The sequence below is a fragment of the Bacteroides sp. OM05-10AA genome, from assembly GCF_003439055.1.
Classification (GTDB): Bacteria; Bacteroidota; Bacteroidia; order Bacteroidales; family Bacteroidaceae; genus Bacteroides; species Bacteroides intestinigallinarum.
This window is the reverse complement of the sequence record NZ_QSUR01000008.1, coordinates 1-115,343: the sequence shown is the minus strand read 5'-3', so window position 1 is coordinate 115,343 and position 115,343 is coordinate 1. Positions and strand designations below refer to the sequence as shown.

The window sequence follows — 115,343 nt, the reverse complement described above, 5'->3', positions numbered from 1 at the left end:
TACCAGTTATAAGCAGTTGTTGAAAATAGCAAATGAACAATGTGAAGAAATGATATTCTCTGTGCAATGCATCAAGCAATACGGCTACTCCAATACAAGGAACATCACTTACGGCAACCGTTGTACAGCAGGTTCTATGTGGAATAACTATTTGCCTAATCCGCATTTTGTAGAATCTTTTGAGACGGCGACCGGAGAAAAGTTTAATTGGGATAACTACTTGCCGGGCTATAGTGCGATGAAAGAAAAAGAACGTGTGGTGTTTTTTCTACGCGATGGACTGTCTGCGGCGGAAAAGGAACGTATGACTGCCTATGGGGCCGATATGAGCAAATATCTGGATAGTGGCAATGAAGCACGTATCAAAAAAGCTTACGAGAGCCGTGATCCACGTCTGCAAATGGCTGTCATTACCCCTTACGCACAATACAATGGTGCTTCTTCTGGAATAGCTCATACTTATACATTGCGTTGGCCTTATCGTGGCTCCGACAGTGCAGAGCCTTTTGATATCCGTACTGATACAAACGATAAGTTTTACTATCTATGGAGAAAGTTTGTACCTGAAGGTCTGGAACAGACAGAACGTGATACTTATGGATTGGATATTCCATTAATACGCTATGCGGAAGTATTGCTCCTGAAAGCAGAAGCGCTAAATGAATGGGGAAGTACCCATGAAAGCGAAGCAATCAGATGTGTTAATGAAGTAAGACGTCGTGCAGGGCATGTCGAATTGAATAATGCAACTTATCCTGCTACGAAAGTTAACGGGCAGAGTGATTTGCGTGAACGTATCTGGAATGAGTATTACTGGGAAATCGGTGGCGAAGATTCCATGTATTTCCATGAATTGCGTTGGGGAACGTGGAAAGATAAGAAGTTTGATAATAATCGTAACGGTCTGATGCAGATGTGGGGTGAAACGACTTATACCTGGTACTGGTTGGGAGATCAGTGCTGGAGCTGGCCTATTCCTGCTAAAGAAATGGAAATGAACTCGAATTTGGAACAGAATGAAGGTTGGATAAATTAATCTTAGTTTTAACTAATAAAGTATATATGAAAAAATTATCTTTTTTAATTGCAACAGCATTGTGTATCATGGCATGTTCCGGTGGCTCTGACGAACAACCGGATGGGCCGGGTAACGGTAATGGAAATGGGGGTGGGGGGAGTACACCTAACCCTGTTTCATTCTCCAATCCTATAGTCGGCAAACAGTTGCCTGATCCGACAATAATTCATGCGGCAGACGGGAACTTTTATTTGTATGTTACCCAACAGGATAATATCTATATTCCGATTTACAAATCTACTAATATGACACAGTGGACTTATGCTGGGGCAGCCTTTCTGCAAAAACCGAACTGGCAGCCGGACACTCGCTTATGGGCTCCGGACATTAACTATATCAATGGCAAATATGTGCTCTATTATACTCTCGGGCACTGGGACTTGCCTAAGAATAGTTGTATCGGGGTGGCGGTCAGCGACTCTCCTGTAGGGCCTTTTACGGATCACGGAAAACTTCTTGACTACAATTCTGGTACTATGCAGTGCATCGACCCTTGTTATTTTGAAGATAATGGTAAGAAGTATCTTTTCTGGGGAAGTTATAATAGTACTTCTAAAGGCTATGAAGGAGGTATCCGTTATGTAGAGTTAAGTGCTGACGGTCTATCCATTAAAGGGGCTGTTTCCGAAAAGATAGCGGGTCCTTCAATAGAAGGCATCATGGTTCATAAACGCGGGAATTATTATTATCTATTTGGCTCTACGGGTAGTTGTTGTGAAGAGGAAAGAAGTACGTATCGTGTAGTGGTGGGGCGTTCTAAAAATATCGAAGGTCCTTATGTGGGTAAAAACGGTACTGTGATGAAAGAAAATAGTAGTTATAATGAAGTAATTCTACAGGGTAATAACCTGTTTGCCGGAACCGGACACAATTCCGAAATTATCACGGATGACGAGGGTAATGACTGGTTCTTCTATCATGCCTGGCAGAAAGCGAAAATAGATAATGGTCGTCAATTGATGTGTGACCGCATACAATGGAGCAGTGATGGCTGGCCTTATATTACTAATGGCACACCGGCATCCGTATCTCGTGCACCTGTATTTAAAAACGAAGAAGAAAAAGAGTAATCTATGAAACTATTCAACTATTTATTGGCCGGGATATTGTGTGCTTCTGCTACTGCTGTCTCGGCGCAGCATCGGGCTGATCCCCAGAAGCTGGTCGATCCGGAATCCTTTTCTATGATTTTGCTTGGTGATCCACAGGGATATACCAAGTATGATATTAACCAGCCGCTTTTTGATCTTTGCACTGCATGGATTGCGGACAACATAGAACCGCTTAAAATTAAAGCTGTCCTTTGTACGGGGGATTTGGTAGAACAGAATGACAACAATGTGTTAAACCGTAAGATGCTAAATCAGACGAGTCGTGAGATGTGGGAGGCAGCGTCGCAGGCTTTGAAAAGACTGGATAACAAAGTACCTTATATTATTGCCGCAGGCAATCATGATTATGGATACAAAGCCGCAGAAAACGGTCGTACTTATTTTCCTGATTATATTCCTTTTGAGCGTAATTCTACCTGGCGGAATATCTGTGTCAGTGAATTTCCTAATCGTGAAGGCAGGGCGTCTTTAGAGAATTCGGCTTTTGAGTTTGATGAGCCGGGATGGGGAAAGATTTTGGTTATAGCAGTAGAGTTTGTGCCTCGTGATGAAGTGCTGCAATGGGCGAAAAATTTGGTAAACAAGCCGGAATACAAGAATCATAAGGTGATTTTTATCACTCATTCTTATCTTGATATAGGTAATAAGCGCGTTACGAAAGATGGGTATAAGATTTCTCCACAAAACTCGGGGCAGGCTATTTGGGAGAAACTTATTTATCCTTCTTCCAATATCCGTCTCGTACTTTGCGGACATGTGGGAAGAGGCACCGGTGAATATGAGAATAATGTGGCTTATCGGGTGGATAAGAACAGTGCCGGGAAAGATGTATCACAAATGACGTTTAATGTACAATATGTAGGAGGCGGTCCGGAAGGGAACGGAGGGGATGGTTGGCTTCGCATTCTGGAATTTATGCCGGATGGTAAAACGATCAAAGTACGTACTTATTCTCCCTTGTTTGGGATTTCAAAATTGACCAGGCATCTGGCACATCGTACGGCACCTTACGATCAGTTTGATATTATATTGGAATAACTTGACCTAGTAAAAATATTCTTAATAGAAATAATGTAGATGAGAAAAATTGTATGTTCTTTAGTGATACTTATTAATAGTGTTTATCTATTTGCACAGTGGAAACCGGTTGACGGTCGAATTATGACGGAATGGGCGGCGAAAATAGATGTTGAAAACGTGTTGCCCGAATATCCCCGCCCAATTATGGAACGTGCTGACTGGATAAATCTGAACGGATTGTGGAATTATGCTATTTCTCCGATAGGTCAAGCTATGCCACAAAGTTATGATGGTCGGATTTTAGTTCCTTTTGCTGTAGAATCCAGCTTGTCCGGAGTGGGGAAAAGCCTTGGGGAGAAGAATGAACTTTGGTATCAGCGTCAATTCTCGGTTCCCTCCAAATGGAAAGGACATAGGATCTTATTGCATTTTGGGGCTGTTGACTGGAAAGCGGATGTTTGGGTAAATAAGGTAAAGGTGGGACAACATACAGGAGGATTTACTCCTTTTTCTTTTGATATCACGCCTGCCTTGCTGAATGGGGAAAATGAATTGATCGTGAAAGTGTGGGACCCGACTGATAAAGGTCCTCAGCCTAGAGGAAAACAGGTTAGTAAGCCGGGAGGTATCTGGTATACTCCTGTCAGTGGTATTTGGCAAACAGTTTGGCTAGAACCCGTGCCAATCCGGTCGATTGTCAATATCAAAACGACTCCTGATATTGACAGGAATAAGTTGACAGTAGAGGTTATGACAGATCATCAGATGCTTTCAGATAAATTGGAGGTGAAGGTATTAGAAGGAAAGCAGTTGGTGGCTGTAGGAAGTTCCGTAAATGGTATTCCGGTTGAGATTGCTATGCCGTCTGATGTAAAGTGGTGGTCTCCGGATTCTCCGTTTTTATATGATATGGAAATTTGTCTATATTCAGAAAATAAGTTGATCGATAAGGTTAAGAGCTATACTGCCATGCGTAAATATTCAACGAAGCGTGATAAAAATGGGATTGTGCGTCTGCAACTGAATAATAAAGACTTGTTTCAATTTGGTCTTTTAGATCAGGGCTGGTGGCCGGATGGCTTGTATACAGCACCTTCGGATGAGGCTTTAGTATATGATATTCAAAAGACAAAAGATTTTGGATATAATATGATTCGCAAACATATAAAAGTAGAGCCTGCCCGTTGGTATACGTATTGTGATCGTTTAGGGGTTATTGTGTGGCAGGACATGCCGAGTGGTGATAAGAATCCCGAGTGGCAGAATCGGAAGTATTTTGAGGGAACAGAATTTAAACGGTCTGCTGAATCAGAGGCTATTTATCGTAAAGAATGGAAAGAAATTATCGACTGCCTTTACTCTTATCCTTGTATTGGCACATGGGTACCTTTCAATGAGGCTTGGGGGCAGTTTAAAACCCCTGAAATAGCAGAATGGACAAAGCAATATGATCCTTCCCGTTTAGTGAATCCTGCCAGTGGAGGTAATCATTATACCTGTGGTGATATGCTCGATTTGCATAATTATCCCGGTCCGGAGATGTATTTATATGACGCACAGCGTGCAACTGTACTCGGAGAGTATGGAGGAATTGGTTTAGTGCTGAAGGAGCATCTTTGGGAGCCGAATCGTAATTGGGGGTATGTTCAGTTTAGTACTTCCAAAGAAGCTACTGATGAGTATCTGAAGTATGCTAATATGCTGAAGGATATGATTGCACGTGGATTCTCGGCTGCTGTTTATACACAGACTACAGATGTTGAGATCGAAGTGAACGGATTGATGACATACGACCGCAAAGTAATAAAACTGGATGAACAGAATTTGAAGAGGGTAAATACGGAAATTTGTGAAAGTTTAAAGTAAGAAGCCGGATTAGCCATTTGGCTGAACAAGGCAACTCATCTGTAGCCATTCGAATTATAGATATAGTTTGCAATATTATATAATTGAGAAGAGGGTATCTGAAAATGAAGTGACTCCTAAAATTTTTTGTCTAACTTTTAGGGGTCACTTCATTTTCAGATACTTTCTTAAAGAATGAGATGTGTCAATATTTTATTAATCTTATAGGCCCTAATAATCCAGAAGGTAGTAATGCCGAATCAGATTTGAAAAAATGGTAGGATGTATAATATTGGGGAGTTACACCTTTTTGTTGATCACCTATTAGTCCATTTCTCCAAAGGTTGGTGACTTTTATTTCCAGAGTATTTTCTCCAGGATTGATTGCAGCGGTTATATCAACAATAAAAGGAGCTTTCCAAAATGTGCCGCATATTTTTCCATTCACATAAACCTCTGCAATATTTTTAACTGATCCCATATCAAGTAATAGCTTATCCGATTTTTTATAATTCTCCGGTTTGATAATAAAAGAGTTAGTATAAGTAGCAGTTCCAGAGAAGTATCGGATGGAAGGAGATGAGTAGTCGGTGAAGGAAACTAAACTATCCATTAAAAGAGATTCGGAATTTCCTATTTTAGGTTGAAATTTTACAGTCCAGTTAGAATCAATTGTAGTTAATTCTTTTTTGTGAGGTAAAGGAATCTCTTGTTTTATACGTTTAGTGGGTTTTATAAATACAACGAATACAGCATCATTTTGTACCATTGAGAATTTAACAATAGTCCGTCCGTCCTTCATCTCATAAGAAACATCCTCTGAAAGTCCGGTTTCAGGATGCCAAATTTCAGGTTTCAATCCAGATACCCGAAAAGAAACTTCCGTATATAACTCTTTATCAGAAGGATTACTGACCCAATAAATATGACCATGATCAAGCAAGCGGTGTCTGTATTTTAAAGTTATATGTTTATTATTGCGGTATATAAAGTCCGGTTGCACACCTGTTGATTCCAGGATTTCTTCTATAGGAGTATCGGTATAGACGTTTTTTCGGTTGGTATGCCAGATGGAAGTTACTAACGCTTTAAATTCATCAGCATTATCCAAATTGCTTCCGCGAAAAATAGGTTCTCTGCCTAAAACAGCAACACCTTCTTCTACCAAAGATGCTATTTTTTTCAATACTTTGAGTGACATTACTTTGGTATTCTCTCCTAATATTAAAATAGAATATTTTCGTCCGGAAGGAGCTAACAAGCACTTCTTGTCCATCTTGATATCATGCACAAATCCATATGGGTCAATAAAGTCGTATTCATATCCTGCAGGTATGTCCGGAAGAGTATGTGCATATAAACCTGTAATACAATTATCTTCTCCGTAATAGTATAAAATGTCTGCCACATTATTACCTTGTTGAAGCATATAACTACTGCGCGCAAGATAATCTATCCATACTTTTGCTTGTTCAGCCCAAGTTTCATGGCGGTTAAACCATTGCCCGTATTGTATTAATCCAAGTCCCGGTATTTTATCATCCACAGGCTGGTGCGATGTCTCATGAATAACAAAACGATTTAATCCGTTTGCTAAAGCTTTATCTGCGATAGGCTTAATGTTTTCTGGACAACATGCATATGCATGGTGGGCTATAGCAGAGCCAAATTCAGCTGCTACAATGTTTTGTCCATAGATATGGGCGACTGAAGCGCTTTCTCTAATATCCGCTTGTCCCATCTGTTGTGATGAACAGGCACCGGAATTAGGCATCCAAAGTGCTGCCATGGGGAATGTTGCCGTTCTTTTTATTTCCATTCCATCACCTACATATACTCTTCCGTTTTCGTGAGCTTCTGTATATCGTCCTTTTAAACCATATTCTTTTACAATAGAATTTATGCGGTCATAATTTTTACGATACAATTCTGCGATAGCCAGGCGCCAATCGCGAAGAAAACACTCGCTTTCACTTGTGTTTTCTATGATTTCGCCGGTTAAAACAGGCAACCAAGGTAATAAATCATATCCATATTTATGCTTAAAGAAGCTAGGTAACGATGGGGTCCAAGTCTGCCAATGCGCTTCGTAACTATCCGTTATAATATATTGGATTCCGCGTTTTCCCATAAAACCGCCGGCAGCTTCTTTATACATATCCATATAAGTGCGAAAATATGAAAGCCAACTTTCCGGATCAAGTTTATCCACTTCTAAACCGGTAGCCTCGGCTGGGGCAGGATGATTGCGTTTACCTGTAAGTGAATAGCCGAAACGGTAAATGCGCCACTTCCCTTCTGGGACATTCCATTTTAAAATGCCGTTCGAGTCGAGCTTGTTCGTTAATATAATAACATTTTTTTTATCAATGGGAGTATTTGTTTCCGGTGTTGGATAGTTCATCAGGTCGTGCGGAGAAGAAAACCCCGCTTTCTCTTCTGTGTGATTTATCTTTACAGTCGGGTGTAATACAAATTCTGGTATTTGAGTACCCGGAGCATTGTTTGTAGGATTAGGAACAAGTACCCGGAAATAACGTGCTGTTGTTTCCGGAATAGATATGGTTTGCTGAGCATTACCTCCATCCGGAATTCCGCAAACCATCCGATAATCAACCCCATTGTCACTACATTGTAGAAAATTTACTGTTTGAGGAGATTCTGAACGCCATTCTGTACGCAAACGGCCACTGACAAAAGATAAAGCTCTTATCGTTTGCGGTTTGGGAAAAGAATATTCTATCCAACCATATTTATCAAATGGGTTGAACGGTAGAAGCTCGGCATTTGTAAAATCTCCGTCTGTAAGTTTATGTAGTGAGAAATTACCACCACTTGAAGTTATTTCAGCATCTAACTCATTTAACGATAATTCTTCGCTTGGCAATCGTACGGCAATCGTGGCAATATCTTCGTAATATTCGGTATAGTTGTTCATGTTTCGTATGGGGATATTTTGAAATTCCCCTGTCGTGGTATATGGGCTTGGTAGTTTCCCGGAAAACATTTTTTGACCTTCTACCGTGAATGTTCGCCACACTAGTTTTTTCATAGCATTTTTAGGATTTACCCAAGGACCTCCCGTTGAGCTCCATCCTGGAGCACTGGCTATACCGACTTCCATATTTAAAGAGTCTGCTAGATGGATGGCATAGCGGAAGGCTTTTTTCCATTTGGGAGTCATGTATACAAGCCGTTCTTTGACAATCGGTTTGGTATACAAGGAAGCGTCAAATTGATGAAATCCTCCTATTCCGATCCTATTCATCCATAATAAGTCTTTATAGATTCCTTCTTCCGTAATATTACCGTCCATCCAATGCCACCATACTCTTGGTTTTGCTTCTTGTGGTGGATTAATAAATCCCTTGTAGATTTCGTGTTCGGAAGTCAAAGCAGATGCGTGTGTCTTTATTGAATATAAGGTTAGGATATAAGAAAACAAGAGTATTGTTACTATAGGGATATTGTTAAAGTGTTTCATATAATTATAATCGTTAAAAGTATGTTTGAAATTCTAAGTTTCTCGCAGAAAGAAGAAGTGCTTTTTCTGTAAGAAACATGAATCACATAAAATGTAGAGGGGTGTGTTAAATTAACGTATTACTCCCCAAATAGTCTCTGCAATCATTTGCATTCCTTCATCATTGGGATGCGTTATGATAAAATCTTGAGTGATTACATATGGCTTCTTATTTATGTCATAAAGTGTATCGCCTATTTGTGGGCGGACATTATATAGATTATCTATCCAATAGAGTGGCACGTAAGTAAGATCGTTGGTTCGTGCGGCATGAATGATGCTCCGTTCTTTACTGTCGTTTTTCCAGAAACAACCGGTAATAATAACACGCTTTGCTTTGCTCTGACAATATTTCACAAGTCGTGAAATTGCATCTGGAAAAGTGGTAACATCTTGTACATTTTCACCTAAACGTATAATAATGATATCTTTGTTTTTGCAATAAGATCCAATTAGGGAGTCAATATCGCATGATAGATTACGCTCCCAAGATGCAATGTTTAAGGGGGTGACAGTTGAGTTCGGATGATACTTACAAAGCATCTTTTCCAATTGATGGCAATAGTCATATTCTATATTGGAAGCAGCCATACCCCAATCGGAAAACCATTCGATATCTTCTTTTATCGGATGTTTTGTAATAGAGTTTCCTAAACAAAGGACCTGTAGCGGGTCATTGACATTATGCGGTTGTTGGCAGGCGATAAATAACCCTCCACAAATAGCTGTAAATAGTATCTTTTTTATTTTATTGTATTTTTTCATTGTTATAACACGATTAATATTCCGTAATGGCTGGTTCTCCTTCAAGCCAGGCTATCATATTTAGTACTTTTTATAAGGTTCGGACATGGCATGGAATGTTTGTGGTATCCATACCCTGTAACGCCCATTGGGATTCCAATCATTGCCAGAAGAAGAAAAGTCGCAAAAATTGATAAGTTTGGGAGTCTTGTTTTCTACGTTTTCTAAATCCGTACCCAATACGGCAGGAACTGTAAGTGTGATCCAAGGGAAGGTTCCTGTTTTGTTTTTTTTAATTTTCGCTTGTATTACACCTTGATTGTTACACTTAATGGTTGCACATTCGTCTATATCACCATCGTTGAAACGACTGTCTCGTGCGAAAAGTAAAGGACCGCGTACTATGGCTTGAGAATTATTTAGTTTTACGACTTTGGTTTCTATCTTGAAATCAAGTGTCACCTTATCCGCATTTTCCCAGATACGTTCTATGTATAGGTAGCCTCCTTTATGCGTTATTTCCTGCTCCTCTCCATTTATATAGGCTTTCATCTTTTCTATTTGAGTCGGTATACGTAACGCAAGCGTGAATTTCTCCTTTTTTTGTACTCCTATGTTTACATTTACCTTACCATGTATAGGATAATCGCTCTCTACATTTAAATGAACTTTATTTTTTTTATTTAGTGAAATAGTGGCCTGTAAAGGTAAATAGAGGTTGAGATAAATGTGGTTGTCTTTTATTGTACAAGCCGTTTTGGGTATTAGAGCAAACCCTCTTGGTCCATTGGCGTTACAACAATTTATATGCATACCACATTGCTCTTCGCCGGGTTGTCTTCGACCTTCCAATGGGCTGTATTTAGAGATTTGACTGCCGTCATTTTTCATGGTTGCCATCAAAGCGTTGTACATGGTGTGTTCAAATTCTTCTGCATAGAACGAGTTGCCGGTTTTGCATAGCAGGCGATGACATAGTTGCATGTAAGTAAATGTGACGCAAGTTTCCATGGTATGGTATGTAGGCAATGTTTGTTTCTCCTTTCCTTTATACCAGCATTCAAAAGCGGCTCCTGAACCTGCTATATTAATCTCATCTTCTTGGATATTGTTTACTGCTTTCTCTGCAATTTTTATGTAAAAAGGATCATTTACTATGGTGCCAAGTTCTATCAGCCCTTCATAACATGACATCATTTCATAAGCTTTCTGACCATTTTCGAATGACCACCAAGATTTTGGAAAAGCGGAACGCTCAGAAACAGGAATGTTTTTCAATGTTTTAGTTATCAGTTGAGAACTCCCTTCCCGTTCGATAGAAGAAACAATGCTTTTGGCAAAAGATAAATATCGGGGATTTCTGGTAATATCGTATAAATAAACCACAGGCTCCAAAATGGAGCAACTGGCCATGCCTAAATAATAACCGGTTGCAGCAATATTAATATTATGTATTTGTAATTGTTCCATGAGATGGTTTATCAGTCGTTCAACTGCATTCAAGGCTTTTTTATCGCCGGTGAGCCTATAATAAGAAAGCAAGGAGAGCGAAGTGTATTTTCTTCCCCAAATATCCCAATTGGTCAGTTGTGCTTCTCGTTTGTAATTTCCTATATATCCATCACTTGTTTGGGTATTCATGAGCTTTTCTACGCTGTTTGTTATCAAATTATACAATTCTTTATCCTTTGTATATTGGTATGAAGCTATTGCCCCGAGTAGCCATTTTCCGAAAAATTCAGATTGCCAGAGATGATCCTCGTTTCGATGCTTGAAAGGCTCGATTAGGTGGTCTGTATTTTGGGATTTTACTCGATGTTCTATGCAGGTGTTAATGCGATTGCCGATATAGCCATCAATATGAATATTTTCTATGTTATATTCTTGAGAGAGAGCTGGTAGTATATTGAGTATACATAATCCGATAATCCATTTTTTATAGTTCATATATTTTTGAGTATTAATTGTTTTCTGCAAATTCATTTGTCATATGTATTGTGTTATGGTAATATTTTTGTGTGCAAATTTGACAAAAACTATACTGGCAACTGTTTTTAACTATTAACAGCTGTCGGCAATCGAATGTGTAAACAGAAGTGAGGCCCCTTCTTGGTATGCAGACGTTTGCTAGTCTATGGGCACTCACTATGTCAGGCTCACGTTAATTTGTCTTCATTATAATTCTGCTTTTATCATAATAGGATAATGATCGGAAGAAAATCGTCCTTGACGCGCATCATCCGTAATGGTTTCAAAGGAGAGAACTTTAATGCTTTTTTCCACTAAAATATAGTCGATTCGATGTTCTGGGTTGAAATCGAAATTCCAATAATGCAAAGTGCCTGCAGGACCTTTCGGGGTAGTCTCTGATATGCTATAAGAATCTTTGAATAGTCCGGAATTTAGAATAAAGGAAATAGGTTCTTCATCTGGGTCACAGTTTAAATCACCGGTACAAAAGTAAGGCAGATCTCCTGCTATTTCTTGTACTTTCTGAACAAGTAACTTTGCGGAGTTGACGCGTGCTTCATTGCTGACATGATCAAAATGCGATGAGAAGAAGAAAAAATATTTGTCCGTCTTTTTATCTTTGAATTTACCCCATGTGCAGATTCGGTTGCAAAAAGAGTTCCAACTTTTAGACGGCTTGTCCGGAGTTTCTGAATACCAAAATTGTCCATGATATAATAATTCCACTCTTTCTTTTTTGTAAAGAATAGGGCAGAACTCTCCAGCTTCTTTTCCATCGTCACGACCTGTACCTATGTATTCATATTGTTTTAATTCTAACAGATCATTCAGTTGGTTTAAAAGACACTCATTAACGCCAAAGATATCAAAATCATGTGATGTGATGATTTCTTTTGCCATTGTCTTTCGGTTTGCCCAAACGTATTGTCCATCTTCAGGTGTGTCATAGCGAATATTGAATTGGGCTACGCAAAGAGAGTTGGATGGCGTTTCATTGTTAAATGGAGGCATTTCTAGTTCATCTTCTATTGTTGAATTGGAGCAACCAATAAAAAAAAATGAAAGAAGAAAGAAGTTGTAAATGAAATTTCTTTTAGAGTTCATAGGTCTTGTTTTAATTATTAGTATTTTATAATTCCATATATTAGTGAGATGGTAAGTTTGAAAATGAATTCAGGTGAAAAAGCGGAGTTATTGCATAAATAGAGAGTTAAAACTTGCATCCTTGCAATAGCTCCACTTGATTTCCTATTGAATATTTTCGACTAAAAATTTAAGCCGTCATCCCAGCCCGGATTTTGCGTAAGTGCACCATTTGTGATGAGACGTTCATTAGAGGGTATTGGGTAAAAATAATCACGTTGTTCATTCCAGAAAAGCGTGAGGCCTTTATGAGGAGATAGATAACCTTTATTTCCATCAGAAAGTTTAATGTCGGAATCTATCTTTAAGTATGTTATACCTTGTGCATTACCAGGCTTTGTGTCTGTATAAAGACAAATATCGTTTTGTCCGTCACCGTTAAGGTCATATTCGCCGGGAGATGGAAAATACATACCCAATATGGCTTGTTTCATGTTTTGCCCGGCTTTCCAGCGCAGGATGTCATCATAACGAAAATGTTCAGAAAGCAATTCGATTGTTCTTTCACGACGAATTTCCAAGATTACCCCTTGATTAGCGCCGGAGACATTTGGGTAGCCGGTAGTGTTTGCTAATAAATAGGGGTCTGGATTTGCATTGGCTGTTTTCATGATGAGATGGGGCATTCCTACACGGTCGCGCAATTTATTGATAGAAATATCCAAATCATCTTGAGTTAATTGGTTGATTTCAGCTAAAGCTTCTGCATAGTTAAGGTAAACTTCTGCAAGTCTAAAATAGAAGAGATCAATATCACTTTTTCCTCCTACTGCTTCATCTTCATATTTAATTAACTGATATCCGGTCACGCAAGCATTAAGGTCTGGAATATTTTTTCTGTTTGATACTATGGGCTGATAACTTGGGGTACAAATAGACTGTGCAAGACGTGGATCACGATTTTTGCATTCATCTACAAAAGTCATAGTTTCCCAATTGGGATTGTCTGTAAACCGGGAACCATCATTCATCAGATAACTAGCTATAATTTTTCTAGTCACTCCAGGACGTCCTTCACCTACGCTTGTGTGATATGTACCAACTGTATTGTATATATCATACGTTAAATTATAATTTCTTGCCATAATTACTTCCGTTGTTGGAGCATTTTGTGAAGTAAAGAGTTTTCGGTATGCCTGGTTCGTTCCACCTTCTGTATATAAGGTATAATTGCTTTCCTTCATTAATTCTCTAGAGGCTGTTATAGATTCTTGCAAGAAAAAATCGGCATTAGTGCTAAGATTTAAATTGTGGTACTTTCTGAATGTGCCTTCAAAAAGGCAAACTCTGGATTTAAGAGACAATGCTGTCCACTTTGTTACTGTATAAACAGAAGGCGTTGTAGAAAGATTGGTGATGGCAAAATCGAGATCTTCCAATATATTTTTCATGACCAATTCTCGAGAGTCTCTCGGTTTGTTTAATTGGTCTGTTTCAGAAACGAATAATTCTGTGTCATACCATGGGACATCCCCAAATCTTTTTACCATTTCGAAATAAAAATATGCTCTGAAAAAACGGGTTAATGCTTGATAACGTGTCCTGACCGTTTTATCCTTACAATTGACAGAGTATTGCAATAGAGTGTTGAAACGCCGTAAGTATCCCCATTCCCAGCCTCCTCCTGAAGCTGGAACTGTACGGGAGTCTGTTGCCGCGCTATTGGGAGTACTATGAGTTATATTATCGGCATCATCTTTATAAAGATCTCTGTCTTTGGGGAGAGAATTGTAGAAATTTGTGCTAAAAGCCTGTAAATCAGCTTCGGTAGAAAAGAACGTTTCTGGAGTGATTTTGTCTTTCGGCGTTACATCAAGTAAATCATCACATGAACTAAAGCTCAGTATAAATATTGAAGCTGCGATGAGTAAGAATATGTTATTTTTCATATAGTCAAAATTAATTAGAAGTTAATATTAACACCAAATGTGAAACTTTTTTGCCAAGGATAGACCTTCAAAGTTCCGCCTTGTCTGGCTTGTTCCGGGTCGACATAGTCGGTTTTTATTGGTGACCAATAAGCAAGATTTTCTCCGGAAAAATAAAGACGAACTAAGTCAAGGCCTATTTTGTTAGTCAGAAACTTAGGAAGTGAATAACCGATTGTCAGGTTTTTTAATCGACAATAACCAATATTTTGAAGATAGCGGTCATTCACTGTTGAAAGTTCCGAATTTTCTGTAAGGGCAACAGCTGTTCTAGGTCTGGGGAAGTAAGCGTTGGGATTATCTTCTGACCAACATAATTTTTGAAAATCCTTCGGAATAAATGTTCCGTAGGGGCGGTTGTAATATCCCCAAAATGCTTGGGCTTCTCTTCCTGGATACCAATCTATGTGGCCGATACCTTGGAAGAATATATTAAAATCAAATCCATACCATTGGAAAGCCAAGTTAGTGCCATATTGATAGCGTGGAGAACTATTTCCTAAAATTTCGCGGTCACCGGAGCTTCCGACTCTGTTTTCACCGATACTTATAGTTTTGTTACCATCCAGATCCCGGTATTTTAAATCGCCGGCACGTACTCCCCGGTATTCACCCGATGAACTATTGATAGTGGTGTTTACAGATCTTTGATCTACTTCATAGTTCTTAGCTTCTTCATCGGTCGCAAAGAAGCCATCGACGCGATATCCCCATATTTCACCAATCCGCATTCCTTCATAATAAGTCTTAGCTAATAGTTTGTCGGGGTTGTCGAATTTGGTGATTTCACTGATGTAATCACTGAATGTAAAACTCAGTTGATAAGAGAAAGGTTTGTTGCCTAACTTAAACTGATCTCGCCAAGCAACAGAGAGTTCATAGCCCTTTGTACGCATATCTGCACTGTTCATTTTAGGAGCGGAAGTGCCATATACGGCGGGTAATGTGATGCCGGCGGTAAGCATATCCTTTGTATCCCGAATATAATATTCTCCGGTGAAAGTTAATCTGTTGTCCAAAAATGTCATATCCACACCAGCATTATGTTGTTGTACAGTCTCCCATGTCAGATTGTCGGCAGAGGGAGCGGAAATGTCTGCGTAAGATGGTCTCGCACCTCCGAATAAATATCCGGTAGTTCCTATACTGATAGTGCGGATATAGTCATAATAGCCAACTTGTTGGTTTCCTAAACTACCAAAAGAGTATCTGAACTTTAAATTGTTACACCAGTCTTTCATATTGCTGAAAAACTTTTCTTCCGAGACTCTCCAACCAACAGACATAGAAGGAAAGAATCCCCAGCGATGACCAGAAGCAAAACGAGAGGTACCATCATAACGTCCGCTTAGTTCAAGTAAATATATCCCTTTGTAGTCATAGTTTATACGTCCGAAAAAACCTGCAAGTTTATATTCATTTTGCCCTCCTGTCACTTCCATCCGTTTTTGGTTTGTGGCAGGATCTACTCCTATCAGGTTAAAATCATCCAAAACATCGGAAAGAAGATTATATCCTGTGCCACGAACAGTCTTGTTGTAACGAGTTTCATAATTAAAACCACCTGTAACTTTATAATTATGTTTGTTGGATACAGAACCTTGGTATGTGGCAAATACATTCGTTGCCCAATATTCATTGGGGGCAAATTGCTCAAACATTTGATTTTGGAAATTACCGGTATTAAGTATGGATGTTTCTCCCGGATATTTGGAATATGTTCCATTAGATTGCCGGCGTATGTCGTATTGGTTATAGAGCATGTATGTCAAGTTAGCTTTTATCTCCAACCCTTTCAATGGTTTTAATGTAAGTTCTGTAGTGGTCTTGAAGTTATCTTTACGAGTTTTATTTCTGAACCCTTCGCTGTCTAATATGACTAATAAACCGTCCATAATGGCATAGTCGGTCAGTGAAGTAGTATAAAGGCTTGTCCCGTCAGGATTTTGGGTAGGGAAACTTGCCAAACCATGGTTCTGGGCTTGAGATATGTTCGAATTTATACCTCCCAATCCAGGATAAGTATAATTAGAATTGAAAAATTCAGTATTGTTACTAATGTTAAGCCAATCAGTAATATCTGCGGAAATCCTTGAATGGAAATTTATTCTTCTGAATTTGTCAGTATTTCTTCGATACATTCCTTCTTCACTATTATAACCAGCCGAAAGGTAAAATTTCAATTTGTTTGTTCCTCCGGATATGGAAATATTGTGGCTTTGCAATGGTTTCTTGTCTTTGAACAAGTATTGCCACCAATCCGTATTGGCGTAGTATAAGTATACATTCTGTCCGTTTCTCTTATCCAATACGGTCCAAGGGCGGGCAGGATCTTCTGTCTTGTCGTTTCTTCTTTCCCATAACTCTTTCATGTCTTCTTCTGTATACGAGGTATAGCGACGCCCGTTATTGGGAATGTAAAACTGGTCAACCAAAGAAACATGGTAATAACCACGGTTTTCGTAATCCGTAGATGTAGTGGGTTCTGTCCAACCAACACGCCCACTATAGCTAATTTGTACTTTCCCATCAGAAGAACCGGATTTTGTTGTGACTAAAATAACTCCGAATGAAGCACGTCCACCATAAATAGCAGCGGCGGAGGCGTCTTTTATAACTGAAATTGATTCTATATCATTAGGGTTTACACGGTCAAGGTCCCCTTCAACTCCATCGACTAACACCAATGGTGAGCCTCCGTTGATTGAGTTCGTACCACGGATATTAAAGCTTGCAGTATTACCCGGTACACCGGAAGAAGTGGTGATATTGAGACCGGGTACACTTCCTTGTAGCATGTGTGTAACGCTACTGGCCGGTCTGTCTACAAGCTCTTGAGATGTAACGGTCGAAATTGCTCCTGTTAGATTAGTTCGTTTCTGAGAGCCATAACCAACCACCACTACTTCGTCTAAGGTCTTAACATCTTCCACTAAAAAGACTTTTAAGCTATTCAAGTTCTTTAATTTTATTGTTTGTGGAATGTATCCTATATAACTGAATTGAAGAACATCACCAATGTCGGCTGATAATGAAAACTTCCCGTTTATATCAGTTATTGATCCCTGTGATATACCCTTTACTGTTATTGTAACTCCGATCAAAGGCTCCCCGGCTCTATCTGTTACCACTCCGGTGATTTTTTTTATTGTCGGGGTTTGGGTAATTTCTTTTTTAGTGAGTATTATATGGTTTCCTTCTATTTTATAAATAATAGGAGATTCATGTAGTAATATGGACAATACTTCAGAAACGGGTCTGGCCTTCACGCTGATGCTTTTGTGCAAATTTACATCTACATTTTTTTTATAGATGAATAAGTAATTGGTTTGAGATTCAATTTCACTCAATATAGATTCCAGTCTGACATCTTGCTTATTAATTGTAACTTTGGCATTTTGAGAATTTGCATTCTTTGCCATTAAGCTAAATGAGCAGAATAACAAAAGGAATATAGATGTTCGCATAATTCTAAATAATTGTTTTGAATTTGGATTTTTTTTGCAGTAAAAATCCAATAAAGAAATATTTTTCATATATTTGTAACTGATTTATTAATACGATTTTATAAAAATTGTGTTAGGCAGGAGCTGATAGATAGGGCAAATATCTGTCAGCTCTTTTGTTTTTCAATTAGTATCATTTCATAGGCTTGTTTCTCCCGTGTTATTGAGTTAATATTCTTATTATTTTATATAAATGATGTCATCTGTTGTATGTTTGTTATAAATAAAAGGTACATCCTTTTGTAATATCCGAAGGGCGTAATCCAAGCCGTCAGAGATTCTGAATTTTCCTGTTAATATTATGTTGGTAATGCTAGGCTTGTCTACTATAATTTTCAGGTTATAATATTTCTCCAAGTCTTTTATTATTTCTATGAACGATTTGTTTTTGAAGCAATACAATCCTTCTTTCCAGCGATATATATTATAATCTTCAATTTTGCTTATCACTAATTTGCCATTTTTTAGGGTGCTCTTATAGTCAGGTAATAAAACTTGTGAAATATTATTGTCGGAAGGTGATTTGATTTTTATTTTTCCTTGTATTAAAGAAGCTTCGAAGTTTTGTTGTTTAGCATAAGCCTCTACATTAAATTTTGTGCCCAATACTTCTATGTCCATTGCATGAGTATGTACTATGAACGGGCACTTTTCGTTACGGGCAACATCAAAATAGGCTTCTCCGTCTAATATTATTTCACGTTTATCTTCCATGAATGAAACAGGATATTGCATTTGTGTTCCTGCATTTAGCCAAACATTTGATCCATCGGGCAATTCAATATTTACGCGTTGTCCGGCGGGGACTATTATTGTTTGCATAGCTATGTCAACATGCTTATGATGCTCATTCGTTATTGAAAAGATAGTAGCTGTAATACTTACCGCAATGATTATCACAGAAGCAATCTTTAAGAATTCCCTGATGAAATATCTGTTTCTTTTTGTTGTATTTATTGCTGTCCATTTAGGGTTTCCTATAAGAATCATTGCATTGAATAACTTGCGCTCTCGGTGAAACTGTTTGCTATGTTCTTCTGAACTTTCAGCCCACTCTTTCACTGCTCTCATTTCTTCAATAGATGCTTGTCCCTCGAAAAATCGGTATAATGAATTTTTGTCCATAGGTGCTTTTTATAATGATAGCGAACAAAGAGGGTTTATCCCTAGTGGAAAACTCATTTTTTGCAATTGTACAATTTTTTAAGTTTAGCCGCACACACAGGTTATAGAAGCTGTGTGTGCAGGTTATTTGAGTCGTTAATTAATTTGGGTAAATTTGATACATGTTATTTGTAGCCGATGGTAACTTTGTGTATAGCTTTGTTAGGACCGTCTGCTATGTATATGGTTCCATCTGTATCTTGTACAAAGTCAACCGGACTAGTGGTGCCTGAATCTTTCCAACCATTTTCGGCTTTACAAACGAGGATGATTGTGGCGTCCTGATAACCATTCTTTCCAGGTTTTAGGATCTTGGTTTTACGGGTGCCACTATTACCGTCACTGAACCATATGTAGCCATCCTTATCTACCATTAGCCCCTCTGCTTTTTCCAATTTGGCTGTTTTAGGATCTTCTGTTATATCCTCCGTTATAACTTTGTTACCTCCACCTGCAATCAATGTATAAGCGCCGCTAGAGTCTACTTTATAAATATAGCCGGCATTTGATCCGTCTGTTGCTGCTGCTATCAAGTTACCAGCAGCATCAAAAGCTATGGCTTGTATTTGACGGCCGGTAATTTTAACAAATTCCAACCTTGAACTGCTGTTATAATTTCCTGATGGATATTTTTGGATCGTTCCGGAATTACGGCAAACCGCATACATATTGTTGTATTGGTCAAATTTTACATCCATAAGGTTGTCCAACCCGTTGCGAGTTAACAAATCGGAAACTTGTTTTGTATTAGGATCCCATACGCTAATTTTATCTTCTCCTTTATATGCGAGGTAAAGTTTTCCATTAGTAGGATTAGTGGTGATTTTCAGCAGAACAGTTCCTGTGCCATTGGGGACGATTTTTTCTCGTTCCATTGTTCTTAAATCTATTGCCCAAGCCTCTGTAGCACTACCACCGTTAGTACTGTAAGCTAATCTGCCATCTTTTAAGAATGTAACGCTTTTTAAATCCTGGGTATTAATATCACTAGGTACAGTGATGAAATTTTGTGTACATTCGTAAATCCTCTCTCTTGTATCTTCGTATGTGAAAAGAGCCGGATTTTTGCCTGTTTTTACACCTACAGAGACGGTTACTGCATAAGTTCCTATTTCGTTTTGAGGTGCGATAATTTTCAATTCGGTCTCTGTGGCATATTTAACAGTTGCTATTGCATCTCCTATTTTTACAATGTTTTCTTCGGGGGTGGTACTGAAGTTCTCGCCGATGATAGTAATTTCCGTGTTTTCTGTTCCGGAGCTTGGGCTGATGGAGCTAACAACAGGAGTGTAGTCTACGTAAGTAAATCTTAAGTTCTCTGTCTTTTGGGCACCTACCATTACTTCTATAATACATTCTCCTGCTTCATTTGCCGGGGCAATTACCTGTAGTTGGGTAGCTGTTACCGATGTAATAGTAGCTTTGGCATTTTTTAAATATACTTTGGCTTGATCTGTAAAATTTTCACCGATAATGGTTATCTTAGTTCCTATTTCTCCTTTTGCGGGAGAACTGGTTGTTGTTTTCAGTTGGAGAGGTGTTGATTGCGAATTTTCATCATCACCGGAGCAGCTGAACATAAGTAAGGCTGTACAAACAGCCATGAATGCTGAAGTCGTTTTCATAATAAATTTGATTAGATGAATAAAAGTGTTTATAAATACAAATTATATAGGTTGAGTAAGAACGCTCTTCACTTTTGCGAATATAAATAGCTGTGTTTTCCATTTTTCATGTTCGCATATATGGTGGCTCTTTCATTGCGAAAATAATAGAGTAAGGTCTTATTCATAAATACTTTATTTTTTTGATGTATTTATAGTAATAACGAACAGAGTAAGTTTATCCCTAGTAAGAAAGTGTTTTTTTAGATTCTTCTTTTAAGTATTTGTGTTTTTTCTTTCATTCCGGCTTGCAGCACCTTTTTCGTGCGGAGAGGAAACCATGTGGATGTTTGTCATGTCATACTTACGTTTTTGTGCTTTTATTGATCAAAAGGTTCTGGTTCTAGAATATAGGATACATGGGAAGTGAAAAAGTATGATTGGAGTTGTAGTGGTTTTCTAGTTTAAGAAAAAAAGAAGTAGCGTTGTTGGCAAATAGTCTTTTAAAGCTATTCGTAGAACTTTTGTGGCTTTGTTTATATGATATTCGACACCTTTTGTTGTCATGTTCAATAGGTCTGCTATTTCTTTGTGGGATTTATTTTCGTATCGACTCATGGCAAAAATACGTCTGGTTTGCTCCGGTAAAGTTTCTAAGGTTCTATTTACGATTTCTTGAATCTCAGCTGTGAAAATTTCATTAGGTTCAAGTTCTTCTAGAGTTGCGATTCTATTAGATAACTCCCAAGAGTAGATTTGAAAGATTTTATCGGAAGCCATTTGACGAACCTGTTGATTTCGAAGATAATCTATACATTTATGCTTCAAGACAGTCAAAACATAAGCTGGTATGTTTATGTCTGAAGGCAATCGTTCCTTGTTTTCCCAATAATACATAATTGATTCAATGACAAAGTCCTCGGCCACGGCTTCATCATGCACGTACGTAGAGGCAAAATGAATGAAGCGGCGTTGATAGTCAATGAAAAATTGGTTGAAATTGTTGGTGTAATTGTTTTTATTGAACATGCGTTTTATAGTTATGCTCTGCAAATATACACTAATTTCCTATAAACGATGTCTTATTGGCTTCTTATAGAATTAAAAAAGGTTAAGTATTACCTTTTGGCGTGAAAGAAGCTATCTGTAATGTACTTGAAATAAGGTGTTGTTGTCATTTAAACTTCGAGTTTACACTAGTTTTATAGCGGTAGAATATAGTTTTATATCTTTAATAACAATGAATAGAAATGAATTTAATGAATGAGTTTTGAGATAATAAATACTGTGCTGACTAATTTGTTGGGTCAGTTGTGTTAAGACGACCAAACTGAGTTGGAAAGTCTTTGGAAATGCTTGTGCAAATAATTATTTCAGTAAAATGTACCAAAATAGTTCCTCATTTGGATTATTTGGGTCGGTCTATTCTCTTTAAATGCACTACTTTTGCCATCAGGAAAATTAATCACTTAATAAACAATCCATGTATTATGAAAACAATTCTTAGCGCATTAGGACTTTCCCTTTTGATCTTAACGAGTTGCGGTGGACAAAAAAAGGTTGAAGTAGACTTTATTCAGGACAACATCGACAACGCAGTTGCACAAAACACGATTCAAACGGATATTATTGAAAAATCTGGTAAGATCCTGAATCCAAGAACTATCAACAAAGACGGTAGCATTTCTTACATACCTATTGATGACTGGTGTTCCGGTTTTTTCCCCGGCAGTATATGGCTCACATATAAATTGACTGGAGATCAGAAATGGTTACCATTAGCCGAAAAATACACGGAAGCCCTTGATTCGGTAAAATATCTGAAATGGCATCATGACGTAGGTTTTATGATTGGTTGCAGTTATCTGAACGGCTACCGTTTTGCAGACAAGAAAAAATATAAAGATGTAATTATTGAAACAGCTAAGTCACTTTCTACCCGTTTTCGCCCGAATGCTGGCGTTATCCAGTCATGGGATGCTGATAGAGGCTGGCAGGGAACACGTGGATGGAAATGCCCGGTGATTATTGATAATATGATGAATCTCGAACTTTTGTTTGAAGCGACAGCTTTTTCAGGAGATTCTACTTTCTATAATATTGCAGTGAAACATGCCGATACAACAATAGCTCACCACTTCCGTCCGGACAACAGCTGCTATCATGTGGTAGATTACGATCCGGAGACAGGCGAAGTGCGCAAGAGACAAACTGCGCAGGGATATGCAGACGAATCTGCCTGGGCTCGCGGACAAGCTTGGGCTCTCTATGGATATACTACCTGCTATCGCTACACGAAAGATAAGAAATACCTCGACCAGGCGCAAAAGGTGTATAACTTTATCTTTAATAATAAAAACTTGCCGGAAGATCTCGTTCCTTACTGGGATTACGATGCTCCGAATATTCCAAACGAACCGCGTGATGCTTCTGCTGCTGCTTGTACAGCTTCCGCCCTTTATGAACTGGATGGTTACCTGCCGGGTAATCATTACAAGGAAACTGCTGATAAGATTATGGAAAGTTTAGGCTCGCCTGTTTATCGTGCAAAGGTTGGAACAAATGGAAATTTTATCCTGATGCATTCAGTTGGCAGTATTCCTCACGGTCAGGAAATCGATGTTCCTCTGAATTATGCTGACTACTACTTCCTGGAAGGACTTATGCGTAAAAGAGACTTGGAAAAGAAATAAGGAATGAGAAATACAAAAAAATAATGAACAGTAAACAGTGAACAATGAATAATCTACGGATTCTAACGTAACATGTTTACTGTTTATTATTCAATATTTATTGTTTATTATTTCCCTCTTATCATTTACTACTAACCTGTTTTTAATCATTTATCATAAACCATCATGAATAAACCTATAAACCTTCTTGTAGGAGGCTTGACGCTGTTTGCCGCACAAGGTTGCAAGGCTCCGAAGCAAGCGTCCCAACAAGCGGAGCATCCTAATATAATCTATGTATTTCCCGATCAATACCGTAACCAGGCGATGGGCTTCTGGAGCCAGGACGGATTTCGGGATAAAGTAAACTTTGAAGGAGACCCCGTGCATACTCCTAATCTGGATGCCTTTGCACGTGAATCTATGGTCTTGTCGTCTGCACAGAGTAACTGTCCGTTGAGCAGCCCTCATCGTGGAATGTTACTGACCGGTATGTATCCGAACAAAAGCGGTGTACCATTGAATTGCAATTCTACACGTCCGATCAGTTCCTTACGCGAGGATGCGGAATGTATCGGCGATGTGTTCAGCAAAGCAGGTTATGACTGTGCTTATTTTGGTAAACTTCACGCTGACTTCCCGACTCCGAACGATCCCGAACATCCGGGACAGTATGTGGAAGAAAAACGTCCGGCATGGGATGCCTATACACCGAAAGAACGCCGGCACGGCTTTAACTACTGGTATTCTTACGGAACATTTGACGAACACAAGAACCCGCATTATTGGGATACGGATGGTAAGAGACACGATCCGAAGGAATGGTCACCTTTGCACGAATCAGGCAAAGTCATTTCTTATCTGAAAAATGACGGTAACGTACGTGATACCAAGAAACCTTTCTTCATAATGGTGGGCATGAATCCTCCTCACAGCCCGTATCGCTCCTTGAATGACTGTGAAGAGCAGGATTTTAATCTTTATAAAGATCAGCCTCTGGATAGTCTGTTGATTCGTCCGAATGTCGATTTGAAGATGAAGAAAGCGGAGTCTGCACGTTATTATTTCGCTTCCGTTACCGGAGTAGACCGTGCTTTCGGACAGATTTTGACGACATTGAAAGAATTGGGATTGGATAAGAATACAGTCGTAATCTTTGCTTCCGATCATGGTGAGACGATGTGTAGCCAGCGCACTGATGATCCGAAGAATTCCCCTTATTCTGAATCCATGAATATTCCGTTCCTGGTTCGTTTTCCCGGTAAGATTCAGCCGAGGGTAGATGATTTATTGCTCTCCGCTCCTGATATTATGCCTACGGTGCTTGGCTTGTGCGGACTGGGTGATTCTATTCCGGCGGAAGTGCAGGGACGTAATTTCGCTCCTCTTTTCTTCGATGAAAAGGCTGAAATTGTTCGTCCTACAGGTGCACTGTATATTCAGAATGTAGATGGCGATAAAGATGAAAATGGATTGGTGCAGACTTACTTCCCTTCTTCAAGAGGTATCAAGACGGCTCAATATACATTGGCGTTATATATCGACCGTGATACGAAGCAATTGAAGAAAAGCCTCTTATTCGATGATGTAAAAGATCCATATCAACTGCATAACCTGCCTTTGGAAGAAAATAAGGAGATTGTGGCACAACTTTGCGGTGAAATGGGAGCTATGTTGAAGGAAATTAATGATCCTTGGTATACGGAAAAGATTCTGTCGGATCGGATTCCTTATTAGCGATTAGTAATTTATAAAACGCTGATTAACTCAAATAAGTGCCAATTTTAGGAGTAAATCTCTGCGACAATAATAGGTGTTAATCCGCATCCGCGTTTAAATTGAAAATAGTAATGAAAAACAGTTGTTTTATAGTATTATTCCTTTTGGGAATCATTCCTTCAGCTTTCGCTCAACTCATCGGATTTGAAGAAGAAGTGCCCGAAGCATTTACAGTTTCCGGAAAGGGAGAAGTGAAAATCTCTTCTCTTTTTTACAAAGAGGGTGAAAGTAGTCTGGAATGGGACTTTCAGCCCGGTTCTACGCTGGATGTTCAAATTGCTCCTTTATCGTTGAATACGAGAAACGAGAAGCAGTTCGGCATTACCTTGTGGATTTATAATGAGAAACCACAGCAGGATTCTATTCGTTTTGAGTTTCTGAATAAGGAGGGAGAAGTCTCTTATTGGTTCTCTTATCGTTTGCAGGCAGCAGGTTGGCGGGCTTGCTGGATCTCTTTTGAGTATATGCAGGGCGACAAGAAAGATAAGAAGATTGTAGCCTATCGACTGGTTGCCCCGCAACGGAAGGGGCGTATCTTTCTTGACCGTCTGATTTTCCCGGAAAAGAAAATGAATCTTCGTACCACTCCCGACCAGCAGTTGCCTACCAATAATGGGCTGTCTAATCGTGACCTGTGGCATTGGTGTCTCGTGTGGAAATGGGAACAACAGTCGTATGATATTCCTCTGCCTTCTAAATTGACAAGCGAGCAAAAGAAGGCGTTGAAGACTATCGAACAACGTTTGACTGACTTTCTGGAAGTGAAAAAGGCTCCGCAAGGACCGATTAATGCTGCCTATAAAACATTTGAGAAAGCGGCTATCAGTCCATCCATCGCCGGAACGGGATTTATAGGAACTCCGATTGTCACTCCTGATGAACAGGACAAGAAGAAAGGAGAAATGTCATGGAACGATATTGAAACGATGCTTTCCGGTTTTGCCTATGATGCTTGTTATAACCAGAACGAAACATCAAAGAAAAACTACTTTACCGTATTCGACTATGCTATCGATCAGGGATTTGCCTATGGTAGCGGTATGGGCACCAATCATCATTATGGTTATCAGGTACGTAAGATATATACAACTGCCTGGCTGATGCGTGATGCTATCTACAAACATCCTCATCGGGATGCTTATCTCTCCACATTGCGTTTTTGGGCGGCTCTACAAGAAACTCGTCAGCCATGCTCTCCAACACGTGATGAATTGTTGGATTCCTGGCATACGTTATTGATGGCGAAATTTATTTCCGCTATGATGTTTCCCGATGCAAGAGAACAGGCGCAAGCGTTGAGCGGATTATCACGTTGGCTATCTTCTTCTTTGCGTTATACTCCGGGAACGATCGGTGGTATAAAGGTAGACGGTACGACTTTCCATCATGGCGGTTTCTATCCGGGATATACCACTGGAGTACTTGCGACTGTAGGAGAATATATTGCATTTACCAATGGTACAAGTTTTGAACTGACCGAAGATGCGCGCAAACACATGAAATCAGCCTTTATTGCTATGCGCAATTATTGCAATTTCTATGAATGGGGCATCGGAATCAGTGGCCGTCATCCTTTTGGAGGAAAGATGGGAAGCGATGATATCGAAGCATTTGCCAATATCGCTTTATCCGGCGATTTGTCCGGTCAGGGAAATACGTTTGATCGTGGTCTGGCTGCCGACTATTTACGTCTGATACGCAACGGTGATACTCCGAATGCGCGTTTCTTCAAGAAGGAAGGTATTCAACCGGCACAGGCTCCACAGGGATTCTTCGTTTACAACTATGGTTCGGCAGGTATTTTCCGTCGTGCGGACTGGATGGTGACATTGAAAGGGTATACCACTGACGTATGGGGCTCTGAAATTTATACGAAAGATAACCGTTACGGACGTTATCAGAGTTATGGCTCCGTGCAGATTATAGGGAAAGGAAATCCCGTGTCACGTGCCGGAAGCGGCTTTGTGCAGGAGGGATGGGACTGGAACCGTTTACCGGGTACAACTACCATCCATTTGCCTTTTGACTTGCTTGATAGCCCATTGAAAGGAACGACTATGGCACGCTCCAAAGAGAATTTCTCCGGAAGTAGTTCTTTAGATGGTAAAAATGGAATGTTCGCTATGAAATTGGCAGAACGGGATTATGAGAACTTCACACCGGACTTTGTGGCCCGTAAATCCGTTTTCTGTTTTGATAACCGGATGGTTTGCCTGGGAACAGGTATTGCGAACTCCAATGCGGATTATCCTACGGAAACGACTCTTTTCCAGACAAAATATAATGGTAAGGAGCCCAAAGTAGGAGAGGATAGCTATTGGCTTCATGATGGTTATGACAATTATTATCATGTAGTGGACGGAACCGTTCGTTCACAGGTGGCAGAACAGGAATCACGGCACGAAAAGATACGTGAAGTAACCAAAGGAAAATTCTCTTCTGCCTGGATAGAACATGGCAAGGCACCGAAAGAGGGAACTTATGAATATATGGTATTGATACAGCCTTCTGCTTCCGATCTCGACGAACTGCGCAAAACTCCTGCATACGAGGTGTTGCAACGGGATCAGACTGCTCACGTTGTTTATGATAAAAAGACTGGTATCACGGCGTATGCTGCTTTTGAAGCTTATCAGCCTGCCACTGATAAAGTGTTCGTGGCTATTCCTGCGGAAACAATGGTGATGTATGCAAAGGAATCTGATAAGGGGATCCGTTTAAGCGTCTGTGATCCGAATCTGAATATAGAAGAGAAGACGTATACAACGAAAGAACCCAGCCGTCCTATTACTAAGGAGATACGGCTTAAAGGACATTGGAGATTGACAAGCCCGATGGAAAATGTCCGGTTGGAACAGCAGGGAGACCAGACCGTACTGACGGTAACTTGTCAGCATGGACAGCCGGTTGAAATGCTCATGGAAAATAAATAATTAGTGAATAAGATAAGAGAAAACAAGAATTTAAAGAGAGGGTATTAGTTATAATGTTTCTATGAAAAAAGAGAAGACCGGTTCGTGGTGAGCCGGTCTTCTTTGTATGTACAAGGTGCGTTGAGCACTTTCTTTTCTTGTTACTTATTCAGTCTCCATTCGAAACCGTCTTTGGTATCTTTGATTTCAAATCCGAGTGCTGTCAGTGTGTTGCGGATCTCATCGGAAGTAGCCCAGTCTTTGTTGGCTTTCGCTTTCATACGTTGTTCCAGTAGCATATCTACTACCTTGCCGTAAGCTGCTTCACGACCATCTGAAGAGCCTTTTTCTTCTTTCAATCCCATGATGTCGAAACTGAACAGATGGAATGTTTCTTTCAGGTCTTTCAGGTCTTCGGCGGAGATGGTGGCATTGCCGGCAATGATATTGTTTATAATGCGGGCGCCTTCGAAAAGCTGTGCGATGACAATCGGTGTATTCAAGTCGTCATTCATTGCTTCGTAGCATTTAGCGCGCAGTTCTTTCACGTTGATTCCCTCTGAAGTTGCCGATGAGGAAGTTATCTTATCCAATGCGTCAATGGCTTCCATTAGACGTTGCAGACCCTTTTCGGATGCTTGCAGTGCTTCATTGCTAAAGTCTACCGTGCTGCGGTAATGAGCTTGCAGGATGAAGAAACGGATTGTCATTGGTGTGTAGGCTTGCGCTAGCAGCTTATGAGTACCGGTGAAGAATTCGTCCAGCGTGATGAAGTTGCCAAGTGATTTACCCATCTTGGTTCCGTTGATGGTAATCATGTTGTTGTGCATCCAGTAGTGAACCATGTCATCGCCTTGTGAGGCTACCGATTGTGCGATTTCACATTCGTGGTGAGGGAAAATCAAGTCCATTCCTCCTCCGTGAATATCGAAGTGTTCACCCAGGTATTTGCGTCCCATAGCGGTACATTCGGCGTGCCATCCGGGGAAACCGTCGCTCCATGGAGACGGCCAGCGCATGATATGTTCAGGTTGTGCCTTTTTCCAAAGGGCGAAGTCGGCGGGATTGCGTTTTTCGCTTTGTCCGTCGAGGTCACGGGTGGTATTTAATACGTCGTCCAGATTACGTCCGGAAAGTTTTCCGTAGTGGTAATCTTTATTGTATTTGGCTACATCGAAGTAGACGGAGCCTTCGCTTTCATAGGCGTATCCGGCATCCAAAATCTTCTGTACCAGTTGGATTTGTTCAATGATATGTCCTGAAGCATGTGGCTCAATGCTTGGAGAAAGTACATTCAACGCTTCCATTGCTTTATGATAACGGTTCAGGAAATATTGAACAACTTCCATTGGTTCCAACTCTTCCAGACGTGCTTTCTTGGCAATCTTGTCTTCTCCGTCATCGGCATCGTGTTCCAGATGACCTACGTCGGTAATATTTCGTACGTAGCGTACTTTATATCCTAGGTGGGTGAGATAGCGGAATAACACATCGAAGGTTATAGCCGGACGGGCGTGTCCTAAATGGGCATCTCCGTAAACAGTCGGTCCACACACATACATGCCTACATGAGGTGCATGAAGCGGTACAAACAACTCTTTCTTTCTATCTAAGGTGTTGTAAATGGTAAGTTGATGTTCCATAACATTTTATATTTGTTTTATTGGAACCGCAAAGTTAGTATAAAATCTGAATATGCGCCCTATCTTTAATCGGTTGATTTTAAGTGTCGGGTCGTTTTTACCAGTAATGTGATTTGTTTCCCGGTATGAAACTAACAGTTTCACACCGAGGAACCAATAGTTTCATTCCTTGAAACCAAAGGTTTCTCACCGAGAAACTAAAACTCTGCCGGCATGTCAGTAGATGTTTGGCTATTGTTGATTGCAAAACTTATTGATTGCTTCTGCTACACCATCCTCTTCGTTATTCAGGGTGATGTAATCTGCTGCTTTCTTTACAGGTTCTTGAGCATTTCCCATGGCAATCCCCAGTCCTGCAAACTTAATCATGGATAGGTCATTATAGCCATCACCTATGGCTATAACTTCTTCACGTGCTACTCCTATTTCTTTTAACAGGACGGCCAAAGAAAGGGCCTTGTCGATACCTTGCGGGACTAATTCGAGAAAATAGGGTTCTGAACGGAAAACATTAATGCGACCTTGCAGCCGGAGACAAAGTTCGGCTTCAAGTGGAATCAGTTTATCGGAATCTCCTACGATGAGGCATTTGGCTACGGGAAGTGTGATGTCTGTCAGGAAGTCATTTGTCTCCCGAACTGCCATTTTATTGAGAAAGGCCTCTTTTAATACGTATGGATCTTGAGAGTTTTCGGTTATTATCTCTGCTCCGTCATAGGTTAATATACTTAGTTGATGGGTACGGGCACATTCGTAAAGCACCGGAACAACTTCATTAGGCAACACATTCTCATATACCATCTCCTGTGTTTCCCAATTAATGATTTCTCCTCCGTTATAGGACAGGATGAATCCACCGAATTCATTCATACGTAACTCATTAGCTAATGGCACAATACCATAAGTAGGTCGCCCGGAAGCTAATACCAGTCGTATTCCTTGCTCTTGCATACGTATCAGAATTTCCCTGTTGCGGGGAGTGATTTCCTTTTTAGAGTTGGTGAGTGTGCCGTCAAGATCGAGCACGATAAGTTTGTATTTCATGTAGGGTTGTTTTGGATGCAAAGATAAATTAAAAAAGTTTTTCTGCAAGGTAGTGGGTGAAAAGATGTGGTTTTAGCTGAAATTGCACTGTGAAAGTGCAATATACAAAAAAGGATACCTGTAGGGCATCCTTTTTTGTATTGAGAAACGTGAGTTTATAGTTTATTGGTTAATAGTAGACCCGAATCCTGTATATGCATTGTCTGGTATAAAGATGCCTTTATCCAAATCCATTGAAGTGAACGGACTATTTGTCAGGCGAAGTAATTGTTCTTCGATTGGGTTGGTAGGCTTAACTGTTGCGCCAAAACTATTCCATTTATTTGTTTCGGTAAGTCCATATGCTATATTATCTTTCACATCGAATTCTGGAGTACTTTCTTTTTTATAAATACCACACATTGTAGCGTCACTACTCATATTGGGATCTGCATAGAAAATATTTTTCGAAATCGTAATTTTTTTAGTATCATAAAATTTTAGATGATAGTTCTTTCCTACATAGTTTACAATGGTATTATTACAGAAAGATACCTCTATTTGTTGCTGATCGGGACTTTGTACAGTATTGTTATTCCATGAAAGAATCTGTCCAATAACAGATGTTTTATTGTATACAATGTTATTTTCAAAAGTAAACATTTGCATTGCATCTAAGTGTGTTGTATTGTAAATATTGAATATTAGAACACCATCTGCTGTAGTATTTAATTGGAAACGTGAATTCTTTGCATAAATATTCTTGATTGTATAAGCTGCTACATTGTTATAATAAAAGTTCTTTTGAATATTAGTTATTTCACAGTCTTCGAGTACAAAGTCTTCAAAATCTGCAGTAGCATCTGCATTACAGAACATATACTTATTATTACCTCCACTAGCATCTATTTTAGTTAGGTCTAATTGTATATTTTTGAATATCAATTTACCAGATTTGAGTTTCCACAAAAGCTCTGGTTTTAGTATAGGTTTACTGTCGCTATATCTTCCGATTATAACAACTGTTCCTGTGATTTCAGCAATGGATGGTGTGTTAAAATCATAAACTCCTTTTTCCAAGAAAATAACAGTTTGTTCTGTCTTTTGATGGATTAAGTTTCTGATATTAGAAGCACTCTCATCAGAGCCATCTAATAATATAGCTTCATTTGCTCCTTTTGTTATAGAAACATTTCCAATAGTAATATTCCCATTTGTATTATACTCTGTGTAAAAGTCTTTGGATTGTGGGGTATCTACAACTTTAACTTGAATCTTTGCAATCATAGCATACTTTCCACTTGTTGCCAATACCGCAATATCAGTACTGTTATCAGCTGTTGCACGAGTCATCATCTTTGCGCTTGATGCAGGGGCAGTAACAACCAATACATTTTCTTTTCCAGCTTCCTTAGAGAATTTAGCACTCCATCCTTCGGGAGCAGTAATCATTGTGTTTTCTACTCCTCTCACGGTCATGGTAAACTCTTTCACTTCACCTGCCGAAAACTCCTGTACTTGTTTTAAATCTTCGGCTGCAAAACTACATTCGAAATCACGAACGATAGGGATACGTATGGTTGGAGCATCCTCACCTGCAAGTACTAAGACCAGTTCGTTGTTTTCTACTGTTACACTCTTGAAGTTTTTGTCTTCTGTTGGAGCAGAACCGTCACCGGTTGCACTGACTTTGTCATTAGTTCCTTCTTTGTATATATAACTATAATTCTTTCCTCCGTCATAGCTAACCTGCCAGTAACCTTCACTATCTACATTGAATGTAGGAGTCTTGCCACTCTCTCCATTAGCTTTCACAGGTTGTCCGTTTACAGTCAGACGTTCCGGAGTTTCATTTTTGTTATAAAGAACAGTCCAGTAGCCTTCTGAATCGATACCGATAATAGGACATAACAGGTTATTATCGTTTTTCATATATAGATTTACTGTCTTTCCATTGCTCAAAGTGAGTGTGTAAGAATCAGACTTTTCCTCTATATTAGTAATAAATGTTCCTTCATTATAAAGTTCGCGAAGAGCTTCAGTATTACTATTTATATCACGTACTTGTGTTTCGAGTGCGGTAACGCGCTTTTTCAGTGCGTCTACATCATCTTCCAAATCGTCAATGTTGGTACATGCTACCAGGCATACAGCCAATAACATGAACATACTCCATACTTTTTTCATGATTATATTGTTTTAAAGTTATTATTTTAAAGAGGATAGCCAGGAGGGAACATATCCCAAACGTTTACGTAATTGAGCCTCATAGAGTGAATATGGTTCCACAGCAGTTCCGTTGCTTTCGAGTCGCTTCATTTGAGTATCATCAAAATCTAAAGGACTTCCATGGAAACCGACAATGATAGGAGGCATAAATTTCCACCAAAAGCCGTTACCATCCCACCAGGTAAATTTACCTCCTGTATCGATGTCCTGGTCTGTTTGTGCATTTGTTGCGTAGAAATTCCATATTGTCAGATTCTCCATATGATTAGGCATTTGGGCAGAGTCTCCTCCTTGTCTCCAATGCATGAAACCACCGGAACAGCAGTCGATTAGTGTTGCACGTGGCTGTGTGGCATGTGATTCAAAGCAAGAATCATCTCCCCATCTAACATTCCATATTACAGCACCCATACTTTGCTTTGAAACACCGCAAGCGTGATATTGTCCAACGTTCGTTTTATATTCCATCAATGTGCTTTCACCTTCTCCTTTTCTAAGTGTGTAGCCATTGCTGTTTTCAGTTACTTTTCCAATAAAGATACGGGAAGAAGCCTGTGAACGGATAGAGGCGTGTCCACGATTACCGCCAATAGTGATGTCATAAGCAGAACAGTTGGCAGAACTTGTGATTGACATGGCTTCACTAACACTCTCAAAATTAACCCGGCGCATCCACGAATTGGTTAGACGCACAAAATCGATGAGTTTAAAACCACCATCGTCAATGTCAGAGCCGTGATGAATGAACTTCTCTTTGGCATGTCCTTTGAATGTAAGATCTTCTACACCAACATTGGCATAGTTTGCAAACTTGTGTACTTTCCATCCCCAGTCTTTATTGATGGCATGCATGATAGGCTCTTTGAGGATAACATTGTTACCGTTGATTTTCTCAATCTGATGATATTCGTATATCTGAATCCCTTTTGTCTTGATATTGGGAGTACCGCCTTGCTGTATCTTAATATCTTCCCATTTGTGTGGATATAATTCGGAGTTAATTACATTGTCATCCGTATTTTCCAATACAAGGCATATCCAACTTCCTCCGCTTACTCCTGTTAAACTAGCCGTTATGGTTTTGCTGCCTATCGGAGCATCTTCGGTGATGGTACCGACAGGATCTCCCAATCCTGTATTGTGTTTGAACTCCATCATGACGGGAGCATTCCACATCTCTTCGGTTGGTTTGGGAGAATTATTGGCAGCGGTCATTTCGAGTGTCGTTTTATTTTTTCCGGCTCCTTTTAAAACAATATCACTCATCGATATACGAATCCTACGATCTTTAGAATACTCATCTTGCAGGATATAGTTTCCTTCGGGAAAGTAGATAATAGCTTTAGCATTTTCTTTGATATATCGGTCGGTCATATTGTTGTCTTCTTGCTTTGTTTGACTCGCTATTTCTTCCAAGACCTTCATGAAAGCTGCTCTGTCAGATTTGCCATCGTTGGGGATAGCTCCATATTTGGGATCTGTAACATCGTATACTTTATATCCTTGCGCTGTTAGCGTTTCTATTTCGGGAGGAGCCATTTCTCCATACTTATATCCGGCGTATGAAAAGTCTAATAACACATTCTGTTGGTCAGCGTTAACAAACTGCTGCCAGGCTTCTGCTCCGGCTTCGCTGGAAAGTTGTTTAACTTCAATAGATACAATACGGATATAATTCTTTGATGAAGTCAGTACAATTTTAATAGTTTCTTCCACATCCTTTGTCGCAGTTGCTTGTGGTGTGATAGTTAACAAGTTCTCGGACAAAAGAACATTCCATCCTTTAGGAGCTTGTACTACGGCTTGCTGTACGTCATTCTGTTCTACTTTATATTCCTTATGATTCTCATTGGGGGCGAAAACCTGCACAGCTTGTTCGCTGTCGGCATCATTGAGACCATAAATTATCAGTCCAAAGGTGTCATCTACCGGAAAGGTATATGTTTTTCCTCCATCGGATAATGTGAATGAGAAAGTGTGGTTTGCTTCATTATATTCTACCTTACTGAATATACTGGTTCCTCCCTGACTTCCACCTTCGGCCTTAGTTCCTAAGCTTGTATACGTTTGTCCATTATCGTAGCTCACTTGCCAATATCCACTGGAGGATACGCTGATTAATGGAGTTGCCACCACATTGCCTTCTTCATCACGGGGCCATGCTGATACTTTCTCTCCATCGGCTCCTGGCAGATATTTGAAATCGGTATCACTACTTGTTTTATATATCCAGTAGCCTTCTTCATCTACGGAAAATTCTGGGACAGACGCCTGTACCGCTTCACTTTCCATGACTTTAATGCTTGTTCCGTCACTAAGTTCCAGCAAATATCCCAGACCATCTTTAGTCGGAGTAATTCCGATAATGACTTTGTTTTTTTGCATAAGGGCTTGCAGACTGGCAAATGAAGTATTCAGTCCTTCCGTTGCTTTTTCCAAAGCAGCGACACGATCTTTCAGAGAATTGATGTCTGCTTCCAGGTCATCTGTTTTCTGGCACGATTGCATGATTGCCAACATGCTGCAAATACCAAATAGTAATAGGTAGGTAATGCTCCTGTTTTTCATACGTTTATTATTTCGGGTTATTTATAATTTTCACAATGGCAAAGATAACCGGATAAAATAAGAGTATATGGATAAAAAAATTCAGGAATACGATGAAATAATACATTTTACACGCCTCTGTGATAGATTGCGACTTTATGTATTATTAGAGCAGGTCTACCCATTGCTCGTTGCTTAACATTGGTAATGGCTCACTATCGGCAACAAATGTTTCTGCCAGTTTCCGTTTCTCATCTTGTAGGTGAAGAATCTTTTCTTCGATACTGTTTTGGGTAATGAAGCGGTAAGCAATCACTTGCTTGTCCTGTCCGATACGATGGGCGCGGGCGATTGCTTGCGATTCGGCGGCGGGATTCCACCAGGGATCTATGATAAATACATAGTCGGCTTGAGTCAGATTAAGTCCCACGCCTCCTGCTTTTAGTGAAATCAGGAATGCCTGGACGTCTTTTTGATCGGTGAAATGGGCGATTTCGGAAGGACGGTTGTTGGTCGATCCTGTTAATAAGGCATATTTCCAGCCCCGTTCGTGGAAAGCTTCAGCGAGCACCTCCAGATGTCTGACGAATGAGGAGAAAATTAAAACTTTGTGGCCTTCGCTCTGTAGCGTATCGAATGTTTCGATTATCTGTGCCGTTTTTCCGGATGTTCCGGTATAGTCGGGAAGGATAAGTTGCGGGTGGCAAGATAGTTGTCGTAAACGTAAGATGCCATTTAATACACTAAACGAATGAAGCCTGTCGGTACTTTGAGGATGCTGAAGAAGGATGTTACGCAGGCTGTTTTTCTCCTGTTCGTAACAAGTATTCTGTTCTTCAGTCATGTCGCAGTAGATGGTCTCTTCGGTAAGTGCCGGAAGTTCCGGAGCTACCTCTTTCTTACTTCTACGGAGGATAAATGGGGCTGTCAGTTGTTGCAATAATACTTTTGCGCGGGCATTCCCCTGACGAATCGGCATTATAAACTGCTTTTGGAAAGCACTTTCCGTACCCAGTAAGTCTGGTTGTATAAAGTGAAATTGAGCCCACAGGTCCTTTAATGAGTTTTCGATGGGAGTACCTGTAAGCACAAGTCGGTGTTTACTTTGTAGTCGAATGGCTGACCGGAAGGTGAGCGATTCACTATTTTTGATATTCTGGCTTTCATCGAGCACGATGTATTCGAAACGGTATGAGCAGAGTATATCAATGTTATTCCTCATCATGCCATACGTCGTAAAGATCAAGTGAAAATGACCGAAGAATTTTTCCGGTTGTTCCTTGTCTATGGCCACGGTGTTGTTGTATTCCGCCATCGAGAGTGCTGTAAAGCGTTTGGCTTCCCGTCGCCAGTTATGAAGTAGCGATGTGGGGACAACGATCAGGGTAGCCGGTTGCCTGGGGGTAGATGGCTTATATATATACTGTAATAGGGTAAGAGTTTGAAGTGTCTTTCCAAGTCCCATGTCATCTGCCAGGCATCCGCCAAATCCTTGTTTATGCAAATGTACCATCCATGAGAATCCTTTCTGCTGATAGGGACGTAACGTTGCTTTGAGGTTTTTGGGTACGGCAACATTTTGTATCTGTTGCTTCACCGGAAATTTCTTTAATTCCTCTTCACCTAAGGCGGTCTGTGCAGCGCCCACAAATGTATGTTTCAAGCGGATTCCTTTTTCCGTTTGAATTCCCATCTCTAGTAAATTGGCATATTTGCTGAACCATTCCTCTGGCAGGAGAATCATGCGGCCATCAGGTAACAGATACTCTCTCTTTTCCTCCAGGATGTGTTTGCGGAAACGTGAAAAAGGAATACGCAGATTACCGATAACAACGGTGATGTGTAATTCAAACCAGTCGACCTCATCATCGCAACTTTGCTCGATGCGTATCTCGTCCAGGCAATAAGGTGTGTTTCCCATATTGCTGGTGAGGTGGAAGGACTGCTGCAACATCTCCCGATGACTGTTGATCCATTCGCCAATCGTTTTCTCCGGAGCTTCAGGGGATAGGCTGAAATGTGTATCATTGAGTTGTTGCAGGCCTGCATCCGTTAAGAGCTGAACGGCTTGTTCTTCAGCAGTGATGTTCCGGCGAAAAAAGAAGATTCCACCGGATGTTTTCCGATAAACGATTTTCTTCATTTCAAGGGCACTATCCGGTGTAAATGTCTGATCTCCATAACGGAAACCAAGCTGCAATGCTTGTCCGTTGTACGTGCTGTCTTCGAATGAGAGAATTGCTTCACAGGGGCATTTCTCTTCCGTCATATTCAAACCGTGAGTCTCGATTTCATGATAACGAGCAATCGGGATAACAATGTTATCTATGTATTTTTCAATTTGGGAAGCGTCTACGCTGATCGATCTTTTTTTTGTAAAAGGTAAGATGCGTGCGCTTTCAATGTGCGGAAAGAAGTATAGTTCCATTCCCAATAATAGCGTGGCTGGTGCGGAAGTCAGTACAACCACAGGTTTCAACTCGCTCAAAGAGAATGGCTGTCCTTCATAATAGCACTGCAATTGATAACGGAACGTTTTATTGTCAACATGAAACGTTACGAGAATTTCTACATTATGCGAATTTATGTGATAGGCATGATGGGCGTATAGTATTTTACTGCCGGCTTGTTTCTGATAAAAAGGCAGTCCATTGTCGCGTATCAGTGCCAGCATCTCCAACAGCTTCTTTTCGATAGACGGACGGATATCATTTTTAATTCGTTCCGGATCTTCGGATAACTTATGTAGAAAACGTGATACTGTTTTTTCGCGGGAGTAAACGCTCATAAGATGCTTCTCTGTATAATAAGAGGCGATATGAATAGCCTGTCTTTCTGCCTCACTCATCTTGCTCATAGCTTCGGGAGAGGCGTGAAATGCTTGTTCTACTAATTGCAAGGTACCATCGTCCAGCCTTTCCGCAATATAGGGAATCAGCAATATGCCGAGTATCGGATGTTCTGTGAAAACGATTATGACTTGTCCGTTAGTTGGTCTCTCTTTCATTCTCTTTTAGGCTTTAACAGACAAAGATACGGGAAAATACTTAATTTTGCAGCATGATGGAGGAAAACAAACGAGTATTGCTTGGAATGAGCGGCGGTACAGACAGTTCTGTTGCTGCTATGCGATTGCTGGAAGCCGGTTATGAAGTAATCGGAGTAACCTTTCGTTTTTATGAATTGAATGGCTCGACAGAGTATCTGGAAGATGCCCGTAATCTGGCAGAACGTTTAGGAATACGGCATATAACATACGATGCCCGTGAAATATTCAATAAGCAGATTATTGACTATTTTGTGCAGGAGTATCTGGCAGGACGGACTCCGGTCCCTTGTACATTGTGTAATAATTACCTGAAATGGCCTCTGCTTGCTAAAATTGCCGATGAAATGGGTGTTTTCTATATCGCTACCGGACACTATGCACAGAATATACAACTAAATAACACCTTTTATATAACATACGCTGCCGACTCGGATAAGGATCAAACCTTCTTTCTATGGGGATTGAAACAAGATATTCTTTGCAGGATGCTGTTGCCGATGGGGGATATTACGAAAGTGGAAGCCCGTGCCTGGGCTGCGGAACATGGGTTCCGGAAGGTGGCAACTAAAAAGGACAGTATAGGCGTTTGTTTTTGCCCAATGGACTATCGGACTTTTCTGAGAAACTGGTTGGCTCAAAATAGTGCGGCATTGGCAGGGGAAGAGCAGATGATGGAGGAGGATCAAGCATTGGTTGAAGATTGTCAGAGATTGACTGGAAGCAATCAGGTAGGACTCAATAAAGTGAAACGGGGAAGATTTGTCGATGAAAAGGGAGATTTTATTGCCTGGCATGAGGGCTATCCTTTTTATACCATTGGACAGAGACGTGGCTTAGGCATTCATTTGAACCGTCCCGTATTTGTGAAAGAGATTAATCCTGAAAAGAACGAAGTAGTATTAGCTTCTCTTTCTGCTCTGGAGAAAACAGAAATGTGGTTGAAAGACTGGAATCTTGTCAATCAGGAGCGTACTTTAGGGCATTCTGACATCATTGTGAAAATACGGTATCGCAAACAGGAAAACCATGCTACGATTACCATTACACCGGATCATCTACTACATGTGCAACTTCATGAGCCTTTAACCGCCATTGCTCCGGGACAAGCTGCCGCATTCTATAAAGATGGTTTATTATTGGGAGGAGGGATAATAATCAACGCCCGGTAATCTTTATATAGGAAAGATGAACGCTCTGACGAGAGTGTGTCAAAACAAAATTTAGCTTGCTAGCCGACATAACTAAGGCATGGATTATGCGAATTACATGGATAAGGTTTATTCTCTTTCCGTGTTTATCCGTGTAATCCGTGCCTGGAAGAAATTGGAGAGGTGCTTCGAAACGCTCTCCTTGTACAAGCAATCTCTGTAATAAGGATAACTTGTGTCGGTTATGTCTTGGTTTTTGGTTATTCTTCCGAAGGAATACTGTCATTCAGCGCTAACATTGTTTCTATATATTCGCGCGTATTACTTAATCTGGGGACTTTGTGTTGTCCTCCCAGCTTTCCTTTCTGTGCCAGCCAATCATGGAATAATCCCTCACGGGCAACGATCACTTCCAATGGTTGCAAAGCTATGTCTTTCCATCGTTTCGCCTCATAATCGGAGTTAACTTCCTTCAGTGTGGCATCAAGTATCGCTGCAAATTTTTCTACTGAATCCGGCATCTTAGCGAACTCTATTAACCACTGGTGCCGGCATTTGGCATTCTCATCCATAAACACAGGTGCCGCGGTGTATTCACTAACTTGTGCTCCGGTTTCGGCACAAGCCTTTGCCAATCCTTTTTCAGCGTTATCGACAATCAGTTCTTCGCCAAATGCGTTGATGAAATGCTTTGTTCTTCCTGTGATGACAAACTTATAGGGATTCTTGCTGGTAAACTTCACTGTATCCCCAATCATGTATCTCCATAAGCCGCAAGAAGTAGAAATAACCATTGCATAGTTCTTGTTGAGCTCGACTTCTTCAAGGCAATAAGCTCGTGGACTCTCTTTTCCTACTTCCTCCAGCGGAACAAATTCGTAGAAGATTCCGTAGTCGATCATTAATAACATGGCAGGATCAGAGAGGTCGTTTTGAGTTCCAAAATATCCTTCCGAAGCATTATAAGTCTCTACATAATGCATCTTCGGTGTTTGAATCACCTGCTTGTATTGCTCACGATAAGGAGTGAAAGCCACTCCACCGTGGAAGAAAACTTCCAGGTTGGGCCATACTTCTTCCAAAGCCTGTTTTCCTGTCTTTTCAAGAACACGTTTGATAAGTACCAGCATCCACGACGGTACGCCGGACAAGCTTGTCACATTTACCGGAATAGTGCTGTTGGCGATTGCTTCTATTTTGGTCTCCCATTCGCTCATCAATGCAATTTTCTTGCTAGGTACACGAATGAAATTGATAAGCGGATTCACATTCTGAATCAGAATAGCGGATAAATCTCCTACTAAACTATGGTTGGAGTTGAGGTTCGGACTATGGCTACCCCCGAGAATCAGTCCCTTGCCGGAGAAAAAATGGCTATCCGGATTGATGCGGAAATAAAGAGCTGCCGCATCTTTTCCTCCTCTGTAATGAATGTCTTCCAGTGCCTCTTTGCTGACGGGAAGGAATTTACTTTTATCATTAGTCGTTCCGGAGGATTTTGCAAACCAGCGTATCTCCGATGGCCAAAGCAGATTCTGTTCTCCGGCACGCAAACGTTCTACATAAGGTTTAATTTCTTCGTATGTTTGAATAGGAACGCGTTTTCGGAAATCTTCATAGTTACGGATAGAGGAGTAATCGTACTTTTTCCCCCATTCAGTCTGAGCGGCCTGGTGTATTAAGCGACTTAACACACGATGCTGTATCTCACTAGCCTGACTAGCATATAGGTCTATCTGTTTTAAACGGGAATCGAAAGTCTTACTAATAATTTTTGTAATATTCATTTCTGCTTTAACATAATAATGTTTAGTCGTGCAAAAGTAACTTATTTATCTTTTTTTTCTATCTTTACGACGGAAATAATCGTTAAAAATTGACGACTTTCATTGAATACCCGAGTTTTAGACTAAAAAATGCGACAATGAGAATTGGAATCTTAACATCCGGCGGGGACTGTCCCGGTATCAATGCCACCATTCGTGGCGTGTGCAAAACTGCCATCAATTATTATGGGATGGAAGTGATAGGCATTCACAGCGGTTTTCAGGGCTTGCTGACCAAAGATGTCGAATCTATTACAGACAAGTCGCTTTCCGGGCTACTGAATTTGGGCGGAACGATGTTAGGGACCTCTCGCGAGAAGCCTTTCAAAAAAGGAGGCGTTGTCTCGGATGTTGACAAACCGTCTTTAATTCTTCAGAATATCCATGAAATAGGATTGGATTGTGTCGTTTGTATCGGTGGAAATGGAACGCAGAAAACTGCAGCCAAGTTTGCTGCAATGGGAGTTAACATCGTATCTGTTCCTAAAACCATTGATAATGATATTTGGGGCACGGACATCTCTTTTGGTTTCGACTCGGCGGTAAGTATTGCTACCGATGCCATTGACCGTCTACATTCCACCGCAAGCTCTCATAAAAGGGTGATGGTAATTGAAGTGATGGGGCATAAAGCCGGTTGGATTGCTTTGTATTCCGGTATGGCAGGAGGAGGGGATGTGATTCTCGTTCCTGAAATCGCTTATAACATTAAGAATATCGGCAATACGATTCTGGAAAGACTAAAGAAAGGCAAACCTTATTCTATTGTAGTGGTAGCGGAAGGTATTCAGACTGACGGGCGTAAACGTGCTGCTGAATATATCGCGCAGGAAATTGAATATGAAACCGGTATAGAAACCCGTGAAACAGTTTTGGGGTATATCCAGCGTGGTGGTTCGCCTACTCCTTTCGATCGCAATCTTTCTACCCGCATGGGCGGGCATGCAACAGAATTGATAGCCAATGGCCAATTCGGGCGTATGGTGACTTTACAAGGAGACGATATAGCATCTATTCCTCTTGAAGAAGTTGCAGGAAAACTGAAATTGGTTACTGAAGATCACGATTTGGTGATTCAGGGTCGTCGCATGGGGATTTGCTTTGGCTAGTTGCCGGAGCTTCTGTGTCCTGCACTGTGGAAATCTCATCGACGAGGATGTTTTCTTCTGAAACATTCTCTGGTTTTATCTCGGAATTTGCATTCAGTTCGGTTTCGAGTTCATTCTCAAGCCCGGTTGCCAATTCAGTATCAGAACCTGTTGCAAGTTCAACTTCCATTTCTATTTCCGTTTCAGTAGCAGTTGCAGAATGTTGTGTTTTAATCTCCTCGATGGTTGACATAAATGTCGGTTCCTTTACTTTCTTTATAGCCATCTGGGCGGCATTCTGTTGAGATTCCTTCTTGGAATACCCCGTACCTGTTCCTGCCGGAAGTCCTTCAATACGTACTTCAGTTTGGAATACAGGGTTACTGTCATGATCGAGAAACTGCTCGATTAATTCAAAGGAAACCTCCATTTTGTTCTTTTGGCTCCACTCGATAAGCTTGGATTTGAAGTTAACCTCTTTTCGGGATATTTTATCCAGATCGATATAACGGTTAATGATCCGTTGTTCCATAAACTGTTTGCAACGTTCATATCCCTGATCCAGATAAATAGCTCCGATGAACGCCTCAAAAGCATTTCCGTACATGTAGCTGTTGTGAGAAGAGGAGCGGGTAGAATACTTGATGAGCTTATCCAGGCCGATTTCAACGGCCAACTTGTTCAACGTCTCTCGTTGTACGATCTTGGAACGTGTATTGGTCAGGAAACCTTCCCGTTTCCCTTCGAAACGTTTGTAGACAATATCTCCCACGATGGCGTCAAGGATGGCGTCACCTAAAAACTCCAGCCGTTCATTGTTGAGGGGACGTCCCTTGTCGGAGCGGACAGAAGTCGATTTGTGCAGGAGAGCCTGCTCATAAAGCTGGATATTGCGCGGGTAGAACCCGAGTATCCGGTAAAAACAAAGATAAGACTCTCTATCCTTGCGGAACAAGAGCCTTATCTTATCTATTTCGTTACGTAACACGATATTACTCTGCGTATTTCTTGAAGATAACGCACGCATTGTGACCGCCAAATCCGAATGTATTGGACAAGGCAACATTAACTTCGCGTTTCTGTGCTTTGTTGAACGTGAAATTAAGGTTATAGTCGATGTTCTCGTCGTCGTCACCTTCTTCGTGGTTGATAGTCGGAGGAACAATGCCGTTCTTAATGGCAAGGATGCTTGCAATAGATTCTACCGCACCGGCAGCTCCCAACAAGTGACCTGTCATTGATTTGGTTGAACTGATGTTCAACTCGAACGCATGATTACCGAATACCTCCTTGATTGCTTTTGCTTCTGAAATATCACCAACCGGAGTAGATGTACCGTGTACATTGATATAATCTACTTCTTTCGGATCCATTTCCGCATCTTCCAGTGCATTCATCATCACCAGTTTCGCTCCCAGACCTTCCGGATGAGAAGCAGTCAAGTGATGTGCATCTGCAGACATACCTACACCGGCAACTTCTGCATAGATTTTTGCACCACGAGCTTTAGCGTGTTCCAGTTCTTCCAGGATCAAGCAACCGCCACCTTCGCCCATAACGAAACCATCGCGGCTTGCGCTAAACGGACGTGAAGCTTTAGAAGCTTCGTCGTTGCGTGTTGACAAGGCGTGCATAGCGTTGAAACCGCCTACACCTGCCGGGAAGATCGCTGCTTCCGAACCACCGGATACAATCACATTTGCTTTACCCAAACGAATCAGGTTGAAGGCATCTGCAATAGCGTTGGTTGAAGTAGCACATGCTGAACAAGTCGCGTAGTTAGGACCATGGAAACCATACATGATAGAAATCTGTCCGGCTGCAATATCCGAAATCATCTTTGGAATGAAGAACGGATTAAACTTCGGACCCATTTCCTGACGAGTGTAGTAGTTGCCTACCTCTTCTTCAAATGTATGTATACCACCAATACCGGCGCCGAAAATAACACCGATTTTGTTCAAGTCTTCTTTCTCGACGTCAAGACCGGAATCATCTACCGCTTCTTTAGCAACAGCGATGGCATATTGAGTATACAAGTCCATCTTTCTCGCTTCTTTGCGGTCTATGTATTTCGTTGCATCGAAGTCTTTCACTTCGCATGCGAATTGGGTCTTGAATAACGACGCATCAAAATGAGTAATAGGCCCTGCTCCACTAACCCCGTTCACAATGTTTTCCCAAAATTCGGGAACGCTATTGCCAACGGGAGTAATGGCGCCAAGGCCTGTTACTACCACTCTTTTTAATTCCATATTGATGAAATCGAATTACTTAGCGTGTTCTTCGATATAAGATACAGCATCACCTACAGTACCAATCTTTTCTGCTTGGTCATCAGGAATAGAGATACCGAATTCTTTTTCGAATTCCATGATAAGTTCTACAGTGTCAAGAGAATCTGCTCCCAGGTCGTTAGTGAAGCTTGCTTCGGTTGTAACTTCTGATTCTTCTACGCCTAATTTATCAACGATAATCGCTTTTACTCTTGATGCAATTTCAGACATAACTTTAAGTTTTTAATTAATAATTAGTTTTATTTCTTTAAATTTGCGGTGCAAAGGAATGAATATTTATCGTTTTGCGCAAATATTTGACTAAATAAATGCAATGTTTTGCACATTTTTCACTGTTTTGTGCATCGAATTTGAGAGTTATGAAGAAAAACATCGCAATTTTCGCTTCCGGTTCCGGCTCTAATGCTGAGAATATTATCCGGTATTTCCAAAAAAACGATTCCGTTCAGGTTTCGTTGGTGCTTTCTAATAAGAGTGATGCCTATGTTTTGGAACGTGCGCATCGCTTGGGAGTGCCTTCTAACGTGTTTCCAAAGGAGGATTGGATAGCCGGAGATGAAATTTTGGCTATTTTGCAGGAGTACCGCATTGATTTTGTTGTGTTGGCCGGCTTCTTAGTTCGCGTGCCGGATTTGCTTTTGCATGCTTATCCCGATAAAATTATAAATATACATCCTGCTCTTCTGCCGAAGTACGGAGGCAAAGGAATGTATGGTGACCGGGTACATGAAGCAGTGGTTGCTGCTGGTGAAAAAGAAAGCGGCATCACTATACATTATATAAATGAGCATTACGATGAAGGGAATACGATTTTTCAAGCTACTTGCCCTGTTCTCCCGACCGATTCTCCGGACGATGTAGCCAAGAAAGTACATGCTTTGGAATATGAACACTTCCCGAAAATCATAAATCAAGTATTAAGTAATAAGTATTAAATATTACGTCGTGTGAATAATCGTTTGACGGAACTTTATTGACGTTTTCGGCCACTATGGTTATTACCTGATACTTAATACTTAATAATGTATGCTTTCTCTTCCCGCCGTAAAGGATAATCTCCGCGTAGGGTTTCGAATAGCTCCGGTTGATTTTTTAGCCGGTTGCTGTCTTCGGTTGGATTATACATTTGGAGGACTGCTTCTTCGTGGTTTTTTGCATGAATAATGGGGGAGACAGGTGCGGGTGCGTTAATTTCATAATCCCCTTTTATTTGGAAGAACTTGCAGATGGCATCCAATGACATACGTGTGGCGTTTGCTTTTCCATCTGCAGAGTAGCCTGCAATATGAGGAGTTCCGATAAATGCCTTTTCCAGTAGATCACGGTTGATTTCCGGTTCATGCTCCCATACGTCGATGATGGCATCCGAAATCATCCGGTTGCTCAAGGCTTTTAAAAGAGCATCAGTCTGGATGACTTCTCCTCGTGAGGTATTGATGATAACAGGCTTCCGTTTGAGTGACTGAAAGAAAACGTCATCCGCCAAGTGGAACGTTTTATACTTTCCTTCCTTATATAAAGGCACGTGAAAAGTGATGATGTCACACTCTTCCGCTATTTTCTCCAGTGAAGAGAACTGTTTTGCACCTTCTTTTTCTTCCCGTGGCAAATCATTCAATAAAATACGCATGCCAAAATCCTGGGCAACTTTAGCTACCTTACTCCCGACATTCCCTACTCCTATAATTCCAATTGTCAGTTCATTCAGTCTTTTATTCCTGACGGACTTCCATACAAGAAGCGATGATTGTATATATTGGGCGACAGAAGCGGAGTTACATCCCGGTGCATTCGTCCATTCGATGCCGGCCTGTTTGCAATACTCCGTATCAATATGATCGAAGCCTATGGTTGCGGTCGCTATGAATCTCACTCGACTACCTTCCAATAAATCCCGGTTGCAATGTGTGCGGGTACGGACAATAAGAGCGTCCGCATCTCGTACGAGTTCCGGGGTGAAATCCTTTCCCGGTGCATAAATCACCTCATCGGCTATTCTCTGAACCGCCTCTTTTATATAAGGTATTTTATTGTCGATAATAATTTTCATATACAATTCATCTTTTGTACCCACAAAGGTAACAAATAAAAAAGTAAGAAACGGTTGCTTGTCTGAAAAATATTACATAGATTTGCCCTATTATATATCTATTAGCTAGTTAAGATTATGACATTTAGTAACCTTTGCAACGAGATTTTCTGGAAATCGACAACCGATTACCATGTGACGGATAGTGTGGATGCTCCGATGAACAATCCTTACGAGTTGAAAACTATTGAGTATTATTTATATCTAAAGAACTGGATTGATGCCGTGCAATGGCATTTTGAGGATATTATCCGTGACCCGCAGATTGATCCGGTAGAAGCATTGGCCTTGAAAAGAAGAATTGATAAATCAAATCAGGACCGTACGGATCTGGTGGAATTAATTGATAGCTACTTTTTAGACAAATACAAAGAGGTAAAACCTCTCTCTGACGCAACGATCAATACGGAAAGCCCTGCATGGGCAATTGACCGCTTGTCAATTCTTGCATTGAAAATTTACCACATGCAGCAGGAGGTGGAACGTACGGACACTACTGAGGAACACCGTGCTCAATGCCAGACTAAGTTGAATATCCTGCTGGAACAACGCAAAGACCTTTCTACGGCTATTGAACAGCTGTTGGCTGATATCGAAGCCGGAAGAAAATATATGAAAGTATATAAACAGATGAAGATGTATAATGACCCGGCATTAAATCCGGTGCTTTATGCGAAAAAATAACGAATGGCGCGTATTCTCATTATTCGTTTTTCAGCTCTTGGCGATGTAGCCATGACAATCCCGGTAATACATTCGCTGGCTGTGCAATACCCGCAGCACGAAATAACAGTGTTAAGTCGTGCTGTATGGCAGCCGCTCTTTCAGGGGTTGCCTGCTAATGTGGGTTTTGTCGGAGCTGATTTAACAGGCAAACACAAGGGGCTTTGGGGCTTGAATAGCCTTTATTCGGAATTGAAAGCGATGCATTTTGATTACATTGCTGATTTTCATCATGTACTTCGTTCTAAGTATTTATGTTTGCGATTTCGTCTTGCCAATAAACCGGTAGCTTCCATTTGTAAAGGAAGGGCAGGCAAAAAGAAGCTGGTTCGCCGTCATGATAAGGTGATGGAGAATCAGAAGAGTTCTTTTCGTCGTTATGCCGATGTACTTGAGAAGCTAGGTTTACCGGTACTATTAAATTTCTCTTCTATTTATGGCGAAGGAAAAGGAAACTTTGCGGAAATAGAACCAGTCACAGGACCTAAAGAAGATCAAAAGTGGATTGGTATAGCTCCTTTTGCCAAACATGCAGGTAAGATTTATCCGTTAGAACTGCAGGAACAAGTGATAGCACATTTTGCTGCCAATCCCAAAGTAAAGGTTTTCCTCTTTGGAGGCGGTAAAAGCGAGCAGGACGTATTTGATGCATGGATTGCTAAATATCCTTCTGTTGTTTCAATGATTGGTAAACTGAATATGCGTACCGAACTGAATCTGATGAGCCATCTGGACGTGATGCTTTCAATGGACTCTGCCAATATGCATTTGGCATCTTTGGTCAATATTCCGGTTGTCTCTATTTGGGGAGCAACCCATCCCTACGCTGGTTTTATGGGCTGGAGACAATTGCCGGTCAATACCGTGCAACTCGATTTGTCATGCCGTCCCTGTTCTGTATATGGACAGAAGCCTTGCTGGCGAGGTGATTATGCCTGTTTGAGGGACATAAAGCCGGAGCAGGTCATTGCGAAAATAGAAGGGATTGTAGATTAATCCTTGTTGAAGTTCAAATTAGCAGTTTATTGAACCGAAAGAGCGTAGAATCAAATAATAATGAAAGAGATACAACGAAAGAAAAAGGTACTGATAGATCTTACGAATTATGGTAGTCTCACAGCCGGTTTCGGGCAGATTGCGGCCAACTATGCAACTGCCTTTTCGTCTATGCCGGTAGATGATCTTCATTTTGTATATTTATTGCGGCAGAAATATATGCAGGAATTTGGCCCGAATGTGACCTCTGTTCCGGTACGTCGTATCAATAAGTTTCTTCCTTTTACCCTTCCCAAAGTAGACGTATGGCATGCAGTGAATCAACAGCGCAAGTTGTTGCGTATTGCCGGTGGTACAAAGTTTATCTTTACTATACACGACTTTAATTTCTTAACAGAGAAAAAGCCCTGGAAGGCGAAAATGTATCTTCGCCGGATGCAGAATAAGGTCAATAAGGCGGCAGTCGTGACTACGATCTCTCATTATGTGGCAGATGTCATTCGGCAGCATGTAGATTTGAAAGGGAAGGAGATCCGGGTTATCTATAATGGAGTGGAGAGAATCGACACATTAGAAGGAACAAAGCCGTCGTTTGCTACAGGGCGTCCTTTCTTTTTTACAATTGGACAAATCCGTAGAAAAAAGAACTTCCATCTCTTGGTTGACGTAATGCGTCATTTCCCGGAATATGATCTATATATTTGTGGAGATGCTCATTTTGCTTATGCTGAAGAAGTGCGTAATCTGATTCGTGAGAATCAGCTCACTAATGTCTTTTTGACGGATGTTATCTCTCAAAGCGAGAAGATCTGGTTATATCGGAACTGTGAGGCATTCCTGTTTCCTAGTGAGGGAGAAGGCTTTGGATTGCCGGTGGTGGAAGCTATGCAATTTGGGAAGGCTGTATTTGCCGCTAATCGCACTAGTTTACCGGAAGTTTGTAATGGACACGCTATCATGTGGGAGCATTTGGATACAGAATCTATGGTGCAAAGTATCCGGGAGCATCTACCTGATTTTTATAAAGACAAGGAGCGCTTGGAAAAAATCAAGGAACATGCCGCTTCATTCAGTTACGAGAAGCATATACAAGCCTACCTTGATTTGTATCGGGAGTTAGCTCAATTGCCTTAGTATTGAAGTCAATTGTCCGTATACCTTTTCGGGAGTAATTAATGCAAAACGCTCTTCATAGGTTAATGTCGCTTGTTGTTCCGGCGAAAGAATGTCGTCAGGACTGATTCCTTCGGCAAGTACGGAATTGGCGGGTAACCACATTGATTTTGATGCACTTGGTGAATAAATGGCAAATGAAGGAACTCCAAGAGCCTGGGCGATGTGTCTGGCTCCTCCTTCGTTCCCGAAGTAAAATGAACAGTTGGCGCAAAGTGCTGCCAGCTGTCGCAATGAAGAAGCTTGTATATCGATTTTGATACGTTCCGGACATCCTAATTCCTTGTAGATATTTCTGGCGTCTTCTTCTTCGTACCCCGGTGCGTAGTTGAAGATCATTTGTATGTCCTTGTGCTCCTCCAAAATTCTTTTCAGTGTGGCTATCATGAACTCCGTATTCCATTTCTTATGGATGAGTTTGGTTGTGACTCCTATTAGTAACACAGGGTGTGCAAAATTAATCCCTTCCTTTTCCATATAATATCGGAAATCTTCTTTTTCCCGGTCAGTCAGATATAACTTGAATTCTTTTGTGTATTGAATAGGTCTGATCTTTTCTAATGGTGCTGCAAGCAACAGGTTACGTTGTACCATATCAGTTGTCAGATTCTTGCTGTAAGTATCTGTTCGGTAGTTCAGTAGAAAACGTGTATATCCTTTGATGCGTCCTATTCGAAAAGGAGTTCTTAATGAAAAAAGAGAGAAAAAAAGAGTCCGGATGGTAGAGCGCATGTCGATGATTATATCGTATTTATTTTGGTGCATTACCTGCCATACTTTTTTTATATATGCAGTGAACGGCTTATTTTCATTCTTGTCAAATGTAATGACTTTGTCTATGTCCGGATGCCCCTCATAGAGTGGAGCAATATTTTTATTAAGCACGAAATGTATCTCTGCGTCGGGAAAACTTTTTTTCAGCGTACTGCACAATGCAACAGCCAGAATTGAGTCCCCTATTTGTCTAAATCGAATAATCAGAATTCTTTTGATTGGTTTCATGCTTAAACTTCTTTATGCTTTTTACCGTGCAAACATAACTAAAAAAAAGCATTTATGTCTAAATATAAATGAAAAGAAAAAAGAAAAAACGATTAAAGTTACCGTGACGGTGCTTATATGTGGAGAGAGTTAGCCAATCTTTGTGAGAAAAGAGAAAAATATAGTCGGAATATGGCCTAATTTCTTTATCTTTGCTCAATCTTTGTAATTAGGATTATATAGGAGAGTGTAATGAGAGTGATTGTAAATCCCAAGTACGCACATTTGCAGAAGGAGATAGAAGAAGTTCCGAGGTCCTTCCAGAACGAAGGAGATGTGGTGTACGATGGTCGTAATGTTCTAAAACGGATTAGTTTGGGCAGCATTGATGTTGTGGTGAAGAGCTTTAAAAAGCCTCACATCATCAATCGTGTTGTATATTCGTTTTTCCGCCAGTCGAAGGCAGAACGTTCCTATATTTATTCTATGGAGATTCAACAGCATGGCTTTGACACTCCGGAGCCGGTGGCTATGATCGAACAATTTCAAGATGGTCTTCTCTCACATAGCTATTACATTTGTTGTTATGATGGCGGTGAAACTGTCCGTTCCCTGATGGATGGAAAAGTGGAGGGGAATGAAGACAAACTTTCAGCTTTTGCGCGCTACACTGCTGCTTTGCATCAGGCAGGTATCCTTCATTTGGACTATTCTCCCGGTAATATACTGATTCATCAGAATGAAACGAATGAATACAGTTTCTCTCTGGTCGACGTGAATCGTATGCAGTTGCTATCGGATATTGATTGTGATACGGTATGCCGTAATATGTGCCGTTTGTGTATTTCGCGTGAGGTACTGACTTACATCATGACAGAATATGCTTCTTTGCGTGGATGGGACGTCGAATCTACGGTCAGTCTGGCTCTTCGTTACAGCGATCAGTTCTTTACTCATTACATTTATCGTCGTGCGGCACGGAAAGAAAAAGAAAAGCATATTGTGTCCCTGATTTTATTCTTCCGTTTATACCGTTCCGTGCGTAAGTTCTTTTCTTGGGAACCGCATATCTCACGTTTCTTATTGAAAAAGGAAAAGCATATCTATGATACATACCTGTGCAAGTATGATTATTGTGAATTGCTTTCTGCTGATTATCAATGATTGATTACTTCTTACTTCCGCGCATCACTACACTGCGGATTCTATGCCTGAAAAACCCTTTTTGATTAATATATGTACAGTTATGCTTGTTCAAAAATGCAGAGATAACTTCTTCGTCATCACGCAGGTGATATGTGCAAATGGCAAAATCTAGTTTCTGGCAATTCTGAAATAAGTTCTTGCATCCCGCCAATGCATGCCGTTCGGCTCCTTCTATATCCATTTTAAGAAACAGATGTTCATCCGTCTGATTATTGAAGAAATCGTCTAATGTTTGCTCTCTCGAAGAATTATGGTCACTTACATACTTTTGGACAATCGTCACTTTATCTTGCCATGGTTCGAAGGTGGCTCTGATAGCTTCCAACCATTGCTCGTCCTGTTCAAACAAATAGATATGTTTGGCTTCCTCCACAATTTCCAGTGAAGAATATCCTTCGGCACAACCGACATCTACAAAAACCTTTCCCGTGACATCTTTTACGCTATCGAAATAGTGATGCGGTGATCGCTTGTCCTGCTCCATACTCAAGGCTTTGTAGTACTTCTGAATCTTCTTGGGTGGAGTACTTTTCCTGAAATAGAGCCGTTTCTTCTCTTGTTGTACATAGTATAAGCCTTTTTTCTCATCCTTTTGTACATTGACAGGCATGTTTGTATATTCATCTTTGAATTCATACAAATGCCTTGAATATCCGTGCTCTTTAATATATTCATAATATTTCAGATAGGGTGAATCAGGTTTATACCCTTTCATAAAATAATATGGAAGAGTGCCATATATAAATTTCTTTATTGTATGTTTAAGTGCGTTCATTTCATTAGTTGCTTGTAGATGTTTAAGATCTCCTCCGCTTGCTTTTCTTCTGCAAATCTTTTAGCAAAAATTTGACCCTTTTCAATCATATTCTTTTTTCTCTCAGGATCTGCGTATATCTGTTTGAAGGCATCGGCCATTCCTTTGATATCGTCAGGATCTACATAGATAGAGTCGGAACCTCCGGCTTCTTCCAGGCAAGATCCTGTAGCGGCCACTACCGGAATGCCGGAGTATAGAGCTTCTATAATGGGAATACCAAAACCTTCGAAGCGGGAAGGGTATACAAAAATTTCTGCTAACTGATAAAAAGCCGGTAGATCATCAAAAGGAACATTGCTGATGATATGTACCCTTTCTTCCAGCTTATTCTCCTTAATGAAACGTTCAATCTTATCAGTATATTCCGTATGACGTCCTACAATGACGAGATGAATCTGTTCAGGAAGCATCATTAGTGCCTGCACCGCTGAAAGGGCGTTTTTGCGTTCTTCAATACTTCCTACGTTAAGGATATAGTGATCCGGTAGCTGATATTTAGCTCGGACTTCTCTTTTCTTCTCTTCTGCTACAGGATGCATGAATGAAGGATCACATCCCTGATAAACAACTTCTATCTTGTCGGCGGGAATCCTGAAATACTCAATAATATCACGCTTGGTACATTCGCTGATAGCAATGATTTTATCGGCATTTTCACAAGCTTTGCGGAATTTGTATGTGTATATTTTCCTGTCGATCGAATGATAATATTGCGGATAGCGCAGAAAGATCAGATCGTGAATCGTTACAATACTTTTTATCTCGCTTTGATGTATATTCAGGGGCAACTCATTACTAAGTCCGTGGAATATATCGATTTTTTCTTTTTCCAGTTGTTGAGTAACGCCCCATATTCGCCACAATGAACTTAACTTTTTCCAGGAAGAAGTAGTGGGATAAGAAAGCTGTAGTTGCTGATACTGCTTCGTTAATTTGTCCAGCCTCTTGTTTTCCCGTTTCTTGGGGGCATACAGCACATATTCATTCTCCGGATAGAATTGGCATAGAATATCCACTATATAGCGGCTATAATTACCCAGACCGGTGAAATTCTGTACTGCACGTTTTCCGTCAAAACCTATTCTCATTTCTACTTCTTACCTTTATGTGATTATAATTAGACTTCAAAATTCCGATAAGGTTTATTCAAGTCTAAATAATGGAAATTGTGTTGTCTTTGTCCACTTTGTTTAGGTATGGTCATGTAATCTCCATATTTCTGTGACAGATAAGCGTCGTATTTCTGTACTCCCCATACTTCTTCATCTTCAAACCGAATGGGAGTAGGAGTGCCCAGGATATCCTTCGACATAATTCCTTTCATACCGTCATCATAATCGCAGACTAATGCGCATTGGTCGAAATCGTATTTCTTCATCACCTTCCTAATGCTTTCCTGTGCTCCGGTAAGGGTAAAAAACTTTCTGCATAATAGCGGTATCCATGAACTGGGACCTTTTCCATGTTTGTATGGATCGCGATGAATAAGATAAAGTACTCGTTTGTAAAACTCATACTTCGCAAAATGCATTCTTTGCGCCATACGGCTTTCCGGAACTCCATCTAGTGGAAATATATCAATATATACACCTCCCAGGTATTTGAGATGCATACGCTCGATTAAAGTTGTGTTGGCATCCTGCACCTTTGCGAACGGAAGAGGATATTCCTTATCATTCTCAGCGCATACCGCTTCGTAAGGTTCCGGTAACCATTCTTTGGCATTAGCCATTAGTAAGTCATAATCAGCTCTTGGCATTCCGATATCCAAGTCATCATCCCAGGGGATGAATCCTTTGTGGCGCACAGCTCCCAACATGGTGCCTGCCATGATGTAATATCGCAGATTATGTTCTTTGCAAACTTTGTCAACAGCTAATAAGTTCTTTAATATGCGAAGCTGTAGAGGGCGGATGTCGTAATTAGCCATTCTATCTGATTTTAATTAATAAAGACTGGCTGGAATCAGCTTTTGTGCCTGTTGAAAGTCTTCTACTGTGTCCAGCTCGGCCGAGAAGAACTCGGTGGTGTCCATAACGTAAAAACTATATCCTTGCGGAATCAGTCTCTCAAAAGCCCGTTCGTAGAATATATTATCCAGTCCTTCGGTAGTAATCATAATTTCCAGTTCCCGGAATAGCGCTTTGGTATATTCAGCTGACATCTTTTCAATGCCGATAGATTCTCCGATAGCATCGGATATCGAACAAACTTTGCTGATTTCAACAACCTTTTGTGTGTCGTCCACGATGACTTTTATTTCTTCTGCTCCGAGCTCATGGCGATTCAATGCCAATATGTCGTCCTTATCCGAATGAAGCAGTTTCTCTACAATCTGCGGATCGAATACAATGTCGCTGTCTAATAACAAAATTTCTTCCCCATCCGTATATGGACGGGTGAGCCATAATGAATAGATATTGTTGGTTGATTCATACCTGTCATTATAGATGAAAGTAATATCTTGGGTTGGATAATGTGCCTGTAGAAAATCTACGATTTGCTGCTGGCGATACCCGGTGACAATGATGAATTCATCAAATCCGTTTTGTATCAGGGCATCAAAAGCCCTTTCCAAAAGGCATCGTTCTCCTATCTTGAGAAGACATTTGGGCGTCGTATCGGTCAGCGGGCGTAAGCGTGAAGCTATTCCTGCGGCTAATATTACTGCTTTCATTTGGATGCTATTTCTTTGATTGTATCTATAACGATCCGGTTCTGCTCTGGGCGTCCCAATGTGATACGCAAATGAGTATTGATATCCGGTTCATTCATAAATTTCACTTTGTAACTCTGTTCAGCAAAAGCTTTTTGTAAAGCCTCTTTCAGTTCTATCGGGTATTTGATTAAAATAAAGTTGGCAACCGATTCATATACTTTGAATCCGGGTAATACGCCGATTTCCTTTTCGTAACGCTCACGGTCTTCATTCATTAGTTTGGCGATGTTTCGGTAGTGTGCGTCCGATTTGAGAGCCGCAATGGCGATATCTTCGGATATCCGGTTGTATCCCAGATATTTATTGCTGTATCTACTGAATTTTTCCAGCTCCTTACTCATAAATCCGAATCCCATACGTAAACCGGGCAATCCATAAAACTTGGATAAAGTACGGGAAATAATCAAATTCGGATATTTATTAATGAGCTTTTTGATGTAGCTGGTATCAGTTGAAACAAAAGAAGCGTATGCTTCGTCTATCAGTACCACTGTTTGGCTGGGTACTTCTGCGAGCAGTTCATCCAATTCTTTCGGAGTTAAACCATTGCCGGTAGGGTTATTGGGAGAAGCTAGTAAAAGAATCTTCGGATTCTCTTTCTGAATCATATCTTTTAGCGTCTCAAAGTCATATTTAAAAGTATTTCCGTCTTCGTAGAGAGGATATTGCAAAGTATGGCCATTCACCTCATCTGCAATTGATTTATAATACCACCATGAGAACTTGGGAATCAACATCGTTTTATTTCCATCTTCTTGAGTCAGGAAGTAGTGTACAGCTTGTTTCAGAATATCTTCTCCGCCGTATCCTAATAAGACTTGTGTTTCATCTATATCGTAAAGTTCGGATAAGAAAACAGATAATATACTTTTCTTTCCTTCATCATAAATGCGGGTATAAAAACAAAGTTTATTTATATCGAAGTTTTTTAAAGCTTCTACTACTTCTTTTGATGGACTGTAGTTAAATTCGTTTCGATCTAAAAAGTTCAAATTCTTTTCCATATTAGTTTTGTATGATTCCTTTATCGCACCAGGTTAGTTTCCTGACTTTCGTTTCGTTCAAAATACTGCGGTTGTTGCTCAAATTATCCGTTCCATGTAATTCGTGATGAAGGTGGAACACAATTCCCGCAAATTTGATGGTACGCTTGCGTACACCGCTATTGATGAGGCGGCACACTAATTCATGATCTTCGCTTCCCCATCCGGTAATAGCTTCATTGTACCCATTGACTTTTAATAAATCCTCTTTCCAGAAAGCCATATTGCATCCTCTGGAATATGAAATATCCCATTGGCGATAATGCTGAAGTAGTGGGCTTAGCCAAGGCAAATGTACTCCGTTGATTGTGTTTTTAGTACCTTTGTCGTGAATAGAGATAATACAGTTCCTTTCTGCTAGCATCTTTTTGGTTAAACCTTCCCGGATTAATACACGGCTACCGGTTACGAAACTGCCTTTTTTAGCAAAATGTACATGATCTTTGACGAAATCTTTGTGTAAGACGATATCTCCGTCAATTTGTATAATATATTCTTTAGATGCTTTCGCAATAGCTTTGTTGCGGATGGAGGCCAGTCTGAAGCCTAGATCCTCATGCCAAACATGAATAATAGGGACTTCGGAGGAGGCTGCTAATTGATGAATTAGTTCTCTTGTATCTTCTTTAGAACCATCATCGGCAATGATAATTTCATCTGGAAGGAGAGATTGACGTAGCACGCTTTTAACGCATAATTCTAATGCGTCGCTTCTATTATAGGTGGATATAATTAGCGATGTACTTATGTTGCTCGCCATGGGTTTATTCATATAATTATTACTAAGTTAGTTAAATAGTTAAGGGGGCTTGCACTAAAATTCTACAAATGTATACATTTTATTTGGTTGTGACAAGCGTTAAAGGCTTTTTTGCTAAACATTAGAGGGTTAGCATTCTTTTTTAAGAATAATATCCGTATCTTTGCTATCAGTTTGTTATAATAACTAAGATAAATAGTGTGTTTGTAATGGAAAATTATCCGATAGAAGTTAGTATAATCATCCCTAATTATAACTATGCTCGTTTTTTACAGCAACGTATCGAGTCAGTATTGGCACAAACATATACAGACTATGAAATAATATTATTGGATGATGCTTCAACCGATGATAGTGTGTCTATTTTAAACCATTATAAAACAAATTCTCGTGTCGCTCATTTGGAGATTAATTCAGTCAATACAGGGAGTCCTTTTATACAGTGGCAAAAAGGAATAAGTTTGTCTCGTGGAAAATATATATGGATTGCCGAGAGTGATGATGTGGCTGATTCTTCTTTTTTGGAAAAAGCTGTTTCTATCTTAAATCAATATCCTCATGCTTCTTTCTGTTTTTTAGGTTCACATTGTATAGACGAGAAAGGGAATAAACTATCTACAGATTTTGACCGTTGGACTTCAAAGCAATTACGCCGTCCTTACAATATAGGTGTTTTTGATAGTGAAGATTATATAAAACAGAATCTTTATTGGCGCAATTATATTTACAATGCTAGTGGTGTTGTCTTTCGTAAACAATGTTTTGAACAGATAAAGGATTTGTCTTGTTTCTCAATGCGCTATAGTGGTGATTGGCTTTTTTGGATAGAGATGGCGAGGCAAGGGAGTGTTATTGAGTTATATGAAAAGCTAAACTTTTTTCGATTGCATTCAACAAGTACAACTGTTGAGGGTAACGCTTCAGGTAATGCGATTCTTGAAGATATTCAAGTAGTACATTATGTTGAATCATTTTCTTATCCAATAGGGCGTTATAAGCGTTTGATGCGACATGGAATGCTTTATAAAAATATAAAGCGTGCAAAAGTTGATCCGAAAATGAGATTGTTGTTGTTTGAAAAACTGAAAGGATGTTTTGGCACAAGTGTGTGGACATATAGATGGGAACGAGTTAATAAATACATGAGTTTTTTGAATCCATGGCAACCTACAAGAGATAGAGATAGGTTGTAATGAATTGTGAAGTGCAATAAAGAAAGATATGGTTGACAAAAGAATTATAGCATTTTATTTGCCGCAATATCATCCATTTCCTGAAAATGATGAATGGTGGGGTAAGGGATTTACTGAATGGAGAAATGTGGTTAAGGCTAGGCCTCTTTATCGTGGCCATTATCAGCCACATTTACCGGCAGATTTAGGTTTCTATGATCTGCGTGTCCCGGAAGTTCGCCAGCAGCAAGCTGATATGGCTCGAATGTACGGGATTAATGGCTTTTGTTATTATCATTATTGGTTTAATGGTCATCAATTGATGGAAAGACCGCTAGAAGAAGTATTATCTTCTGGCAACCCTGATTTTCCATTTATGCTTTGTTGGGCTAATGAAAATTGGACACGGGCATGGGATGGTGGAAATCGTCATATTTTGATTGCTCAAAATTATTCGGAAGAGGATGATCGTGCGCATATCCGTTATCTACTAGATAATGTATTTAGTGATTCTCGATATATAAGAGTAGACGGTAAACCTGTATTTTTAATTTATCGTTCTATGCTTTTCCCGAATATGAAAGAGACTATTCGAGTTTGGAGGGAAGAAGCTTTTAGTAAAGGAGTGGAGTTGTATTTATGCCGCGTCGAAACTATGGATTGTTATGGAGAAGAATACCTTCAGGATGGTTTTGATGCTGCTGTGGAGTTTCAACCTTTCACTCATCAAATGAATGAATTTCAAAAAAAGAGAAATCCATTACGAAAGTTTGCTTATAATATAAATCGTCACCTTTTTAATACATGTAAGAAGAAGAAGATTGATTACTCGGAATATGTAGATTATATCTGTAAAACTCATTTTCCTGACTATAAAATGTATCCGGGGGTTACTCCAATGTGGGATAATACTTCTCGTCGAAAGCAAAAGATGTTTATTTTAGACAAGAGTACTCCCGAAAAATACGGTGAATGGTTATATTCGGTTATGAATAAATTTGTGCCTTATAGCAAAGATGAGAATTTTGTTTTTGTCAATGCTTGGAATGAATGGGCAGAAGGTAATCATTTGGAACCTGATTTAAAATGGGGATTCCGTTATTTAGAAGAAACAGAAAAGGTGGTAAAAAGTATGCAAGAAGATGGCTTTTAGATATAGGGAGGTGATTGTTTTTTTCTAGAATATATAATGTTGCTCGTGTTCGAGCCAGAGCTAGAGAAATCTTACAAAAAGATTTCTCTAGATATTAATTCGTAGAATTCTGTACCATATAAATTTGAAAAAGATTTTGTTTCTGCATTTACTATTGGTATAGGTGTGGCGAAAATTTTGCACTTCATTAAAAGCTTGTTTGAGAGGAACTGAACTTTTAATAATATGCTTTACTCGTTTATACTCTTTTTTTTCTTCTTTAAGGTCTAATGTCGGGATCTCTTTTCCTTTTCTATAAAATTCATTCCTTGATTGTATATAGTATATGTCATGATTTTTAACAGGAAATGCGTTGATCGTTTTATTATATATTTCTGTATATTCGTTGCCCATATCTTTTAAGGACTTCATATTTTTTAAAAGATGTCTGATTCTTTCCACTTTCTGTTTATACTCTTGTGGGGCTGATTTTATAGTTGAAATGAGTTTAAAGATATCGTCTAATGTGCTATTTATAGGTAAAATCCAGCCGACATCAGCTCTTTTTACTCGTTCGGCAATTGCTCCTAGATCAAATGAGATTACGGGGATCTCTGAAATTAAACTTTCTGATAAGGTATAAGAATATGTTTCGGGCCACATAGATAATAAGCAGATTAATTTTATGTCATTCTCTAGTAATAAGTTGGGAAGATCTTGTTGTATATACTTGCCGTGATAAACATAATTTGTCTTATTCTTATTGCATTTTTTGTTTGTTGTTTGTCCGAAAAGATGAATGTTTGTGTCTGTGCCTTTTACTTTCTCTGTTAATTCCTCTAAATATTTTAGTCCTTTTTCTTCTGTTATATATCCAATAAAGGCGATATTAAACTTTTTATTCTTCTTTTTATCTGGATTGTCATTATTAGGCTTTCTGTTTATTTTGTCATAACCATGTTCTACCACTTCGATTGTTAAATCCTTATATGTGTTCAGGAATATATTTTTTGTACTGTACGATGGAACAATGATCTTTTTTACGGTTTTAAGATTTTCATAAAACTCTTTTCTCCAAAGTGGAATGAAGTTGATATTCAGGTTGAATGTTTTTGCTATGCATGAACCACATCCTGCTGCGTTAGCATAGTTGCATAGAAAAGTTTCTTTGTTAAAGAGCTTCACAGAAGGACATATTGAATAAAAGTCATGTAAAGTATATATGACAGGGATGCTTCTTTCTTTTGCTACTTTGAATATATCCAAATACATGTGTTTTAAATGATGGATATGTATTAAGTCTATTTTTAAAGTGTCTATTAGTATTTTAATGTCTCTATTAAATGTATCATTATAGAGGTTTAATGTCGTATATTGTGAATATGGACCTAGGGTGGAGGTAATCTTGTCAAATGGTAAAAAAGAAGTTACATGATATTTAAAATCATCATCGGAATAATAAAGAACATGAAAATTAAATTCTTCTTTCATGTTTGTTATTAAATCATGTACATGTAAAGTTGTTCCTCCTATATTTTTCTTTTCGGCTTCTTTGAAATCATGTATTACAATTAATACATTTTTCTTAGAATGTGAATTAATGGCATAGCGGATATTTAACTGTATATCTGAAATTGGATTTTGTTGTACAAAGGACTCTGTGTTCTCGACGCATGAAGGATATCTACTTTTTAATATTTGTAGGTGAGAATTTATTAGCTCTGTTTTTTCTTGAGAAAATGACTGGGTTCCTTTATGGTAGATGTATGTGTTGTCACATAGTAGATGCCTATATCCAGCTTGTAGACATCTGTATGAAAAATCATTTTCTTCACCGTAGCCTTTTCCAAAAGTTTTTTCATCGAAGAGACCAATATTGTTTATGGCTTCTCGTTTAATATACATACAAAATCCATTTGCAGTAGGAATTTCAGGGAATAGGTTCATGCTGCATCTTTCAACAATTTCTGCATATTCCTCTATCGTAAAATCTGATGGTATCGTATTTTCTGACATAAAATCAGGTACGGATGCTAATGTCGCATTGTTAGATAGTGGAGTAACAGTTGCTATTGCAGCTTTGCTATATGCGCACTTTTGTATTTTAGGGAGCCAATTTTTCGTGACCTCTGTGTCGCTATTTAATAAAACAACATCGCGTGACGAGTGTTGCATCCCGATATTAACCGTTCGTACAAATCCTTGATTGCTCTCATTGTTGATTATTGTAATATTTAAAGATGGATATTCTGTTGTAAACAGGTTTAGCAAAGGAAGGATTCGCTGGTCTGTACTTTTATCATTGATAAGTAGTAAGGTATGTTTAGTAAGGTCTGTATGCTCAATCACAGTCTCTATACACTTCTTGGTAAAATCAAAAGCATTATAGATTGGTATTATAATATCAGTATCCATGGTGAATTAAAATAGATTGAGGTGAAGTACCACTTTGTAGAAGTACAGATTGTTTTTATACATAATGACACAAAGGTATAAAGAAAAAATAAGAGTGGCAAGTTATTAATCTCAGAGGTATAGATTTTAAGGCAATATGTTTTTCATCTAACTTAATACTCTGCTATGGCTTTTGATGTTATTTGGGTATAGGGAGCTTCCAAAATATAAAGTCAATTGTTCTTGTATAATTGATTGTTAGGTTTGTCTCTATTAGAATCGAGAATATCAGAAATTAAAGTGATCTTATTAATGCAAATCTTTCATCTCATTTACTTATCTTTGCAAATGAAACTATTGAATAGTTAGAAAAATGAAAAATAAACTGGCAATCATTATACCTGCTTATAAAGCTTGTTTTTTTCGGGAGGTTTTAGATTCTATTGTAAGGCAGAGTAACCGTGATTTTACGGTCTATATCGGTGATGATGCCAGTCCTGATGATTTAGAATCAATAGTATTTGATTATAAGGATAAATTAGATATATTCTATTTTCGTTTTGAACAAAATTGGGGTGGGAGAGATTTGGTTGCTCATTGGGAGCGCTGTATTGAATTATCTGATGAGCCGCTGGTATGGCTTTTTTCAGATGATGATTTAATGCCACCAGATGCTGTAGAGCGGGTAATAAAGGTTTGGAAGAAGTCTGGAGAATGCGATGCTGTATTTCGCTTTCCTTTGGCTATAGTAGATGCGTATGGTGAACTGAAATATACTAATCCACCTTTTGAGACAGAAAGGATTTCTGGTTATGATTTCTTATTAGACAAGTTAAGTGGTAAAATATCCTCTGCTGCGTGTGAGTATGTATTTACACGTGATGTTTGGAAGAAAACAGGAGGGTTTGTTAGGTTTCCTTTGGTATGGTGTTCAGATGATGCAACATGGGCAAAGTTTGCGGATTATGCATCTGGTATTATTTCATTACCGGGAACTCCTGTTTATTGGCGGAATGCTGAAGATAAGAATATAAGTAATTCTACACGTTTTGATGGGGAGAAGCTTAAAGCTACCGGACTTTTTCTAAAATGGATTGGAATGAATTATAGATTAAATCTCCGGGAGTCTAGATTTCAAGATGCGTTGGTGGCTTATGTGAATGTAATACTAGAGTGTTCTGTAAGAGGGAATTATAGTCTAAAAGATTTGGTTTGTTTATATGCTATTTTGAGAAAACTCTCTCCTACTGTGGCTTTACGTGTCCTACGTTCCCATATTTTGAAAGCCAAACTTTTTATTTGAGATAATTTCTTTTGATGAAATGTTCAGTCTATAATTTATCTCCTAGTTAGAAAGAGATGGTTGAATATTAATTTTATTGAAATACAAAATGAAGAAAATACTTTTTATTATACCTTGCGTTCCTTATCCTTTGAATTCTGGGGGAAATCAGGCTTTCTTTCAAATGGTAGACTATATCCGTCATAAAATGTCAGTTTCTGTGTTGTTTTATGCTTGGACGATTGATGAGGCAAAAAGGGTAGAAAAGTTAGAAGATTTGTGGGAAGATGTGGATTTTTATACTTTTGTTAAAGAGACAAAAGAAGAACCGGACTCTCCTTTAGTGCGAAATCCTTTTTATTATAAGTGGCTGAAAAAGCTCAAGATGTCTATTGAGCGTAAAATGCGGAGGCAGTTATTATCTACGTCAAACGGTACCGTTGATTTGTTGAAAGATAAAGATTTTGTACGTGAAAAGTCTGTTTTACCTAATTCTGTATATAAAGAATTTGATACACAATATATAGATTATGTTACAAAAGTAGCACATACAGGGTTTGATATCATTCAGGTAGAGTTTTATGAATTGATAGCATTGGGATATGTGTTACCGCAGAATGTACAGACGATTTTCGTTCATCATGAATTGCGATATATACGTAACGAGAATGAGATGAACCTTTTTCAGGCAATACGGCCTAGTGATCGGATGAATTTTCTTGTTGCAAAAGACTTCGAATGGAATGCGTTGCAGAAGTATAAGCATATAATTGCTTTAACGGAAGTAGATAGATTATTGTTAACTAGCTATTTAGGTCGTGAAGACCATATTTATGCTTCTCCTGCAGTGGTAAAATTTGAATCGAATTCAGAGACGGAGTTTATCCCTTGTGTTCATCGACGTTTTACTTTTGTGGGATATGGAGAACATTTTCCAAATCTAGATGCTGTTGTATGGCTTTGTAAGGAAATAGTTCCTTATTTACGTAAATGCAATTTTGAGTTCACTTTGCAAGTGGTTGGAATGGGATATGAACGCTATTCTGCTGAATTACGAACGGCTTGTCCTGAGATAGAGTTAGTTGGATTCGTTGAGAATTTGACCTCTTTCTTGCAGGGGAGCATTGCTCTTGTTCCTATTCGTATCGGAAGTGGTATGAGAATGAAAATACTTGATATGGTTTCTTCAAATGTTCCTTTTATTACAACTTCAAAAGGATTGGAAGGTATTCATTTTAACGACGGCGTAGATTGCTTGATAGCCGATAATACTGTTGATTTCGCAGATGCTATGATTAAATTATCCAATGATTTGGAGTTACAAAAAATGTTGGTTCATCAAGCTAATGACAAAATGAAGAATATGTATAATCCACAAGAAATGTTGGATCGGAGATTATCGGTTTATACTTCTATTCTTAAAGATGAATTTTAATGTTTTTGTTGAGCCTTTGATTCTATATTGTCATCTTGAAAACGTTTTAGATTCTTTACGCATTAACTGCTGCTATTCATTCTTGAATGATATGAAGTGGCAAAAAGATCTAATAAATTGTTTGAGAGACTTTTTATCTTTGGGAATATTGGCATTGGCTATTATCTGGGATAAACTGTATTGAGATACTAGATATTGGTCTGAGCTTTTTATAAAGCCGTTGAAATCTTTATTATCCGAGACTGCATCATAACTTTCATTGTGTTTTCTCCATAAAGTTAATTCCTGGGGAATGTAATAGACTTTATTGAACACACATATTTGTCTCCAAAGCCAGAAATCCAACCATGCGGGGTAAGGGGTGCTAAAATTAATATTTTGAATTACTTCTTTTTTTACACAAACGGCGGAGAATGTGGGGATATAGTTTGAATCAAGGTAGGGAAATATGTTACTGCCTGAATGTTTTTTGAGGAATGAGGAACTAAATTCTATATATGAATCATATTCAGGGTTATTTGATAGGTTTATAACTTTGATGCCATTGACTATGAAATTTGCTAAAGGATTCTGTTGAATTGTATCTTGTAAATATTCAATATGGTTATTGGTCCAATAATCATCACTCTCACAGAATGCGATGTACTCTCCATTAGACTTTTCAATTCCTAATATTACAGTCTCAGCTAATCCCCTGTTCTGGTTACCGGGATGTGTGTATAGTTTTATGTTTTTAAAACGGTTGGCATATTCTTCTATTATAGGAAGGCTTTGATCTTTGCTTCCATCATCTACAACAATAACTTCAAATGATTTATTGGTTTGTCTGATTAAAGAATCTAAAGTCTCTTTTATATATTTAGCATAGTTGTACGAAGCAACGATAACTGATATCAATGGTTGTTTCTTCATTATTGTAGAATAAGGGTTAAACATAACAGTATCAGTAAGACACAGGATATTCCTAAAGTAACTAAATAGTATTTCTTATATTTCTGGTATTTAAGCTTATACTTGTTATATTTAGAAAAGAAAAAAGATGGATCTTTATATAAATTGAAAACTTCTTGTAGGTGATTGTATAACCATTTGTCGTCTTTTCTTCCCAGATAATCATAGAATTGAGTAAAATAATATACATATCCTGCATAGCCGCCAGGATTTGCATCAAAAACGATACGGAAAAAAGAATTATCAGTAATAAAACCAGCCTCATTGAGATTGCTACTAGGCTTCATACCATGGAAATGGATAAGTTTAGCTTTGTCATTGATACCCCAATAAGGTTTCCAATTATATTCTATTGGTAGTAGTTCCATGTCTTTGAAGCATAATTCGTTTAAATATCCTTGGTCAAAAAGTCCGGATATGTTTCTTTCTCTATTTTTCATTTTAAGAATAAATTCCTCATATTTCTCTTTCATGCCTTGGATGTTCATAACTAATACTCCTGCATTAAAATATTCCATATCTTCCACATTACGCTCATATTCTGGGGCAGCTGCTAGATAAGTGGGATGTGGAAGTTCCTCAAGTAAAATGTCAGCATTGAAAATCACGTCTATATCAGAATAAAGAACATACTTTTCTTCTTTTTCCACAACAGGGATTTCCATTCTCATAAATGTTCCGAAAATTCGGTTATATTCGATTTCTTTCCCTAAATTCTGCAACATCCATTCACGCGGATATATCTCCATCAACTCTAGCTTATAGGGCAATTGATGGAGGATTATTTCTACATTGAATTCCTTTAATAAGTTATAAACAGGGTCATTGGTGTTGCCATCATATAGGCAAACTAAATGGAGAGATGTGTTTTTCCTAGCACTGATTAACATGACTTTTAGTAAATCAAGATAGTCTTTTCGAGTGACTATGGAGTCTGTCAGACAAATGTAACATTTCATAATCTGATATTTTTATTGCGTTATTTAATAGAGAACATTATAGATATATTTTTCACTCTTTTTTAGCCGAGTTTGTATTTGTCTGATTTTGTTTTGACCAATGGGTTAGCGTTTTAATATGCCCCAAATAATATAATTCTTCTTCAGTTGGTTTTGCGCTATTCATATACCAAGGTAAATGCCTGACGGAATAAGGGTAGCCGGTTCGAATACAGAAACAGTCTGGATCAATAGGTTCCCCGATAAAATAGGGCTTATATACAGCAAAGGTTGTATCTATTAAAGCTTTGAATATGTTAGGCTCTATTTCTTCTTTCCAGAAAACGCTTTCCCACTCTATAACTTTTTCTTTTAATTTATAATGATCTGGTAGGTCGTCTATGCAGATTGAGAAGCCAGCCTTCAATGCTTTTGGATATTTCTGTAGTAATAAAATAAATTTCTCAATAAAATCGTCAGGACAATTAGGGAGGATCTCTAAATCAGAATCGGTATAGGCATAATAAGAATCCTTGAATTGCTTAAATATCCCTGTTTCCCACAATGATAGATGCCCGACATTCTTATTTAACATATATACAGGGTATGGTAATCTTGTATAGTATTCTAATAGTGGAGGGTATGTTGATTGGTTATCAATAATATATAAATTATGGTATCCTTTACTTTCTAAGCTATGGATTAGCTTTGTTAGCATTTCCAAACGGTTGTAGTTGTTAATAATGATAGGGATGTCTTTATAGTTGATTTTCTTTACTCCAAAGAACCTTTTTTTGATTTCGGGAATAAACCATTTAAGAAATAGCTCTTTAGACCTTTGAAAGTCTTGATTGAATGCTTTATATTTTCGAATCAACTTTCTTCTCATTTTTTATTTCTGTTAACAATGATGTTATACATTAGTTTTTTCTGGTTTATAGATTGCAAAGCTACTATTTTTTTTTGATTAATATTCGTCATTTCTAATATTGTATATTCAATGTTATTATTGTATGATGTTTGGATAGAGGTCGGCATTAGATTCTTTTAGATATTCAGAGTGACGACTTGAGGTGTTTATTATCTTTTTCTTTTAAGAAATCTTTCTATTAAAAATAAGAATTTAATATACTGTCGTGCTTTTCTTTGGATCCAAACAGTGTCTATGAGTTGTTGAACTCGGTGCTTTGATAATATGTCTAATGCCTGCTCTTGAGTTCTTACCTTCTCTTGAAGGGTAGTATGATTCTGATAAAACTCGCTAATCAAATAGGGAAAATTATTTTTAAAAAAATCGGAACGTTCTTGCATGATTAAGTTGCCACTTTTAGGGTCAGAACTTATTCCATAAACATTAAAGTATGAGACTGCAAAATTTAGATGTTTTGTTGTGCGATTAAACAAAAGGATTTGTTTTATAAAAAAAGCCCAATCTGATATAATCCGGTATTTTTCTTCATATAGCATATTTTTAAAGAGTTCTCTTTTAATAAAAGTCGACGGATGTCCTAAAGAATAATTATATATAAAAGGTAGGGTCAATTTGTCGGGATAAGGGCTGATTTGTATATCATCAGCATTACGATACTGATATAAATCAGCATAGACAATATCTTCTGTGAAATTTTCTTTAAATACTCGTGCTAGAATGTCATTTTCTAACCAATCACCGGAATTTAAAAACAAAAGATAGTTGCCTTTAGCTTTAATAATTCCTTTGTTCATAGCATTATAGATTCCTTTATCAGGTTCTGATACCCAATAAGATAAATGTGATGCATACTTTTTTATAATGTTAATACTATTATCGGTTGAGGCTCCATCAATAATAATATGTTCAAAATCCTTAAAGGATTGTTTTTTCCATATACTTTCTAGAGTTTTCTCTAAGCCCTGAGCGTCATTTCTGTTAATTGTGATTATGGATAGTTGTGGCGTATTGTTTAGGTTCATTTCTATTGTTTTGGTTTATGATGATTGTTGTTGGTTGATTGTATATTAGTGTGCTATAATCATGTGGAAATTCTGTTTTTGTGCTTATAGGAGTCTCTAAGGATTTTTTCTATGATAATTATTCCTGCATTTTTTTGCAAAAATAGTGATTTATGCGTAATAATATATGTTCAGTGATTAGAAAAATGAATAAAGTTTGGATAATTTTTGTGATATCTATATATGTTTAAAACAAAAAAGATAAACAAAAAAAAGAGAAACAAAATCTTTTTTTCAATCGTATAGTCTATCTTTGTACGAAAGAATCCTAAACCTGTTATTTTTATTTACTTATGGGCATATTTGAAAATCGATCACTCGTAAGCAGTGATAGACTGAAGCGATTGTTGCTTTTTGTATTGTTTTTGTTATCTGGACTAATGTTGTTAGTTGGATGTCATGAAGATCAAGAGGAAGAAGTTATATCTTCAATTTATAATGAAGATGATCTGAAATATGAAGATAGCCTGAAACAATATTTGCGAAATACTTATCCCTCTGTTATAAATAAAGTATCTGTAACAGAATCCTCTATTGAAATTGTGGGTAACTGTGTGGGTGAAGGGCATTTTTATTTGGGTGAGATCCCTCCTTATTTGGATGTTACAAAGATAGACAAGGCCCCATATAAGGTAGAGTTGACTGAAGCATCGTTTAGTATCGTATTAGATCGTTTTATTGAAAGAGAAGGTGTTTTATATGATCGGTTATTGTCAAAATGGGCTATTTTTCAAATGACAGATCTAGCAGACCAATTGGTGTCTCATGCACGACATGCAGATGAAATTTGGGCATATCAACATTTATCTCCTATTACATTGACTTCTAAGAAAGGACTGGGAGGTCTTACTGCAAATTCGTTTATATCAGATTTAAGTTTATTGGGTATTAGTAGTGCTACAATTAATGTTTGTATTACTCATTTTATGCATCTTACTCCCAAAGCAGGAGATATAGAACATCTGTATGGAGGAAAAACGTATTATATGGATGAAGAGTATCTCAATAATACTTTAGACAAAGTTTTATTAGAAGCAACAAAAAAAAGGAATATCTCCGTTGCGGCAATTATTTTAATTGATCCGGCTTCACGAAGTGTAGATACGGGAATTGGAGAATTATTACAGCATCCGGATTATAGTGAAGGAACTTATACGATGCCTAATATGACAACTTTGGAGTCGGTAAATTGCTATGCTGCGGCACTTGATTTTTTAGCTAGAAGGTATTGTAGATCAGATAATCGCTATGGACGTATCTCTCATTGGATTATGCATAATGAGGTTGATGGTGGGCTCTCATGGACAAATATGGGAGTGAAGCCTGTTACTATCTTTTCGGATACTTATATAAAGTCTATGCGTATGTGTTATAATATTGTGCGTCAGTATGATGAACATGCAGAGGTGTTCGCTTCTTTTTCACATTCGTGGACTGATATTTCTAATGTGGGATGGTATACTAGTAAAGACATTGTTGATTTGTTGAATACTTATAGTCGGGTTGAGGGAGATTTCCAATGGGCTATGGCATATCATAGTTATGCGCAATCATTATTTAATCCTTGTACATGGCTTGACCCGGATGCAACTTACTCTATGGATACAAAGTATATAACATTCAAGAATTTAGAGGTGTTGAATAAATGGGCTTTGTCTAAAGAAAATAAGTATAAAGGGACTGTTAAGCGTTCTGTATGGCTTTCAGAGGCAGGTGTAAATTCTCCTACATATTCAGATGAGGATTTTCAGAAACAGGCGGCAGGTTTTGCTTACGCATGGAAAAAGATAAACGCATTAGAAGGCATAGACGGAATACAATGGCACAATTGGTTCGATCATCCAGGTGATGGGGCTTGCTTGGGGTTGCGTAAGTATCTGGATGCAACTTATAATGGAGAAGCAAAGCCGGTTTGGTATGTCTATCAAAAAGCAAACACAGAAGAAGAAGATGAATATTTTGAACAGTTTCTATCTGTAATTGGAATTTCTGATTGGAATATTATTGAAAAATTTTAATTTATCTGCATTATTAACTAAAACTGAAATTATGAAAATGTTAAGTATTGTTTGTACCAAAAAGCTGGAATATGTTGTAAGGCGTTGTGTTATGCCGTTGTTAATACCGTTTTTAATTGTGAATGTGATTTCTTGTGGTGATGATTTTGTGGAAGACACTGGAGGAGGTTCTATACCTCCTGAAGAGATCATAACTCCTCCTGTTTATATGCTATTAGATGGTCCATATAAATCAGGGGTAGTTTTAACTCGAAATGAGGATGATAGTTATATTATAGAAACTATTGATGGAGATCCGTGGGTTACGGGTGGCCGATTTAAGGAAGACATTCCAAAGGAATGTAATGTGCTTGAGTTTGAATACCAGACAATGATGGGTATAAGCAATCTGGAACTTTTTTTTGCAGATGCTGAAACCAATATTGATGCTTCTCATAGCATGAGTGCAGGGGAAGTTCCGGGTACTGAAACATGGAAATCTTTTAGCGTGCGTTTAAAACAATATCGTAAAGATTTTGATTGGGGGAAAAAGGGCGATTATTTGCGGATAGATTTTGGTAATGTTCCTGATAATACGATACAAATACGTAATATATGTCTGCGTGTAATGAATGAGGAGGAAAGGAAGGAAGAGGAGGAAGAAGATAATGAAATTCTCAATAAGGAAAAATATGAGCAAAATATAAAAGACTATCTAAATAAGGGTTATAATTGCCATGTGACTGATATCACCGTCGGGAAGGACATAATTAGTGTCCGGGGAAACTATCAGGGGGATGGAATTTTCTTTTTAGGAGAAATACCGCCTTTTGTTGATATGTTTAAAGCAAAAAAGATAGAATCTATATATAAAACAGTTTTGTCACAGAATTCTTTTGAAATCCATTTGAATCGTTATGCGGCTATTGGTGGTTATCAGTATGATCGTTTATTATCTAAGTGGGCAATATTTAAGGAAGGAGTAGAAAAAGATGAACAAGTATCTCATGCTCGTTATGTGGGGGCAGATGGAATTTATGTAAAACAAAATGTTGGAGCTATTCCATTAAAGTCTAAAAAAGGATTGGGGGGACTTATAAATCATGAGTTTCTTGCATCAGATTTAGATGAATTAGGAATCAGCAGTGCTACAATAAATATTCCTATTACAAATTTTATGCATCTTTCTCAACAGTCGGGAGATATTCCGTATGTGTATGGGGGAGTAACTTATTATTTTAATGAGGAGTATCTTAGAAGTGCATTTGATGTGGTATTAGAACAAACTAGCCAGCGCAATATTTCTGTTGCTGGTATTTTGTTGGTTTCTCCTGAAGGAGATGCCGGAGAACTTCTGAAACATCCGGATTTTAATGGCATAGCTCCTTATACCATGCCTAATATGACTACTATAGAGTCTACGCAATGTTATGCTGCTGCGCTTGATTTTCTGGCACAAAGATATAGTAAACCTGGTATGCGTATTGCGCATTGGATTATTCATAATGAGGTGGATGGAGGTAGCCATTGGACAAATATGGGAGATAAACCAATTGCTACATTTATGGATACGTATCTTCGTTCAATGCGTATGTGTTATAATATTGTACATCAATATGACCAGAATTCAGAGGTTTTTATTTCTTTCTCTCATGGATGGAATATTGCTGCTGGGGGCGGTTGGTATAAGGTCAGAGATATGCTTGACTTTATGAATCTGTTTTGTAAAGCAGAGGGAGACTTCTTTTGGTCATTGGCATGCCATAGTTACCCGGCTCAATTGGGGAATCCTTGTACTTGGGATGATGCTCAGGCTACTTTTTCTATGGATACAGAATATGTGACATTGAAGAACCTTGAAGTATTGGATAAATGGGTTAGTGTCCCACAAAACCAATATAAGGGAGGCATCAGGCGTTCTGTGTGGCTTTCTGAGGCTGGAACATGTTCTCCAAGTTATGCGGATAAGGATTTGCAGAATCAAGCTGCTGGGTTTGCTTTTGGGTGGAAGAAGATCAATGCTTTGGAAGGGATTAATGGAATCCAATGGCATAGTTGGTTCGATCATCTGGGTGATGGTGCTCGTTTAGGATTACGTAAATACAATGATGCGGAATATCAGGGGGAAGCTAAACCGGTATGGATGACTTATCAAAAAGCTGGTACTGATGCAGAAAATGAGTACTTTGAACAATACTTGCAGCGGATTGGTATTGATAGCTGGGAAGGTATCATTCAGAAGATTCCATAATGTTTATTATTTAGGACTATATTGCTAGATATTGTAGTGTAAGTAGTTGGCTATTTCTGTTCTTATTTTTTGATGCCTCTGATGTTTTCTTATAAATTATGTGGTTTATATGGGAGCAAGGATATGATTGGCACTATAATTTTGATGTGCGTCTATTATTCAATAAAAGAATATATTATATCAAACAGATCTTGGATATAAGATGGGGTCTTTAAAATAAGTGGAATCTGTTATTTGTTGGTTATCATAATTATGTTTCTTAGTTAAATGTTTTTTGATACTATCTTTGGCTTAAAGGTTATTCGTATATGCATTTTGACTATGAAATTATCCGCTATATATTAAAGAATGAGTATTCTTTTTCTGTGAGGATTATGATAGATATAGAGTAAATTGCCGAATAAAACTAGCATTTTCTAGAAAAACTGTAGCTTTCATTCGGCAATTTACTCTATATTTTTCTGTATAACCCCAAAACAAGAAATGATGGATACGCTTTATAGGTCATACCGGATGTTGCTTAGCAACATATCCACTGAATTTATCCGTTATCTCCATGATGAGATAGAGTGGAGTAGTAGGCTTATTGCTATTTTAGGTCCACGCGGTGTTGGTAAAACAACTATGCTTTTGCAACATATCAAGCTATATGATAATATCGACGAGACCTTGTTTGTGACAGCTGATGATTTGTATTTTGCAGAACATAAACTGATTGATCTGGCGATGGACTTCTATCAGCATAGAGGAAAAAACTCTATATTGACGAAATACATAAGTATGCTGGTTGGGCTCGGGAGATAAAGAATATATACGATCTGATTCCCGAACTGCAAGTCGTGTATACTGGTTGCTCTATATTGGATTTGGAAGTCGGAGAGGTTGATTTGAGTCGTAGGAAGTTGGAATATCGTATGGCGGGGTTGTCTTTCCGCGAATACCTTGCCATTTCGTATGGTTATCATTTACCTGTTTATTCTTTAGAAGATATACTAGAACATAAAGTAGATTTTCCTTATGCCGAGGCGCGTCCTATTTTGTTGTTTAAGGAGTATCTGCAGCATGGCTATTACCCTTTCTTTCAGGAAAAGGGATATTTGCTTCGTTTACAAAGTATCATTAAGCAGACTTTGGAAAATGATATACCGACTTTTGCGAATATGAATATAGCGACAGCATTGAAATTGAAAAGACTGTTGTATATTATAGCGAAAAGTGTTCCGTTTAAACCAACTTTTACCAAGTTGGCGACTTTGCTTGATATGAATAGAAATACGGTTTCTGATTTGATGTGTTATCAGGAAAAGGCTGGAACAATTAATCAGCTTCGGGCAGAGACGGAAGGTGTCAGACTTTTAGGCAAAGTGGACAAGGTGTATCTGAATATTACGAATTTGTCTTATGTACTTTCTGACAATACACCAGATGTCTATTGAGGTCGCTTTCTGCCATTTTGTATGCAATCACTCTTTTTATATAATCACTTGATCCCTTACTGGCAATTCTTTTCTGCTTATATAAATGTTCAATGTTAAATAATCGCTACTATTTCTTTTTTGCATATGTTATTCCAATTCTGATAAGAAATGTTTCCTTTCTTGACCCTTTGACGATTTGAGAGTGCATCGTTGACGGTAAAACTCTTACGCCTCCATTCCATTGTGGAACAAAAGGTTTCAGGAATTCTCCGTAAGTATTGTATCAGGTGGAACATTATATGGTAGATATAGGCTTAAGACACCTTTTGTTGAGAGCGTGTTCATTTGCTGTTTGCAAACAGCATTTTCTCTCACTTTTTGCTGTTTGCAAACAGCAAATGATTATCTTTGTATCTCATAATACTAAGATATAGGAATGTATGGAAACTCTTTTTGCGAAACAAGACCGTTTGTTGTCATTGACATCGACTGAGATTATAAGGACATTGATGCATCGAATCAATTGGGATGCTCAGTTGGTGGCTATTAGAGGACCTCGAGGAGTGGGGAAAACAACTTTAATGTTACAGTATATGAAACTGCATTATGAGGTTTATAGTAGGGAAGTGCTCTATTGCACACTGGATTCTGTTTATTTCTCTAATCATACTTTGCTGGAATTGGCGGATGTATTCGTAAAGAATGGAGGAAAGCATCTCTTTCTGGATGAGGTACATAAATATCCGACTTGGAGTAAGGAGATAAAAGAAGTATATGACATGTATCCCGATTTGAAGGTTGTGTTCAGCGCGTCCTCTTTACTCAATATATTAAATGCTGATGCCGACTTATCCAGACGCTGTATCCCTTATGAGATGCAGGGGCTCTCTTTCCGAGAATTTCTATTGTTTTATAAACAAATGAGCTTTCCCGTATGTACGCTGGAAGAAGTCTTGACCTCGCCCGAAAAGATTTGTTCGGAAGTGAATAAAGTGTGTCGCCCTTTACCTCTTTTTAAAGAATATCTGCAATATGGATATTATCCGTTTTATTTGAAAAATCAGATAGATTATTATACAAGTATAGAACAGGTTGTTAATTTTATTGTAGAAACGGAATTGCCCCAGTTGTGTGGAATTGATGTGGGTAATGTGCGTAAGATAAAGGCCTTGTTGGGCATTCTTGCAACTTCTGTTCCTTTTGAGGTGGATATTTCCAAATTGTCAACAACTATAGGTATTCATCGTAATACTGTCATCGAATATCTGAATAGCTTGGAAAAGGCGAAACTGCTCCATTTGCTATACGCGGATCTATTGTCTGTTAAGAAGATGCAAAAGCCGGATAAGATTTTTCTGGATAATCCTAATCTGCTATATGCTTTAGCTTCCCATCCTGTGAAAACAGGAACGGCACGTGAAACGTTTGTGGTCAATCAACTTTCGTGTGACAATGAAGTGGAGTACGGGAAGAAAACCGGAGATTTTAGGGTCAATGGAAGATATATTTTGGAAGTTGGTGGTGAAGGTAAAACGTATGATCAGATTGCAGATGTGTCTGATTCTTATATTTTAGCTGATGGAATAGAAACGCCTTACAGGTGTAAATTGCCGATTTGGATTGTCGGCTTCCTGTATTGACGGGGAACCTGCAGGAAATATTCTTTCTTATAATGTCTGGGGCGTAAATAAGCGTGCATAAGCGGTTGATGGTAGGTTAGAGTAGAGTTGCCGAATGAAACCTGCAGTTTTTCTAAAAAATGCTGGTTTTATTCGGTAATTTACTTTATGTTTGTCTGTATAACCCAAAAATGAGAAATGATGGATACACTTTATAGATCATATCGAATACTACTTAGTAACATATCCACTGATTTTATCCAAATTCTATAGTCTGCCTTTGCTATTATATCTTGATTCTCGTAATTCTTTCCTTGTGCGATTTGCTGCAATACAGATATTTCTATGTATATTTGTACGATGTGAACTTAAACAGATTGAAATATGAGTGGCAAGATTTACCCTATTGGCATACAGAATTTTGAAAAAATTCGTAAAGGTGGCTATTTCTATATTGATAAAACTGCATTGATTTATCAATTGGTGAAAACCGGGAGTTACTATTTCCTGAGTCGTCCGCGCCGTTTTGGCAAAAGTCTGCTTATTTCTACGCTTGAAGCCTACTTCCAAGGAAAACGGGAACTTTTTGAAGGGCTGGCTATGGAGAAGCTGGAAAAAGAGTGGATAACGTATCCCGTATTACATCTTGATCTGAATACCGAAAAATATGATACTCCGGAAAGTTTGGAGAATAAACTGAATGGTGCGTTGGTGGAATGGGAAAAGATGTATGGTGCAGAGCCTTCGGAGAAATCCTTAGCGATGCGTTTTGAGGGGATTATTAAGCGTGCCTGTCAGCAAGAGGGACAAAGTGTGGTGATCCTAGTGGACGAGTATGATAAACCAATGTTACAGGCTATTGGTGATGATGTTTTGCAAAAGAGTTTCCGCAATACATTGAAAGCTTTTTATGGCGCATTGAAAAGTCAGGATGGCTGTATTAAGTTTGCTCTGTTGACGGGAGTGACCAAGTTCGGTAAAGTCAGCGTGTTCAGTGATTTGAATAACCTGAATGACATTTCAATGTGGAATAAGTATATAGACATTTGTGGTGTGAGCGAACAGGAACTATACGATAATCTGGATGCCGAACTTCATGAATTTGCCAATGTGCAGGGAGTGACGTATGAAGAGATATGTGGCAGGTTGAAAGAAATGTATGATGGTTATCATTTCACGCACAATTCCAAAGGAATGTATAATCCCTTCAGTCTGCTTCTAGCTTTTGATAGGAATGAGTTTAAAAGCTACTGGTTTGAAACAGGTACTCCCACTTATTTGGTGGAATTGCTGAAGAAACACCATTACGACCTTCATCGGATGGCCCATGAAGAAACCGATGAACAGGTACTGAACAGTATAGATTCTGAATCTACCAATCCTATTCCGGTGATTTATCAGAGCGGATACCTCACCATTAAGGGATATGATGAGCGTTTTGGAATATATCGTTTAGGTTTTCCTAATCGTGAAGTGGAGGAAGGATTTATCCGTTTTCTCCTTCCTTATTATGCGAACGTCAATAAGGTGGAGTCCCCTTTTGAAATTCTGAAATTTGTTCGTGAAGTGGAGGCTGGTGATTATGAATCTTTTTTCCGTCGCTTGCAAAGTTTCTTTTCGGATATTCCCTATGAGCTTGCACGCGAACTGGAGTTACATTATCAGAATGTACTTTATATCGTGTGTAAACTGGTTGGTTTTTATGTAAAAGCGGAATACCATACGAGTGAAGGTCGTGTGGATATGGTGCTGCAGACCGATAAATTCATCTACATCATGGAATTTAAATTGAATGGTACAGCGGAAGAAGCTTTGCAGCAGATAGAGGATAAACATTATGCTCGTCCGTTTGCAACGGATTCACGAAAGCTTTTCAAGATTGGTGTGAACTTTAGTGCTGAAACAAGAAATATAGAAAAGTGGTTGGTGGAGAATTGATGCCTCTGAAATGGATATAAAATATTTGTTTCTCATATTCTCATAAATATGACCTAAGTGCCAGATAACTAATAGAATAAACTATGAGAAATACTTTGAAAATCGGCATTTCTCATAGTTTTATTCACGAATTAGCCTTCATTTGGCTTATTTCTCATACCCGTTGAACTCATTTCTCATAATGCCCCGGGGTTGGTATATAAATAGGCTGTGTGGGCTTGCCTATATTCTGTAAGTAGCCCTGTGCCTTTAAGCGACGGATTTGTCTGCTGGCCATACTTTGAGTGAAACAGCAGAGTGACTGCATATTGGAACGGGTCAATACGGGGTGATTTGCAAAATATCCAGTGAGCTTCTTGTCGATCTCTTCTTCAGAAAGAGAAGCGGAATGTGGTTTGTATTTCGAACGTCGTAAATGAGTACTCATGCACAAACTTTTTAAATCTCTGTCAGCTTGGAAGTTAATGGACTTTAATCTTACTTTGTCTGCACGGGTGGTAAGTGAGTGCACGGGTTCGGTAGCCTGTAATGTAACCTGGAAATAGCCGATCCCATCCAGGTGTACTCGTTCTCCCTCGCACAGATGGTTGCCCATGCATCTGCTCAATTCCATTAGCATGGCTTCTACTTCCGCTTTCCCGAAAGTAGTTGCCATGTGGATTTCTCTTGCCAGCTTTTGAGTGGTTACATGTTGAAAATTAACCACCCGTGGGTGATAACTAGGTTCTTCCCCTTCTTTTTCCGGTTGGGGATTCTTATAAAACTCGAATTGTATTGCCATCTTTGTTTTAATTTAATGGTTATTTATATGTTATGTATTGATGCTCTTGGTGTATCTCGCTTTTATTCTTTTATTATTCAACCGCTATCCTGATTGTTTCACTACAGTGAACGGTCCTTTTCACTCTAGTAGACAGAACTTTTTACTGTAGTGAACAGGCCTGTGCACTGTAGTGGAACGATTGGGATGCTCTTTCAAAGATACGACATTATTAGGTGAAAAACAAGTAATTAACTAGTTGTTTACATGAAAGAAATAGCTAGATGTTTTGTAAGATAAGCTTGGTGGGTAAATAGGAGAATAGCTGTATCTGACTATGAGAAATAACCTGAAAGAGTATGAGAAATAGCGGTTTTTTGAAGGAAATTGATGAGGAAAGTATGAGAAATACCTGTTTTAAAAATGTTTCTCATAATGTAATTCTTTGATTACGCGTGCTTTATCTGGAATCTATGAGAATATGAGAAATGAAATTGAAAAATCTTTTCTAGTAGAGAGATTGAATAAGTATCCCCGGAAAAGTTGGTTGTCTGTAATATTTACAGTATATTTGTATCGTAATAATCGCCCTACAAACACATGCAGGACAAATAAATGAAGTAATGAGAATAACACTAGTAAGAGACGATGGCAAGGTGAACACTATGCGTACGTTGAGAATTGAACAGCTCGTGGAGCAAATGAAAGTGGAAACCAAAACACAGCCCGTCTCAAAAATGAGAGAAGTCCTGCCTTTTATGCTTCCGGGTGATAAAAATGACTATGTACAGAAAGTACCGAGGCTGATACCTGCAGCCGCCTTTTTTCGCAAAGGTGGTATCACGACGATGAGTGAATACAACGGAATTGTGATGATTCAGGTCAACAACTTGTCCGGGCACATGGAGGCGGATGAAGTGAAAGAACGGGTAAAGGAACTTCCGCAGACTTACTTAGCTTTCACCGGTTCTTCCGGAAAGTCCGTGAAAGTATGGGTGCGTTTTACTTATCCCAATGATCTTCTGCCGACAACTAGTGAGGAGGCGGAGCTTTTTCATGCGCATGCCTATCGGTTGGCAGTGAAATTTTATCAGCCACAACTCCCTTATGATATTGAACTGAAAGTACCTTCGTTGGAACAATATTGTCGTTTAACTTTTGACCCGAACTTGTATTTTAATCCCGAAGCAATGCCTATTTATATGAAGCAGCCTGCGGCTATGCCGGGTGAGGTGACTTATCGCGAACGGGTGCAAACGGAAACTTCGCCGTTGCAACGGCTTGCGCCGGGATATGAAAAATGTAATGCGCTTTCTGTACTTTTCGAAGCTGCTTTTGCACGCGCGCTGGATGAAGAGACTGATTATCAACCGGAAGGAGACAAACAATCGCTGTTGATTAACCTTGCAGGACATTGTTTTCGTGCCGGTATTCCTGAAGAAGATACAGTACGATGGTCTCGTGCCCATTATCGTTTGCCGAAGGATGATACATTGGTTCGGGAAACCGTACGAAATGTATACCGTACTTGTGAGGGATTTGCAAGTAAGAGTAGTCTGTTGCCGGAACAATTATTTGTCATGCAGATGGACGAGTTTATGAAGCGGCGTTATGATTTTCGTTTCAACCAGTTGACATCACAAGTGGAATGTCGCGAACGGAATAGCTTTAATTTTTATTTTCATCCGGTGGACAAACGGTTGATGGCAAGTATTGCAATGAACGCGCATTATGAAGGGCTTAAGCTTTGGGATAAAGACGTAGTACGCTATCTGAATTCGGATCATGTGCCGGTTTATCAGCCTATCGAAGAATTCCTTTATGACCTTCCTCATTGGGATGGTAAGGATCACATCGGTGATCTTGCCAAGCGAGTTCCTTGTGATCATCCTCATTGGGCAAAATTGTTTCGTCGTTGGTTTCTCAGTATGATAGCGCATTGGCGTGGAATGGGAAAGAATCATGCAAATAGTACTTCTCCTATATTAATAGGTCCACAGGCTTATCGTAAGTCTACATTTTGCCGGTTGATTTTGCCTCCATGTTTGCAGGCTTATTATACAGATAGTATTGACTTTAGCCGGAAGCGGGATGCCGAGCTATATTTGAATCGCTTTTTATTGATAAACATGGATGAGTTCGATCAGATTGGTATCAATCAGCAGTCTTTTCTCAAGCATATTCTGCAAAAGCCTGTTGTCAATACGCGACGCCCGAATGCTTCAGCAGTAGAGGAGCTCCGTCGGTATGCTTCTTTTATAGGCACGAGTAATCATAAAGATTTGCTGACGGATACTTCCGGCAGTCGTCGTTTTATCGGTGTTGAGGTGACGGGAGTGATCGATGTGGTCCGCCCTATTGATTATGAACAATTGTATGCGCAGGCAATGGCATTGCTGCGTAGTAATGAACGCTACTGGTTTGATGAGAAGGAAGAGGCTATCATGACGGAAGCTAATCGGGAATTTGAACAGTCTCCGGTGATTGAACAATTGTTTCAGGTATATTACCGGGCAGCGGAAGAGGAAGAAGAGGGAGAATGGTTGCTTGCTGCAGATATATTGCAGCGGATACAAAAAGCAAGTAAAATGAAATTTTCTTCCGGGCAAGTTAATTATTTCGGGCGTATCTTGCAGAGATTGGGAGTAAAGTCGTTCAGGAAAACGCGCGGGGTTTATTATCATGTGGTGCCTGTTGAGTAAGGATAATGATGAAATAATGTATAGTAGATGGCTTTTATTATTTTATAATAATTATCTTTGCGTAATAACGTGAGATGTATGAAGACTATGATAAGAAATCCTTTTATAACAAGCGGATATGTCTCTGCTGATTATTTTTGCGATCGCCGTTTTGAGAGCGAACAGTTGGTGCGCGAGGTGATGAATGGGAATAATTTGGCTCTTGTCTCTACCCGGCGAATGGGAAAGACAGGGCTGATCCGTCATTGCTTTCAGTTTCCTGAAATTAAACAGGGTTACTATACCTTTTTTATTGATATATATGATAGCCGTTCATTGCGTGATTTGGTCTTTGCACTTAGTAAGGAGATTCTGGAAGTGCTGAAACCTGTGGGGAAGAAAGCTTTGCAGAGCTTTTGGGAATGTGTGAAATCTTTGCAAGCCAGTATCTCTTTTGATGTGAATGGTATGCCTTCTTTGAATTTGGGGCTAGGGGATATACAAGCTCCGGCTACTACACTCGATGAAATCTTCCGGTATTTGGAACAGGCGGATAAACCTTGTCTGGTTGCAATTGATGAATTCCAGCAGATTTCCGGATATGTAGAGAAAAATGTGGAAGCTACTCTTCGGACCTATGTGCAACATTGTAATAATGCACGTTTCATTTTTGCAGGGAGCCAGCGGCATGTGAAGGGAAATATGTTTTTAACGCCTTCCCGGCCTTTTTATCAAAGTGTATCAATGATGCATTTGGAAAGTATTCCTTTAGAAGAATATATTCGTTTTGCAGGTACTCATTTCAAGCGTGCGGGCAAAGAAATAGAAGAAAACGCTATTGTTGCGATTTATCAACAGTTTGAGGGAATCACATGGTATATACAAAAAGTGTTGAATACGCTTTATGACATGACTCCGGAACAGGGAGTCTGTAGAGTTGAAATGGTGCCAGGCGCTATTCGGCAGATTATTGATTCATTCAGATATACTTATTCGGAGATTCTTTTTCGTTTGCCGGAAAAACAAAAGGAGTTACTGATTGCTATCACTAAAGAGGGAAAGGCTAAAGCTGTCACTTCCGGTGCTTTCATTAGAAAATACAGACTGGCTTCTGCTAGTTCAGTCCAAGCAGCACTAAAAGGGTTACTGGAAAAGGATTTCGTGACTCAGGAAATGGGAATCTGTCAGATATATGATCGTTTTTTGGGAATTTGGCTGAAAGAGAATTATTAAGTCATTTTTCATTTATTGAAGAACGCTTTTCGATAAATCGCGTTAATAATTAGCTGAAACTGCTGTCTGTTAATCAGTTTTATTGTATCTTTGCGGTCTTAACTTTTTTAATGGTAAATAATGAAGGAATTTCTACAACTAATGCGACGTTTTGTGTCGCCTTATAAGAAGTATATCGGCTGGGCTATTGTGCTGAATATTTTGTCTGCAGTATTCAATGTCTTTTCTTTTACTTTTTTGATTCCTATTTTAAGTATTCTGTTTAAAACAGAAGGAGCGGATAAGGTGTATCATTTTATGGAATGGGGCAGTGGAGATTTAGCAGATGTTGCCAAGAATAACTTCTATTATTACATATCTCAGATGATTGTGGATAATGGTCCCACTGTGGCTCTTATTTTCTTGGGACTATTCCTGATGGTAATGACGTTGTTTAAAACAGGTTGTTACTTTGCTTCTTCAGCCGTGATGATCCCATTGCGTACAGGAGTGGTACGTGATATTCGTATTATGGTGTATGCTAAGGTAATGCGTCTGCCGATGTCTTTCTTTTCGGAAGAAAGAAAGGGAGATATTATAGCTCGTATGAGTGGTGATGTGGGGGAAGTGGAAAATTCTATCACTAGCTCATTGGATATGTTGATGAAAAGCCCGATTCTGATTATTATATATTTTGTGACATTGGTTACGGTTAGTTGGCAGTTGACTCTTTTTACTATCATTGTATTACCGGGAATGGGTTGGTTGATGGGAGTCGTCGGAAGAAAACTGAAACGTCAATCACTGGAAGCACAGGCTAAGTGGAGTGATACGATGTCGCAATTGGAAGAAACACTGGGAGGCTTGCGCATCATCAAGGCTTTTATTGCGGAAGATAAAATGATTAACCGCTTCACCAAATGTAGCAACGAGCTCCGGGATGCGACAAACAAGGTTGCTATACGTCAGGCTATGGCTCATCCGATGAGTGAGTTCTTAGGAACGATTCTGATTGTAGCTGTATTGTGGTTTGGCGGTACATTGATTTTGGGACAGAATGCAACCATCGATGCTCCTACATTCATCTTCTATATGGTTATCTTATATAGTGTAATCAATCCATTGAAAGACTTTGCTAAAGCGGGATACAACATCCCGAAAGGTTTGGCTTCCATGGAACGTGTTGATAAAATCCTGAAGGCAGAGAATAAGATTAAGGAAATTCCGAATCCGAAACCGTTGAAAGGTTTGAATGATAAAATAGAATTTAAAGATATTTCTTTCAGCTATGATGGTAAGAGAGAGGTGTTGAAGCATGTAAATCTGACAGTTCCCAAAGGGCAGACGATCGCACTGGTTGGACAATCGGGATCCGGTAAATCTACATTAGTCGATTTGTTGCCGCGTTATCACGATGTACAGGAAGGTGATATTACCATTGACGGAACAAGTATTCGTGATGTACGTATTGCGGATTTGCGCAGTTTGATTGGTAATGTAAACCAGGAGGCTATTCTGTTTAATGATACATTCTTCAATAACATTGCTTTTGGTGTGGAGAATGCGACAATGGAACAAGTTATAGAGGCGGCGAAGATTGCCAATGCGCATGATTTCATTATGGAGAAACCGGAAGGATATAATATGAATATCGGCGACCGTGGTGGAAAATTATCCGGTGGTCAGCGCCAGCGTATCAGTATCGCCCGTGCTATTCTGAAGAATCCTCCGATTCTGATTCTTGATGAGGCTACTTCTGCTTTGGATACCGAATCAGAACGTCTTGTGCAGGAAGCGTTGGAACGTTTGATGAAAACACGTACGACGATAGCTATTGCCCACCGTCTTTCTACGATTAAGAATGCAGATGAAATCTGTGTACTGTATGAGGGTGAGATTGTGGAACGTGGTAAGCATGAAGAACTCATTGAGTTAAACGGTTACTATAAACGTCTGCATGATATGCAGCAGTTGTAATTCTTGATATTGCAATGATATTATTAAGTTTTGATACAGAAGAATTTGATGTACCTCGTGAGCATGGTGTAGACTTTCCGCTGGATGAAGCAATGAAAGTGTCAGTCTATGGTACGAACCGGATACTGGACTGCCTGAAAAACAACGGGGTGAAAGCTACCTTCTTTTGTACAAGCAATTTTGCAGAAAATGCGCCGGAAGTGATGCGGCGCATTATGGACGAAGGACATGAAGTTGCTGCGCATGGATGTGACCATTGGCAGCCACAGGCTTCGGATGTCAGTCGTTCAAAAGAAATTCTGGAACGCCTTACCGGCAGGACGATACAAGGTTATCGCCAGCCGCGTATGTTTCCCGTATCAGATACGGAACTTGAACGGATGGGGTATGTATATAACTCCTCATTGAATCCCGCATTTATCCCCGGAAGATATATGCATTTGTCGGAGCCGCGTACTTGCTTTATGACAGGTAAGTTACTTCAAATCCCGGCTTCTGTAACTCCGTGGATTCGCTTCCCGCTATTTTGGTTGTCTTGTCATAATCTGCCGATGTGGCTGTACCAACTCCTGGTAAACCGGGTATTGAAGCATGACGGATATTTTGTGACTTATTTCCACCCGTGGGAATTCTACCCGTTGGGTGAACATCCTGAATTTAAGATGCCTTTTATTATCCGCAATCATTCCGGTAAAGGAATGGAGGAACGTCTGGATATGCTTATCCGCAAACTGAAAGAAAAAGGATATGCTTTTATGACTTACTCGGAATTTGCACAGATAAAACTGGCTGAACTAAATAAACCGGACGAAAAATGATAAAATTGGCTATTGTATCCCCCTGCTATAATGAGGAGGAAGTGTTGGAAGATTCGGCCGCCCGTTTGACAGCCTTGTTTGATGAGCTGGTGGCGAAAGAAAAAATCAGTGCCGACAGCTTTGTGCTCTTTGTGAATGATGGCAGTAAAGATCGTACATGGAGCATCATTAAGAAACTGCACGGGACGAATCCTTATATAAAAGGAATGAATCTGGCACGGAACGTAGGACATCAGTATGCAATCATGGCCGGTATGATGACCGCTAAAGACTGGAGTGATGCCGTTATTACCATTGATGCCGATTTGCAGGATGATCTGAATGCGATTGAGGAGATGATCGATGCCTATACGGAAGGATATGATGTAGTATACGGGGTGAAAGTATCCCGTCAGGCAGACCCGATGCTGAAACGTCTTTCCGCAACTGCTTTTTATAAACTACAGCACCGGATGGGAGTAGAAACTATCTACAATCATGCGGATTTTCGTTTTCTAAGCCGGAGAGTGCTGGAACAATTATCTCATTATCAGGAGCGCAATGTTTATCTGCGTGGTATTATCCCGTTACTGGGTTTCCCTTCTACTACGGTAGATGATGTGATTCGGGAACGGACAGCCGGAACTTCCAAATATACAGTGAGAAAGATGTTCAGTCTGGCTTTGGACGGGATAACCTCTTTCTCGGTAAAGCCCATTTACGGAATTGTTTATCTGGGAGGTATCTTTGTTTTTATCAGTATTTTGATTGGAATCTATGTTCTTTACGCATTGATTTCGGGTACTGCGGAACATGGCTGGGCTTCTTTGATGTTGTCTATCTGGTTTGTTGGCGGGGTTGTTTTATTATCCATAGGAGCTGTCGGGCTGTATATTGGCAAGATTTATAAAGAGGTAAAACGTCGTCCGCTCTATAATGTGGAAGAAGTGTTGTACGATGATCGGAATAAGTAAGGCTATACTTGAGAAGCACCCGGATTGGCGGGATAAGTTCTGGCAGTTTGTTCGTTTTGGAGTTGTCGGCACTATATCTTCAGCCATTCATTACGGCATATACTGCCTGGTCTTGTTGGTTGCGAATGCCAATATCTCCTTTACGGCTGGTTACGCTGTAGGATTTGTCTGCAATTACTTCCTGACTACTTTCTTCACCTTTCGTTCCAAACCATCCTCGCATAATGCGATCGGCTTTGGTTTTAGTCATCTGATTAATTACCTGCTTGAGATCGGTTTGCTGAATCTCTTCCTCTGGATAGGGGCGGGTGAGCTGCTTGCACCGATACTGGTAATGATTATCGTGGTGCCTATCAATTTCCTGATTCTTCATTTCGTTTATATCTATAAAGGGAGGAAATAACACTATTCACCCCCTTTCATTTAATTCATAAAAAGAAAAGGCTATTATGAAACGTTTTCTAAATCTTGTTGTATATATACTTACCATACATGTTTCGGCTTTGCTGATCGCAGGACTGTTTCGCCTGGTACTTTTTATCTCATCTTATCATCAGTTGACCTCTGAAGCCTTGTCGGATAAGACACTTTCGATGCTTGCTTTTGTACATGGGGTCTGGTTTGACAATGTGATAGGTTGTTACATACTTCTGCTGCCTCTGGTAGTTGCGGTGGTGTGTGGAGTCTGCAACTATTATGGGAAAGCGTTGTTCCGTTTCTTTACGATCTTTTTTAGTGTCTTTTATGGATTGGTTTATTTAATCAGTGCATCGGATATTCCTTATTTTGCCTATTTCTTTAAACATATCAACTCTTCCATATTCGAATGGTTCGGTTATGCAGGAACTACTGCCGGAATGATATTGGGTGAAAGTGCCTATTATCTGTCCATCGGATTATTCCTTCTCTTTCTGGCCGGATTCGTAGTCTGGCTTATCTATCTGGCGCGTTATTTCCATCATCGTAGCCTCACTATTTCCACTCCGTTTCCTTATTGGAAGCGAGGAGGAGCGGTTCTGATCGGCGCTTGTTTAATCGGACTTTGTATCTTTGGAATCCGGGGACGTACAGGTTATAATCCGATCAAAGTGAGTGCGGCATATTTCTGTCAAGATGCTTTTCTCAATCAACTGGGAGTAAGCCCTACTTTTAATCTGCTGACGAGTGTGATGGATGACAGGAGACCTGAAAATAAATACTTGCATCTGATGGATGAGCAGGAAGCCATTACCAAGGCGCAAGCTCTGCTCAACCGGCCGGGAGAACCGAATGTTTCTCCATTGGCTGTTTACAGACATACTTCGAAAATGGATAGCGTGCAACAACGCCGTCCTAATGTTGTATTGATTATGATGGAGTCTATGTCCAGCAAGTTTATGAAGCATTTCGGGCAATCGGAGACTTTGACTCCTTTCCTGGATAGCCTGTATACCCGTTCGATCAGTTTCCGCAATTTTTATTCGGCAGGAATCCATACGAATCACGGTTTGTATGCCACCTTGTATTCTTTCCCGGCTATGATGAAACGGAACCTGATGAAAGGCTCTGTCATTCCCCGCTATTCGGGACTGCCTACCGTACTGAAAGAAAACGGCTATTACAACCTTTTCTTTATGACGCATGAAGGACAGTATGATAATATGAACGCTTTCTTCCGGACGAACGGCTATGATGAAGTATTTTCGCAAGAAGACTATCCGGCTGATAAGGTTGTGAATAGCTTTGGAGTGCAGGATGATTTCTTGTATGACTACGCAATTCCGGTATTGAATCAGCGGGCTGCCACCGGACAACCGTTTTTTGCTACTTTACTGTCCATCAGTAATCATCCGCCGTATGTGATACCTCCTTTCTTCCATCCGAAAACAAGTGAACCGGAGACGCAGATTGTTGAGTATGCGGATTGGGCTTTGCGTCAGTTCTTTGAAGAGGCACGTAAACAACCTTGGTTTGATAATACGATATTCGTATTGGAAGGGGATCATGGCAAGCTGGTGGGAGACGCCGAATGTGAACTACCGGAATCTTATAATCATATTCCACTGATGATTTACTCCAGCCGTATTCAGCCGGAAGAGAAAACTGCATTTGGCGGTCAGGTAGATATACAGCCAACGATATTAGGGTTGTTGAATATTGATTATTTACAGAATAATTTTGGGGTAGACTTGCTGAAGGAAGAACGTCCCTGTATGTTCTATACTGCTGACAATATGGTGGCGGGACGCAATGATACGTTACTCTATCTTTATAATTACGAGACTCAGCAGGAGCTTACTTATCATATCGGTAACGGCAAATTGAATGCTGTTCCGATGGATGATAGCTTTTTGCCTTTGAAAGAATATAGTTTTTCCATGCTCCAATCGGCGGAGTTCCTTGTGAAGCATGGAAAAACGCTTAATTCTATACCTTTTACTCAACAATAGGAGTCGTTTCGGTATTTTCAGGCTGTTGTTTTTTAACGAACTTGTATACCTTGGCTATTTGCCGGAGTACTCGTTTGGGGGATTCGTATACCTCCTCAAACTGATATCCTTCTTTCTCGAATTCGGGAAGATATTTCTCTGCATCATTCGTGCCGATTAACAAGAAACCTTCCGAAGGACGTTTCTCATAGAAGTTGTCGAGACGATTACGCAGATAGAAATTGAGTTCGAAATAATGTACGGGGTCACCTGCTGCATGCAGACTTTCTTCAATGAATTCGTACATCGTTCCTTCGCTTTCCGGCGCAACCTTTTCTATTTCTGTAGCGATGAATTTGACTGACTTCGAATTTAATGCTGCTGGTTGATAAGCGCCGTCCAATGCAAGGTATAATCCCATTGTTAGCACAACGAGAGCGTATAGGAAGCGGTTGCTCAATGCATTTTTTCGTTGATAGAACCACCAGTAGATACCGAGAATGGTAGGGATGGCAATCAGGAACAAGGCTCCTGCTCCGCTGATATTCTGTATCGCACGCATGAAATTAATATTGTCCGGTGCGTGGCGACCCTGGAAAATAGTTTCAGGGATGAGTCCGCATTTTAAAACGATGAAGCAGGTGAACAGTAACAGGCTGATTACTGCAAGAATACTTCCGTATACTTTGATGACTTTAGATTGCTTCTTAACCAGATAGAATAGATATTTGGCAAGGAAATAAGCAATGAAAGGATAGATCGGCATCAGATATACACTACGTTTGCTCTGCGGAATACAATAGAAGACGAAGATCACAACGATACTGGTGAAAGAGAATAAATCCACCGGGTCCATATTCTTTATCCATGTGGTGAAACGTTTCCACCAGGCAGCCGGTTGGATGCTGAATTTATGGTAAGTCAGGCTGAACAGGGAGAGCACGACTAACAGTGTCCAGGGAACGTATCCGGCGAACAGGGTCACAAAATTATAATGCCAGGGGTTCACGCATGAATCGTAACTCATGGTATTAGTCATACGGCCGAGGTTTTCTTCCATAACTAATGCCAGGAACTCTTCTCCACCTTGTTGGTAAGCAGCGACATACCAGCAGAAAGGTAGGATGAGCGAAAGAATGGCCCAGGCGGAAAGTAACAGGAATGCTTTGAAGAAGTTGACACCCCGGAGTAACAAGAAGATGCCTACCACTAAACATGGAATGATAGTACCTACCGGTCCTTTGGTCAGTGTGCCGCAGCTCATCAGGAGAATGGCCAGCCAGGGAATACCTTTGAGCCCCTTCTCATACCATTTGTAGAAACAATACAGAGCGCCAACGGTGAGCGCTGTCAATACCATATCCACCCGGCAGTTTGCTCCGGCCCGGTGCAGCTCAAAATTAGTCAGGGTGATAAAGGCGGCTAACAGCGCCAATTCCACTCCTTTTCTTTTGGCAAAGAACAGAAAGCCGCAGAGAGTCATGGCAATCAAGGCGATGGCAGACGGCAAGCGGGAGGTCATTTCTGTGACTTGCCCTCCATTCACTGCTGCCGAAACAGCAGCAATGCTCCAGTGGAAGAAAGGTGGCTTGTAAGCCATTTCTCCTCCGTTGTTTCTGGGTAAAATCCAGTTTCCGCTATCCAGCATGGAGTAGGAAACGATAGATTCGCGAGGCTCCCCTTTGGTGTGGTACTCCGATAAACCTAGGAAAGGCAGGATAGTAACTACGCAAATGACTAGTAACAGCCAGAAAGCTTTGTTTGAAGTCAATGTTTTCATCTTTATCTTATATTGAATTTTATGTTCTTTTATTTTCTGCCGAAGTCGGCCGGAATTTCTCCCCATTCTTTGGTTTCCCATTTCAGGATACGAGTGGTATAGGTGTTTCCTTGCAACCATTTTTCCGCCCGTTCAATCAACAGAAAGAGTTCTTCTGTTTCCGGGGTTCGGGGGAGTTTGGTCTTGCACTTCTTCTGTCGCACCCAGCTGATGGCATTCGCGCTGTCACTGTAAATGGGCATATCGAAACCTTTCTTTTTCAGCAACGCCAAGCCGTGTACGATGGCTAGAAACTCACCAATATTATTCGTGCCTTTCATCGGGCCGAAATGAAAAATCTCCTGACGGCTGGCAATGTGTACGCCGCGATATTCCATCGGTCCCGGATTACCACTACAGGCTGCATCGACAGCCAGGCTATTGTCGATCACACAAGAAGGTAAAGTATCCGAAGAAGGTTTAGGACCTCCTGATTTAGCCTTTGCATTCTTGCCGATATAAGCATAGGGAGACATTGTCAACGCGCGTTCCGCTTCTTCGCGCGTGTCAAATGATTTGTATTTGGCAGCTTCATATCCTTTGATTTGAAGTTGGCAGTCTGTCCAGGAAGTATAAACTCCGGGGGTGACACCTTCCCATACTACATAAAATTTCTGTTTAGCCATTTTTTCTGACGATAATTTTAGATAGTCAATGAATTGACGCTGCGAAGGTACAAATATATTCTCTAACTGAACAAGTTAGGGGGGATACTTGTTATAAAAAAAAGAGAGTTTTAAGAATATAAAATAAGAAAGGAACTATGATGGAAAGATCTTTTAGTGAAGCTTTGAAACAACGTCGAACTTACTATTCAATTACTAATCAGTCACCTATATCCGATCAGGAGATCGAATGTATCGTTAATATGACCGTGCGCCATGTGCCGTCGGCATTCAATTCGCAATCTACCCGTGTGGTGCTTCTATTGGGAGAATCGCATAAGAAATTGTGGCAGATTGTGAAGGACGCATTAAAGAAGATTGTACCGGCTGAAGCGTTTGTCAAGACAGAGGAGAAGATAGATCATTCGTTTGCCTGTGGGTATGGCACTGTATTGTTTTTTGAGGATCAGAAGGTTGTGAAAGGGCTCCAGGAGGCTTTTCCGGCTTATCAGGAGAATTTCCCGGGATGGTCATTGCAGACTTCTGCCATGCACCAGTTAGCTATCTGGGTAATGCTCGAAGATGTAGGTTTCGGAGCATCGCTACAACACTATAACCCGTTGATTGATGAAGAAGTGCGCCGTGCATGGGATTTGCCGGAACATTGGCATCTGATTGCGGAAATGCCGTTCGGACTTCCTCTCGGCAAACCGGGTGAAAAAGAATTCCAGCCGCTTGAAGAACGGGTGAGAATCTTTAAATAAATCGGGAATGAAGAATGAATAATGAAGAATTGGATGGCATAATGGCTAAAATTCTTTATTCTTCATTCTTCATTCTTCATTAAATGATTAATTTTGTGAGCAAAATTAATCATTTATGGTTCGTATCTTCCTTACCGGCTATATGGGTGCCGGAAAAACGACGTTGGGTAAAGCTTTTGCCCGATATATGGATATACCGTTCATTGATCTGGACTGGTATATTGAAGAGCGTTTTCACAAAACCGTTGGAGAATTATTCATTGAACGAGGCGAAACAGGATTCAGGGAGCTGGAGAGAAATATGCTCCATGAAGTAGCCGAGTTTGAGAATGTGGTAATTTCGACGGGAGGTGGAGCGCCTTGTTTTTATGATAATATGGATTTTATGAACCGGACCGGAAAGACTGTTTTTCTGGAGGTGCATCCGGATGTGTTGTTCAGGCGCTTGCGTGTGGCTAAACAACAACGTCCTATTCTTCAGGGTAAAGAGGATGAAGAACTGAAGGCGTTCATTATTCAGGCACTCGAGAAGCGTGCTCCTTTTTATCATCAGGCACAATATATCTTTAATGCAGACGAATTGGAAGACCGTTGGCAGATTGAAACATCGGTGCAATGTTTGCGACAACTTTTGGGATTGTAGAAGTAACAGTCGTTATATTTTGTGTAATCGTCATTTGGGAAGCTGTGGGATGTGTGTAATTTGTGCCTGATAATGGATTATTATTGGGAGGAATTTTACTGTATTTAGAAATCAGGCAGTTGTAATGTTCTCTTTTTGTTGGAACTTCGTTTTTTTTGAGACTCTTGTTTGTTCATTCGGTCAATATTTGTACCTTGCACTCGTTATGAGATTTTTTATTGACTAGTGACACAAAATTAAGGTAAAGTTCTATATCATGAAAACTTTAAAAGAGAAATTTGGGGAGTTATCCGCTAAAATTAAAGCATCCGGACAGCCTGCAAGAGAATGGTTTCCGCAGTATACACCGGCTTCATTATTAAGTGCGGAAAACTGGTGGGAAGCATTGGCTGTATGTGAATATGCTTTGGACACAAAAGAAGACGAGAAATTAACAGAAGATTTTTTTGAACTGATATTCAGTGCTTTTGACTGTAACGTAGAGGTGGATCTCAACGCGGAAGAATATGAATTCTGGTGGGAAAAGGTGATGCGGGTATGCGACCGTGTGGCAGAGTTTAGCGGTGCGGGATGGGCGCAGAAGGGGGCACAATATTCCGAAGCCCGTTATGGAAAGCGGGATATGAGTTATTTGCTTCCATACTACGAGAAGGCTGCCGATATGGGTTGGGCTGAAGCAGAAGCAACTGTTGCCTATTGGCGATACATGGGATTCTATTGTGAACAAGATAAAGAAGAGGGTGAACGGCGTTTTGCTGCTCTCACTTCTCCCGAAGCTATTTTATGGGGAAAGCATTATCGTGCTTTTGCCGAAGAATTTACAGGGGATAAAGCAAAGGCATTACAGATACGGAATGAACTGCTTGCCGAACTGCCTGAAGGTGAACGTTTGCGTGCTCATGTATATGCATCGTTAGGAGATGCGCTCGACAGAGCGGAAGGTAACGTGGCAGAGGAAGCTGCTTACTACGAAAAAGCCCTGGAAATAGTTCCCAATCTTTATAGTCTTAAAAATCTGGCTACGCTTTATTTCCGTTACCCGGAACTGAATAAACCGAAAGAACTGAGCTTTGAGCTTTGGGAAAAGGCCTGGCATGCCGGTGTGTGGTCTGCCGCTAATTTCCTGGGATATAACTATCAGGAGGAGGAATGGCAGGATATGCCTAAGGCGATTGAATGGCTGGAGAAGGGCATGCTTTATTGTGAACCCTACAGTGCGTATGAACTGGCATTGATCTACCTGTATAATGATGAATATAAGAACGTGGAACGTGGACTGATGTGTCTGAACCGTTGCGTGGAGGATGATTATATACAAGGTATCGAAGGACTGGCCAATATTTATTTCAACGGTGATTTGGTGCCGGAAGACATGAATCGCGCGAAAGAGTTGTTGGAGAAAGCCATTGAGTTGGGTTCGGGAAGTGCAGCTTATCGTTTGGGCTGGATGTATGAACGTGGCTTCTTGTCTGAAGAACCGGATTATGTGAAGGCTTTAGAGTTTTATGAAAAAGCGGCTTCACTGAATAATGCCGATGGGTATTGCCGTGTGGCTCTTTATCTGGCTAATGGATATAGCGGTGTGAAGGACCCTGTAAAATCAAGGGAATATTATGAAAAAGCGGCCGAACTGGGTGCTTGCTTTGCCCTTGTGGAACTGGCATTCTTATATGAGAATGGCGATGGAGTGGAGAAGAATTATGAAAAGTCATTTGAACTGATTAGCAAGGCTGCCGAACAGGGTTATCCTTATGCAATGTTCCGTGTAGGTCTTTATATGGAAAAGGGTGTTCTTGGTGAAGCGAAACCGGAAGAGGCCTTTGCCTGGTATACAAAGGCAGCTGAAGCGGACGATAATGATGCGATCTTTGCTTTGGGACGTTGCTATAGAGAAGGTATCGGAACGGAAGAAAACTGGGATAAGGCACTCGAATGGTTTAGTAAAGGGGCGGAAAAGAATGAAGCCCGTTGTCTGACGGAACTGGGGATGGCTTATGAGAATGGTAATGGCGTGGAAGAGAATCCACAGAAGGCAGTGGAATATATGATGAAGGCTGCCGAACAGGACTATGGTTATGCTCAGTTTAAGATGGGAGATTATTATTTCTTTGGTTGCGGTCCCTGTCTGGAAGATAATAAAACGGCAGTGGAATGGTATGAAAAGGCAGTGGCTAATGAGATTCCGATGGCTATGCTGCGTGTGGGTGAGTATTATCTGTATGACTATGATAGCCTGAATGAGTCGGAAAAGGCTTTTGCTTATTTCAAGAAAGCTGCCGAATATGAATGGTATAGTGAAGGACTGGGTATCTGTTATGAAATGGGTATCGGAGTGGAAGAGAATGAAACGGAAGCCTTTAAATATTATACACTGGCTGCGGATAATGGAAATACGACAAGTATGTATCGTACCGGACTTTGCTATTATAACGGAGTAGGTGTGAAACAGAATTATGCCGAGGCCTATCGCTGGTTCACGGATGCGGCGGGGAATGAGAATGTCGCTGCAATTTATTATCTGGGCAAGATGATGATGTATGGCGAAGGTTGTAACCCTGATCCGGAAGCTGCAGTGCAATGGTTGCTGAAAGCTGCCGAGAAAAATAACGATAAAGCACAATTTGAACTTGGAAATGCCTATCTGACAGGAAATGGCGTGGAAGAAAACGATGAAATTGCAATGGAGTGGTTCGAAAAGGCCGCAGAGAATGGCAATGAGAAAGCTCTTAAAATCACCGGAAGGAGGAGGAAGTAAAAGAGGAACATGGAAAAAGAAGGGAATAATCTGTTTCAGGTCAATCTTAAAGGTATGATTGCCCTGTTATCAGAGCACATTTATAGTAACCCGAATACTTTTGTTCGCGAACTGTTGCAGAATTGCGTAGATGCCATCACGGCACTACGCAATATTGACGAGAATTATAAAGGTCGCATCGATGTCTTTCTGAATGAGGACAAGACAGTGGTATTTCGGGATAATGGTATCGGACTGAAAGAGGAGGAAGTTTATCGCTTTCTGACTGTTATCGGGGAGAGTTCAAAGCGGGATACTCCCGATGCGGACGATTTTATCGGAAGGTTCGGTATCGGATTGTTATCTTGTTTTGTGGTGACCAATGAAATCACCGTAGAGAGTCGTTCTGCAATGGGCGGACAGCCTGTTTGCTGGTGTGGAAAAGTGGATGGGACGTATCAGCTGACTTTATCAGACGAAGAACGGCCTATCGGCTCACAGGTGGTATTGCACCCGAAAGGAGACTGGATGCATCTTTTTGAATATGAAACGTTTAAGAAGATACTGGTGAGTTACGGAGAAGTGTTGCCGTATCCTATCTATCTGCATTATCAGGGGGAAGAGGAGTTGGTAAATACGCCTTCACCTGTATGGCTTGACCCGAAGGCGACTCGTAAGGAGTTGCTGGATTATGGGGCGAAAGTGTTTCAGTCGTCTGCTCTCGATGCTTTCCGGCTCTATACTGAAAGCGGCAAGGTGGAAGGGGTGCTTTATGTCCTGCCTTTCCGTACACAATTTTCAGTGCGCAACTCTCATAAGGTCTATCTCAAGCGTATGCTGTTGAGTGAGGATGATTGCAATCTGTTGCCGTCTTGGGCTTTCTTTATCCGTTGTTTGGTGAATGCAGACGGGTTGCTGTCTACTGCTTCCCGGGAGTCTTTGGTGAGTAATGACCAACTGAAGGATGCCCGGAAAGAGATCGGGGTGGCTATCAAGGATTATTTGCGGGGATTGGTGCAGAATGACCGTGCCATGTTCAACCGGATTCTGGATGTTCATCACTTTCATATCAAGGCGATTGCTTCGGAGGATAATGAATTGCTTCGTTTGTTTATGGATTACCTTCCTTTTGAAACCAATAAGGGGTTGCGTGGCTTTGGAAGTATTCGTTCGGCAAGCAATGTGATATGTTATACCAAGAATCTGGAGGATTTCCGGCAAGTACGACGTATAGCCGGAGCACAGGGTTGGCTGGTCGTGAATGCTGCTTATACGTTTGATGAAACTTTGTTGAAAAAGTATGTCCGTCTGAATCCGGAACTTACTTTGGATGAAATATCTCCTTCACGGTTGCTGGAGCAGTTTGGTGAAGTGGAGGCGAACCAGGAGTTTCAGGCTTTTGAGGTGAAAGCGAACGAGTTGTTGAAGCGGTTTGGTTGTATCTGTCGTCTAAAGCATTTTACTCCGGTGGATATTCCGGTTATTTTTGTGGCGGAGGAAAAGGAGAATGCTGCTAAAAGTGCTAATAATCCGTTGGCGGCTGTACTGGGGGCTGTGAATACTACAAAGCAGATTCCGCCGACACTCACTTTCAATGCGGATAATGAAATGGTGCAGACCTTATTGCAAATACAAGGAGACAATAAACTGTTTCAGCATGTGGTGCATATATTGTATGTACAATCGCTTCTGCAAGGTAAATATCCGGTGAACAGCGAAGAAATGGAGCTTTTCAACCATTCGCTAAGTGAACTGATGACTTCGAAAATGAATGATTTTATAAACTTCCTGAATTAAAAAAAGAGTATGAGATACACACTTGAAATACAAAAATTGCTGTTGCAGACACAGAATAACAACCTGCATCCCCGCGAAAAAGCCAATCTATTGAAAGAGGCTATCCGCATCGCCGATGAGAACGAAGATGTGGAATGGGCTACGGAGTTGAGACTGGATCTTATTTATGAACTGAATCTTCTTTCGGCGGATGCTGAAGAGATTACCGTGTTCTCTAAAATTCTGGATGATTACGAGAACCACAAGGATGTGATTAAGGAAGATGACTTGTTGTGGAAATATAAGTGGATATGGGCTTGTACGTTCGATCTTCCGGAGATCCCGATGGAGCAGGTACAGGCAATTGGGGAGGATTATAAAACCCGTATCCTCCGGAACGGATATTCTTTGCGGAGTTATTATCACCGCTGGTCTGTGGAATGTGTCTGGATGCGGCAGTATGACAAGGCGAAAGAATACATTGATAAAATGTTGAATGAGAAGATAGACGATCAGTCGTGTGAGGCTTGTGAATTGAACTTTATGCTGGATTATTATCTGGAAACGGGACAGTTTGATGAGGCTTACAGCCGCGCGCAACCGTTGATTAATAAGCAGGTCACTTGTTATGAAGCCAATTTGCGGGCTTATTTGAAGCTTGCTTATTATGCGCAGAAAGCAGGTAAACCGGAGATTGCCGCCGATATGTGTGCACGTGCCGAAGAAGCATTGGTGGGAAGAGAGAAGGATGAATATCTTTTGCTCTACCTGGGATTGTTTATTGCCTATAATATGATGACGAAGCCGGAAAGAGCTTGGGAATATGCCGAACGCTGTATCGGTTGGAGTTTGCGTACTAATACGCTGAAGAGTTATCGTTTCTCCTGTGATATGGTAGAGGCTCTGAAATATGAAACCCGTCCGGAAGTCTCGTTGTCTTTGCCGGAAGAGTTCCCGCTTTATCGTCCGGATGGAATTTATCAGGTAAACGAACTTCGCAATTATTTCTATCAACAGGCAGAAGAGCTGGCACGTCGCTATGACGCCCGTAACGGAAATAGTGGTTATATGGACCGTTTGAAAGATTTAATGTCTAATTAATTGCCAACATGTAGATTAATCCGTATTTTTGCCGTCCAATTATTTACTAAAAACACTGAATAACAGAAAATGAGAAAGTGGCGTATTGAAGATTCTGAGGAACTCTACAACATCACAGGTTGGGGTACCTCGTACTTTGGTATTAATGACAAAGGTCATGTAGTTGTTACACCTCGTAGAGACGGAGTGACTGTCGATCTGAAAGAACTGGTCGATGAGTTGCAATTGCGTGATGTGGCTTCTCCCATGTTGATACGTTTTCCGGATATTTTGGACAACCGTATTGAAAAGATGTCTTCCTGCTTTAAACAAGCGGCCGAAGAGTATGGTTATAAAGCCGAGAACTTTATAATTTATCCGATTAAGGTCAACCAAATGCGCCCGGTGGTGGAAGAGATTATCAGCCACGGAAAGAAGTTCAATCTCGGACTGGAAGCCGGTTCCAAACCGGAACTCCATGCAGTGATTGCGGTCAATACGGATTCTGACTCATTGATTGTCTGTAACGGATATAAAGACGAAAGTTACATCGAACTGGCTTTGCTAGCCCAGAAAATGGGAAAACGTATCTTCCTCGTTGTAGAGAAGATGAACGAACTGAAGCTGATTGCAAAGATGGCAAAACAGCTGAATGTGCAGCCTAACATCGGTATACGTATCAAACTCGCTTCTTCCGGTAGCGGAAAGTGGGAAGAGTCTGGAGGTGATGCCAGCAAATTCGGCTTGACTTCCAGTGAACTTCTCGAAGCGCTCGACTTCCTGGAGAGCAAAGGGATGAAGGATTGTTTGAAACTGATTCATTTCCATATTGGCAGTCAGGTGACAAAGATACGTCGTATTAAAACGGCTTTGCGTGAGGCTTCACAGTTCTACGTACAGCTACATTCGATGGGATTCAATGTGGAATTTGTAGATATTGGCGGTGGACTCGGAGTAGATTATGACGGAACCCGTTCGTCCAATAGCGAAGGCAGCGTGAATTATTCCATCCAGGAATATGTAAACGACTCTATTTCTACTTTGGTGGACGTGAGCGATAAAAATGGTATCCCACACCCGAATATCATAACGGAGAGTGGACGCGCATTGACGGCACATCATTCTGTTCTTATCTTTGAGGTACTTGAAACCGCTACATTGCCCGAATGGGATGACGAGGAAGAGATAGCTCCGGATGCGCACGAATTGGTGCAGGAGTTATATGGAATCTGGGATTCGCTGAATCAGAACAAAATGTTGGAGGCGTGGCATGATGCGCAGCAGATCAGGGAAGAAGCGCTGGACTTGTTCAGTCATGGAATCGTAGATCTGAAAACCCGTGCACAAATCGAGCGTCTGTATTGGTCTATTACACGTGAGATTAATCAGATTGCCGGCGGTTTGAAACATGCGCCTGATGAATTCCGCGGACTGTCTAAGTTGCTTGCCGATAAATATTTCTGTAATTTCTCGCTCTTCCAGTCGCTTCCCGACTCTTGGGCGATTGACCAGATATTCCCGATCATGCCTATCCAGCGATTGGATGAGAAACCGGAACGTTCGGCTACTTTGCAGGATATTACTTGTGACTCGGACGGTAAAATTGCTAATTTTATTTCTACCCGTAACGTGGCTCATTATCTGCCTGTGCATACACTGAAGAAAACGGAACCTTACTATGTGGCTGTGTTCCTGGTCGGTGCTTATCAGGAGATTCTGGGAGATATGCATAATTTGTTCGGTGATACGAATGCCGTGCATGTTTCGGTGAACGAGAAAGGATATAATATCGAACAGATTATTGATGGAGAAACGGTAGCGGAGGTGTTGGACTATGTACAGTATAATCCGAAGAAGCTGGTACGTACACTCGAAACCTGGGTGACGAAGTCGGTGAAAGAAGGAAAGATTTCTTTGGAAGAAGGAAAAGAATTCCTTTCCAACTATCGTTCAGGGCTTTACGGATATACTTATTTGGAATAGATAAGTAGGCACGAATTACACGGATTTCACGGTTTTAGTTGTGTGAGAACGTAAAGCAACCATGAAATTATGCGAAGCCACCGTGAAATCCGTGTAATCCGTGCCTAAAAATAAGAATAGGAAATGAGAGAAAAACTAACAGTTATTAAGGTGGGTGGCAAAATCGTAGAAGAGGAAGCCACCCTTCGTCAGTTGTTAAATGACTTTGCCGCTATCGCTGGACATAAAGTTTTGGTTCACGGCGGCGGCCGTTCGGCTACAAAGATTGCCGCGCAACTGGGTATTGAAAGCAAAATGGTAAATGGTCGTCGGATTACCGATGCTGAAACTTTGAAGGTCGTAACGATGGTATACGGCGGATTAGTGAATAAAAATATTGTGGCAGGTCTGCAGGCACGCGGAGTCAATGCACTCGGATTGACCGGGGCGGATATGAACGTGATCCGTTCGGTGAAACGCCCGGTGAAAGAGGTAGACTATGGTTTTGTAGGTGACGTGGAAAAGGTGGACGCTACTTTGTTATCTGATTTGATACATAAGGGAGTGGTTCCGGTAATGGCTCCATTGACGCATGACGGACACGGCAATATGCTGAACACGAATGCAGATACCATTGCCGGGGAAACGGCGAAAGCGTTGTCGGCCCTGTTTGATGTGACATTGGTATATTGTTTTGAGAAGAAAGGCGTGTTGCGTGACGAGAATGATGACGACAGTGTGATTCCCCAAATCACCCGTGCCGAATTTGAACAATATGTAGCTGATGGCGTTATTCAGGGAGGCATGATTCCCAAGTTGGAGAATTCTTTTGAAGCAATAAATGCAGGAGTTTCTGAAGTGGTAATCACCTTAGCATCAGCGATTAATAACTCTGGTGGAACAAGAATAAAAAAATAATTCAAAAAAAGTAGTGGGCGACTGTAACTTTTCATATCCTAGCCCGTCATTATTATAGAGATGCAAGAAATCAGCTTCCGAAACGATATTTTGCCGTTGAAGGATAAACTCTTTCGATTGGCTCTCAGAATCACCCTGGATAGGGCCGAAGCCGAGGATGTCGTTCAGGACACCATGATAAGAGTGTGGAATAAGCGTGATGAGTGGTCTCAGTTTGAATCAGTCGAAGCCTATTGCCTGACAGTGGCAAAGAATCTGGCGATAGATCGAAGTCAAAAGAAAGAAGCTCAAAACGTGGAACTCACCCCCGAAATGGAGGAAGAACCTGATGCAAACAGTCCGTATGACCAGATGATTCATGATGAAAGAATGAACATTATTAATAGACTGGTAAACGAACTTCCCGAAAAACAGCGGCTTATCATGCAACTGAGGGACATTGAAGGTGAAAGCTATAAGAAAATTGCAGGGTTGCTGAATCTGACAGAGGAACAAGTTAAAGTGAACCTCTTCAGAGCCAGACAAAAAGTAAAACAAAGGTATTTAGAAATTGACGAATATGGATTATAAGGATATAGAACAGCTCCTGGAGCGATACTGGCAATGCGAAACTTCCGTTGAGGAGGAAGCAACATTGCGCGACTTCTTCGCAAAGGAGGAAGTTCCGGCTCATTTGCTTCGCTATAAAAACCTGTTTGTTTATCAACAGGTTCAGCAGGAAGTAGGACTGGGCGAAGACTTTGATGCACGTATTCTGGCAGAGGTGGAGCCTACGGTGGTAAAAGCGAAACGCTTGACACTGACCGGTCGTTTTATTCCTCTGTTCAAAGCCGCTGCCGTGATTGCAATCATCCTTTCTTTGGGGAATGTGGCACAACATTCTTTCTCCGGAGATGACGGAAGTGTATTGGCAACGGATACCATTGGTAAACAAGTAACAGCACCATCGGTCGCTATCTCAAATGATGTGAAAGCGGAACAGGTTCTAGCCGATAGTTTGGCGAGGGTCAACCACAAGGTGCAAGTTATAAACGAATAGACATTTTCATTTGCTTTAAACATATAATATAGTTAGTGTGCTTAATTAAAACAACAACGAAGGCGAAACTGTGAAGTTTTCAATTCTCTCAAATTTTTATAATAAAACTAACTAAATAAATGGGCTACCGCGCGATGCAGTAGCCCTTTTATGCTTTTAGACTGTATTTATTTAATTTGCCGTATGTTTTTCCGTGGAGCGTCAACTTCTTGTGGATTGCCTTTATAGGCAATATCGCCACTTCCTTTCACGCGTGCAACCAGTTTCTGACTTGCATAACAACTGATGTTTCCGGATCCACTGATACTTGCATCCGTATTCTCTGCTTCTAAATCTGCGGCCTGAATGTTTCCCGATCCGGCAATAGAATATTTTGCTTGAATGGCTTTACCTTTAAGATTGATATTACCCGAACCTGAAATACCTGCCTGACATTCCTGGCTCTCTATTTGTTGCAGTCTAACATCTCCCGATCCGTTAATAGAAACAGCCATTCTTCGGCAATTAAGCCCTTCTCCCTGAATGTTTCCCGAGCCGTTTATATGGAATTCAATATCTTTAGAGGTTTGTATTCCATTGATTAATTTTATATTTCCCGAACCATTGATCGTTAACTTATTTAATTCCGGAGCAAAAACTTTTATTTCCAGTTTTCCTTTCCAGATACTGACATTCTTCTTGAATTTTATAATTAATGTATTACCGGCTACATACGTTTCTACAAGTGGTATAATGTTGTCGGAACCATGTATCTCCACGTGACTGCGTGTGTCTTGGTGATAACTGATATTGGCACTTCCCAATAGTTTGATTTCATTGAAATGATCGGCTTTTACTTCTTGGGAGATGTAGTTTTTGCTGCCTACTACGTGTTTTCCCTGCAAGCAAGAGCCGGCAGTAAGTACTAGAGACAATCCGGTGACTAATACGAGCAATAAACTTGTTTTCATAATTATGTTTTTCTATGATTGATATGACAGTTAGACGGAAGAAACTGATATAAAGTTGCATCTTCCGCGAAGTTTTTCATTGGAATCTTCTTTTTTATTACTTTTGTGCCTGTTGATAGGAGGATTATAATGGATAAGATCATAGAAGATGACGAATTGGGACGTCTGATAGTGCGCGTCAATTCACGTGCGAGGAGTCTTGTGTTTCGTACAAAGAGTGATGCTGTTTATGTTTCAGTTCCTCCCGGCACTACATTGAAAGAAGTGAAGCAGGCGATCGAGAATCTGCGTGGTAAACTTCTGGCCTCCCGTCAAAAACTAGCCCGGCCGTTGATTGATTTGAACTATAAAATTGATGCGGAACACTTTAAGTTGTCCTTGGTGTCCGGTGAAAAGGATCAGTTTCTGGCTAATTCCCGGTTGGGAGTTATGGAAATAGTTTGTCCGCCTCATGCGGATTTTACGGATGAGAAACTGCAAAGCTGGTTGCATAAGGTAATTGAAGAATCGTTGAGGCGGAATGCGAAAAGTATCCTTCCTTCCCGTTTGGCTTCTTTGTCCAAGCAATGCGGACTTCCCTATTCAAGTGTGAAAATAAACTCCAGCCAAGGCAGATGGGGAAGCTGTTCGGCTCGAAAAGATATTAACTTATCCTATTATCTGGTTTTGTTACCTTCTCATTTGATAGATTATGTGTTGTTGCATGAGTTGTGCCATACCCGTGAGATGAATCATAGTGAACGATTTTGGGCTTTACTGAATCAATTTACAGAAGGGAAAGCACTGGCTTTGCGGGGAGAATTAAGAAAGTACCGCACGGAAATTTAAAATGCTTTATTGCCAAGGTAGTGCCGTTACGTTGTCACACTTGTGCCACCACGATGGCACAGCCGTGCCAATGCGATGGCATAGTTGTGCCAACATGGTGGCACAAACTTAATTAATACCTTTACTATTTGGCTAATTGTTTAATCCCGTCTGATTCTTTTTCGAACTGATAAGTTCCTCCTTTTTCACTAAGATCAAACGTAGATACTAATTCAGTCTTATTATCTACAATCAACAAGGCGCTCTGTTCGGCAAAACGTCCCACTTCTATTGTGTAAGGCTCTTCCGACATGGTTTTATTGGAGATCAGACTGTCATTGACAAACAAAGAGATAGAATCTCCGGCAAAACCCTTTACCAGACTGATTGTGTAGCTTTCAATAAAATGACGTTCTTCCTGCTTTTCCCGTTGTAGTCGCATGCTCATATAGACAAAAATAACTACGACAAAAATGACGGCAAAAGCAAGCAGTCCGTTGCCTACCATAAACTGTTTATTTGTGTTGAGACGATGTGCCATAGTCGTTATTTTTTGAATTACGGCGTAAAGATACGAATATAGCACTGTTAATTCATACTTTTTTTCTTTAATGTTTTGTAGTCGAACAGATTATTTATATCTTTGCAACCGAAAACGGATGAAAGGTGGAGGGGCAATTAAGCTCCTTTTTTTGTTCTTATATAGCTAATAAATGATAGAAAAGAAAACAGTTTGTCAGATTGTAGAAGAGTGGCTGGAAGGAAAAGACTACTTTTTAGTAGAGGTAACCGTGAGCCCGGATGACAAGATTGTGGTTGAAATAGACCATGCAGAAGGTGTTTGGATTGAAGATTGCGTGGAGCTTAGCCGCTTCATAGAGTCGAAACTGAACCGCGAAGAGGAAGATTATGAACTGGAAGTAGGGTCGGCTGGGATCGGACAACCCTTTAAAGTTCTGCAACAGTATTATATCCACATCGGACAAGAGGTGGAAGTGCTGACCGGAGACGGACGGAAGCTGGCCGGTATACTGAAAGATGCCGATGAAGAGAAGTTTACGGTAGGCGTACAAAAGAAAGTAAAAACCGAAGGATCAAAGCGCCCGAAGCTGGTAGAAGAGGACGAAACCTTCACTTATGAGCAAATAAAATATACTAAATACTTAATTAGCTTTAAATAGTTATGGCCAAAAAAGAAGAAACAATCAGCTTGATTGATACATTTTCGGAATTTAAGGAACTGAAGAATATCGATAGAACGACGATGGTTAGCGTACTCGAAGAGTCGTTCCGTAGCGTAATCGCGAAAATGTTTGGCACCGATGAAAATTACGACGTGATCGTGAACCCGGACAAGGGTGACTTCGAGATATGGCGTAACCGTGAAGTTGTGGCCGATGAAGATTTGACTAACCCGAATATGCAGATTTCGTTGAGCGAAGCACAGAAAATTGATGCTTCTTACGAAGAAGGTGAAGAGGTGACTGACGAGGTAATCTTTGCCAAGTTCGGACGTCGTGCGATCCTGAATCTTCGCCAGACATTGGCTTCCAAGATTTTGGAACTCGAAAAAGACAGTATTTATAATAAATATATAGATAAGGTAGGTACTATCATCAATGCAGAAGTATATCAGATCTGGAAAAAAGAGATGTTGCTTTTAGACGATGAAGGAAACGAATTGCTGTTACCTAAGACCGAACAAATCCCGAGCGACTTTTATCGTAAAGGTGAAACGGCCCGTGCAGTAGTTGCCCGCGTGGATAACAAGAATAATAATCCTAAGATTATCTTGTCACGTACTTCTCCCGTTTTCCTGCAACGCCTGTTCGAGATGGAAGTACCCGAAATTAATGATGGTTTGATTACCATCAAGAAGATTGCCCGTATCCCCGGCGAACGTGCCAAGATCGCGGTGGAATCTTACGATGACAGAATCGACCCTGTAGGAGCCTGTGTAGGTGTAAAGGGAAGTCGTATTCATGGCATTGTTCGTGAACTTCGCAATGAGAACATCGACGTAATCAATTATACATCGAACATCTCATTGTTTATACAGCGCGCTTTAAGCCCGGCTAAGATTTCTTCTATTCGTCTGAACGAGGAAGAGAAGAAAGCAGAGGTATTCCTCAAACCGGAAGAAGTTTCGCTGGCTATCGGTAAAGGCGGTTTGAATATCAAACTGGCCAGTATGTTAACTGAGTACACTATCGACGTGTTCCGTGAGTTGGATGAGAATGTAGCTGACGAAGATATCTATCTCGACGAGTTCAGAGACGAAATCGACGGATGGGTGATCGACGCTATCAAAGCTATCGGCATCGATACAGCGAAGGCTGTGTTGAATGCTCCTCGTGAGATGTTGATTGAAAAGACGGACTTGGAAGAAGAGACAGTGGACGAGGTAATACGCATTTTGAAATCGGAGTTTGAAGAAGAAGATCCTTCTTCAATTGAAAATTAAAAATTAAAAATTAAAAATTTGCGATGCAATACAACGCAGCAGACTTTTATTTTTTAATTCTCAATTCTCAATTTTCAATTCAACAAGCTCCATTTATTCATTAATTTTAAAATATGACGATAAGGTTAAACAAAGTTACAAGAGATTTGAACGTAGGAATCGCGACGGTAGTTGAGTTCCTGCAAAAGAAAGGGCATACCGTTGAGGCTAATCCTAATACTAAAATTAGCGAGGAGCAATACGCTATACTCGTAAAGGAGTTTAGTACAGATAAGAACCTTAGACTTGAATCGGAGCGTTTCATACAGGAACGTCAGAATAAGGAACGTAATAAGGCGTCGGTATCGATTGAAGGCTTCGAAAAGCAGCCTGAAAAACCGAAGTCGGAAGATGTGATTAAGACAGTCGTACCTGAGGATGCACGTCCGAAGTTTAAACCTGTCGGAAAAATAGATTTGGATAAATTGAACGGTCGTAAACCTGAAAAGGTAGAGAAAGAACCGGAACAGAAACAGGAAGAACCGGTTGTGGAACGGCCTGTCGTTAAACCCGAAGTGAAAAAGGAGCCCGAGAAGAGAGAACCCGAGGTGAAGAAGGAAGAGGTGGTGACACCTCCTGTTTCTGTAGTAGAGCCTACTCCAGTGGTGGTTGAACCCGTAGTAGTGCCGGAACCTGTAGTGGAGACGAAGCCGGTAGAAGTTGAAAAAGTAGTAGAAGAAGTGAAAAAAGAAGAGCCGAAGGTAGTAGTAGCTGCACCTGTGAAGGCGGAAGAACATAAAGAAGAAGAAAAGGTGGAAACTGCACAGGCTGAAGTAACCCCGGTAGCGGAAAAGGCTCCGGAGGATGATGGTGTTTTCAAAATCCGTCAACCGGAATTAGGCGCGAAGATTAATGTGATCGGTCAGATCGACTTGGCTGCATTGAATCAGTCTACTCGTCCCAAGAAGAAATCGAAGGAAGAGAAACGTCGCGAACGTGAAGAAAAGGAAAAAATCCGTCAGGATCAGAAGAAGTTGATGAAGGAAGCTATCATCAAGGAAATCCGTAAGGATGATTCTAAATTGGCGAAGAGCGGACCTAAGGACAGTGCGGAAGCAGCTGCTAATAAGAAGAAACGTAACCGTATTAATAAAGAGAAGGTGGACGTTAACAATGTTGCAACTTCCAACTTTGCTGCTCCAAGACCTAATGTACAGGGTAAAGGCGGCAATAGTAACGGTCAGGGTGGTCAGGCCAACGGACAGGGAAATAACAACAGAAGAAATAACAATAACAATAAAGATCGCTTCAAGAAGCCGGTTATCAAACAGGAAGTGAGCGAGGAAGACGTAGCAAAACAGGTAAAAGAAACCCTTGCACGTCTGACAACCAAAGGTAAGAATAAAACGTCCAAATACCGTAAAGAGAAACGTGAAATGGCTTCCAACCGTATGCAGGAACTGGAAGATCAGGAAATGGCAGACAGCAAGGTATTGAAGTTGACCGAGTTCGTTACGGCTAACGAATTGGCAACGATGATGGATGTTTCTGTTAACCAGGTTATCGCTACTTGTATGAGTATTGGTATCATGGTTTCCATCAACCAGCGTTTGGATGCTGAAACCATCAATCTGGTGGCTGAAGAATTCGGATTCAAGACTGAATATGTAAGTGCGGAAGTGGCACAAGCTATCGTTGAAGAAGAAGATGCTCCGGAAGATTTGCAACCGCGCGCTCCGATTGTAACAGTGATGGGACACGTTGACCACGGTAAGACTTCTTTGCTCGACTATATCCGTAAGGCGAATGTAATTGCCGGTGAGGCCGGAGGTATTACCCAGCATATTGGTGCTTATAACGTGCAACTGGAAGATGGTCGTCGTATTACGTTCCTCGATACTCCGGGTCACGAAGCGTTTACCGCTATGCGTGCACGTGGTGCCAAAGTAACGGATATTGCTATCATTATTGTGGCTGCCGATGATAACGTGATGCCACAGACGAAGGAAGCGATCAATCACGCGATGGCTGCCGGTGTACCTATTGTATTTGCAATCAATAAGGTAGATAAACCGACTGCAAATCCGGATAAGATTAAAGAAGAACTGGCTGCAATGAATTACCTTGTTGAAGAATGGGGTGGTAAATATCAGTCGCAAGATATCTCTGCCAAGAAAGGTATGGGTGTGGAAGACTTGCTGGAAAAAGTATTGCTCGAAGCAGAAATGCTCGACTTGAAAGCAAATCCGGACCGTAATGCTACGGGTTCCATCATCGAATCTTCACTGGATAAGGGACGTGGATATGTAGCTACTGTATTGGTATCTAACGGTACTTTGAAAGTAGGAGACATCGTATTGGCGGGAACCAGCTACGGACGTGTGAAGGCTATGTTCAACGAACGTAACCAACGCGTCAAGGAAGCAGGACCTTCCGAACCGGCATTGATTCTGGGATTGAATGGTGCTCCTGCTGCAGGTGACACATTCCATGTAGTCGAAAGCGATCAGGAAGCTCGTGAGATCACTAATAAACGTGAACAGCTGGCTCGTGAACAAGGTTTGCGTACGCAGAAGATCCTTACATTGGATGAGTTGGGTCGTCGTATTGCTTTGGGTAACTTCCAGGAATTGAACATCATCGTTAAGGGTGACGTGGATGGTTCTGTGGAAGCGTTGAGCGATTCGTTGATTAAGTTGTCTACGGAACAAATTCAGGTAAATGTGATCCATAAGGGTGTGGGAGCAATTTCTGAATCCGATGTTTCTCTGGCTGCTGCTTCGGATGCGATTATTGTCGGATTCCAGGTACGTCCTTCGGGTGCTGCCGGTAAGATGGCCGACCAAGAGGGTGTTGACATCCGTAAGTATTCTGTCATCTACGATGCAATCGAAGAGGTAAAGGCTGCTATGGAAGGTATGTTGGCTCCGGAAGTAAAGGAACAGATTACTGCAACCATCGAAATCCGCGAAGTATTCAATATCACGAAAGTCGGTCTGGTAGCCGGAGCAATGGTGAAGACCGGAAAGGTGAAACGCAGCGACAAGGCTCGTTTGATCCGCGATGGTATCGTAATCTTTACCGGAAACATCAACGCATTGAAACGTTTCAAGGACGATGTGAAGGAAGTAGGTACAAACTTCGAGTGTGGTATCAGTCTGGTGAACTGCAACGACATGAAGGTAGGCGATATGATCGAGACATTCGAAGAAATAGAAGTGAAACAGACACTGTAATAGGCAGTGCTGAATCAATATCAGGCACGGATTACGCGGATTTCACGGTTCTTTAATAAATCCGTGTAATCCGTGAAATCCGTGCCTGAATTATATCATAGAATAGAAGAATATGGCAACGATTGATATAATTATCCTTATTGTAATAGGCGCCGGAGCGATTGTAGGTTTTGTAAAAGGCTTCATTCGTCAGTTGGCTTCTATTTTGGGGTTGATAGTCGGCCTGTTGGCAGCGAAAGCTCTGTATGCCTCTTTGGCGGAAAAGCTTTGCCCGACGGTGACGGATTCAATGACAGTTGCGCAAGTGTTGGCTTTTATCATGATCTGGATTGCCGTACCATTGATCTTTGTATTGATTGCCTCGCTATTGACAAAAGCAATGCAGGCTATTTCGCTGAACTGGCTGAATCGCTGGTTAGGAAGTGGGCTGGGAGCACTTAAGTTTCTGTTGTTAACGAGTGTAGTGATTGGTGCGATAGAGTTTGTGGACAGCGATAATAAGTTAATTAGTGCAACAAAAAAGGAAGAATCTTTGTTATATTATCCGATGGAAACGTTTGCGGGGATCTTTTTCCCTGCTGCGAAGAATATGACGCAACAATATATATTAGAGAATAAAGATAAAGATGCAACAAGAACCCAATAAAATGAAACCCAATCAGAAAGACGAACTTGAAAAGAAGACTGATAATGAGTTTGTCCGGAAATTTGCGGAGGAGAAATATAAATACGGCTTCACCACAGAGGTGCATACGGATATCATTGAGCGTGGACTTAATGAAGATGTCATTCGTCTGATTTCATCGAAAAAGGACGAACCGGAGTGGTTGCTGGAGTTTCGACTGAAAGCGTATCGCCATTGGCTGACGCTGGAAATGCCTACCTGGGCACATCTCCGTATCCCTGAAATTGATTATCAGGCAATTTCTTATTATGCCGATCCGACAAAGAAGAAAGAAGGACCGAAGAGCATGGAGGAAGTCGATCCTGAACTGATAAAGACGTTTAATAAACTGGGAATTCCTTTGGAAGAGCAAATGGCTCTTAGCGGAATGGCAGTGGATGCCGTTATGGACTCTGTTTCCGTAAAGACTACCTTCAAGGAAACGCTGATGGAGAAAGGAATTATATTCTGTTCGTTCAGTGAAGCCGTGCGGGAGCATCCGGATCTGGTGAAGAAATATATGGGCTCGGTAGTAGGTTATCGGGACAATTTCTTTGCAGCGTTGAATTCCGCAGTGTTCTCTGACGGCTCTTTCGTGTATATTCCGAAAGGAGTGCGTTGCCCGATGGAGCTTTCCACTTATTTCCGTATCAATGCCCGTAACACGGGACAGTTTGAGCGTACGCTGATTGTAGCGGATGATGATTCGTATGTTTCTTATCTGGAAGGATGTACGGCTCCGATGCGGGATGAAAATCAGTTGCATGCCGCTATCGTTGAGATCATTGTGCACGACCGTGCAGAGGTAAAATACAGTACCGTTCAGAACTGGTATCCGGGAGATGCGGAAGGCAAGGGCGGTGTATACAACTTTGTGACCAAACGCGGTAACTGTAAAGGAGTGGACAGTAAATTATCCTGGACACAAGTGGAAACCGGTTCAGCAATCACCTGGAAATATCCTTCCTGTATCTTGACGGGCGATAACTCGACTGCTGAATTCTATTCCGTAGCTGTAACGAACAACTATCAGCAGGCAGATACCGGAACGAAGATGATTCATCTGGGTAAGAACACTCGTAGTACGATTGTAAGTAAAGGTATTTCTGCCGGACATAGTGAAAACTCCTATCGTGGGTTGGTACGCGTGGCCGAGAAAGCGGATAATGCCCGTAATTATAGCCAGTGTGACTCTTTGTTGCTGGGAGATAAGTGTGGTGCACATACCTTCCCGTATATGGATATTCACAATGAGACGGCAGTGGTAGAGCATGAAGCTACGACAAGCAAGATTAGTGAAGACCAGATATTTTATTGCAACCAGCGCGGTATTCCGACAGAAGATGCTATCGGACTTATTGTGAACGGATATGCAAAGGAAGTGTTGAATAAACTTCCGATGGAATTTGCGGTAGAAGCACAGAAGCTGCTTACCATCTCATTGGAAGGAAGCGTGGGGTAAGAGTAAATTAAAAATTAAAGATTAAAAATTAAAAATGGGGTGATATGCCCGTTTTTGGTTTCTGGTTTTTAATTTTCAGTTCTTCTCTTTTTAGTCTTCAGCTTTTAATTTTTAATTTTTAATTTTTAATTTTCAATTTATTAATCATGTTAGAAATAAAAGACCTGCATGCCAGCATTAATGGCAAAGAGATATTGAAAGGTATTAACCTGACGGTGAATCCCGGTGAGGTGCACGCTATTATGGGACCGAATGGTTCCGGTAAAAGTACGCTTTCTTCCGTATTGGTGGGTAATCCGGCTTTTGAGGTAACAAAAGGTTCGGTCACTTTTTATGGAAAGGATCTGTTGGAGTTGAGCCCCGAAGATCGTAGCCATGAAGGAATCTTCCTTAGTTTCCAGTATCCGGTAGAAATTCCGGGTGTGAGCATGGTGAACTTTATGCGTGCTGCTGTGAATGAGCAACGTAAATATAAAGGTCTGCCTGCACTGACCGCCAGTGAGTTTCTGAAGCTGATGCGTGAGAAACGTGCGGTGGTGGAGTTGGATAATAAACTGGCTAACCGTTCGGTGAATGAAGGCTTTTCCGGTGGTGAGAAGAAACGGAACGAGATTTTTCAGATGGCTATGCTGGAACCGCGTTTGAGCATTCTCGACGAGACAGACTCCGGTTTGGATATTGATGCGCTCCGTATTGTTGCGGAAGGAGTGAACAAGCTGAAAACTCCTGAAACAAGTACAATCGTTATTACCCACTACCAACGTTTGCTCGATTATATCAAGCCTGATATTGTGCATGTCCTTTATAAAGGTCGTATCGTAAAAACTGCCGGACCGGAACTTGCCCTGGAACTGGAAGAAAAAGGATACGATTGGATTAAGAAAGAAGTAGGAGAATGACAAATATAAAACTATGATGGTTGAACAACAATATATAGAACTTTTCTCACAGACGGAAGCGATGATCTGCAAGCATAGTGCCGAAGTGCTGAATGCGCCTCGTGCATCAGCATTTGCCGATTTTGAGCGACTCGGATTTCCGACCCGTAAGATGGAGAAGTACAAATATACGGATGTGAGCAAGTACTTTGAGCCGGATTTCGGTTTGAACTTGAATCGTTTGGCTATTCCGGTCAATCCGTATGAAGTGTTTAAGTGTGATGTGCCGAATATGAGTACCTCCTTGTATTTTGTGGTAAATGACACATTTTATAATAGAGCACTTCCCACAGGAAATCTGCCGGAAGGTGTGATTTTCGGTAGCCTGAAAGAAGTGGCCGAGCAACACCCGGAGTTGGTGAAGAAGTATTACGGTCAACTGGCAGATACCTCTAAAGATGGTGTGACTGCTTTCAATACCGCTTTTGCACAAGATGGCGTTGTCTTTTATGTGCCGAAGAATGTGGTGGTGGAAAAAACAATCCAGTTGGTAAATATCCTGCGTGCAGATGTTAACTTTATGGTGAACCGTCGCGTACTGATTATCCTGGAGGATGGCGCGCAAGCTCGTTTGCTGATTTGTGACCATGCAATGGATAATGTGAACTTCCTGGCGACACAAGTTATTGAAGTATTTGCCGGTGAGAATGCGGTATTCGATATGTATGAACTGGAAGAAACACATACAAGCACAGTTCGTATCAGTAACCTGTATGTAAAGCAAGAGGCCAACAGCAATGTATTGCTCAACGGAATGACTTTGCATAATGGTACTACCCGCAACATGACCGAAGTGCTGCTGGCAGGAGAAGGAGCCGAAATAAACCTTTGTGGTATGGCGATTGCCGATAAGAACCAGCACGTAGACAATCATACAAGTATTGACCATGCCGTACCGAACTGTACCAGCAATGAGCTGTTCAAGTATGTGCTCGACGATCAGTCGGTAGGTGCGTTTGCCGGATTGGTACTCGTGCGTCCCGATGCACAACATACGAATTCCCAACAGACTAACCGGAATCTTTGTGCTACGCGTGATGCAAGAATGTATACACAACCTCAATTGGAAATTTATGCGGATGATGTGAAATGTTCGCATGGAGCAACAGTAGGCCAGTTGGATGAAGGTGCATTATTCTACATGCGTTCGCGCGGTATTGCAGAGAAAGAAGCCCGTCTGCTGCTGATGTTCGCATTTGTCAACGAAGTGATCGATACCATTCGTTTGGAAGCGCTGAAAGATCGTTTGCATCTATTGGTAGAGAAACGTTTCCGTGGCGAGTTGAATAGATGTCAGGGTTGTGCCATTTGTAAGTAACCACTAAAAAATAATGAACGTGGATATTCAAAAGATACGTGAAGATTTTCCGATATTGAGCCGTACGGTTTACGGTAAACCTTTGGTTTATTTCGACAACGGTGCGACAACACAGAAACCCCGTCTGGTGGTTGATGCGTTGGTGGATGAATATTATTCCGTCAATGCCAATGTGCATCGCGGCGTACATTATCTTTCCCAGCAAGCTACGGAACTGCATGAAGCTTCCCGTGAAACGGTACGTGAGTTTATCAATGCCCGTAGCACGAATGAAGTTGTCTTTACACGCGGAACAACAGAAAGTATCAACCTGCTTGTTTCCAGCTTCGGTGACGAGTTTATGGAAGAAGGGGATGAAGTGATTGTTTCCGTGATGGAGCATCATAGCAACATCGTTCCCTGGCAACTGTTGGCTGCCCGCAAAGGAATTGCCATAAAAGTCATCCCGATGAACGATAAAGGTGAACTTCTGCTGGATGAATATGAAAAACTATTTTCCGAACGTACGAAAATAGTCAGCGTAGTTCATGTATCGAACGTATTGGGTACAGTGAATCCGGTGAAGGAGATGATCGCGACAGCTCATGCGCATGGTGTACCTTGCCTGATAGATGCTGCACAGTCTATCCCTCACATGAAAGTGGATGTACAGGAGTTGGATGCCGATTTTCTGGTATTCTCCGCCCATAAGATATATGGTCCGACAGGTGTCGGAGTGCTTTACGGAAAAGAAGAATGGTTAGATCGCCTTCCACCTTATCAGGGAGGAGGAGAGATGATTCAGCATGTCTCTTTCGAGAAGACTACTTTTAATGAACTTCCTTTCAAGTTTGAAGCCGGTACGCCCGACTATATCGGAACTACCGGACTGGCAAAAGCCCTTGATTATGTGAACGGACATGGCATTGAACAGATAGCCGCCCATGAGCATGAACTGACAACTTACGCTTTGCAACGTCTGAAAGAAATCCCCCATATACGTATATTCGGTGAAGCAGCCGAACGGGGAGCAGTCATTTCCTTCCTGGTGGGAGATATCCATCATTTCGATCTCGGCACGTTGCTGGATCGTCTAGGCATTGCCGTGAGAACGGGGCATCATTGTGCACAACCTCTCATGCAACGTCTTGGCATAGAAGGAACTGTACGTGCTTCGTTTGCCATGTACAATACCAAATCGGAAATAGACACTTTGGTGGCAGGAATTGAACGTGTCAGCAAGATGTTTTAAAGATATGAGCTGCTATTCCTGTGGAGTAGCGGCTTTTTTTATTCTTTAACTAAAAAAAGAGGGTCTCGAGTGCAGTGATTTGAGCTTTCGTGCGTCTAATAGGTAAAGAAACTAAATGTTCATTGAATATCAGGAGGGTCGTGAGACCATGCTTATATTATATAAATTCTCTCTCTTTAACATTAATGCAGCTATATCGTAAAAAGTTACGGTGTAGCTGCAACTTTGTACGCTCGGCATGAGCATTATCTAACGGGTGTAAGTCCCG

The 115,343-nt window shown here is 40.3% G+C and carries 85 protein-coding genes (1 of these 85 running past the window's edge); 49 read left to right on the top strand and 36 right to left on the bottom strand.

Translation table 11 applies throughout. The annotated features are described in order from the left end of the window. The 4 genes in view from DXB58_RS08260 to DXB58_RS08245 are tightly spaced (at most 39 nt apart) and all read left to right on the top strand, a layout consistent with a single transcriptional unit that may run on beyond the window. Window positions 1–1,036 carry the 3' portion of a RagB/SusD family nutrient uptake outer membrane protein gene (locus tag DXB58_RS08260; RefSeq protein WP_369907095.1) on the top strand. 797 nt of this gene lie to the left of the window's left edge, so 1,036 of the gene's 1,833 nt are visible here — the last part of the coding sequence; its start codon lies off the left edge, out of view; it ends in the stop codon at window positions 1,034–1,036. A gap of 26 nt (window positions 1,037–1,062) precedes the next feature. Beyond that, window positions 1,063–2,148 carry a family 43 glycosylhydrolase gene (locus DXB58_RS08255; RefSeq protein WP_004307466.1) on the top strand — a complete coding sequence of 362 codons (1,086 nt, stop codon included), beginning with the start codon at window positions 1,063–1,065 and terminating at the stop codon, window positions 2,146–2,148. Between the two features lie 3 nt (window positions 2,149–2,151). Beyond that, the gene (locus DXB58_RS08250) at window positions 2,152–3,228 is read left to right on the top strand and encodes a metallophosphoesterase (RefSeq protein ID WP_008998197.1); all 1,077 of its coding nucleotides are present in this window, start codon (window positions 2,152–2,154) and stop codon (window positions 3,226–3,228) included. 39 nt (window positions 3,229–3,267) lie between these two features. Next, a complete protein-coding gene (locus DXB58_RS08245; protein ID WP_008998196.1) occupies window positions 3,268–5,076 on the top strand; it encodes a glycoside hydrolase family 2 protein in 1,809 nt (602 codons plus the stop codon). Window positions 5,077–5,260: 184 nt separating this feature from the next. Here DXB58_RS08245 and DXB58_RS08240 read toward each other — a convergent pair whose 3' ends face one another. From DXB58_RS08240 to DXB58_RS08200, 9 genes are all read right to left on the bottom strand, one after another. Beyond that, window positions 5,261–8,539: a glycosyl hydrolase gene (locus DXB58_RS08240; RefSeq protein ID WP_004324296.1), complete on the bottom strand. Its 3,279-nt coding sequence runs from the start codon at window positions 8,537–8,539 to the stop codon at window positions 5,261–5,263. A 111-nt stretch (window positions 8,540–8,650) separates the two neighbouring features. After that, window positions 8,651–9,343 carry an SGNH/GDSL hydrolase family protein gene (locus DXB58_RS08235; protein ID WP_229036760.1) on the bottom strand — a complete coding sequence of 231 codons (693 nt, stop codon included), beginning with the start codon at window positions 9,341–9,343 and terminating at the stop codon, window positions 8,651–8,653. Between the two features lie 60 nt (window positions 9,344–9,403). Then, window positions 9,404–11,305, bottom strand: a complete 1,902-nt coding sequence (locus DXB58_RS08230) for a beta-L-arabinofuranosidase domain-containing protein (protein WP_225473442.1) — start codon at window positions 11,303–11,305, stop codon at window positions 9,404–9,406. 192 nt (window positions 11,306–11,497) lie between these two features. Continuing rightward, on the bottom strand, window positions 11,498–12,397 hold the full coding sequence (locus DXB58_RS08225) for an endonuclease/exonuclease/phosphatase family protein (RefSeq protein ID WP_004324299.1): 900 nt from the start codon (window positions 12,395–12,397) through the stop codon (window positions 11,498–11,500). A gap of 161 nt (window positions 12,398–12,558) precedes the next feature. Beyond that, window positions 12,559–14,325 (bottom strand): RagB/SusD family nutrient uptake outer membrane protein, encoded by a 1,767-nt coding sequence (locus DXB58_RS08220; protein WP_008998194.1) that lies wholly within the window; start codon window positions 14,323–14,325, stop codon window positions 12,559–12,561. A 14-nt stretch (window positions 14,326–14,339) separates the two neighbouring features. Beyond that, complete coding sequence (locus DXB58_RS08215; RefSeq protein ID WP_122136496.1) at window positions 14,340–17,900, bottom strand: TonB-dependent receptor; 3,561 nt, start codon at window positions 17,898–17,900, stop codon at window positions 14,340–14,342. Window positions 17,901–18,050: 150 nt separating this feature from the next. Then, the gene (locus DXB58_RS08210) at window positions 18,051–18,995 is read right to left on the bottom strand and encodes a FecR family protein (protein WP_008998192.1); all 945 of its coding nucleotides are present in this window, start codon (window positions 18,993–18,995) and stop codon (window positions 18,051–18,053) included. Between the two features lie 164 nt (window positions 18,996–19,159). Beyond that, on the bottom strand, window positions 19,160–20,659 hold the full coding sequence (locus tag DXB58_RS08205; protein WP_004324302.1) for an IPT/TIG domain-containing protein: 1,500 nt from the start codon (window positions 20,657–20,659) through the stop codon (window positions 19,160–19,162). Window positions 20,660–21,097: 438 nt separating this feature from the next. Next, entirely contained in the window at window positions 21,098–21,667 is a 570-nt protein-coding gene (locus DXB58_RS08200) for an RNA polymerase sigma-70 factor (protein WP_004307454.1), read from the bottom strand. A gap of 461 nt (window positions 21,668–22,128) precedes the next feature. Between DXB58_RS08200 and DXB58_RS08195 the strand changes: the two genes are divergently transcribed. The 3 genes from DXB58_RS08195 to DXB58_RS08185 all read left to right on the top strand — a co-directional run bounded on the left by DXB58_RS08195 (window position 22,129) and on the right by DXB58_RS08185 (window position 28,022). Beyond that, a complete protein-coding gene (locus DXB58_RS08195; RefSeq protein ID WP_117936507.1) occupies window positions 22,129–23,331 on the top strand; it encodes a glycoside hydrolase family 88 protein in 1,203 nt (400 codons plus the stop codon). Between the two features lie 165 nt (window positions 23,332–23,496). Beyond that, on the top strand, window positions 23,497–25,047 hold the full coding sequence (locus DXB58_RS08190; RefSeq protein WP_117936509.1) for a sulfatase: 1,551 nt from the start codon (window positions 23,497–23,499) through the stop codon (window positions 25,045–25,047). A gap of 113 nt (window positions 25,048–25,160) precedes the next feature. Next, a complete protein-coding gene (locus DXB58_RS08185; RefSeq protein ID WP_122136495.1) occupies window positions 25,161–28,022 on the top strand; it encodes a chondroitinase family polysaccharide lyase in 2,862 nt (953 codons plus the stop codon). Between the two features lie 140 nt (window positions 28,023–28,162). On the opposite strand, the gene cysS is transcribed toward DXB58_RS08185, so the two are convergent. The 5 genes from cysS to DXB58_RS08160 form a co-directional block, all read right to left on the bottom strand. After that, the gene (gene cysS / locus DXB58_RS08180) at window positions 28,163–29,644 is read right to left on the bottom strand and encodes a cysteine--tRNA ligase (RefSeq protein WP_117936513.1); all 1,482 of its coding nucleotides are present in this window, start codon (window positions 29,642–29,644) and stop codon (window positions 28,163–28,165) included. 231 nt (window positions 29,645–29,875) lie between these two features. Next, on the bottom strand, window positions 29,876–30,688 hold the full coding sequence (locus tag DXB58_RS08175) for a Cof-type HAD-IIB family hydrolase (protein WP_122136494.1): 813 nt from the start codon (window positions 30,686–30,688) through the stop codon (window positions 29,876–29,878). 162 nt (window positions 30,689–30,850) lie between these two features. After that, a complete protein-coding gene (locus DXB58_RS08170) occupies window positions 30,851–32,854 on the bottom strand; it encodes a PL29 family lyase N-terminal domain-containing protein (RefSeq protein WP_122136493.1) in 2,004 nt (667 codons plus the stop codon). Between the two features lie 21 nt (window positions 32,855–32,875). Then, entirely contained in the window at window positions 32,876–35,464 is a 2,589-nt protein-coding gene (locus tag DXB58_RS08165) for a DUF4955 domain-containing protein (protein ID WP_122136492.1), read from the bottom strand. A gap of 145 nt (window positions 35,465–35,609) precedes the next feature. Beyond that, the gene (locus DXB58_RS08160; protein ID WP_122136491.1) at window positions 35,610–38,450 is read right to left on the bottom strand and encodes a DEAD/DEAH box helicase; all 2,841 of its coding nucleotides are present in this window, start codon (window positions 38,448–38,450) and stop codon (window positions 35,610–35,612) included. 53 nt (window positions 38,451–38,503) lie between these two features. On the opposite strand from DXB58_RS08160, the gene mnmA reads away from it, so the two are divergent. Further along, window positions 38,504–39,661, top strand: coding sequence for a tRNA 2-thiouridine(34) synthase MnmA (gene mnmA / locus DXB58_RS08155; protein WP_122136490.1), 1,158 nt, complete (start codon window positions 38,504–38,506; stop codon window positions 39,659–39,661). 239 nt (window positions 39,662–39,900) lie between these two features. Here the strand turns inward: mnmA and DXB58_RS08150 are convergent, their stop codons facing one another. Further along, window positions 39,901–41,427, bottom strand: coding sequence for a GH3 auxin-responsive promoter family protein (locus DXB58_RS08150; protein ID WP_122136489.1), 1,527 nt, complete (start codon window positions 41,425–41,427; stop codon window positions 39,901–39,903). Between the two features lie 137 nt (window positions 41,428–41,564). Between DXB58_RS08150 and DXB58_RS08145 the strand changes: the two genes are divergently transcribed. Continuing rightward, window positions 41,565–42,575: an ATP-dependent 6-phosphofructokinase gene (locus DXB58_RS08145; protein ID WP_008998185.1), complete on the top strand. Its 1,011-nt coding sequence runs from the start codon at window positions 41,565–41,567 to the stop codon at window positions 42,573–42,575. Here the strand turns inward: DXB58_RS08145 and rnc are convergent. From rnc to DXB58_RS08130, 3 genes are read right to left on the bottom strand one after another with little or no spacing between them, the layout of a single operon-like run. Then, window positions 42,517–43,581 (bottom strand): ribonuclease III, encoded by a 1,065-nt coding sequence (rnc, locus tag DXB58_RS08140; RefSeq protein ID WP_074559324.1) that lies wholly within the window; start codon window positions 43,579–43,581, stop codon window positions 42,517–42,519. The two genes, DXB58_RS08145 and rnc, sit on opposite strands and share 59 nt — an antisense overlap. Beyond that, a complete protein-coding gene (gene fabF / locus DXB58_RS08135) occupies window positions 43,547–44,809 on the bottom strand; it encodes a beta-ketoacyl-ACP synthase II (protein ID WP_074559323.1) in 1,263 nt (420 codons plus the stop codon). Before fabF ends, rnc begins: the two co-directional genes overlap by 35 nt. A gap of 15 nt (window positions 44,810–44,824) precedes the next feature. Further along, a complete protein-coding gene (locus tag DXB58_RS08130) occupies window positions 44,825–45,061 on the bottom strand; it encodes an acyl carrier protein (protein WP_002558672.1) in 237 nt (78 codons plus the stop codon). Between the two features lie 98 nt (window positions 45,062–45,159). Here DXB58_RS08130 and purN point away from each other — a divergent pair, with 98 nt between their 5' ends. Then, window positions 45,160–45,786, top strand: a complete 627-nt coding sequence (gene purN, locus DXB58_RS08125; protein WP_074559321.1) for a phosphoribosylglycinamide formyltransferase — start codon at window positions 45,160–45,162, stop codon at window positions 45,784–45,786. 74 nt (window positions 45,787–45,860) lie between these two features. On the opposite strand, the gene pdxB is transcribed toward purN, so the two are convergent. Then, window positions 45,861–46,901 carry a 4-phosphoerythronate dehydrogenase PdxB gene (gene pdxB / locus DXB58_RS08120; protein WP_122136536.1) on the bottom strand — a complete coding sequence of 347 codons (1,041 nt, stop codon included), beginning with the start codon at window positions 46,899–46,901 and terminating at the stop codon, window positions 45,861–45,863. A 117-nt stretch (window positions 46,902–47,018) separates the two neighbouring features. Here pdxB and DXB58_RS08115 point away from each other — a divergent pair, with 117 nt between their 5' ends. From DXB58_RS08115 to DXB58_RS08105, 3 genes are read left to right on the top strand one after another with little or no spacing between them, the layout of a single operon-like run. Next, the gene (locus DXB58_RS08115; RefSeq protein ID WP_004324325.1) at window positions 47,019–47,624 is read left to right on the top strand and encodes a DUF4254 domain-containing protein; all 606 of its coding nucleotides are present in this window, start codon (window positions 47,019–47,021) and stop codon (window positions 47,622–47,624) included. 3 nt (window positions 47,625–47,627) lie between these two features. Next, window positions 47,628–48,659 carry a glycosyltransferase family 9 protein gene (locus DXB58_RS08110; protein ID WP_008998180.1) on the top strand — a complete coding sequence of 344 codons (1,032 nt, stop codon included), beginning with the start codon at window positions 47,628–47,630 and terminating at the stop codon, window positions 48,657–48,659. Window positions 48,660–48,716: 57 nt separating this feature from the next. Then, window positions 48,717–49,793 carry a glycosyltransferase family 1 protein gene (locus DXB58_RS08105; protein WP_074559320.1) on the top strand — a complete coding sequence of 359 codons (1,077 nt, stop codon included), beginning with the start codon at window positions 48,717–48,719 and terminating at the stop codon, window positions 49,791–49,793. Here the strand turns inward: DXB58_RS08105 and DXB58_RS08100 are convergent. Further along, a complete protein-coding gene (locus tag DXB58_RS08100) occupies window positions 49,776–50,834 on the bottom strand; it encodes a glycosyltransferase family 9 protein (protein ID WP_122136488.1) in 1,059 nt (352 codons plus the stop codon). The genes DXB58_RS08105 and DXB58_RS08100 overlap by 18 nt on opposite strands. A 231-nt stretch (window positions 50,835–51,065) precedes the next feature. Between DXB58_RS08100 and DXB58_RS08095 the strand changes: the two genes are divergently transcribed. Beyond that, the gene (locus DXB58_RS08095) at window positions 51,066–51,977 is read left to right on the top strand and encodes a lipopolysaccharide kinase InaA family protein (RefSeq protein WP_004324329.1); all 912 of its coding nucleotides are present in this window, start codon (window positions 51,066–51,068) and stop codon (window positions 51,975–51,977) included. A 4-nt stretch (window positions 51,978–51,981) separates the two neighbouring features. Here the strand turns inward: DXB58_RS08095 and DXB58_RS08090 are convergent, their stop codons facing one another. From DXB58_RS08090 to DXB58_RS08065, 6 genes are read right to left on the bottom strand one after another with little or no spacing between them, the layout of a single operon-like run. Then, window positions 51,982–52,794 (bottom strand): FkbM family methyltransferase, encoded by an 813-nt coding sequence (locus tag DXB58_RS08090; RefSeq protein WP_122136487.1) that lies wholly within the window; start codon window positions 52,792–52,794, stop codon window positions 51,982–51,984. Then, on the bottom strand, window positions 52,791–53,924 hold the full coding sequence (locus tag DXB58_RS08085) for a glycosyltransferase family 1 protein (RefSeq protein WP_122136486.1): 1,134 nt from the start codon (window positions 53,922–53,924) through the stop codon (window positions 52,791–52,793). Before DXB58_RS08085 ends, DXB58_RS08090 begins: the two co-directional genes overlap by 4 nt. A 29-nt stretch (window positions 53,925–53,953) precedes the next feature. Continuing rightward, a complete protein-coding gene (locus DXB58_RS08080; RefSeq protein WP_004298296.1) occupies window positions 53,954–54,766 on the bottom strand; it encodes a phosphorylcholine transferase LicD in 813 nt (270 codons plus the stop codon). 15 nt (window positions 54,767–54,781) lie between these two features. Further along, window positions 54,782–55,513 (bottom strand): NTP transferase domain-containing protein, encoded by a 732-nt coding sequence (locus tag DXB58_RS08075; protein WP_122136485.1) that lies wholly within the window; start codon window positions 55,511–55,513, stop codon window positions 54,782–54,784. After that, window positions 55,510–56,559 carry a histidinol-phosphate transaminase gene (locus DXB58_RS08070; protein WP_122136484.1) on the bottom strand — a complete coding sequence of 350 codons (1,050 nt, stop codon included), beginning with the start codon at window positions 56,557–56,559 and terminating at the stop codon, window positions 55,510–55,512. The genes DXB58_RS08075 and DXB58_RS08070 overlap by 4 nt, the downstream gene beginning before the upstream one ends. Before the next feature lies 1 nt (window position 56,560). Continuing rightward, window positions 56,561–57,370: a glycosyltransferase family 2 protein gene (locus tag DXB58_RS08065; RefSeq protein WP_004324334.1), complete on the bottom strand. Its 810-nt coding sequence runs from the start codon at window positions 57,368–57,370 to the stop codon at window positions 56,561–56,563. Between the two features lie 197 nt (window positions 57,371–57,567). Between DXB58_RS08065 and DXB58_RS08060 the strand changes: the two genes are divergently transcribed. After that, window positions 57,568–58,551, top strand: coding sequence for a glycosyltransferase (locus tag DXB58_RS08060; protein ID WP_004324335.1), 984 nt, complete (start codon window positions 57,568–57,570; stop codon window positions 58,549–58,551). 28 nt (window positions 58,552–58,579) lie between these two features. Further along, on the top strand, window positions 58,580–59,683 hold the full coding sequence (locus tag DXB58_RS08055; protein WP_122136483.1) for a glycoside hydrolase family 99-like domain-containing protein: 1,104 nt from the start codon (window positions 58,580–58,582) through the stop codon (window positions 59,681–59,683). A gap of 87 nt (window positions 59,684–59,770) precedes the next feature. Here DXB58_RS08055 and DXB58_RS08050 read toward each other — a convergent pair whose 3' ends face one another. Beyond that, window positions 59,771–62,077 (bottom strand): glycosyltransferase, encoded by a 2,307-nt coding sequence (locus tag DXB58_RS08050; RefSeq protein WP_122136482.1) that lies wholly within the window; start codon window positions 62,075–62,077, stop codon window positions 59,771–59,773. A gap of 352 nt (window positions 62,078–62,429) precedes the next feature. On the opposite strand from DXB58_RS08050, the gene DXB58_RS08045 reads away from it, so the two are divergent. Beyond that, complete coding sequence (locus DXB58_RS08045) at window positions 62,430–63,359, top strand: glycosyltransferase family A protein (RefSeq protein ID WP_122136481.1); 930 nt, start codon at window positions 62,430–62,432, stop codon at window positions 63,357–63,359. An 88-nt stretch (window positions 63,360–63,447) separates the two neighbouring features. Then, the gene (locus tag DXB58_RS08040; RefSeq protein WP_074559310.1) at window positions 63,448–64,773 is read left to right on the top strand and encodes a glycosyltransferase; all 1,326 of its coding nucleotides are present in this window, start codon (window positions 63,448–63,450) and stop codon (window positions 64,771–64,773) included. A gap of 72 nt (window positions 64,774–64,845) precedes the next feature. Here DXB58_RS08040 and DXB58_RS08035 read toward each other — a convergent pair whose 3' ends face one another. From DXB58_RS08035 to DXB58_RS08020, 4 genes are all read right to left on the bottom strand, one after another. After that, window positions 64,846–65,685: a glycosyltransferase gene (locus DXB58_RS08035; protein ID WP_004324340.1), complete on the bottom strand. Its 840-nt coding sequence runs from the start codon at window positions 65,683–65,685 to the stop codon at window positions 64,846–64,848. Continuing rightward, a complete protein-coding gene (locus DXB58_RS08030; protein WP_004324341.1) occupies window positions 65,685–66,683 on the bottom strand; it encodes a glycosyltransferase in 999 nt (332 codons plus the stop codon). Before DXB58_RS08030 ends, DXB58_RS08035 begins: the two co-directional genes overlap by 1 nt. A gap of 52 nt (window positions 66,684–66,735) precedes the next feature. Then, complete coding sequence (locus DXB58_RS08025; protein ID WP_004324342.1) at window positions 66,736–67,551, bottom strand: glycosyltransferase family A protein; 816 nt, start codon at window positions 67,549–67,551, stop codon at window positions 66,736–66,738. A 191-nt stretch (window positions 67,552–67,742) separates the two neighbouring features. Continuing rightward, on the bottom strand, window positions 67,743–68,615 hold the full coding sequence (locus DXB58_RS08020; protein WP_117937677.1) for a glycosyltransferase family 2 protein: 873 nt from the start codon (window positions 68,613–68,615) through the stop codon (window positions 67,743–67,745). A gap of 332 nt (window positions 68,616–68,947) precedes the next feature. On the opposite strand from DXB58_RS08020, the gene DXB58_RS08015 reads away from it, so the two are divergent. The 6 genes from DXB58_RS08015 (at window position 68,948) to DXB58_RS07995 (ending at window position 77,877) form a co-directional block, all read left to right on the top strand. Beyond that, window positions 68,948–70,672, top strand: coding sequence for a DUF5722 domain-containing protein (locus DXB58_RS08015; RefSeq protein WP_004324345.1), 1,725 nt, complete (start codon window positions 68,948–68,950; stop codon window positions 70,670–70,672). 37 nt (window positions 70,673–70,709) lie between these two features. Further along, window positions 70,710–72,902, top strand: a complete 2,193-nt coding sequence (locus tag DXB58_RS08010) for a DUF5722 domain-containing protein (protein ID WP_055167939.1) — start codon at window positions 70,710–70,712, stop codon at window positions 72,900–72,902. A gap of 483 nt (window positions 72,903–73,385) precedes the next feature. Next, a complete protein-coding gene (locus tag DXB58_RS28345) occupies window positions 73,386–73,706 on the top strand; it encodes an AAA family ATPase (protein ID WP_255421144.1) in 321 nt (106 codons plus the stop codon). Beyond that, on the top strand, window positions 73,664–74,338 hold the full coding sequence (locus tag DXB58_RS08005; RefSeq protein ID WP_317126786.1) for an AAA family ATPase: 675 nt from the start codon (window positions 73,664–73,666) through the stop codon (window positions 74,336–74,338). Before DXB58_RS28345 ends, DXB58_RS08005 begins: the two co-directional genes overlap by 43 nt. Before the next feature lie 422 nt (window positions 74,339–74,760). Further along, window positions 74,761–75,960, top strand: a complete 1,200-nt coding sequence (locus tag DXB58_RS08000; RefSeq protein ID WP_122136480.1) for an ATP-binding protein — start codon at window positions 74,761–74,763, stop codon at window positions 75,958–75,960. Window positions 75,961–76,323: 363 nt separating this feature from the next. Then, window positions 76,324–77,877 (top strand): ATP-binding protein, encoded by a 1,554-nt coding sequence (locus DXB58_RS07995; RefSeq protein WP_122136479.1) that lies wholly within the window; start codon window positions 76,324–76,326, stop codon window positions 77,875–77,877. A gap of 169 nt (window positions 77,878–78,046) precedes the next feature. Here the strand turns inward: DXB58_RS07995 and DXB58_RS07990 are convergent, their stop codons facing one another. Further along, window positions 78,047–78,658, bottom strand: a complete 612-nt coding sequence (locus tag DXB58_RS07990; protein ID WP_004324353.1) for an HU family DNA-binding protein — start codon at window positions 78,656–78,658, stop codon at window positions 78,047–78,049. Window positions 78,659–79,260: 602 nt separating this feature from the next. On the opposite strand from DXB58_RS07990, the gene DXB58_RS07985 reads away from it, so the two are divergent. The 7 genes from DXB58_RS07985 (at window position 79,261) to DXB58_RS07955 (ending at window position 88,707) form a co-directional block, all read left to right on the top strand. After that, window positions 79,261–81,339 carry a BT4734/BF3469 family protein gene (locus tag DXB58_RS07985; RefSeq protein WP_122136478.1) on the top strand — a complete coding sequence of 693 codons (2,079 nt, stop codon included), beginning with the start codon at window positions 79,261–79,263 and terminating at the stop codon, window positions 81,337–81,339. A gap of 78 nt (window positions 81,340–81,417) precedes the next feature. After that, window positions 81,418–82,551, top strand: coding sequence for an ATP-binding protein (locus tag DXB58_RS07980; RefSeq protein ID WP_122136477.1), 1,134 nt, complete (start codon window positions 81,418–81,420; stop codon window positions 82,549–82,551). Window positions 82,552–82,671: 120 nt separating this feature from the next. Then, window positions 82,672–84,507 carry an ABC transporter ATP-binding protein gene (locus tag DXB58_RS07975; RefSeq protein WP_004324358.1) on the top strand — a complete coding sequence of 612 codons (1,836 nt, stop codon included), beginning with the start codon at window positions 82,672–82,674 and terminating at the stop codon, window positions 84,505–84,507. A gap of 14 nt (window positions 84,508–84,521) precedes the next feature. After that, window positions 84,522–85,325 carry a polysaccharide deacetylase family protein gene (locus DXB58_RS07970; protein ID WP_004307413.1) on the top strand — a complete coding sequence of 268 codons (804 nt, stop codon included), beginning with the start codon at window positions 84,522–84,524 and terminating at the stop codon, window positions 85,323–85,325. After that, the gene (locus tag DXB58_RS07965; protein ID WP_122136476.1) at window positions 85,322–86,278 is read left to right on the top strand and encodes a glycosyltransferase family 2 protein; all 957 of its coding nucleotides are present in this window, start codon (window positions 85,322–85,324) and stop codon (window positions 86,276–86,278) included. Before DXB58_RS07970 ends, DXB58_RS07965 begins: the two co-directional genes overlap by 4 nt. Further along, entirely contained in the window at window positions 86,262–86,681 is a 420-nt protein-coding gene (locus tag DXB58_RS07960) for a GtrA family protein (RefSeq protein ID WP_122136475.1), read from the top strand. The genes DXB58_RS07965 and DXB58_RS07960 overlap by 17 nt, the downstream gene beginning before the upstream one ends. Before the next feature lie 46 nt (window positions 86,682–86,727). Next, window positions 86,728–88,707 (top strand): LTA synthase family protein, encoded by a 1,980-nt coding sequence (locus DXB58_RS07955; RefSeq protein WP_008998164.1) that lies wholly within the window; start codon window positions 86,728–86,730, stop codon window positions 88,705–88,707. On the opposite strand, the gene DXB58_RS07950 is transcribed toward DXB58_RS07955, so the two are convergent. After that, window positions 88,694–90,466, bottom strand: coding sequence for a glycosyltransferase family 39 protein (locus DXB58_RS07950; RefSeq protein ID WP_122136474.1), 1,773 nt, complete (start codon window positions 90,464–90,466; stop codon window positions 88,694–88,696). The two genes, DXB58_RS07955 and DXB58_RS07950, sit on opposite strands and share 14 nt — an antisense overlap. A 29-nt stretch (window positions 90,467–90,495) precedes the next feature. Further along, a complete protein-coding gene (locus tag DXB58_RS07945; protein ID WP_004298269.1) occupies window positions 90,496–91,131 on the bottom strand; it encodes a viroplasmin family protein in 636 nt (211 codons plus the stop codon). 140 nt (window positions 91,132–91,271) lie between these two features. On the opposite strand from DXB58_RS07945, the gene DXB58_RS07940 reads away from it, so the two are divergent. From DXB58_RS07940 to DXB58_RS07900, 9 genes are all read left to right on the top strand, one after another. Further along, complete coding sequence (locus tag DXB58_RS07940) at window positions 91,272–91,874, top strand: nitroreductase family protein (protein WP_004298268.1); 603 nt, start codon at window positions 91,272–91,274, stop codon at window positions 91,872–91,874. Window positions 91,875–91,989: 115 nt separating this feature from the next. Further along, window positions 91,990–92,517 carry a shikimate kinase gene (locus DXB58_RS07935; RefSeq protein WP_122136473.1) on the top strand — a complete coding sequence of 176 codons (528 nt, stop codon included), beginning with the start codon at window positions 91,990–91,992 and terminating at the stop codon, window positions 92,515–92,517. A 256-nt stretch (window positions 92,518–92,773) separates the two neighbouring features. Beyond that, window positions 92,774–95,272 (top strand): SEL1-like repeat protein, encoded by a 2,499-nt coding sequence (locus DXB58_RS07930; RefSeq protein ID WP_122136472.1) that lies wholly within the window; start codon window positions 92,774–92,776, stop codon window positions 95,270–95,272. A gap of 9 nt (window positions 95,273–95,281) precedes the next feature. Next, window positions 95,282–97,048 (top strand): HSP90 family protein, encoded by a 1,767-nt coding sequence (locus DXB58_RS07925; RefSeq protein ID WP_122136471.1) that lies wholly within the window; start codon window positions 95,282–95,284, stop codon window positions 97,046–97,048. A 9-nt stretch (window positions 97,049–97,057) separates the two neighbouring features. Continuing rightward, window positions 97,058–98,128, top strand: a complete 1,071-nt coding sequence (locus DXB58_RS07920) for a M48 family metallopeptidase (RefSeq protein WP_122136470.1) — start codon at window positions 97,058–97,060, stop codon at window positions 98,126–98,128. Between the two features lie 69 nt (window positions 98,129–98,197). Then, entirely contained in the window at window positions 98,198–100,090 is a 1,893-nt protein-coding gene (gene speA, locus DXB58_RS07915) for a biosynthetic arginine decarboxylase (RefSeq protein ID WP_004307404.1), read from the top strand. Between the two features lie 123 nt (window positions 100,091–100,213). Next, the gene (gene argB, locus DXB58_RS07910; protein WP_032852239.1) at window positions 100,214–100,987 is read left to right on the top strand and encodes an acetylglutamate kinase; all 774 of its coding nucleotides are present in this window, start codon (window positions 100,214–100,216) and stop codon (window positions 100,985–100,987) included. A 60-nt stretch (window positions 100,988–101,047) separates the two neighbouring features. Then, the gene (locus tag DXB58_RS07905; protein WP_004298261.1) at window positions 101,048–101,557 is read left to right on the top strand and encodes an RNA polymerase sigma factor; all 510 of its coding nucleotides are present in this window, start codon (window positions 101,048–101,050) and stop codon (window positions 101,555–101,557) included. Further along, complete coding sequence (locus DXB58_RS07900) at window positions 101,547–102,026, top strand: hypothetical protein (protein ID WP_008649173.1); 480 nt, start codon at window positions 101,547–101,549, stop codon at window positions 102,024–102,026. Before DXB58_RS07905 ends, DXB58_RS07900 begins: the two co-directional genes overlap by 11 nt. A gap of 167 nt (window positions 102,027–102,193) precedes the next feature. On the opposite strand, the gene DXB58_RS07895 is transcribed toward DXB58_RS07900, so the two are convergent. Beyond that, window positions 102,194–102,976 carry a head GIN domain-containing protein gene (locus DXB58_RS07895; RefSeq protein WP_122136469.1) on the bottom strand — a complete coding sequence of 261 codons (783 nt, stop codon included), beginning with the start codon at window positions 102,974–102,976 and terminating at the stop codon, window positions 102,194–102,196. Between the two features lie 129 nt (window positions 102,977–103,105). Here DXB58_RS07895 and DXB58_RS07890 point away from each other — a divergent pair, with 129 nt between their 5' ends. Continuing rightward, on the top strand, window positions 103,106–103,804 hold the full coding sequence (locus tag DXB58_RS07890; protein WP_122136468.1) for a SprT family zinc-dependent metalloprotease: 699 nt from the start codon (window positions 103,106–103,108) through the stop codon (window positions 103,802–103,804). 124 nt (window positions 103,805–103,928) lie between these two features. Here DXB58_RS07890 and DXB58_RS07885 read toward each other — a convergent pair whose 3' ends face one another. Then, on the bottom strand, window positions 103,929–104,324 hold the full coding sequence (locus DXB58_RS07885; RefSeq protein ID WP_117932416.1) for a hypothetical protein: 396 nt from the start codon (window positions 104,322–104,324) through the stop codon (window positions 103,929–103,931). A gap of 172 nt (window positions 104,325–104,496) precedes the next feature. Here DXB58_RS07885 and rimP point away from each other — a divergent pair, with 172 nt between their 5' ends. From rimP to DXB58_RS07845, 8 genes are all read left to right on the top strand, one after another. Next, window positions 104,497–104,964 carry a ribosome assembly cofactor RimP gene (gene rimP / locus DXB58_RS07880; RefSeq protein WP_004298256.1) on the top strand — a complete coding sequence of 156 codons (468 nt, stop codon included), beginning with the start codon at window positions 104,497–104,499 and terminating at the stop codon, window positions 104,962–104,964. Between the two features lie 2 nt (window positions 104,965–104,966). After that, window positions 104,967–106,247, top strand: a complete 1,281-nt coding sequence (nusA, locus tag DXB58_RS07875) for a transcription termination factor NusA (protein ID WP_117932414.1) — start codon at window positions 104,967–104,969, stop codon at window positions 106,245–106,247. Between the two features lie 113 nt (window positions 106,248–106,360). Then, window positions 106,361–109,462: a translation initiation factor IF-2 gene (infB, locus tag DXB58_RS07870; protein ID WP_122136467.1), complete on the top strand. Its 3,102-nt coding sequence runs from the start codon at window positions 106,361–106,363 to the stop codon at window positions 109,460–109,462. 112 nt (window positions 109,463–109,574) lie between these two features. Then, the gene (locus tag DXB58_RS07865; protein WP_008776068.1) at window positions 109,575–110,108 is read left to right on the top strand and encodes a CvpA family protein; all 534 of its coding nucleotides are present in this window, start codon (window positions 109,575–109,577) and stop codon (window positions 110,106–110,108) included. A 1-nt stretch (window position 110,109) separates the two neighbouring features. Continuing rightward, the gene (sufB, locus tag DXB58_RS07860; RefSeq protein ID WP_004307399.1) at window positions 110,110–111,588 is read left to right on the top strand and encodes a Fe-S cluster assembly protein SufB; all 1,479 of its coding nucleotides are present in this window, start codon (window positions 110,110–110,112) and stop codon (window positions 111,586–111,588) included. Window positions 111,589–111,734: 146 nt separating this feature from the next. Then, window positions 111,735–112,487: a Fe-S cluster assembly ATPase SufC gene (sufC, locus tag DXB58_RS07855; RefSeq protein WP_004298251.1), complete on the top strand. Its 753-nt coding sequence runs from the start codon at window positions 111,735–111,737 to the stop codon at window positions 112,485–112,487. A 13-nt stretch (window positions 112,488–112,500) separates the two neighbouring features. Beyond that, window positions 112,501–113,844, top strand: coding sequence for a Fe-S cluster assembly protein SufD (gene sufD / locus DXB58_RS07850; RefSeq protein ID WP_122136466.1), 1,344 nt, complete (start codon window positions 112,501–112,503; stop codon window positions 113,842–113,844). 19 nt (window positions 113,845–113,863) lie between these two features. Further along, the gene (locus tag DXB58_RS07845; protein WP_122136535.1) at window positions 113,864–115,075 is read left to right on the top strand and encodes an aminotransferase class V-fold PLP-dependent enzyme; all 1,212 of its coding nucleotides are present in this window, start codon (window positions 113,864–113,866) and stop codon (window positions 115,073–115,075) included. The last annotated feature ends 268 nt before the right edge of the window (window positions 115,076–115,343 follow it).

Bases quoted from the DNA above. Each gene is read 5' to 3' on its own strand.
- DXB58_RS08255 (WP_004307466.1), top strand. From the start codon at position 1,063: ATGAAAAAATTATCTTTTTTAATTGCAACAGCATTGTGTATCATGGCA.
- DXB58_RS08250 (WP_008998197.1), top strand. From the start codon at position 2,152: ATGAAACTATTCAACTATTTATTGGCCGGGATATTGTGTGCTTCTGCT.
- DXB58_RS08245 (WP_008998196.1), top strand. From the start codon at position 3,268: ATGAGAAAAATTGTATGTTCTTTAGTGATACTTATTAATAGTGTTTAT.
- DXB58_RS08240 (WP_004324296.1), bottom strand. From the start codon at position 8,539: ATGAAACACTTTAACAATATCCCTATAGTAACAATACTCTTGTTTTCT.
- DXB58_RS08235 (WP_229036760.1), bottom strand. From the start codon at position 9,343: ATGAAAAAATACAATAAAATAAAAAAGATACTATTTACAGCTATTTGT.
- DXB58_RS08230 (WP_225473442.1), bottom strand. From the start codon at position 11,305: ATGAATTTGCAGAAAACAATTAATACTCAAAAATATATGAACTATAAA.
- DXB58_RS08225 (WP_004324299.1), bottom strand. From the start codon at position 12,397: ATGAACTCTAAAAGAAATTTCATTTACAACTTCTTTCTTCTTTCATTT.
- DXB58_RS08220 (WP_008998194.1), bottom strand. From the start codon at position 14,325: ATGAAAAATAACATATTCTTACTCATCGCAGCTTCAATATTTATACTG.
- DXB58_RS08215 (WP_122136496.1), bottom strand. From the start codon at position 17,900: ATGAAAAATATTTCTTTATTGGATTTTTACTGCAAAAAAAATCCAAAT.
- DXB58_RS08210 (WP_008998192.1), bottom strand. From the start codon at position 18,995: ATGGACAAAAATTCATTATACCGATTTTTCGAGGGACAAGCATCTATT.
- DXB58_RS08205 (WP_004324302.1), bottom strand. From the start codon at position 20,659: ATGAAAACGACTTCAGCATTCATGGCTGTTTGTACAGCCTTACTTATG.
- DXB58_RS08200 (WP_004307454.1), bottom strand. From the start codon at position 21,667: ATGTTCAATAAAAACAATTACACCAACAATTTCAACCAATTTTTCATT.
- DXB58_RS08195 (WP_117936507.1), top strand. From the start codon at position 22,129: ATGAAAACAATTCTTAGCGCATTAGGACTTTCCCTTTTGATCTTAACG.
- DXB58_RS08190 (WP_117936509.1), top strand. From the start codon at position 23,497: ATGAATAAACCTATAAACCTTCTTGTAGGAGGCTTGACGCTGTTTGCC.
- DXB58_RS08185 (WP_122136495.1), top strand. From the start codon at position 25,161: ATGAAAAACAGTTGTTTTATAGTATTATTCCTTTTGGGAATCATTCCT.
- cysS (WP_117936513.1), bottom strand. From the start codon at position 29,644: ATGGAACATCAACTTACCATTTACAACACCTTAGATAGAAAGAAAGAG.
- DXB58_RS08175 (WP_122136494.1), bottom strand. From the start codon at position 30,688: ATGAAATACAAACTTATCGTGCTCGATCTTGACGGCACACTCACCAAC.
- DXB58_RS08170 (WP_122136493.1), bottom strand. From the start codon at position 32,854: ATGAAAAAAGTATGGAGTATGTTCATGTTATTGGCTGTATGCCTGGTA.
- DXB58_RS08165 (WP_122136492.1), bottom strand. From the start codon at position 35,464: ATGAAAAACAGGAGCATTACCTACCTATTACTATTTGGTATTTGCAGC.
- DXB58_RS08160 (WP_122136491.1), bottom strand. From the start codon at position 38,450: ATGAAAGAGAGACCAACTAACGGACAAGTCATAATCGTTTTCACAGAA.
- mnmA (WP_122136490.1), top strand. From the start codon at position 38,504: ATGATGGAGGAAAACAAACGAGTATTGCTTGGAATGAGCGGCGGTACA.
- DXB58_RS08150 (WP_122136489.1), bottom strand. From the start codon at position 41,427: ATGAATATTACAAAAATTATTAGTAAGACTTTCGATTCCCGTTTAAAA.
- DXB58_RS08145 (WP_008998185.1), top strand. From the start codon at position 41,565: ATGAGAATTGGAATCTTAACATCCGGCGGGGACTGTCCCGGTATCAAT.
- rnc (WP_074559324.1), bottom strand. From the start codon at position 43,581: ATGCGTGCGTTATCTTCAAGAAATACGCAGAGTAATATCGTGTTACGT.
- fabF (WP_074559323.1), bottom strand. From the start codon at position 44,809: ATGGAATTAAAAAGAGTGGTAGTAACAGGCCTTGGCGCCATTACTCCC.
- DXB58_RS08130 (WP_002558672.1), bottom strand. From the start codon at position 45,061: ATGTCTGAAATTGCATCAAGAGTAAAAGCGATTATCGTTGATAAATTA.
- purN (WP_074559321.1), top strand. From the start codon at position 45,160: ATGCAATGTTTTGCACATTTTTCACTGTTTTGTGCATCGAATTTGAGA.
- pdxB (WP_122136536.1), bottom strand. From the start codon at position 46,901: ATGAAAATTATTATCGACAATAAAATACCTTATATAAAAGAGGCGGTT.
- DXB58_RS08115 (WP_004324325.1), top strand. From the start codon at position 47,019: ATGACATTTAGTAACCTTTGCAACGAGATTTTCTGGAAATCGACAACC.
- DXB58_RS08110 (WP_008998180.1), top strand. From the start codon at position 47,628: ATGGCGCGTATTCTCATTATTCGTTTTTCAGCTCTTGGCGATGTAGCC.
- DXB58_RS08100 (WP_122136488.1), bottom strand. From the start codon at position 50,834: ATGAAACCAATCAAAAGAATTCTGATTATTCGATTTAGACAAATAGGG.
- DXB58_RS08095 (WP_004324329.1), top strand. From the start codon at position 51,066: ATGAGAGTGATTGTAAATCCCAAGTACGCACATTTGCAGAAGGAGATA.
- DXB58_RS08090 (WP_122136487.1), bottom strand. From the start codon at position 52,794: ATGAACGCACTTAAACATACAATAAAGAAATTTATATATGGCACTCTT.
- DXB58_RS08085 (WP_122136486.1), bottom strand. From the start codon at position 53,924: ATGAGAATAGGTTTTGACGGAAAACGTGCAGTACAGAATTTCACCGGT.
- DXB58_RS08080 (WP_004298296.1), bottom strand. From the start codon at position 54,766: ATGGCTAATTACGACATCCGCCCTCTACAGCTTCGCATATTAAAGAAC.
- DXB58_RS08075 (WP_122136485.1), bottom strand. From the start codon at position 55,513: ATGAAAGCAGTAATATTAGCCGCAGGAATAGCTTCACGCTTACGCCCG.
- DXB58_RS08070 (WP_122136484.1), bottom strand. From the start codon at position 56,559: ATGGAAAAGAATTTGAACTTTTTAGATCGAAACGAATTTAACTACAGT.
- DXB58_RS08065 (WP_004324334.1), bottom strand. From the start codon at position 57,370: ATGAATAAACCCATGGCGAGCAACATAAGTACATCGCTAATTATATCC.
- DXB58_RS08060 (WP_004324335.1), top strand. From the start codon at position 57,568: ATGGAAAATTATCCGATAGAAGTTAGTATAATCATCCCTAATTATAAC.
- DXB58_RS08055 (WP_122136483.1), top strand. From the start codon at position 58,580: ATGGTTGACAAAAGAATTATAGCATTTTATTTGCCGCAATATCATCCA.
- DXB58_RS08050 (WP_122136482.1), bottom strand. From the start codon at position 62,077: ATGGATACTGATATTATAATACCAATCTATAATGCTTTTGATTTTACC.
- DXB58_RS08045 (WP_122136481.1), top strand. From the start codon at position 62,430: ATGAAAAATAAACTGGCAATCATTATACCTGCTTATAAAGCTTGTTTT.
- DXB58_RS08040 (WP_074559310.1), top strand. From the start codon at position 63,448: ATGAAGAAAATACTTTTTATTATACCTTGCGTTCCTTATCCTTTGAAT.
- DXB58_RS08035 (WP_004324340.1), bottom strand. From the start codon at position 65,685: ATGAAGAAACAACCATTGATATCAGTTATCGTTGCTTCGTACAACTAT.
- DXB58_RS08030 (WP_004324341.1), bottom strand. From the start codon at position 66,683: ATGAAATGTTACATTTGTCTGACAGACTCCATAGTCACTCGAAAAGAC.
- DXB58_RS08025 (WP_004324342.1), bottom strand. From the start codon at position 67,551: ATGAGAAGAAAGTTGATTCGAAAATATAAAGCATTCAATCAAGACTTT.
- DXB58_RS08020 (WP_117937677.1), bottom strand. From the start codon at position 68,615: ATGAACCTAAACAATACGCCACAACTATCCATAATCACAATTAACAGA.
- DXB58_RS08015 (WP_004324345.1), top strand. From the start codon at position 68,948: ATGGGCATATTTGAAAATCGATCACTCGTAAGCAGTGATAGACTGAAG.
- DXB58_RS08010 (WP_055167939.1), top strand. From the start codon at position 70,710: ATGTTAAGTATTGTTTGTACCAAAAAGCTGGAATATGTTGTAAGGCGT.
- DXB58_RS28345 (WP_255421144.1), top strand. From the start codon at position 73,386: ATGATGGATACGCTTTATAGGTCATACCGGATGTTGCTTAGCAACATA.
- DXB58_RS08000 (WP_122136480.1), top strand. From the start codon at position 74,761: ATGGAAACTCTTTTTGCGAAACAAGACCGTTTGTTGTCATTGACATCG.
- DXB58_RS07995 (WP_122136479.1), top strand. From the start codon at position 76,324: ATGAGTGGCAAGATTTACCCTATTGGCATACAGAATTTTGAAAAAATT.
- DXB58_RS07990 (WP_004324353.1), bottom strand. From the start codon at position 78,658: ATGGCAATACAATTCGAGTTTTATAAGAATCCCCAACCGGAAAAAGAA.
- DXB58_RS07985 (WP_122136478.1), top strand. From the start codon at position 79,261: ATGAGAATAACACTAGTAAGAGACGATGGCAAGGTGAACACTATGCGT.
- DXB58_RS07980 (WP_122136477.1), top strand. From the start codon at position 81,418: ATGAAGACTATGATAAGAAATCCTTTTATAACAAGCGGATATGTCTCT.
- DXB58_RS07975 (WP_004324358.1), top strand. From the start codon at position 82,672: ATGAAGGAATTTCTACAACTAATGCGACGTTTTGTGTCGCCTTATAAG.
- DXB58_RS07970 (WP_004307413.1), top strand. From the start codon at position 84,522: ATGATATTATTAAGTTTTGATACAGAAGAATTTGATGTACCTCGTGAG.
- DXB58_RS07965 (WP_122136476.1), top strand. From the start codon at position 85,322: ATGATAAAATTGGCTATTGTATCCCCCTGCTATAATGAGGAGGAAGTG.
- DXB58_RS07960 (WP_122136475.1), top strand. From the start codon at position 86,262: ATGATCGGAATAAGTAAGGCTATACTTGAGAAGCACCCGGATTGGCGG.
- DXB58_RS07955 (WP_008998164.1), top strand. From the start codon at position 86,728: ATGAAACGTTTTCTAAATCTTGTTGTATATATACTTACCATACATGTT.
- DXB58_RS07950 (WP_122136474.1), bottom strand. From the start codon at position 90,466: ATGAAAACATTGACTTCAAACAAAGCTTTCTGGCTGTTACTAGTCATT.
- DXB58_RS07945 (WP_004298269.1), bottom strand. From the start codon at position 91,131: ATGGCTAAACAGAAATTTTATGTAGTATGGGAAGGTGTCACCCCCGGA.
- DXB58_RS07940 (WP_004298268.1), top strand. From the start codon at position 91,272: ATGGAAAGATCTTTTAGTGAAGCTTTGAAACAACGTCGAACTTACTAT.
- DXB58_RS07935 (WP_122136473.1), top strand. From the start codon at position 91,990: ATGGTTCGTATCTTCCTTACCGGCTATATGGGTGCCGGAAAAACGACG.
- DXB58_RS07930 (WP_122136472.1), top strand. From the start codon at position 92,774: ATGAAAACTTTAAAAGAGAAATTTGGGGAGTTATCCGCTAAAATTAAA.
- DXB58_RS07925 (WP_122136471.1), top strand. From the start codon at position 95,282: ATGGAAAAAGAAGGGAATAATCTGTTTCAGGTCAATCTTAAAGGTATG.
- DXB58_RS07920 (WP_122136470.1), top strand. From the start codon at position 97,058: ATGAGATACACACTTGAAATACAAAAATTGCTGTTGCAGACACAGAAT.
- speA (WP_004307404.1), top strand. From the start codon at position 98,198: ATGAGAAAGTGGCGTATTGAAGATTCTGAGGAACTCTACAACATCACA.
- argB (WP_032852239.1), top strand. From the start codon at position 100,214: ATGAGAGAAAAACTAACAGTTATTAAGGTGGGTGGCAAAATCGTAGAA.
- DXB58_RS07905 (WP_004298261.1), top strand. From the start codon at position 101,048: ATGCAAGAAATCAGCTTCCGAAACGATATTTTGCCGTTGAAGGATAAA.
- DXB58_RS07900 (WP_008649173.1), top strand. From the start codon at position 101,547: ATGGATTATAAGGATATAGAACAGCTCCTGGAGCGATACTGGCAATGC.
- DXB58_RS07895 (WP_122136469.1), bottom strand. From the start codon at position 102,976: ATGAAAACAAGTTTATTGCTCGTATTAGTCACCGGATTGTCTCTAGTA.
- DXB58_RS07890 (WP_122136468.1), top strand. From the start codon at position 103,106: ATGGATAAGATCATAGAAGATGACGAATTGGGACGTCTGATAGTGCGC.
- DXB58_RS07885 (WP_117932416.1), bottom strand. From the start codon at position 104,324: ATGGCACATCGTCTCAACACAAATAAACAGTTTATGGTAGGCAACGGA.
- rimP (WP_004298256.1), top strand. From the start codon at position 104,497: ATGATAGAAAAGAAAACAGTTTGTCAGATTGTAGAAGAGTGGCTGGAA.
- nusA (WP_117932414.1), top strand. From the start codon at position 104,967: ATGGCCAAAAAAGAAGAAACAATCAGCTTGATTGATACATTTTCGGAA.
- infB (WP_122136467.1), top strand. From the start codon at position 106,361: ATGACGATAAGGTTAAACAAAGTTACAAGAGATTTGAACGTAGGAATC.
- DXB58_RS07865 (WP_008776068.1), top strand. From the start codon at position 109,575: ATGGCAACGATTGATATAATTATCCTTATTGTAATAGGCGCCGGAGCG.
- sufB (WP_004307399.1), top strand. From the start codon at position 110,110: ATGAAACCCAATCAGAAAGACGAACTTGAAAAGAAGACTGATAATGAG.
- sufC (WP_004298251.1), top strand. From the start codon at position 111,735: ATGTTAGAAATAAAAGACCTGCATGCCAGCATTAATGGCAAAGAGATA.
- sufD (WP_122136466.1), top strand. From the start codon at position 112,501: ATGATGGTTGAACAACAATATATAGAACTTTTCTCACAGACGGAAGCG.